Annotated in this window: 105 protein-coding genes, 4 pseudogenes and 2 riboswitches (2 of these 111 only partly in view); of the genes and pseudogenes, 56 read left to right on the top strand and 53 right to left on the bottom strand. The window is 67.8% G+C overall.

Features of this window, described 5'->3' with window-relative positions:
• Together ACAM57_RS12150 and ACAM57_RS12145 are read left to right on the top strand one after the other, a co-directional pair.
• On the top strand, positions 1-357 hold the 3' portion of the coding sequence (locus ACAM57_RS12150; RefSeq protein ID WP_369661811.1) for a hypothetical protein. 39 nt of this gene lie to the left of the window's left edge; only the last 357 of its 396 coding nucleotides appear in the window; the start codon falls outside the window, past its left edge; it ends in the stop codon at positions 355-357.
• A gap of 58 nt (positions 358-415) precedes the next feature.
• Positions 416-1,303, top strand: a complete 888-nt coding sequence (locus tag ACAM57_RS12145) for an amidohydrolase family protein (RefSeq protein ID WP_126021992.1) — start codon at positions 416-418, stop codon at positions 1,301-1,303.
• A gap of 12 nt (positions 1,304-1,315) precedes the next feature.
• On the opposite strand, the gene bla is transcribed toward ACAM57_RS12145, so the two are convergent.
• Positions 1,316-2,203: a class A beta-lactamase gene (gene bla / locus ACAM57_RS12140; protein WP_369661810.1), complete on the bottom strand. Its 888-nt coding sequence runs from the start codon at positions 2,201-2,203 to the stop codon at positions 1,316-1,318.
• A gap of 175 nt (positions 2,204-2,378) precedes the next feature.
• Here bla and ACAM57_RS12135 point away from each other — a divergent pair, with 175 nt between their 5' ends.
• The 7 genes and pseudogenes from ACAM57_RS12135 to ACAM57_RS12105 all read left to right on the top strand — a co-directional run bounded on the left by ACAM57_RS12135 (position 2,379) and on the right by ACAM57_RS12105 (position 10,239).
• Complete coding sequence (locus ACAM57_RS12135) at positions 2,379-2,729, top strand: helix-turn-helix transcriptional regulator (protein ID WP_126021990.1); 351 nt, start codon at positions 2,379-2,381, stop codon at positions 2,727-2,729.
• Between the two features lie 51 nt (positions 2,730-2,780).
• Positions 2,781-3,317 carry an SRPBCC family protein gene (locus tag ACAM57_RS12130; protein WP_184637025.1) on the top strand — a complete coding sequence of 179 codons (537 nt, stop codon included), beginning with the start codon at positions 2,781-2,783 and terminating at the stop codon, positions 3,315-3,317.
• 241 nt (positions 3,318-3,558) lie between these two features.
• Positions 3,559-5,646: a LamG-like jellyroll fold domain-containing protein gene (locus ACAM57_RS12125; RefSeq protein ID WP_369661809.1), complete on the top strand. Its 2,088-nt coding sequence runs from the start codon at positions 3,559-3,561 to the stop codon at positions 5,644-5,646.
• Positions 5,647-5,697: 51 nt separating this feature from the next.
• Complete coding sequence (locus tag ACAM57_RS12120; RefSeq protein WP_369661808.1) at positions 5,698-5,886, top strand: hypothetical protein; 189 nt, start codon at positions 5,698-5,700, stop codon at positions 5,884-5,886.
• A gap of 49 nt (positions 5,887-5,935) precedes the next feature.
• Positions 5,936-8,142 (top strand): annotated as a pseudogene (locus tag ACAM57_RS12115) (phosphocholine-specific phospholipase C).
• 165 nt (positions 8,143-8,307) lie between these two features.
• The gene (locus tag ACAM57_RS12110) at positions 8,308-9,084 is read left to right on the top strand and encodes a DeoR/GlpR family DNA-binding transcription regulator (RefSeq protein WP_184637019.1); all 777 of its coding nucleotides are present in this window, start codon (positions 8,308-8,310) and stop codon (positions 9,082-9,084) included.
• 126 nt (positions 9,085-9,210) lie between these two features.
• Entirely contained in the window at positions 9,211-10,239 is a 1,029-nt protein-coding gene (locus ACAM57_RS12105) for a DUF2272 domain-containing protein (RefSeq protein WP_369661807.1), read from the top strand.
• A 15-nt stretch (positions 10,240-10,254) separates the two neighbouring features.
• On the opposite strand, the gene ACAM57_RS12100 is transcribed toward ACAM57_RS12105, so the two are convergent.
• From ACAM57_RS12100 to ACAM57_RS12090, 3 genes are read right to left on the bottom strand one after another with little or no spacing between them, the layout of a single operon-like run.
• Positions 10,255-10,503 (bottom strand): DUF3297 family protein, encoded by a 249-nt coding sequence (locus ACAM57_RS12100; RefSeq protein WP_126021985.1) that lies wholly within the window; start codon positions 10,501-10,503, stop codon positions 10,255-10,257.
• Between the two features lie 46 nt (positions 10,504-10,549).
• Entirely contained in the window at positions 10,550-11,026 is a 477-nt protein-coding gene (locus tag ACAM57_RS12095; protein WP_369661806.1) for a ribonuclease HI family protein, read from the bottom strand.
• A gap of 7 nt (positions 11,027-11,033) precedes the next feature.
• Positions 11,034-11,504 carry a hypothetical protein gene (locus ACAM57_RS12090; protein WP_369661805.1) on the bottom strand — a complete coding sequence of 157 codons (471 nt, stop codon included), beginning with the start codon at positions 11,502-11,504 and terminating at the stop codon, positions 11,034-11,036.
• Between the two features lie 111 nt (positions 11,505-11,615).
• Here ACAM57_RS12090 and ACAM57_RS12085 point away from each other — a divergent pair, with 111 nt between their 5' ends.
• The 8 genes from ACAM57_RS12085 (at position 11,616) to ACAM57_RS12050 (ending at position 18,892) form a co-directional block, all read left to right on the top strand.
• Positions 11,616-12,359: a glutamine amidotransferase gene (locus tag ACAM57_RS12085; RefSeq protein WP_126021982.1), complete on the top strand. Its 744-nt coding sequence runs from the start codon at positions 11,616-11,618 to the stop codon at positions 12,357-12,359.
• A 150-nt stretch (positions 12,360-12,509) separates the two neighbouring features.
• Positions 12,510-13,148: a phosphatidylcholine/phosphatidylserine synthase gene (locus ACAM57_RS12080; RefSeq protein WP_369661804.1), complete on the top strand. Its 639-nt coding sequence runs from the start codon at positions 12,510-12,512 to the stop codon at positions 13,146-13,148.
• A gap of 34 nt (positions 13,149-13,182) precedes the next feature.
• Complete coding sequence (locus ACAM57_RS12075) at positions 13,183-13,761, top strand: glutathione S-transferase family protein (protein WP_369661803.1); 579 nt, start codon at positions 13,183-13,185, stop codon at positions 13,759-13,761.
• A 98-nt stretch (positions 13,762-13,859) separates the two neighbouring features.
• Positions 13,860-16,262 carry an acylase gene (locus ACAM57_RS12070; protein WP_369661802.1) on the top strand — a complete coding sequence of 801 codons (2,403 nt, stop codon included), beginning with the start codon at positions 13,860-13,862 and terminating at the stop codon, positions 16,260-16,262.
• A 22-nt stretch (positions 16,263-16,284) separates the two neighbouring features.
• Complete coding sequence (locus tag ACAM57_RS12065; protein WP_126021978.1) at positions 16,285-16,929, top strand: histidine phosphatase family protein; 645 nt, start codon at positions 16,285-16,287, stop codon at positions 16,927-16,929.
• A gap of 56 nt (positions 16,930-16,985) precedes the next feature.
• On the top strand, positions 16,986-17,948 hold the full coding sequence (locus ACAM57_RS12060; protein WP_369661801.1) for a DnaJ C-terminal domain-containing protein: 963 nt from the start codon (positions 16,986-16,988) through the stop codon (positions 17,946-17,948).
• Between the two features lie 2 nt (positions 17,949-17,950).
• On the top strand, positions 17,951-18,268 hold the full coding sequence (locus tag ACAM57_RS12055; RefSeq protein ID WP_369661800.1) for a chaperone modulator CbpM: 318 nt from the start codon (positions 17,951-17,953) through the stop codon (positions 18,266-18,268).
• Between the two features lie 114 nt (positions 18,269-18,382).
• Entirely contained in the window at positions 18,383-18,892 is a 510-nt protein-coding gene (locus tag ACAM57_RS12050; protein ID WP_369661799.1) for a MerR family DNA-binding protein, read from the top strand.
• On the opposite strand, the gene ACAM57_RS12045 is transcribed toward ACAM57_RS12050, so the two are convergent.
• The gene (locus ACAM57_RS12045; RefSeq protein WP_369661798.1) at positions 18,846-20,582 is read right to left on the bottom strand and encodes a dipeptidase; all 1,737 of its coding nucleotides are present in this window, start codon (positions 20,580-20,582) and stop codon (positions 18,846-18,848) included. The genes ACAM57_RS12050 and ACAM57_RS12045 overlap by 47 nt on opposite strands.
• A gap of 64 nt (positions 20,583-20,646) precedes the next feature.
• Between ACAM57_RS12045 and ACAM57_RS12040 the strand changes: the two genes are divergently transcribed.
• Positions 20,647-21,234, top strand: coding sequence for a DNA-3-methyladenine glycosylase I (locus ACAM57_RS12040; protein ID WP_369661797.1), 588 nt, complete (start codon positions 20,647-20,649; stop codon positions 21,232-21,234).
• A gap of 84 nt (positions 21,235-21,318) precedes the next feature.
• Here the strand turns inward: ACAM57_RS12040 and ACAM57_RS12035 are convergent, their stop codons facing one another.
• From ACAM57_RS12035 to metE, 4 genes and pseudogenes are all read right to left on the bottom strand, one after another.
• On the bottom strand, positions 21,319-21,672 hold the full coding sequence (locus ACAM57_RS12035; RefSeq protein ID WP_126021973.1) for an alpha/beta hydrolase: 354 nt from the start codon (positions 21,670-21,672) through the stop codon (positions 21,319-21,321).
• 328 nt (positions 21,673-22,000) lie between these two features.
• A complete protein-coding gene (locus ACAM57_RS12030; protein ID WP_126021972.1) occupies positions 22,001-22,969 on the bottom strand; it encodes a tripartite tricarboxylate transporter substrate binding protein in 969 nt (322 codons plus the stop codon).
• 100 nt (positions 22,970-23,069) lie between these two features.
• Positions 23,070-23,873 carry a hypothetical protein gene (locus ACAM57_RS12025; protein WP_369661796.1) on the bottom strand — a complete coding sequence of 268 codons (804 nt, stop codon included), beginning with the start codon at positions 23,871-23,873 and terminating at the stop codon, positions 23,070-23,072.
• Positions 23,874-24,004: 131 nt separating this feature from the next.
• A pseudogene (gene metE, locus ACAM57_RS12020) lies at positions 24,005-26,347 on the bottom strand (5-methyltetrahydropteroyltriglutamate--homocysteine S-methyltransferase); the annotation flags it as partial.
• 113 nt (positions 26,348-26,460) lie between these two features.
• Between metE and ACAM57_RS12015 the strand changes: the two are divergent.
• Both ACAM57_RS12015 and ACAM57_RS12010 read left to right on the top strand, forming a co-directional pair.
• The gene (locus ACAM57_RS12015) at positions 26,461-27,387 is read left to right on the top strand and encodes a LysR family transcriptional regulator (protein ID WP_126021969.1); all 927 of its coding nucleotides are present in this window, start codon (positions 26,461-26,463) and stop codon (positions 27,385-27,387) included.
• Positions 27,388-27,440: 53 nt separating this feature from the next.
• Positions 27,441-27,881 carry a hypothetical protein gene (locus ACAM57_RS12010; protein WP_369661795.1) on the top strand — a complete coding sequence of 147 codons (441 nt, stop codon included), beginning with the start codon at positions 27,441-27,443 and terminating at the stop codon, positions 27,879-27,881.
• Here ACAM57_RS12010 and gcvA read toward each other — a convergent pair.
• Entirely contained in the window at positions 27,782-28,771 is a 990-nt protein-coding gene (gene gcvA, locus ACAM57_RS12005; RefSeq protein ID WP_369661794.1) for a transcriptional regulator GcvA, read from the bottom strand. The genes ACAM57_RS12010 and gcvA overlap by 100 nt on opposite strands.
• 129 nt (positions 28,772-28,900) lie before the next feature.
• Here gcvA and ACAM57_RS12000 point away from each other — a divergent pair, with 129 nt between their 5' ends.
• Positions 28,901-30,199 carry an MFS transporter gene (locus tag ACAM57_RS12000; protein ID WP_369661793.1) on the top strand — a complete coding sequence of 433 codons (1,299 nt, stop codon included), beginning with the start codon at positions 28,901-28,903 and terminating at the stop codon, positions 30,197-30,199.
• Positions 30,196-30,360: a hypothetical protein gene (locus tag ACAM57_RS11995; protein ID WP_184636983.1), complete on the top strand. Its 165-nt coding sequence runs from the start codon at positions 30,196-30,198 to the stop codon at positions 30,358-30,360. The genes ACAM57_RS12000 and ACAM57_RS11995 overlap by 4 nt, the downstream gene beginning before the upstream one ends.
• Before the next feature lie 19 nt (positions 30,361-30,379).
• Here ACAM57_RS11995 and mmsB read toward each other — a convergent pair whose 3' ends face one another.
• The 4 genes from mmsB to ACAM57_RS11975 form a co-directional block, all read right to left on the bottom strand.
• On the bottom strand, positions 30,380-31,276 hold the full coding sequence (gene mmsB, locus ACAM57_RS11990) for a 3-hydroxyisobutyrate dehydrogenase (RefSeq protein ID WP_369661792.1): 897 nt from the start codon (positions 31,274-31,276) through the stop codon (positions 30,380-30,382).
• Between the two features lie 147 nt (positions 31,277-31,423).
• Positions 31,424-32,539, bottom strand: coding sequence for an enoyl-CoA hydratase/isomerase family protein (locus ACAM57_RS11985; protein WP_369661791.1), 1,116 nt, complete (start codon positions 32,537-32,539; stop codon positions 31,424-31,426).
• Positions 32,540-32,681: 142 nt separating this feature from the next.
• A complete protein-coding gene (locus ACAM57_RS11980; protein WP_369661790.1) occupies positions 32,682-33,836 on the bottom strand; it encodes an acyl-CoA dehydrogenase family protein in 1,155 nt (384 codons plus the stop codon).
• A 15-nt stretch (positions 33,837-33,851) separates the two neighbouring features.
• Positions 33,852-35,375, bottom strand: a complete 1,524-nt coding sequence (locus ACAM57_RS11975) for a CoA-acylating methylmalonate-semialdehyde dehydrogenase (protein ID WP_369661789.1) — start codon at positions 35,373-35,375, stop codon at positions 33,852-33,854.
• Between the two features lie 161 nt (positions 35,376-35,536).
• On the opposite strand from ACAM57_RS11975, the gene ACAM57_RS11970 reads away from it, so the two are divergent.
• Complete coding sequence (locus ACAM57_RS11970; RefSeq protein ID WP_369661788.1) at positions 35,537-36,499, top strand: LysR family transcriptional regulator; 963 nt, start codon at positions 35,537-35,539, stop codon at positions 36,497-36,499.
• 41 nt (positions 36,500-36,540) lie between these two features.
• Positions 36,541-37,710, top strand: a complete 1,170-nt coding sequence (locus ACAM57_RS11965) for a pyridoxal phosphate-dependent aminotransferase (protein ID WP_369661787.1) — start codon at positions 36,541-36,543, stop codon at positions 37,708-37,710.
• A gap of 3 nt (positions 37,711-37,713) precedes the next feature.
• Here the strand turns inward: ACAM57_RS11965 and ACAM57_RS11960 are convergent, their stop codons facing one another.
• The 3 genes from ACAM57_RS11960 to ACAM57_RS11950 all read right to left on the bottom strand — a co-directional run bounded on the left by ACAM57_RS11960 (position 37,714) and on the right by ACAM57_RS11950 (position 40,304).
• On the bottom strand, positions 37,714-38,787 hold the full coding sequence (locus tag ACAM57_RS11960; protein ID WP_369661786.1) for a DUF4241 domain-containing protein: 1,074 nt from the start codon (positions 38,785-38,787) through the stop codon (positions 37,714-37,716).
• A 73-nt stretch (positions 38,788-38,860) separates the two neighbouring features.
• Entirely contained in the window at positions 38,861-39,499 is a 639-nt protein-coding gene (locus ACAM57_RS11955; RefSeq protein WP_126021960.1) for a 3-oxoacid CoA-transferase subunit B, read from the bottom strand.
• A 1-nt stretch (position 39,500) separates the two neighbouring features.
• A complete protein-coding gene (locus ACAM57_RS11950) occupies positions 39,501-40,304 on the bottom strand; it encodes a CoA transferase subunit A (protein WP_126021959.1) in 804 nt (267 codons plus the stop codon).
• A gap of 113 nt (positions 40,305-40,417) precedes the next feature.
• Here ACAM57_RS11950 and ACAM57_RS11945 point away from each other — a divergent pair, with 113 nt between their 5' ends.
• A complete protein-coding gene (locus tag ACAM57_RS11945; RefSeq protein WP_126021958.1) occupies positions 40,418-40,984 on the top strand; it encodes a LuxR C-terminal-related transcriptional regulator in 567 nt (188 codons plus the stop codon).
• On the opposite strand, the gene ACAM57_RS11940 is transcribed toward ACAM57_RS11945, so the two are convergent.
• Positions 40,981-41,472 carry a GNAT family N-acetyltransferase gene (locus ACAM57_RS11940; protein ID WP_184636968.1) on the bottom strand — a complete coding sequence of 164 codons (492 nt, stop codon included), beginning with the start codon at positions 41,470-41,472 and terminating at the stop codon, positions 40,981-40,983. The genes ACAM57_RS11945 and ACAM57_RS11940 overlap by 4 nt on opposite strands.
• A gap of 216 nt (positions 41,473-41,688) precedes the next feature.
• Here ACAM57_RS11940 and ACAM57_RS11935 point away from each other — a divergent pair, with 216 nt between their 5' ends.
• Positions 41,689-41,835 carry a hypothetical protein gene (locus ACAM57_RS11935; RefSeq protein WP_301509455.1) on the top strand — a complete coding sequence of 49 codons (147 nt, stop codon included), beginning with the start codon at positions 41,689-41,691 and terminating at the stop codon, positions 41,833-41,835.
• 53 nt (positions 41,836-41,888) lie between these two features.
• Here the strand turns inward: ACAM57_RS11935 and ACAM57_RS11930 are convergent, their stop codons facing one another.
• The 13 genes from ACAM57_RS11930 to ACAM57_RS11870 all read right to left on the bottom strand — a co-directional run bounded on the left by ACAM57_RS11930 (position 41,889) and on the right by ACAM57_RS11870 (position 56,960).
• Entirely contained in the window at positions 41,889-42,857 is a 969-nt protein-coding gene (locus tag ACAM57_RS11930) for a Bug family tripartite tricarboxylate transporter substrate binding protein (protein ID WP_369661785.1), read from the bottom strand.
• Between the two features lie 49 nt (positions 42,858-42,906).
• Positions 42,907-43,287, bottom strand: coding sequence for a VOC family protein (locus ACAM57_RS11925; protein ID WP_369661784.1), 381 nt, complete (start codon positions 43,285-43,287; stop codon positions 42,907-42,909).
• On the bottom strand, positions 43,284-44,273 hold the full coding sequence (locus tag ACAM57_RS11920) for a hydroxymethylglutaryl-CoA lyase (RefSeq protein WP_369661783.1): 990 nt from the start codon (positions 44,271-44,273) through the stop codon (positions 43,284-43,286). The genes ACAM57_RS11925 and ACAM57_RS11920 overlap by 4 nt, the downstream gene beginning before the upstream one ends.
• Entirely contained in the window at positions 44,270-45,445 is a 1,176-nt protein-coding gene (locus ACAM57_RS11915) for a CaiB/BaiF CoA transferase family protein (RefSeq protein ID WP_369661782.1), read from the bottom strand. Before ACAM57_RS11915 ends, ACAM57_RS11920 begins: the two co-directional genes overlap by 4 nt.
• Before the next feature lie 128 nt (positions 45,446-45,573).
• On the bottom strand, positions 45,574-46,353 hold the full coding sequence (locus ACAM57_RS11910; protein ID WP_369661781.1) for a hypothetical protein: 780 nt from the start codon (positions 46,351-46,353) through the stop codon (positions 45,574-45,576).
• The gene (locus ACAM57_RS11905; protein ID WP_369661780.1) at positions 46,350-47,084 is read right to left on the bottom strand and encodes a phospholipase D-like domain-containing protein; all 735 of its coding nucleotides are present in this window, start codon (positions 47,082-47,084) and stop codon (positions 46,350-46,352) included. The genes ACAM57_RS11910 and ACAM57_RS11905 overlap by 4 nt, the downstream gene beginning before the upstream one ends.
• 1 nt (position 47,085) lies before the next feature.
• Positions 47,086-52,341: a DNA repair ATPase gene (locus ACAM57_RS11900; protein ID WP_369661779.1), complete on the bottom strand. Its 5,256-nt coding sequence runs from the start codon at positions 52,339-52,341 to the stop codon at positions 47,086-47,088.
• A 12-nt stretch (positions 52,342-52,353) separates the two neighbouring features.
• Positions 52,354-52,899 (bottom strand): zf-TFIIB domain-containing protein, encoded by a 546-nt coding sequence (locus tag ACAM57_RS11895; RefSeq protein ID WP_126021949.1) that lies wholly within the window; start codon positions 52,897-52,899, stop codon positions 52,354-52,356.
• Positions 52,896-54,683: a hypothetical protein gene (locus tag ACAM57_RS11890; RefSeq protein WP_369661778.1), complete on the bottom strand. Its 1,788-nt coding sequence runs from the start codon at positions 54,681-54,683 to the stop codon at positions 52,896-52,898. Before ACAM57_RS11890 ends, ACAM57_RS11895 begins: the two co-directional genes overlap by 4 nt.
• A 70-nt stretch (positions 54,684-54,753) precedes the next feature.
• Entirely contained in the window at positions 54,754-55,407 is a 654-nt protein-coding gene (locus ACAM57_RS11885) for an OB-fold-containig protein (RefSeq protein WP_126021947.1), read from the bottom strand.
• Positions 55,408-55,432: 25 nt separating this feature from the next.
• Positions 55,433-55,813 carry a hypothetical protein gene (locus ACAM57_RS11880; RefSeq protein WP_369661777.1) on the bottom strand — a complete coding sequence of 127 codons (381 nt, stop codon included), beginning with the start codon at positions 55,811-55,813 and terminating at the stop codon, positions 55,433-55,435.
• A 5-nt stretch (positions 55,814-55,818) separates the two neighbouring features.
• Positions 55,819-56,532, bottom strand: coding sequence for a PspA/IM30 family protein (locus ACAM57_RS11875; RefSeq protein WP_184636948.1), 714 nt, complete (start codon positions 56,530-56,532; stop codon positions 55,819-55,821).
• A gap of 11 nt (positions 56,533-56,543) precedes the next feature.
• The gene (locus tag ACAM57_RS11870) at positions 56,544-56,960 is read right to left on the bottom strand and encodes a YjfI family protein (RefSeq protein WP_184636946.1); all 417 of its coding nucleotides are present in this window, start codon (positions 56,958-56,960) and stop codon (positions 56,544-56,546) included.
• Between the two features lie 140 nt (positions 56,961-57,100).
• Here ACAM57_RS11870 and ACAM57_RS11865 point away from each other — a divergent pair.
• Both ACAM57_RS11865 and ACAM57_RS11860 read left to right on the top strand, forming a co-directional pair.
• Positions 57,101-58,022 (top strand): annotated as a pseudogene (locus ACAM57_RS11865) (LysR family transcriptional regulator).
• Positions 58,019-59,233: a hypothetical protein gene (locus ACAM57_RS11860; protein ID WP_369661776.1), complete on the top strand. Its 1,215-nt coding sequence runs from the start codon at positions 58,019-58,021 to the stop codon at positions 59,231-59,233. Before ACAM57_RS11865 ends, ACAM57_RS11860 begins: the two are co-directional and overlap by 4 nt.
• 29 nt (positions 59,234-59,262) lie before the next feature.
• On the opposite strand, the gene ACAM57_RS11855 is transcribed toward ACAM57_RS11860, so the two are convergent.
• Positions 59,263-59,646, bottom strand: coding sequence for a DUF779 domain-containing protein (locus tag ACAM57_RS11855; RefSeq protein ID WP_369661775.1), 384 nt, complete (start codon positions 59,644-59,646; stop codon positions 59,263-59,265).
• Complete coding sequence (gene adh / locus ACAM57_RS11850) at positions 59,646-61,166, bottom strand: aldehyde dehydrogenase (RefSeq protein ID WP_184636938.1); 1,521 nt, start codon at positions 61,164-61,166, stop codon at positions 59,646-59,648. The genes ACAM57_RS11855 and adh overlap by 1 nt, the downstream gene beginning before the upstream one ends.
• 214 nt (positions 61,167-61,380) lie before the next feature.
• Between adh and ACAM57_RS11845 the strand changes: the two genes are divergently transcribed.
• The 3 genes from ACAM57_RS11845 (at position 61,381) to ACAM57_RS11835 (ending at position 66,017) form a co-directional block, all read left to right on the top strand.
• Positions 61,381-63,261: a sigma-54-dependent Fis family transcriptional regulator gene (locus tag ACAM57_RS11845; RefSeq protein WP_369661774.1), complete on the top strand. Its 1,881-nt coding sequence runs from the start codon at positions 61,381-61,383 to the stop codon at positions 63,259-63,261.
• 124 nt (positions 63,262-63,385) lie between these two features.
• Positions 63,386-64,228 carry a class I SAM-dependent methyltransferase gene (locus ACAM57_RS11840; RefSeq protein WP_369661773.1) on the top strand — a complete coding sequence of 281 codons (843 nt, stop codon included), beginning with the start codon at positions 63,386-63,388 and terminating at the stop codon, positions 64,226-64,228.
• Positions 64,229-64,418: 190 nt separating this feature from the next.
• The gene (locus ACAM57_RS11835) at positions 64,419-66,017 is read left to right on the top strand and encodes a glucan biosynthesis protein (RefSeq protein WP_369661772.1); all 1,599 of its coding nucleotides are present in this window, start codon (positions 64,419-64,421) and stop codon (positions 66,015-66,017) included.
• Between the two features lie 27 nt (positions 66,018-66,044).
• Here ACAM57_RS11835 and ACAM57_RS11830 read toward each other — a convergent pair whose 3' ends face one another.
• Positions 66,045-66,413, bottom strand: a complete 369-nt coding sequence (locus ACAM57_RS11830; protein WP_221297473.1) for an FKBP-type peptidyl-prolyl cis-trans isomerase — start codon at positions 66,411-66,413, stop codon at positions 66,045-66,047.
• Positions 66,414-66,573: 160 nt separating this feature from the next.
• On the opposite strand from ACAM57_RS11830, the gene eat reads away from it, so the two are divergent.
• The 5 genes from eat (at position 66,574) to ACAM57_RS11805 (ending at position 72,261) form a co-directional block, all read left to right on the top strand.
• Positions 66,574-68,001, top strand: a complete 1,428-nt coding sequence (gene eat, locus ACAM57_RS11825) for an ethanolamine permease (protein WP_184636932.1) — start codon at positions 66,574-66,576, stop codon at positions 67,999-68,001.
• Between the two features lie 19 nt (positions 68,002-68,020).
• Positions 68,021-69,415 carry an ethanolamine ammonia-lyase subunit EutB gene (locus tag ACAM57_RS11820; RefSeq protein WP_369661771.1) on the top strand — a complete coding sequence of 465 codons (1,395 nt, stop codon included), beginning with the start codon at positions 68,021-68,023 and terminating at the stop codon, positions 69,413-69,415.
• Complete coding sequence (eutC, locus tag ACAM57_RS11815; RefSeq protein ID WP_369661770.1) at positions 69,412-70,203, top strand: ethanolamine ammonia-lyase subunit EutC; 792 nt, start codon at positions 69,412-69,414, stop codon at positions 70,201-70,203. Before ACAM57_RS11820 ends, eutC begins: the two co-directional genes overlap by 4 nt.
• A gap of 113 nt (positions 70,204-70,316) precedes the next feature.
• Positions 70,317-71,588, top strand: coding sequence for a haloacid dehalogenase-like hydrolase (locus tag ACAM57_RS11810; RefSeq protein WP_369661769.1), 1,272 nt, complete (start codon positions 70,317-70,319; stop codon positions 71,586-71,588).
• Positions 71,589-71,667: 79 nt separating this feature from the next.
• The gene (locus ACAM57_RS11805) at positions 71,668-72,261 is read left to right on the top strand and encodes a peroxidase-related enzyme (protein ID WP_126021929.1); all 594 of its coding nucleotides are present in this window, start codon (positions 71,668-71,670) and stop codon (positions 72,259-72,261) included.
• 9 nt (positions 72,262-72,270) lie between these two features.
• On the opposite strand, the gene ACAM57_RS11800 is transcribed toward ACAM57_RS11805, so the two are convergent.
• From ACAM57_RS11800 to ACAM57_RS11790, 3 genes are all read right to left on the bottom strand, one after another.
• Positions 72,271-73,887, bottom strand: a complete 1,617-nt coding sequence (locus ACAM57_RS11800; RefSeq protein ID WP_369661768.1) for a phosphoethanolamine transferase — start codon at positions 73,885-73,887, stop codon at positions 72,271-72,273.
• 181 nt (positions 73,888-74,068) lie between these two features.
• Positions 74,069-74,665 carry a phosphatase PAP2 family protein gene (locus ACAM57_RS11795; RefSeq protein ID WP_369661767.1) on the bottom strand — a complete coding sequence of 199 codons (597 nt, stop codon included), beginning with the start codon at positions 74,663-74,665 and terminating at the stop codon, positions 74,069-74,071.
• Positions 74,652-75,356 carry a phosphatase PAP2 family protein gene (locus ACAM57_RS11790; RefSeq protein ID WP_369661766.1) on the bottom strand — a complete coding sequence of 235 codons (705 nt, stop codon included), beginning with the start codon at positions 75,354-75,356 and terminating at the stop codon, positions 74,652-74,654. The genes ACAM57_RS11795 and ACAM57_RS11790 overlap by 14 nt, the downstream gene beginning before the upstream one ends.
• A 142-nt stretch (positions 75,357-75,498) precedes the next feature.
• Between ACAM57_RS11790 and ACAM57_RS11785 the strand changes: the two genes are divergently transcribed.
• Entirely contained in the window at positions 75,499-76,173 is a 675-nt protein-coding gene (locus tag ACAM57_RS11785; RefSeq protein WP_126021925.1) for a response regulator transcription factor, read from the top strand.
• Positions 76,170-77,522 carry a HAMP domain-containing sensor histidine kinase gene (locus ACAM57_RS11780; RefSeq protein ID WP_184636915.1) on the top strand — a complete coding sequence of 451 codons (1,353 nt, stop codon included), beginning with the start codon at positions 76,170-76,172 and terminating at the stop codon, positions 77,520-77,522. The genes ACAM57_RS11785 and ACAM57_RS11780 overlap by 4 nt, the downstream gene beginning before the upstream one ends.
• A gap of 15 nt (positions 77,523-77,537) precedes the next feature.
• Here the strand turns inward: ACAM57_RS11780 and ACAM57_RS11775 are convergent, their stop codons facing one another.
• Genes ACAM57_RS11775 through ACAM57_RS11760 form a run of 4 tightly spaced genes read right to left on the bottom strand, consistent with a single transcriptional unit; the run spans position 77,538 to position 80,354 of the window.
• Positions 77,538-78,242: a M949_RS01915 family surface polysaccharide biosynthesis protein gene (locus ACAM57_RS11775; protein ID WP_369661765.1), complete on the bottom strand. Its 705-nt coding sequence runs from the start codon at positions 78,240-78,242 to the stop codon at positions 77,538-77,540.
• Positions 78,239-78,664, bottom strand: coding sequence for a thioesterase family protein (locus tag ACAM57_RS11770; RefSeq protein ID WP_126021922.1), 426 nt, complete (start codon positions 78,662-78,664; stop codon positions 78,239-78,241). The genes ACAM57_RS11775 and ACAM57_RS11770 overlap by 4 nt, the downstream gene beginning before the upstream one ends.
• Entirely contained in the window at positions 78,661-79,551 is an 891-nt protein-coding gene (locus ACAM57_RS11765) for a DMT family transporter (RefSeq protein ID WP_369662426.1), read from the bottom strand. The genes ACAM57_RS11770 and ACAM57_RS11765 overlap by 4 nt, the downstream gene beginning before the upstream one ends.
• 20 nt (positions 79,552-79,571) lie before the next feature.
• Positions 79,572-80,354: an SDR family oxidoreductase gene (locus ACAM57_RS11760; protein WP_126021921.1), complete on the bottom strand. Its 783-nt coding sequence runs from the start codon at positions 80,352-80,354 to the stop codon at positions 79,572-79,574.
• Between the two features lie 163 nt (positions 80,355-80,517).
• Between ACAM57_RS11760 and ACAM57_RS11755 the strand changes: the two genes are divergently transcribed.
• Positions 80,518-82,215: an electron transfer flavoprotein-ubiquinone oxidoreductase gene (locus ACAM57_RS11755; RefSeq protein ID WP_184636911.1), complete on the top strand. Its 1,698-nt coding sequence runs from the start codon at positions 80,518-80,520 to the stop codon at positions 82,213-82,215.
• Positions 82,216-82,286: 71 nt separating this feature from the next.
• On the opposite strand, the gene ACAM57_RS11750 is transcribed toward ACAM57_RS11755, so the two are convergent.
• Together ACAM57_RS11750 and ACAM57_RS11745 are read right to left on the bottom strand one after the other, a co-directional pair.
• Complete coding sequence (locus ACAM57_RS11750; RefSeq protein ID WP_369661764.1) at positions 82,287-83,348, bottom strand: hypothetical protein; 1,062 nt, start codon at positions 83,346-83,348, stop codon at positions 82,287-82,289.
• Positions 83,345-83,617 carry a hypothetical protein gene (locus ACAM57_RS11745; protein ID WP_369661763.1) on the bottom strand — a complete coding sequence of 91 codons (273 nt, stop codon included), beginning with the start codon at positions 83,615-83,617 and terminating at the stop codon, positions 83,345-83,347. Before ACAM57_RS11745 ends, ACAM57_RS11750 begins: the two co-directional genes overlap by 4 nt.
• Positions 83,618-83,760: 143 nt before the next feature.
• On the opposite strand from ACAM57_RS11745, the gene denD reads away from it, so the two are divergent.
• The 4 genes from denD to ACAM57_RS11725 all read left to right on the top strand — a co-directional run bounded on the left by denD (position 83,761) and on the right by ACAM57_RS11725 (position 87,717).
• Complete coding sequence (gene denD / locus ACAM57_RS11740; RefSeq protein WP_369661762.1) at positions 83,761-84,780, top strand: D-erythronate dehydrogenase; 1,020 nt, start codon at positions 83,761-83,763, stop codon at positions 84,778-84,780.
• Between the two features lie 45 nt (positions 84,781-84,825).
• A complete protein-coding gene (locus ACAM57_RS11735; protein ID WP_184636904.1) occupies positions 84,826-85,800 on the top strand; it encodes a TRAP transporter substrate-binding protein in 975 nt (324 codons plus the stop codon).
• A gap of 100 nt (positions 85,801-85,900) precedes the next feature.
• Positions 85,901-86,413 (top strand): TRAP transporter small permease, encoded by a 513-nt coding sequence (locus ACAM57_RS11730; RefSeq protein WP_176666913.1) that lies wholly within the window; start codon positions 85,901-85,903, stop codon positions 86,411-86,413.
• Between the two features lie 11 nt (positions 86,414-86,424).
• A complete protein-coding gene (locus ACAM57_RS11725; protein WP_184636902.1) occupies positions 86,425-87,717 on the top strand; it encodes a TRAP transporter large permease in 1,293 nt (430 codons plus the stop codon).
• An 18-nt stretch (positions 87,718-87,735) separates the two neighbouring features.
• On the opposite strand, the gene ACAM57_RS11720 is transcribed toward ACAM57_RS11725, so the two are convergent.
• Positions 87,736-88,518: a helix-turn-helix transcriptional regulator gene (locus tag ACAM57_RS11720; RefSeq protein WP_369661761.1), complete on the bottom strand. Its 783-nt coding sequence runs from the start codon at positions 88,516-88,518 to the stop codon at positions 87,736-87,738.
• Positions 88,519-88,616: 98 nt separating this feature from the next.
• Between ACAM57_RS11720 and ACAM57_RS11715 the strand changes: the two genes are divergently transcribed.
• From ACAM57_RS11715 to gcvP, 8 genes are all read left to right on the top strand, one after another.
• Positions 88,617-89,804, top strand: coding sequence for an MFS transporter (locus tag ACAM57_RS11715; RefSeq protein WP_369661760.1), 1,188 nt, complete (start codon positions 88,617-88,619; stop codon positions 89,802-89,804).
• 81 nt (positions 89,805-89,885) lie between these two features.
• Positions 89,886-90,344: a hypothetical protein gene (locus tag ACAM57_RS11710; protein WP_369661759.1), complete on the top strand. Its 459-nt coding sequence runs from the start codon at positions 89,886-89,888 to the stop codon at positions 90,342-90,344.
• Between the two features lie 113 nt (positions 90,345-90,457).
• Positions 90,458-91,006: a hypothetical protein gene (locus ACAM57_RS11705; protein WP_369661758.1), complete on the top strand. Its 549-nt coding sequence runs from the start codon at positions 90,458-90,460 to the stop codon at positions 91,004-91,006.
• Positions 91,007-91,055: 49 nt separating this feature from the next.
• Positions 91,056-91,466: a YkvA family protein gene (locus ACAM57_RS11700; protein ID WP_369661757.1), complete on the top strand. Its 411-nt coding sequence runs from the start codon at positions 91,056-91,058 to the stop codon at positions 91,464-91,466.
• 238 nt (positions 91,467-91,704) lie between these two features.
• On the top strand, positions 91,705-91,989 hold the full coding sequence (locus tag ACAM57_RS11695; RefSeq protein ID WP_369661756.1) for a DUF6506 family protein: 285 nt from the start codon (positions 91,705-91,707) through the stop codon (positions 91,987-91,989).
• 20 nt (positions 91,990-92,009) lie between these two features.
• Positions 92,010-92,106, top strand: a riboswitch (glycine riboswitch).
• Positions 92,107-92,118: 12 nt separating this feature from the next.
• Positions 92,119-92,232: riboswitch (glycine riboswitch) on the top strand.
• A 45-nt stretch (positions 92,233-92,277) separates the two neighbouring features.
• Positions 92,278-93,450: a glycine cleavage system aminomethyltransferase GcvT gene (gcvT, locus tag ACAM57_RS11690; protein ID WP_369661755.1), complete on the top strand. Its 1,173-nt coding sequence runs from the start codon at positions 92,278-92,280 to the stop codon at positions 93,448-93,450.
• A 62-nt stretch (positions 93,451-93,512) separates the two neighbouring features.
• Positions 93,513-93,884 (top strand): glycine cleavage system protein GcvH, encoded by a 372-nt coding sequence (gene gcvH / locus ACAM57_RS11685; protein ID WP_369661754.1) that lies wholly within the window; start codon positions 93,513-93,515, stop codon positions 93,882-93,884.
• A gap of 168 nt (positions 93,885-94,052) precedes the next feature.
• Positions 94,053-96,968 (top strand): aminomethyl-transferring glycine dehydrogenase, encoded by a 2,916-nt coding sequence (gcvP, locus tag ACAM57_RS11680; RefSeq protein ID WP_369661753.1) that lies wholly within the window; start codon positions 94,053-94,055, stop codon positions 96,966-96,968.
• A gap of 34 nt (positions 96,969-97,002) precedes the next feature.
• Here the strand turns inward: gcvP and ACAM57_RS11675 are convergent, their stop codons facing one another.
• The 7 genes from ACAM57_RS11675 to ACAM57_RS11645 all read right to left on the bottom strand — a co-directional run bounded on the left by ACAM57_RS11675 (position 97,003) and on the right by ACAM57_RS11645 (position 102,621).
• Positions 97,003-97,257: a hypothetical protein gene (locus ACAM57_RS11675; RefSeq protein ID WP_126021907.1), complete on the bottom strand. Its 255-nt coding sequence runs from the start codon at positions 97,255-97,257 to the stop codon at positions 97,003-97,005.
• A gap of 107 nt (positions 97,258-97,364) precedes the next feature.
• On the bottom strand, positions 97,365-98,273 hold the full coding sequence (locus tag ACAM57_RS11670; RefSeq protein WP_369661752.1) for a DUF3014 domain-containing protein: 909 nt from the start codon (positions 98,271-98,273) through the stop codon (positions 97,365-97,367).
• Positions 98,274-98,397: 124 nt separating this feature from the next.
• A complete protein-coding gene (locus ACAM57_RS11665) occupies positions 98,398-99,075 on the bottom strand; it encodes an alpha/beta hydrolase (protein WP_369661751.1) in 678 nt (225 codons plus the stop codon).
• A gap of 26 nt (positions 99,076-99,101) precedes the next feature.
• On the bottom strand, positions 99,102-100,148 hold the full coding sequence (locus ACAM57_RS11660) for an NAD(P)H-dependent flavin oxidoreductase (protein ID WP_369661750.1): 1,047 nt from the start codon (positions 100,146-100,148) through the stop codon (positions 99,102-99,104).
• Between the two features lie 92 nt (positions 100,149-100,240).
• Positions 100,241-101,542, bottom strand: a complete 1,302-nt coding sequence (locus ACAM57_RS11655) for a UDP-N-acetylglucosamine 1-carboxyvinyltransferase (protein WP_126021903.1) — start codon at positions 101,540-101,542, stop codon at positions 100,241-100,243.
• Positions 101,543-101,761: 219 nt separating this feature from the next.
• The gene (locus tag ACAM57_RS11650; protein WP_126021902.1) at positions 101,762-102,079 is read right to left on the bottom strand and encodes a hypothetical protein; all 318 of its coding nucleotides are present in this window, start codon (positions 102,077-102,079) and stop codon (positions 101,762-101,764) included.
• On the bottom strand, positions 102,076-102,621 hold the full coding sequence (locus ACAM57_RS11645) for a hypothetical protein (protein ID WP_184636879.1): 546 nt from the start codon (positions 102,619-102,621) through the stop codon (positions 102,076-102,078). The genes ACAM57_RS11650 and ACAM57_RS11645 overlap by 4 nt, the downstream gene beginning before the upstream one ends.
• A gap of 276 nt (positions 102,622-102,897) precedes the next feature.
• Here ACAM57_RS11645 and ACAM57_RS11640 point away from each other — a divergent pair, with 276 nt between their 5' ends.
• Positions 102,898-103,314 (top strand): GFA family protein, encoded by a 417-nt coding sequence (locus tag ACAM57_RS11640; protein WP_369661749.1) that lies wholly within the window; start codon positions 102,898-102,900, stop codon positions 103,312-103,314.
• Between the two features lie 9 nt (positions 103,315-103,323).
• Here the strand turns inward: ACAM57_RS11640 and ACAM57_RS11635 are convergent, their stop codons facing one another.
• Positions 103,324-103,683 (bottom strand): hypothetical protein, encoded by a 360-nt coding sequence (locus ACAM57_RS11635; RefSeq protein WP_369661748.1) that lies wholly within the window; start codon positions 103,681-103,683, stop codon positions 103,324-103,326.
• 364 nt (positions 103,684-104,047) lie between these two features.
• Here ACAM57_RS11635 and ACAM57_RS11630 point away from each other — a divergent pair, with 364 nt between their 5' ends.
• The 3 genes from ACAM57_RS11630 (at position 104,048) to ACAM57_RS11620 (ending at position 106,956) form a co-directional block, all read left to right on the top strand.
• Complete coding sequence (locus ACAM57_RS11630) at positions 104,048-104,626, top strand: dihydrofolate reductase family protein (RefSeq protein ID WP_369661747.1); 579 nt, start codon at positions 104,048-104,050, stop codon at positions 104,624-104,626.
• A gap of 310 nt (positions 104,627-104,936) precedes the next feature.
• Positions 104,937-105,938: a Bug family tripartite tricarboxylate transporter substrate binding protein gene (locus ACAM57_RS11625; RefSeq protein ID WP_369661746.1), complete on the top strand. Its 1,002-nt coding sequence runs from the start codon at positions 104,937-104,939 to the stop codon at positions 105,936-105,938.
• 70 nt (positions 105,939-106,008) lie between these two features.
• Positions 106,009-106,956 carry a TauD/TfdA dioxygenase family protein gene (locus ACAM57_RS11620; protein WP_369661745.1) on the top strand — a complete coding sequence of 316 codons (948 nt, stop codon included), beginning with the start codon at positions 106,009-106,011 and terminating at the stop codon, positions 106,954-106,956.
• A gap of 67 nt (positions 106,957-107,023) precedes the next feature.
• On the opposite strand, the pseudogene argC reads toward ACAM57_RS11620, so the two are convergent.
• Positions 107,024-107,952, bottom strand: a pseudogene (gene argC / locus ACAM57_RS11615) (N-acetyl-gamma-glutamyl-phosphate reductase).
• A gap of 82 nt (positions 107,953-108,034) precedes the next feature.
• Here argC and ACAM57_RS11610 point away from each other — a divergent pair.
• On the top strand, positions 108,035-108,804 hold the 5' portion of the coding sequence (locus ACAM57_RS11610; protein ID WP_369661744.1) for a LysR family transcriptional regulator. Its footprint extends 121 nt past the window's final position; only the first 770 of its 891 coding nucleotides appear in the window; it begins with the start codon at positions 108,035-108,037; its stop codon lies off the right edge, out of view.

The following is a 108,804-nucleotide window of genomic DNA, read 5'->3' as shown; positions in this document are numbered from 1 at the left end:
GCCGGCTGCGACCGCGCCGGCACCGCTTCGCAACCCGGCGCCGAAGAAATCGCCATCCGCACCGCGCCTGCCGAGCAGGTGTTCCAAGGCACGCTCGCGGGCCAGCCGGTTCATCTGGTGGTACACGACTGCGAAGTCCTTCGCGTGCAGCAGGGCGCGCAGGGCCGGATCGAATGGACGAGCGTGCTCGCCCCCGAGCCATATCCCTTCCCTACCGCCTGCGAGCGCCAGTCGCTGAGCTTCGATGCGGGCCAGGTCACGGCGAAGCTCGGGCGTCGCGCCTTCGGCGCGGGCGGCTGCTGCGCCAGCGGCGGCACCTATCGTTCGGCCGATGGCCTCAACTGGAAGAAGCTCTAGCGCCCGGGATCGCGTCGAGGGCCGGATAATCCGGCTCCTTTCATCACGAGGGGTACGCATGAGAGCCGTCGCATCCGCCATCGCCATGCTCCTGGCCGCCGGCACGGTGTTCGCCCAAGGGACACAGGGCCCGTACAAGGGCCCAATCTTCGATACCCACCTGCACTACAACCAGGAAGCCTGGGACGGCAACACCGGCCCCTTCCCGCCTTCCGAGGCGCTTGCGCGCATGCAGCGCAACGACGTCCGGGCGATCATCGCGAACTCGCGCCCCAACGCCGGCACGCAGACGCTGGCTGCCTCGCGCGAAACGCGCGCGGCGGGCGTGACGGTCGTGCCCTTCGTGCGGCTCTATCGCAACCGCGAGGACTACACCAACTGGTTCCGCGACGAGACCATCCACGAGATGGTGCAGACCGAACTCGCGCGCGGCACCGCCAGCGGCCCGTATCGAGGCCTCGGCGAATTCCATCTGTACGAGAGTGCGAACGCCAATGGACCGGTGGCGAAGAAGCTGATTGCGCTGGCGGAGCGCGAGAAGCTCGCGGTACTCGCGCATGTCGACGACGTGGCGGTCGACCTGCTGATGGCGAATGCACCCTCGAAGGGCCAGTCGCTTCGCCTCATCTGGGCCCACACGGGCATCGGCGGCACGCCGGTCGAGCGGGTGCAGGCGATGCTGGAGCGCTATCCGCTGCTGATGGGCGAGCTCTCGTACCGGCCGGGGCTGACCTGCGAGGGCGGCAGGCTCTGCCCCGAATGGCGCTCGCTGATCCTCAAGCATCCGGGCCGCTTCATGGTCGGCTCCGACACCTGGATCAACCAGCGCTGGAGCAGCTACGACGAAACGATGCGCGGCTACCGGGCCTGGCTGGGCGATCTGCCGGACGACGTGGCGCAGCGCATCGCCTGGGGCAACGCGGCCGGGCTGTTCGGCCTGCGCTGAACCCGCGAAGCCTCAGCCTGCCAGAGCCGCTGCAGCAATCCGCGTGGCCGATGCGACCACGTCGTTGCGGTTCCTGGCATCCTTCTGCGGGAAGGTCAGGTACACGGACAGCACGATGGGCGCACCGGTCGGCGGCCACAGCACGCCGACATCGTTGGTCGAGCCGTAGGAGCCCGCTCCGGTCTTGTCGCCCACCTTCCAGCCTGCGGGAACGCCCGCCAGGAAGCGCTCGGTGCTGGTGGTGTTGCCCAGCAGCCAGGTGCGCAGCTGGTCGCGCTGCCCGGCGCCGAGCGCATCGCCCAGCACGAGGCGCTGGATGCTGTCGCTCATGGCCGCCGGCGTCGTCGTGTCGCGGGGATCGCCGGGAATGCTGGTGTTGAGTTCGGGTTCGGTGCGGTCCAGCCTGAAGGCCTGGTCGCCGATGCCTCGCGCGAAGGCGGTGACGACGGACGGTCCGCCCAGCACCTTCAGCAGCAGGTTGGCGGCGGCGTTGTCGCTGTACTGGATGGTGGCGGCGCACATCCCGGCCACCGTCATGCCGGTGGCGACGTGCTTCTCGGTGATCGGCGAATGGTCGATCAGGTCGCCCTTGCCGTAGCTCACGTTCCTCGGCAGCAGGCTGGCGTCCTTCGCGCTGCGTTCGAGCACGGCGGCCGCCAGCATCAGCTTGAAGGTGCTGCACAGCGGAAAGCGCTCGTGCGCCCGATGCTGTATGCGCGCGCCGCTGCCGGTGTTGAAGCCGACCACGCCCAGGCGGCCACCCGCGGCGCTTTCGAGCGCGGCAAGCCGGGCCTCGGCGGAAGACTGCGATTCGGTGCCAGGCCACGCGGTGCACGCGCCGGCGAGCGGCAGCACCGAGGCACCGAGCAACAGGGTTCGGCGCTGGATGAGAGGGTTCATTTCGTTTTCTCTTTCTTTCTGCGAGTGGATGGAACGAAGCGAATGCTAGGAGTGCCCCTTGTGGCGATCCACCCTCCCGACGGTGTTTCTCGTCCCGGGTGTATCGGGTGTAACAACCCTGTTTTGCTAAACCGTTCGGTTGAGCATCGATCGGAATCGATCTATATTCAACCTCATGGTTGAACTAGAACTTGCAGACGACCGGCTCGACGCCGTCTTCCACGCCCTCGCCGACAGCACGCGGCGCACCATGCTGCAGCTGCTGTCGCACGGCGAGTGCAGCGTGGGGGAACTGGGCGCGCCCTTTCGCATGTCCTTCGCAGGAGCATCCAAGCACGTGAAAACGCTGGAGCGCGCGGGCCTCGTCTCGCGCACCGTGCAGGGCCGCGCACACGTCTGCCGGCTGGAGCCGTCCGCGCTGGCCATGGCCGATGCGTGGCTGAGCTACTACGAAGGCTTCTGGAGCAACCGTCTCGACGCGCTGGAGCAGGAACTACGGCGCGATGCGGCATCCCGCAGGAAGTGAGCCTCTTTCTTCCTTCCTTCATTCATCCATCCACCCAAGGAGAGACTGCAAATGACGATCAAGCACAGCCTGGGCACCCAGGTCGAGCCCGGCACCCTGCGCATGGAGCGCACCCTGCCCGCCCCCATCGAGCGCGTATGGGCCTATCTGGTCGATTCCGACAAACGCGCCGCCTGGCTGGCAGGCGGCGTGTTGCCGAAGCAGTCCGGCGAACTCTTCGAGCTGCGCTTCGAACACACGAAGCTCACCGGTGAAGTGGCGCCCGACCGCTTCGCCGAGTGCCGCGAGCCGATCCACCAGAAATCGCGGCTGCTGCGCATCGAGCCGCAGAAGCTGCTGACCATCAGCTGGGACGAAGGAAGCGCCGCGCCGTCGGAAGTCAGCTTCGAACTCACGCCGCAGGGCGACAGCACGCGGCTCGTGCTCACACACAGGCGCCTGGCCAGCCGCAAGGGGATGCTCAGCGTGGCGGGCGGCTGGCACGCGCATGTCGATGTGCTCATCGACGTGCTCGCGGGAAACAAGCCCCAGGGCTTCTGGACGAATCTCGCCGAGGTCGCGAAGGAATACGAGACGCAGATTCGCTGAGCCGCGACGTTCCTCCTTTTCATTTTTCTTTCTCGCGGGGCCTTCGGGCCCCGTTTCTTTTTCTGACTTCGAAGTTCGGAGAGCTTGTCAAACCGCTGTCACTCGGCAAACGCAATATTCGAGGCATTCAGAGCATTTGTGTGTTTTGTTGCAAATGCATTCTCTTGCACAAACACATGTGGAAACAAGCAAGCCCAGGGCTCGAGCCACGGGCCGGCATCTCAATACTTCGAGGGAAAACATGACCAGAGGAATGAACGCGCGTCGTGCGCGGGCGTGGGGAAGCGCTTGCGCACTGCTGCTTCTCGCGGCTTGCGGTGGCGGTGGAGGCGGCGGCACGGGCATCCCGCTCGTGGGCACGCCACCGGCCAGCGGCGGCGGCAGCAACACACCACCGCCGTCGGTCAACCAGGGCAAGAGCGGACCCAAGGCACTGGTCGTCGAGATCGACGGCCTCACTCATTCGGCGCTTCGCGATGCGATGGCGCAGAACAAGGTGCCGGCCCTGCAATCGCTGCGGGTCGCGCCGGCCTGGACCGGCGGCGCCAACGGCACGCCGAGCGAACAGCGCACCACCGACGGTCCCGGCTGGGCCACGCTCCTCACCGGCACCTGGGCCCAGCGCCACAACGTGCGCTGGGACACAACCGACCAGCGCATCGACATCAAGCTCGCGCCCTCCGTCTTCGCTCTCGCCAGGCAGAACAACAAGGCAGCCGGCTACAGGACGGCCTCCGTCACTGCCGGCTCGCTCTATCCGCTGCTGCTCGCGAACGAAGCGGGCACGGTGGACAGTGCCGTCGACTGTGCGGGCACCGACGCCTGCGTCACCGACCGCACCGCGCAATTCATCGACGCCGGCTACGACCTGCTGGTGGCGCAATACGGCGCGCCGGCCGCGGCCGCAGGCAACGGCCTGAAGAGCGACGCCTACCAGCGCTCCATCGCCGACACCGCCACCGGCGTAGGCAAGCTGCTTGCCCGCATCGCGCAGCGCACCACCAACGACCCGAAGGAAGACTGGCTGGTGATCCTCACCACCGGCCACGGCCTCGATGCCTTCGGCAGCGCCACCGGCCTGCAGGACAACAGCAGCAAGACCATCTTCATCGCGAGCAACAAGACGCTGGCGGCCCAGCCTGGCGTCGGCGCCGCCGCTGCGGCCGACGATACGCTGCTGGCGCTTGCGTCCGCCGCCGACATCGCCCCGACCGTGCTGCGTCACCTGGGCGCGCTGCCGGCGGCGACGGACTACCGCTTCGCCGGCCAGGCCCTGCAGGCCTCGACGTCGTTGCGCAGCCTGGCTGCCAGGACGGGCGCGGACAAGCGCAGCATCGAACTGTCGTGGACCCTGGCCGGCAACACGACCTCCGCGGTGCAGGTGCTGCGCGACGGCAAGGTGGTGGCCACGCTGCCGGCCGGCTCCACCGCCTACAACGATCCCATCGTCGCGGCGAGCGACGGGGTCTACGCCTTCCAGTACACGGTCGTCGCGGGCGAAGCCAGCGTGGCGCTTGCCGCGCAGATCTCGTATGTCGCGCCCGAAGCACCTGTGACGCTCGCTCCCACGCTGGCGAACGGACTGCTCAACTACTACCCGCTCGACGCGCTGCCCGGCGTGGACGCGAAGAACGCTTCCACGCTCGCGCCGTGGGCGTCCGACGCCAACGGCGGCTCGCTGGTCGACGACGGCTTCGCTGCGCCCTACAAGGCCAAGGCGCTGCGCATCGACAGTACGGTGAAGAACGCCAGCGGCATGGCCGGCTACCGCCTCGTGCAGAACAACGACGTCACCACCAACGCCGCGATCACGGCCTTCACCATCGGGTTCTGGATGCGCACCGATGCCACCTGCAGCCAGGGGGTGAGCAATGGCGGCACGGTGATCGGCAACAAGAACTACACCACCGGCGGCAACGCGGGCCTGGCCATCGGCCTGTTCGGCAGCTGCGAGATCCGCTTCAACGTGGGCACGGGCAGCGCGCGCGCCGACAGCAACGGCTACAGCTTGAGCGCGGGCCAGTGGGCCTACGTGGCGGTGGTCATCGACAAGGCGGCACTCACCATGCGCGGCTACGTGATGGACCCGGTCAGGGGCACGCAGACCAACAGCACCGCCATCACCACCGCGCTGGTCGACAAGCTCGGCGGCCTGGGCAACGGCCTGGGCCTCAACGAGGACGGCACCGGCCTGTACTACCAGCGCGAAAGCAGCTCGCCGCGCGGCGCCATGGACTTCAACGACTTCGCGATCTGGAACCGCGCGCTCACGAGCGCCGAGCTCAACAGCATCTTCAAGTCGGGGCAGCCCCTGTCGACGCTGCCCTGACCCCGATCACCTTCAGCCCCAAGACAACGACGCCTTCAGAGGACTCCAACCATGCAACTTCACCCACGTCTCCTCGTGCGCCTCGCACCCGCGCTCATCCTGGCCTGCGTCCTGTCCGCCTGCGGCGGCAGCGGCGGAGGGGGTGGCGGCTTCGTCGGCACGCCGACGACGCCCACCACGCCGACGACACCCACGCAACCCGATACCGGCGCCGCTCCCGTGAAGAGCTGCGCCCCCTGAGCTCCACATCAAGCCCTACGCCATACCCCAACAAGAGAAGAACAGATCCATGACGAATTCGCGTCGCAAGTTCCTCACCGGCACCGCCACCACCGGCGCCGCCGCCCTCGCGCTCTCGGCCTTTCCGCCCAGCATCCGCCGCGCGCTCGCCATTCCGGCCAACAACGCCACGGGCACCATCAAGGACGTCGAGCACATCGTCGTGCTGATGCAGGAGAACCGCTCCTTCGACCAGTACTTCGGCACCCTGATGGGCGTGCGCGGCTTCGGCGACCGTTTCACCATTCCGCTGCCCAAGGGCATGAATGTGTGGCAGCAAAGCGATGCCAACGGCAAGGTCATCCTGCCTTACCACCTCGACAGCCGCAAAGGCAACGCACAGCGCGTGAGCGGCACGCCGCACTCGTGGAGCGACGGCCAGAACGCCTGGGACGGCGGCCGCGCCTACCAGTGGCCGCGCTACAAGAACAACGCGTCGATGGGCTACTTCAAGGAAGCCGAAGTCACCTTCCAGTTCGCGCTGGCCAATGCCTTCACGCTGTGCGATGGCTATCACTGCAGCATGCACACCGGCACCAACTCGAACCGCATGTTCCACTGGACCGGCACCAACGGCCCGTCGGGCGAAACCGCCGCCGGCCCCGCGGGCGTAGCCTCGGTCGTCAACGAATGGGACGACATCGGTGCCTCGACCAGCGGCTACGAGTGGAAGACCTATCCCGAGCGGCTGCAGGAGGCCAAGGTCAGCTGGTTCATCTACCAGAACATGCCCGACAACTTCACCGACAACCCGCTGGCCGGTTTCAAACAGTACCGCAAGGCCAACGAGGCCTCGGGCAAACCGTGAGCAACGACACGACGTCGCCCGCCTACGATCCGGCCAGCGACGATGCGGGCAACCCGCTCTACAAGGGCATCGCCAACACCATGCCCGACGGCGGCTTCCTCGAACAGTTCCGCCAGGACATCAAGAACGGCAAGCTGCCGCAGGTGTCGTGGATCATCGCGCCGGCCACCTACTCCGAGCACCCCGGACCGTCGAGCCCCGTGCAGGGCGGCTGGTACATCCAGCAGGCGCTGGACGCGCTCACCGCCGTGCCCGAGGTGTGGAGCAAGACCGTGCTGCTCATCAACTTCGACGAGAACGACGGCTACTTCGACCACTATCCCTCACCCGCGGCACCCTCGCTCAACCCTGACGGCACGATGGCCGGCAAGACCACGCTGCCGGAGTCGGACCTTGCCGTGGAGCGCTTCACGCACCCGAAGCCGCCGGGCACCAGCAGCCAGCCCGCACCCGACGGACGCGTGTACGGCCCCGGCGTGCGCGTGCCGATGTACGTCATCTCACCCTGGAGCCGCGGCGGCTGGGTCAACTCGCAGGCCTTCGACCACACCTCGGTGCTGCGCTTCATCGAGGCGCGCTTCGGTGTGAAGGAAACGAACATCTCGCCGTTCCGCCGCGCGGTGTGCGGCGACCTCACGAGCGCGTTCAACTTCGCAACGCCCAACAGCGAAGCACTGCCCACGCTGGCGGGGCGCACCACCAAGGACGCTGCCGACAAACTGCGTGCCGACCAGCAGGCGCTGGCACAGGTGGCGCTGCCGCTCGACCCGCAACTGCCCCGCCAGGCCACCGGCTCGCGCCCCTCGCGCGCCCTGCCCTACGAACTGCACGTGAGCGGACGCAGCGACGCCGTCAAGGGCCAGATGCGGCTGATCTTCAAGAACAGCGGCAAGGCCGCCGCCGTGTTCCATGTCTATGACAAGCTCAACCTCGACCGCCTGCCGCGCCGCTACATGGTCGAGCCCGGCAAGCAGCTCGACGACACCTGGAACCCGGGCGCCGACAACAGCGGGTTCTACGACCTCTGGGTGCTTGGCCCCAACGGATTCCATCGCCACTTCAAGGGCGACTTGAACCGGCTGCGCGCAGGCGGCGCGCCCGACCCCGAGGTGCGCGTGTGCTACGACATCACCAACGGCAACGTCTCGGTGGAAATGCTCAACGGCGCGAACGGCACGGCCAGGTTCACGGTGCGCGCCAAGGCCTACCGCGATGACGGCCCGTGGACCGCAACGGTCGCGGGCGGTGCCAAGGCCGAGCAGGCCTGGGTGCTGGCGAGCAGCGGCCAGTGGTACGACTTCGCGGTCACCTGCGACTCCGACCCGGCCTTCTACCGTCGCTTCGCCGGCCGCGTCGAAACGGGCAGGCACTCGGTGAGCGACCCGGCCATGGGCCTGGCCGATCTCTGACCACGGCATCGATGCGTGATCACGCGATCGTGTGATCGCGAAGTCGCCTGATCACGCCCGCGCCGGACATTCGGCGCGGGCACAATGGCGCGGCTTTCGCGCCTGTTCCGGGGCGGCCGTCTCGCAACGCCGCCTTTTTCATTTCTTCCCATAAGCCGCGTTTCCATGCTCCAAGAAGAACGATTCCTGCGTATCCGCAGCCTGCTGGCCACCTTCTCGCGGCTGAGCGTGGAGCGCATCGTGCAGGACCTTGCCGTGTCGCGCGAAACGGTTCGGCGCGATCTGGTCGAGCTCGAGGGGCTGGGCGAGCTGCGGCGCGTGCACGGTGGCGCGGTCGCGGTCAAGGCGGAGCCCGAGCCGCCGCTCGCCGTACGGCTGGTGGCGCGGCAGCGCGAGAAGCGCGCCATCGCCAAGGCCGCCGTGGCCCTGCTGCAACCCGGCCAGACCATCTTCATGGACGCGGGCAGCACCATGTCGATCTGCGCGGAGGAAATCGCCACGCTCAGCGGCATGACGGTCATCACCAATTCGCTGAGCATCGCGCTCAAGCTCGCTGGCGCGGGCGAAGGCCGGCTCACCGGCAACCAGACCATCCTGCTGGGCGGCCAGATCGACGTGAAGGGGCAGGCCACCTTCGGCGACACCACGCTGGAGGCCATTCACCGCTACCGCGCCGACATCGCGCTGCTGTCGCCCGTGGGCCTGCACGCGAAGCACGGCGCCATGAGCTTCGAGCACCACGAGGCCACCGTGGCGCGAGCCATGGCCGAGCAGTCGCAGCAGCTCGTGCTGCTGGCCGATCACGCCAAGATCGGCCAGGCCAGCCGCGTGACCTATGCGCGGACGGCGGACATCGACGTGGTCGTCACCGACGCCAAGGCACGCGAACTGCCGGGACTGCCCGGGCTGCGCAAGGCCTGCGAGCGCGTGATCCTGGCCTGACGCCGGCTCGGCGGTGCAGCCGCCTCTTGCCGCTCCCAAGTCACGAAGACGTGGCGGCCGGTGCGCGGGTGCGCGGTATCTGCTCGACCAACACTGAACGGGCACGAGGGCTATGCTCGCCGCCAAATGCCGCCACGCACCGACCTCTTCTCCTTCCCGCGCCGGACGATGGCCGTTCTCGGGGCACTGTGGCTCGGCGCCGTGCCAGCGCTGGCGCTCGCCGCGCCGGACTGCCTCGACACCGCCACACGGATCCCGCCGCCCTCGCGCGCGCTCGCCATGGCCACCTTCGCCATGCAGGAGCACGAGGCCCTCGGCGGCCAGGCGATGGATGCCGAAGGCCGCATGACCGAGGCCGGCGACTCCGAAGCGGAGGACACGCGCCGCACCGTGCCTGGTCTTGCACCCTGGCAGCGTGTGCTGGGCTACTGGAAGGCAGTCGATCCGCGCCTGCCCTCGCAGGTGCGCTTCGGCGCCCTGCGCCCGGCCGACCGCCATCTGCTGATGCAGGCGCTGAACGAGGCGACGGCCGGGCGCCTTCAGGGCATGGGCGTGGGCCCCGACGAGGGGCTGGATTCAGCGGAGCTGCGCGCCGCGCAGGCCGCGTTGGCAAGGGTCGCGGTGATCGACACGCCCTGGTCGGCAGCCTTCATCAGCTGGCTGGCGCGTCAGGCAGGGCTCACGGACGAGGAATTCGTGTTCTCCGAAGCGCATGCCGACTACGCGGGAGCCGCGTGGCAGGCCGGCATCGATGAAGCTTCGGGCCGCGGTACGCGTCATGCGCTGCGGGCCTGCGACCTCAGGCGCACGCCGCCGCGCGTCGGAGACCTGGTCTGCCAGGCGCGTGGAACCGGCGCCGGGCTGGACACCTTCGACAAGATCGGCGAAGTGCTGGCCGCGCGGGACACCGGCGGCGAGCCGCTGCCCATGCATTGCGACGTGGTGGTGGCGGTGGATGCCACGGGCTTCGACACCGTGGGCGGCAACGTGCTGCAGTCGGTCACGCGGCGCCGGCTCGATTTCGCGCCGGGCACGCGCCGGCTGGACCCGAGCTACCTGCCCGAAGGGTGCGTACCGGGCACGGCGGGCGTGCCCGGGTGCATCGACCGCCACATGAGCCGGCAGCCCTGGTCGCTGCTGCTGCAGTGGCGCTGAAGAGGCCGGCGGCGGTTACTTGTAGTACGCCTCGACGGTGCCCTTGAGCTTGATCAGCAGCGGCTTGCCCTTGCGGTCGAGCGTCTTGCCGGCGGGCACCTTGATCCAGCCTTCGCTGATGCAGTATTCCTCGACGTCGAGGCGGTCCTTGCCGTTGAAGCGGATGCCGATGTCGTGCTCGAAGGCGGCCGCCACGTGGTGCGGGCTGCGCGGGTCGATGGAAAGATGGTCGGGAAGAGGTGGGCGGGAGGTGGCTTCTGTCATGGCGCGTGATGATAGGGGCTCCCGGATCGGGTTCCCCTTTTGGCGCCTACCGGCGCTTGCGGGTCCGTCGGGCCGGCGGCTTGGGGCCGAAGCCCAGCGCGGCGCGTGCCAGCGCGTCGGCCTCGCCGTTGCGATGGCGCGGAATCCATTGCAGGCGCACGTCGTCGAAGCTGCCGAGCAGCACGCGGGCCTCGTCGAACAGGGCGGCCAGCCGGACGATGGGCGCCACCGGCTCCGGGCCTGCCGCGCCGAGTTGCTCGACCAGGATGCTGTTGTCGCTGTAGGCCCGCACAGCGGTGGCGCCGCGCTCGCGCAGGTCACGCAGCGCGAGGGTCAGCGCCAGCAGCTCGGCTTCGTTGTTGCAGCCCGTGGTGTGCGTGGCCTGCGACAGCGTGTGGCGGCTGCCGTCGGGCGCGGTGATGACTGCGCCGATGCCCATGCGGCCCGGATTGGGCATGGCGCTGCCGTCGCAATAGATGGTCCACGGCAGGTTGCCGCAACCCTGTTCTTCTCCCACGCTCATCCGGACTTCAGCAGTTGCTGCGCTTGATGCCCGCTAGGTTCTGGCAGGGCCGCTGGCCCGGCGGCGGACCGGAGTCGTGCGCATGCGGCGGCCGCGGCCTGCGGATGGGACGCACGCCGTCGTAGTACGGATCGGGGCTCAGGATCACCACGCCCGGTGGCTCGGCCGCGGCCTGCGGCTGGCTCTCGGCCGGGTAGCGCGGAATGATGGCCGGGCCCGGGGGCGGATTGCTGGCCACCTGGCTAGGCGGCACGACCGGCGGCGCCGACGAGGTCTGCGGCGGCGTGTAGTCGCGGCGTGCCGGGTCGGGCGGCGGCGATTCGAGGATGGGCACCTGCCGCGACTGCTTGCTGCCCGGCGGGCAAGCGACATTGGTGTACGAGATGGCTCCGCTGGCATCGGTGCAGCGCACCACCTCGGCCGCATGCGCGCCGAGCGCCGCAGCGGAGATCGCGAGGAAGGCAGCCAGTGCGCGCATCGATGTGTTTCCGGCAGGGTTCTTCGGTCAGGTCAGGTACCGGGAACGGCTCCCGATGGCGCCCACTTTAGCCGTTGCGTGCCGGTTGCGCACCTGCGGCATGATCGCGGGATGGACATTCCCCGACCGCATCCCCTCGTCATCGTCAAACTGGGAAGTACTTTCGAAGCCCTGCGCGCGCGGCAGGGCGGCGACTTCGAACACTGGATCGCCGACGGGCTCGGCGCGCACGCGCTGCCCCTGCTGGTGATCGATCCGCGACGCGGCGACGCCCTGCCCGACCCGGCCGGGGTTTCGGGCGTGGTGGTGACCGGCTCTCATGCGATGGTGTCGCACCGCGAGCCCTGGAGCGAGGCCACGGCCGCGTGGCTCGCGAAGCTGGTCGCGCGCGATACGCCCGTGCTGGGCATCTGCTACGGCCACCAGCTGCTGGCGCACGCACTGGGCGGCGAGGCCGGCGATCATCCGCAGGGCGCGGAAGTCGGCACGGTGACAGTCACGCTCGGCGAGGCCGCCGCCACCGATCCGCTGCTGCAGGGCCTGCCCGCGCAGTTCCCGGCACATGCGGTGCACTGGCAGAGCGCGCTGCGCCTGCCCGAAGGCGCGGTGCTGCTGGCCGGCAACGAGCACGAGCCGGTGCACGCCTTCCGCGCGGGCAGGAACGCCTGGGGCGTGCAGTTCCATCCGGAGTTCGACGCGGACGCCATGCGCGGCTACATCGAGATGCTGGCCGGCGAGCTGGCCTCGATGGGCGCCGATGCGGCCGCGATGCGCGAGCGCGTGGTCGACACCGGCGCGGCCGCCAGCCTGCTCGGGCGTTTCGCGCGGATCGTCGAGGCGCACCAAGGCGCCTGAGCGCCCATCCCATCCCACCCCACCCACCCATCCCACCCGGCCTGTCCGACGGCGGCTTTCGCGCGTCGGACCGCGACTACAGGCTACGCTCGCCGCTTCGGTTAAGGTGCGGTCCATCGGCCGCCCGCCGGTTCCTTTTTCTTCCCCTTCATGACCACCCCCTCCCCTGTGCCGGCCCGCAAGCATTTCTCGATGATCCGGGAGTTCCACCTCGCCGACGTGTTCACGCTCGGCAACGCGGCGTGCGGCGTGGGCGCGGTCTTCCTGGCGATGGCCTTCATGGCGAGCCATTCGCTCGCGCAGTTCATGTGGGCCGCCGCGCTCGCGCCCACGGCCTTCGTGTTCGACGTGCTCGACGGCCGCATCGCGCGCTGGCGGCAGACACAGTCGGCCCTCGGGCGCGAACTCGACTCGCTGGCCGATGTGATCTCCTTCGGCGTGGCGCCCGCCGCACTTGGCTTCGCGGCCGGGCTGAACGGCGGCTGGGACTGCGCCATCCTGGTCTATTTCGTCTGCTGCGGCGTGAGCCGGCTCGCGCGCTTCAACGTGACGGCCGAGGCGCTCTCGGCAGGCTCGGACAAGGTGAAGTATTTCGAGGGCACGCCCATCCCGACCAGCGTGGTGCTGGTGGGCGTGCTGGCGTACGCCGCGTGGCAGGGCCGCATCGGCGCCGACGTGTGGGGCGGCGCCTGGGTCTTGGGGCCCTGGCAGCTGCATCCGCTGGCGCTGCTGTTCGCGCTCTCGGGCACGCTCATGATCAGCAAGACGCTGCGCATCCCGAAGTTCTGACCCATCGCCGATCAAGGCCACAGGAGACACGCCCATGACCAAGCTGTATTTCGACCCGCACAGCCGAGCCCAGGTCGCGAAATGGATGCTCGACGAAGCCGGCGTCGACTACGAGATCGTGCCCACCCTCATCAGGGAGAAGGCGCACAAGACGCCCGAGTTCCTGAAGATCAACCCGGCGGGCAAGCTGCCCGCGCTGGTCGACGGCCGCACGCGCATCTTCGAGAACGCGGCCATCTGCATGTACGTGGCGGAGAAGTTTCCCGGCAAGCGGCTGGCGCCGCCCGTGGGTTCGCCCGAGCGTGGCCGCTACCTGTCGCTGATGGTCTATTCGACCTCGCAGCTCGAGCCCGCGATGGGCGACGCCATCATGAAGATCCGCAGCAACAACAGCGCGCGCGGCTGGACCAATTTCGAGGCTGCCAAGGACGCGGTCGAACGCGAACTTGGCGACGGCCCCTACCTCTTCGGGGCGCAGTTCACGGCCGCCGACGTGATGATCGGCTCGATGTTCATCTGGCACCGCGCATTCGGCGGCCGCTCGAACCGCCCGAAGATCGATGCGTACATCCACCGGCTGCAGGCCCGCCCCAAGGGCATGAAGTTCGGCTGAACACGGCGCGGCGTGCCGCGCTGGTGACAACGCGCGGCGAAGGCACGCTCTTTAATCGGCTTGCTTGTTCCCCTCCAAGAAAGAAGAGAGACGCCCGCATGACATCCAAGAACGCCACGCCCTCCCGGTTTCCGCTCACGGCCCTTTCGCTGGGCCTTGCCGCCCTGCTCGCCGCCTGCGCGAGCGCGCCGCCGCCCGGCGGGCGAAGCGTGACCATCGAGCGCACCACCTTCGGCATCGCGCACATCACGGCGCCGGACTACGAGGGCCTGGCGTACGGCAGCGCCTATGCGCATGCGCAGGACAACGTGTGCCAGACGGCCGAGCACCTGCTCACGCTGCGCGGCGAGCGCTCGCAGTTCCTCGGCGCGCAGAACACCGGCGAGCTGGGCCTGGGCCGCGCGCCGAACGCGCAGATCGACCTGTTCATCCGCTATCACATGGACGACGCGGCGCTGGCACGCGCGGGCGCCACCACCAGCCCCGAAGTGCAGGCCGCGCTGCGCGGCTACGTGGCCGGCTACAACCGCTACCTGCAGGACGTGGGGCCGAATGGCTTGCCCGAAGCCTGCCGCGGCAAGCCCTGGGTGAGGCCGATGACCGCCTCCGACCTGGCGCGCGCCACCGAGATGTCGATGATCCAGGGCGGCCTGGGCGCGCTGGCCGGCGCCGTGCTGGCCGCCGTGCCGCCCGCGCCCGGCGCGAAGACCGGCGCCGCGCCCGTCGAACTGAAGGAAGCCGTCGCCGAGATCGGCCGCCACAGCTTCAACGCCAACCCCGAGGGCGGCGAGCTCGGCTCCAACGGCTGGGCCTTCGGCCGCAACGCCACGCCGGACGGCCGGGGCCTGCTGCTGGGCAACCCCCACTTCCCGTGGAACGGCACCAACCGCTTCTGGGAAATGCACCTGACCATTCCCGGCAAGCTCGACGTGATGGGCGCCACCGGCGGGCTGAGCCCCGTGGTGGCGATCGGCTTCAACAAGGACGTGGCCTGGACCCACACCGTCTCGACCGGCAAGCGCTTCACCCTGTACGAGTTGAAGCTCGATCCCGCCGACCCGACCGTGTACCTGGTCGACGGCCAGCCGCGGAAGATGCTCGCGCGCACCGTGACGCTGCCGGCCGCGGCAGCGGGGGGCAACGCGCCTGCGGTGCAGCACACCTTCTATTCGACCGAGTGGGGCCCGGTGATCTCTCTGCCGCGCGCCGGCCTCGGCTGGACCGCGCAGAGGGCGTATGCCATCCGCGACGCCAACACGCTCAACGTGCGCTCCGCCGAGGCCTGGATGAAGATGGCGCAGGCCCGCAACGTGGCCGAACTGCGTGCCGCCATGGGCAACCAGGGCATGCCATGGATCAACACCATCGCGACGGACCGTGACGGCAACGCGATGTATGCCGATCTTTCGGTGGTGCCCGACGTGTCGGCCGACATGCTGAAGAGCTGCGCGCCCTCGCCCGCCGCCGCGGCGCTGCTGAACGCGGCCGGGCTGGCGGTGCTCGACGGCTCGCGCGCCGCCTGCGCATGGAATCGCGACAGCACGGCCGCCTCGCCCGGCATCATCGCGCCGGCGCGCATGCCGGTGCTCGTCACGCCGGACTACGTGCAGAACAGCAACGACAGCTTCTGGCTCAGCAACCCCGACATCGCGCCGATGGCGGGCATTTCGCCGCTGGTGGGCCCCGTCGGCGTGCCGCAGCGGCTGCGCACGCGCAGCGGCATCATGGAAATCCGCGGCCGGCTGGCGGGCACCGACGGCCTGCCCGGCAACCGCATGGGCGCGGCCGAGCTGCGCAGCGTGATCTTCCGCGACCGCAACCTCGCCGGCATGCTGGTGATGGACGACCTGCAGGCCGCCTGCCGCGCCGCCGGCGGCTCGCTCGGCACCGACCAGGCGCTGGGCTGCCGCGTGCTCTCGGCCTGGGACCGCACCAGCAATGCCGACTCGAAGGGCGCGCCGCTCTTTCGCGAGTTCTGGCGCAAGGCCAAGGACATCCCGAAGGTCTGGCGCGTGCCCTTCGACCCCGCGCAGCCGGTGGCGACGCCGGGGGGGCTCGACATGGCCACGCCGGCCACGCGCGAGGCCGTGTTCAAGGCGCTGGGCGACGCGGTCGGCATCCTGCGCACCGCCGGCTTCGCGGCCGACGTGCCGCTGGGCGTGCCGCAGTCGCGCCTGGTGCGCGGCCAGAAGATCGCGCTGCACGGCGGCGACGAGTTCGAGGGCGTGCTCAACAAGCTGGAGTCGCAGGGCCAGTCGCTGATCGACCCGAAGGGCTACAACATCAACTACGGCAGCAGCTACATGCAGGTCGTGAGCTTCGACGCCAACGGCCCCGTCGCCCAGGGCCTGCTGACCTACGGCCAGAGCAGCGACCCCGCCTCGCCGCGCGCCTACGACCAGCTGCCGCTGTTCGCCGCCAAGCAGTGGCACCCGCTGCCCTTCCATCGCGCCGACGTGCAGGCGCAGCGGGTGGGCGCGCCGCTGCAGCTCGCGTACTGATCGACAACGCTTCCTCTCATCCATGTCATTGCAGACCGCTCCCACCCACACCAGGCCCAGCGGGCTCGACCAGCTGATCCGCATCGCGGCGGACCAGCCGCTCTCGCCCGACTGCGACCATTTCTATTTCCTGCGCCACGGGCAGACCGGCCGCAACGCGCTGCGCATCTTCCAGGCGGTGGACGAGCCGCTGAGCGAACTCGGCCTGCAGCAGGCCGCGCGCGCCGCCACGCTGCTGGCGGGCGAGCCGATCCGCACGGTGGTTTGCAGCGACGCGCGGCGCGCGAACGACACGGCCTATGCAGTAGCCACCGCGCTCAAGCTGGTGCCGGCCGCGCAGGCCACGCTGCGCGAGCGCAACTTCGGCGCGCTCATCGGCACCTCGTCCGCCAACATCGACTGGGCCTGCGAGCCCGAGGGCGGCGAGACGCTCTCGCAGTTCGTCTCGCGCACGCGAGAGGCCATCGACACCGCCCTGCGGCTGCCCGCCCCGGTGCTGGTGGTCGCGCACGGCGGAACGCTCTACGCACTGGCCGCCCTGCTGGGCGTGCCGGTCGACCTCGGCCTGCTCGGCAACGCCCAGCCCTTGCGTTTCGAGCGCCGCGGCCCCACATGGGCCGTGACGCCGCTGCTGCGGCACGCCGACGGCGACGCGGCCCTGGCCTAGCTGCCGGGGACATTCCCCACCCTCGATGCCGTCCACCCAACGAAGCACCACGCACCATGGAATTCAAGGACTACTACAGCGCACTGGGCATCGACCGTACCGCGTCCGACGACGAGGTGCGCAAGGCCTACCGCAAGCTCGCCCGCAAGTACCACCCCGACGTCAGCACCGAGGCCGATGCCGAGCAGCGCATGCGCGACATCAACGAGGCCAAGGACGTACTGGGCGACAAGGAAAAGCGCGCCGCCTATGACGCGCTGGCCGACCGCGTCGCGCGCGGCGGCAGCCCCGAGGGCGACTTCCGTCCGCCGCCGGGCTGGGACGAAGGTTTCGAGTTCCATCGAGGCCCGCGCCAGGGCCCGGCCGACCATGCCGACTTCAGCGACTTCTTCTCGTCGCTCTTCGGCGAGGCCGAGCGCCGCGGCGCCGCGCGGCAGAACTTCCGCGCGCGCGGCGAAGACCACCATGCGGCCATCGAGATCACGCTGGAAGACGCGCTCAGCGGCGCCGAACGCGAGATCACGCTGCGCGCGCAGACCATCGACGCGCAGGGCCATCCGCAGTGGACCAATCGCACGCTGAGCGTGAAGATTCCCCCGGGCGTGCATCCGGGCCAGTTCATCCGCCTTGCCGGCCAGGGCATGCCCGGCCACGGCGGCGAGCCCGCGGGCGACCTGTACCTCGAAGTGCGCATCGCGCCGCACAAGCTCTACCGCGTGGAAGAGCGCGACCTGTACATGACGCTGCCCGTCACGCCCACCGAGGCCGCGCTGGGCGCACAGGTGCAGGTGCCGACGCCGACCGGCGGCGTGGTCGAGGTGACCGTGCCGCGCAACGCGCGCAGCGGCCTGAAGCTGCGCCTGAAGGGCCGCGGGCTCGCGGGCAAGACGCCGGGCGACCTGTACCTTCTGCTCGACATCGCGCTGCCGCCCGTTGACGGCGACGAGGCCCGCAAGGCCTACGAGCAACTGGCGCAGGCCACCTCTTCCTTCCACCCACGCCAGCATCTGGGAGTCTGAGCATGGTGAATTTCACTCTCACGAGCACCACCGCCATCAGTGCCTCGCAGCCGCTCGCCGCGAGCGAACTGGCGCATGCCGTCGGCGCGGATACCGCCTGGATCGTGCAGCTGGTCGAAGTCGGCATCCTGCGCATCGAAACCGCCGAGGCGCCGCCAGAGCGCTGGGAGTTCTCGAGCACCGACCTGCAATGCGCGCTCGAGGCACGCAGGCTGGAGCGCGACTTCGGCGTGAATCTCGACGCAGCGGCGCTGATCCTCGACCTGCAGCACGAGGTGCGGAGGCTCAAGGCAGCGCTGCACGCGCACGGCCTCCGATAGGAGCCCGTGGGCGAGCGCATCGCCCCTCCTACCCTCAGGGGAAAGCGGCCGTCCCTTGACCTTGACACCATGCGAAGCCGAAGACTGCGGGCCTCTCAACAGGAAGGAGCTCGCATGAACCCTCGCACCCCTGGCACGCCACAGCCCGCACCGGCAACGAGGCAGTCCGGCCGCCGATTCGGAATGGAAGAGGCCATGGCCCGCGCCGGCGTCTCCGAGCGGCTGCTGCGCCAGTGCGAAGCCCGCGGCCTCATTCAGGGCACCGTCGGCCGCGGATTCACCCGCGAGCACGTCGACGTGCTGCGCTTCGTGCGCAGGGCGCACGCGCTGGGCTTCGGCATGAGCGACATCGCAAGGCTGCTCGCGCTCAGGCAGGACGAGCACCGCATGAGCGCCGAGGTGAAACTCATCGCGCTGACGCGCACCGAGGAACTCGAATCGCAGATCGAGGAACTGCAGGCCACGAAGCGCGTGCTGGAGCGCCTCGCCGGCCTGTGCCTGGGCAATCATCAACCCGCCTGTCCCATCCTCGACGAACTGCTGGAGCTCAGGGGCTTCGCCTCCCAGCCGGTTGGCGCTACTGCATCTGCTTCAGATTGCCGATGCGCACCAGCATCTCGGTGAACATCTGCAGGTCGGCGTCGAGGTCGGGCACTTCCTTGTACTCCTTGGCGTTGTGCGCCGTGTACTTCTTGCCAGGCATCGCGGGGCCGAAGTTGATGGCGTTGGGCATCAGCTTCGCGGTGGTGCTGCCGGCCGTGGGCACGGGCCTGGCCTCGAGGCCGGTGGTGTCGCCATAGATGTTCAGCAGCGTGGACAGCCATGCGCCCTTCGGGTCTCGCGCCATCCAGTTGCCTTGCTCGTAGGTGACTTCGAGCTTCACGTTGTTCGCGTTGGCCCACGCATCGATCTTCTGCGTGACTTGCGCCTTGAGTTCTTCGGGCGTACGGCCGCGAGGCATGCGCGCATTGACCGTGACTTCGAGCCTGCCATCGCTGCCCATGCGCACGAGGTTGGGCGAGAAGGTCAGCGGCCCCATGAAGTCGTCGGCATAGCCCAGGCCCATCTTCTCGCCGAGGTAGCCGGTGCCGTAGAGCGCGTCGATGTACTTCACGGCTTTCAGGTAGTGATTGGGCGCGAGCGGCACGCCGGATTCCTGCAGGAACAGCGCGAGGCGAGGCAGCGGGTTCACGCCCTCCTCGGGCCGCGAGCCATGGGCGGAAACGCCCGTCACCTTCAGCTCGATGCCGTCGGCGCCGCGCGCGATGTCGATGGAGAACTTGCCGCCCTGCCCTTCGTACTTCTGCAGGAAGGCCGGCTTCGCGGCCTCGAGTTTCGCGAGCGCAGCGGCCTGGTCGCCGCCCTTGAGCACGGCCGTCGCCGTCTGCGAGATCGCGTTGGCCGATGCGGCGGCGCTCATGGCTGTGATCGCCGTCGATGCGCCATCGGCAGTTTCCGCCGGGAAAAACACCTTCAGCGCGCCCGAGCCCTTCTCGGCCACCACCGCCGGGTACTTGCTGTCGAGCACGATGTTGTAGGCCGGCAGCTGCGTCTTGGTGCGGTAGTACTGCATCGCGTCGCCGCCGGTTTCCTCGGTGGTCTCGATCATCAGGCGGATGCTGCGCTTGATGGGCAGGCCGCTTTCCTTCACCGTCTTCATCGCATAGAGCACCGCCGCGATGGAGCCCTTGTCGTCGATGGTGCCCCGGCCGTAGAGGAAGTCGCCCACGCGCGTCATCTTGAACGGATCGAGCCGCGTGCCGTCGTCGAGCACCCATTCGGACAGCACAGCCGGCACCACGTCGGAGTGAGTGAGGATGCCGAACTCTTCGGAGCCCGTGCCCTTGAGGCTGACTTCGAAGATGCGGTTGTTGACGTTGCGGTAGGCCAGGCCGAAATCGCCCGCCATCTTCTGCACGAGCTGGCCGAACTCGATGATCGGCGCACTTTCGTGGGGCGGAACCTGCACGTTGCGCACCGTCGGGATCGCCACCATGGTGCCGATGCTCGCGATCACGGCCTGCTGGTTCTTCAGGCGGTTGTAGAGGCCGAGCAGGCGCGCGATGTTGACGAGGTCGTCGCCGGCCAGCGGCGCCTTTTTGCGGTAGGCGGCCCCTCCCGGCTTGAGTTCCGGGTTGGTCTTCTCGGCCTGCGCCAGGAACGCGTTGAAGTCGGCGGGCGGCTTGCCAGCCTGCCAGGCGGCGGCGAGCTGATCGAGCTGGGGCTTCCTGATCGTTTCCGCATGCGCCAGAGAGCCGAGCGCGAGCGCAAGGCCCAGCGAAAGCGCCGACAATGAAAATCGAGATTGCTGCATCAGGGTCTCCCCCTCATTCTGAAAACATCCCGCGACGATAGCCGAGCGAAGAATCGAAAGAACAATGAGCAACAGCACCGACAAGATCCGCTGCGCCTGGGCCCAGACCGACCCGCTGCTGATGGCCTATCACGACGCCGAATGGGGCGTGCCCGAGCGAGACAGCCGCGCGCTGTGGGAAAAGCTCATGCTCGACGGCTTCCAGGCCGGACTCTCGTGGCTCACCATCCTGCGAAAGCGCGATGCCTTCCGCAAGGCCTTCAAGGGCTTCGTCCCCGAGAAGATCGTCAAATTCACCGAGGCCGACGTCGAGCGGCTGCTGCAGGATCCGGGCATCGTGCGCTCTCGCTCGAAGATCGAGGCCACCATCGGCAACGCGCGCGCCTACCTCGCGATGCAGGCCAAGGGCGAGGACTTCTCGGAATTCATCTGGGGCATGGCAGGCGGCAAGCCCGTCGTGAACCGCACGGGCAGCGTGCCGGTGAAGACGCCGCTGTCCGAAGACATCTCGGCTGCGCTGAAGAAGCGCGGCTTCAAGTTCGTGGGGCCGGTGATCGTCTATGCGTGGATGCAGGCCACGGGCATCGTGGACGACCATGCGCACGATTGCCACCGGCATGGGACGAAGCACGGACGCGGCAGGGCCCAATGAAAAAACCGGACGCTGCTTTCGCAGGTCCGGTTTCTCCTGATGTGTGACTTGTGATTCGATGAAGCGGCTTGCGCCGCTTTCGAATTACAGGCCGGCTTGGCGCGTGAAGGTCAGGCCCTTGGCTTGCGCGGGGATCACGCTGCCGGCGAAGGTTTCGGGACGCAGGTTCTGGCCCGGAGCGTGTGCGGCGGCGACGGCCTGGCTACGGACGGCGGCGCGGTCCACCGAAGCGGTCAGAGCGGGCGTTGCGGTCGAAGCGGCGCCTTCGCTGTCGTTGTAGGCGTTGCCGGCACGGGCGGCTGCCACGGCCTGGGGCGCCACGTCGGCGCGGCTGTAGCCGGAAGTCAGGGGCTGGACGCCTTCGTAGGTTTCTGCGTGGGCGCCAGCGGCGGCGAGCAGGGACAGAGCGGCGGCGGCGAGGATGTTCGAGGTCTTCATTTCAATTCCTTCTTCATTGGGCTTTTCGGTGCCGCAAGTGTGCACCAGGATTACTAGGGCAAACCCTATGAAGAATGAACCGCAGTGTTCACGAAATTGAAACAATAGCCAGGAACTTTCTGACAACGCTAATCCAAGTGCTCTTTGCGCCGTCGAGAACGTGGGCAGTTTGCATACTTTGTCTCTAGACCGTCAAGCGGAACCTGGCAGCCTGGCTCGGCCTTTCAGCAAAAGGTGCTAAGGCAGCCTCGCCCCTCACCGCGCCTTTCAACAAGCTCTTGCAGGTTGCATGCCAACCGGTGCGCCTGTTCCGGAGCGCTTCGCCCGATCAGTCCTCCTTCATGCCGGTCGCCTTGACCACGCTGCCGAGCCGCGCACGCTCCTCGTCGACGAACTTGGCAAAGCTCGCGCGGGTGCCACCGACGGGCTCGATGCCCATGTCCTTCAGGCGCTTCGCGATCTCGGGCGACTTCATTGCGGCGTCGACTGCCGCGGCCATCTTGTCCATGATCGCGTCGGGCGTGCCGCGCGGCGCGTGCACGCCGGCCCAGTGCGCGATGCGGATCTCGGGGAAGCCCTCCTCCGCCGCAGTCGGCAGTTCAGGGTAGGCCGAAATGCGTTGCGTCCACGTGCCCGCCAGCGCCTTGAGCTTGCCGCTCTTCACGTAGGGCAGCACCACGATGCTGGCCTCGGAAGTCGCCTCGACCTGGCTGCCGAGCACCGCGGTGATCGACTCCGAGCCGCTCTTGTAGGGCACCACGTCCAGCTTGCCGCCGTATTTCGTCTGCAGGATGCCCTCGACGAAATGCGGCGTGCTGCCCGTGCCGGCGGTGGCCCAGTGGAAGCCGTTGCCCGACTTCTTCGACGCGGCGACGAACTCCTTCAGGTCCTTGTACGGCGCATCGGCCGGCACCACCACCACCGAAGGCGCCAGCCCGATCATGGCCACCGGCACCAGCGCCTCGTCCTTGTACGGCATGCTCTTCTTGATCATGCTGTTCGACACCACGCCGGCCGCGCTCACCAGGAAGGTGTAACCGTCGGGCGCGCTCTTGGCGACCACGTCGGCGCCGAGGACCGCGCCCGCGCCGGGCTTGTTGTCGACGATCACCGGTTGCCCCAACTGCTTCGACGCGCCTTCGGCCGCCGCGCGTGCCATCAGGTCGTTGGCGCCGCCTGCGGAAAAGGGAACGACCAGCCTGATCGGCTTGGTTGGCCAGGCCTGCGCGGCGGCGCCTTGGGCGAGGACGGACACGGCCAGCCCGGCGGCGAGCGATGCGATGCGGTTGGAAAGCATGGGAAGTCTCCTGCGTGTTGTGAGTCGTTGTCAGGTACAGCGCCCATTGCACGCTCCTGGGTCGGCTTTGACCTCGGTATTTCTCCCAGAGGCCTGCCGGTCAGGAACGCGGCCATGCGCGGATCAGCGTGCGCAGCGCCACGCCGCCGCTGCCCTTGACCTCGGCGCGATAGGTGCCCACCAGCGCCTCGCGCTCGGCGGCGGCCTGCGGATCGTTGCGCCATGCGAGCAGCGCGGCCACGTCGGTATCGGGCAGCGCGGCGAGCAGCGCCTGCGTCACCTGCCTCTCGAATTCGCGCGCCACGAGCATCAGGTTGCGCGGGCGGGTCGAGGTCACGCCGCGCGACCAGAGCGTGTCGAGGGCCATGTCGAGCGTGCGGTCGGGCAGCGAACTGAACTGGCCGCCATTGCCGCGCGCGAGTTGCTTGACGACGGCGCTCATCAGCAACTGGCTGGAGAAGTCGATCTCGCGCACCTCGGCCACAGCCATGCGCTCCAGCAGTTCCGCGCGCGCGGGGTCCACGGGCTTGGCACGCTCGCGGTTGAAGAACTCCGCCTTGCCGGCATCGCTCATCGCCGCGTAGTCGGTGCGCAGCTTCACGAAGCGCGACACGGCGGCGAGCAATTGCGGGTTGGGTGCCGCACCACCGTTACCGGCCGATGCAACTTCCTGCTGGATGGCGGACACCGAGGCCTTCGTGTCGAAGGCGCGCGTCGCCGCCGTGTCCAGCGCCTTGAGTGCCTTGTCGGCGATGGCCTGGTCGTCGGGGTCCAGCAGCTCTCTCGCACCACGCGAGACGGCGCCAGGCCCGTAGGAGGCCTGGTAGCGCTGCTGCACGCCTTCGAACTGCAGCAGCGCTTCCGCACGGCTCTGCGCCCAGCCCATCAAGGGGGTCGGGAGCAAGAGAAGCAACAGGGAGAAACGGAAGAGGAAGAGACGGTTCGGGGAAAGCATGGCGCCATTATTGGCACGCCGGCGTTTCCCTCCCGCTGCCCCGGTCCGCCCCCGTCCGCCCCGGTCTCTTCCGTGCTTCAGGCCTGCGCCAGCTCCCTGCGCAGTTGCTTCGCAGCCGCCACCATGTTCGAAAGCGCCGCCTCCGTCTCGGGCCAGCCGCGAGTCTTGAGGCCGCAGTCGGGGTTGATCCACAGGTTGGCGGGCGGCACCACGTCGGCCGCCTTGCGCATCAGCCGCACGATTTCTTCGACCGAAGGCACGCGCGGCGAGTGGATGTCGTAAACGCCCGGGCCGATCTCGTTGGGGTAGCGGAAACCGCCCGCGTTGTTCTCGCCCCCGAAGCCGCGCAGCAGCTCCATGTCTGAGCGGCTGGTCTCGATGGTGATCACGTCGGCGTCCATGGCCGCGATCTCCGGCAGGATGTCGTTGAACTCCGAATAGCACATGTGCGTGTGGATCTGCGTCTCGTCGCGCACGCCCGAGGCGCTGATGCGGAAAGCGCGCGTGGCCGACTTCAGATAAGCCGGCCAGCCGGCGCGGCGCAGCGGCAGGCCTTCGCGAATGGCCGGCTCGTCGATCTGGATGATTCCGATGCCCGCACTCTCCAGATCGACCACCTCGTCACGGATCGCCCAGGCGATCTGCTCGCAGGTGGTGGCGCGCGGCTGGTCGTCGCGCACGAAGGACCACTGCAGGATGGTGACGGGGCCGGTCAGCATGCCCTTCATTGGCAGCTTCGTGAGGCTTTGCGCGTAGGCGGTCCATTCGACCGTCATAGGCGCGGGACGCGCCACGTCGCCGAAGATCACCGGCGGCTTGACGCAGCGCGAGCCGTACGACTGCACCCAGCCGTTGGCGGTGAAGGCGAAGCCGTCGAGCTGCTCGCCGAAGTACTCGACCATGTCGTTGCGCTCGGCCTCGCCATGCACCAGCACGTCGATGCCCAACTCCTCCTGCTTGCGCACGGCCAGTGCGATCTCGGCGCGCATCTTCTCGCGGTAGCCGGCCGCGTCGAGTTCGCCGCGCTTGAAGGCGGCGCGGGCGGCGCGGATGTCGGCGGTCTGCGGGAAGGAGCCGATGGTGGTGGTCGGCAGCGCGGGCAGCGCGAAACGCGTGCGCTGCACCAGCTGGCGCATTCCGAACGACGAGACGCGGCAGTCGTCGCCCGCCACGCTGCGCGCAAGGCGCAGGGCCACATCTGCACGATGCACGCGTGGGCTGGTGCGGCGAGCTTCCACCGCGGCGCGGGCCGCCGCGAGTTCGGACGCGACCGAGGCCTCGTCGCCATCGACGGCCGCACGCAGCACGCGCAGCTCGTCGAGCTTCTCGACGGCGAAGGCGAGCCACGATTTCAGTTCCGCATCGAGCTTCGTTTCCGCCGCAAGGCTGAAGGGCACATGCAGCAGCGAGCACGAAGGCGCGATCCACAGCTCGCCCTGGTGCTTCTCCGCCACCGGCCTGAGCCTGGCAAGCGCCGCATCGACGTCGGTGCGCCAGATGTTGCGGCCGTCGACCACGCCAACCGACAGCACCTTGTGCGCCGGCAGCCAGTCGGCCACGCCCGTGAGTTCCTGCGGGGAGCGCACCGCGTCGACGTGCAGGCCAGCCACCGGCAGCTGGCAGGCCAGGCGCAGGTTGTCCGACAGCGGCGAGAAATACGTGGCCAGCAGCAGCTTCGGCGCGCTGCGGGCGAGTTGCCAGTAGGCGCGCTCGAAGGCGTTGCGCCATGCGTCGGGCAGGTCGAGGCCGAGGATGGGCTCGTCGATCTGCACCCACTCCACGCCCTGCTGCTTCAGCCGCGTGAGCACCTGCTCGTACACCGGCAGCAGCGCATCGAGCAGCGAGAAGCGGTCGAAGCCGGCCGCCTTCTCCTTGCCGAGGTACAGGAAGCTCAGCGGCCCCAGCAGCACGGCCTTGACCGCATGGCCGGCCTGCTGCGCCTGCGCCACCTCGTCGAAGAGGCGCGTCGAGGCCAGCCTGAACTGCGTGCGCGCATCGAACTCGGGCACGAGGTAGTGGTAGTTGGTGTCGAACCACTTGGTCATCTCCAGCGCGAAGGTGCCTTCGCCGCCGTGCGCGCAGCCTTCGCCGTGCGCGTGGGCCGCTTCGCTCTCCACGCCGCGCGCCATCCTGAAGTAGCGCGAAAGTTCGCGCTCGTCGCCATGGAAGCCGAAGCGCGCCGGCTCGCAGCCGAGCAGCTGGATGTGGTTGGCCACATGGTCGTAGTAGGCGAAATCGCCCACCGTCACGAAGTCGAGCCCCGCATCGCGCTGGGCCTGCCAGTGGCGGGCGCGCAGCTGCTCGCCGACCGCTTCGAGCGCGGAACGGTCGATCTCGCCGCGCCAGTGCTTCTCGAGGGCGAACTTGAGTTCCCGGTGCGCGCCCATGCGCGGAAAGCCGAGGGTGTGGGTACGGGTGGTCATTTGCAGGTAATCCGGTCGCTGATCTTGGGAATCCGGGATGGTCGGCGTTTGCGACATATGATTCAAACGAAACCTTTTGCCCATTCGATTGAATATTTTTCATGCAGCCCGCCATGCAGCAATCGATCCTTGAAATACGCCACCTGCGCACGCTCATCGCGCTGCGCGACACCGGCAGCCTCGTGCGCGCCGCGCAGCTGCTCAACCTCACGCAATCGGCGCTGTCGCACCAGATCAAGCTGCTGGAAGACCGCTACGGCGCGCAGCTGTTCGAGCGCAAGTCGGTGCCGCCGCAGTTCAGCACCACCGGCCTGCGGCTGCTTCAGCTGGCCGACACCGCGCTGCCGCTCATCGAGGAAGCCGAGCGCGACGTGGCCCGGCTTGCGCTCGGGCGCAGCGGCCAGCTGCGCATCGTGGTCGAGTGCCACACCTGCTTCGACTGGCTCATGCCAGCCATGGACGCCTTCCGCCAGCGCTGGCCCGAGATCGAACTCGACATCGTCTCGGGCTTCCACCCCGACCCGATCGCGCTGGTGATGCAGAACCGCGCCGAGGTGGCCATCGTGTCCGAGCAGGACCCCGGCGAAACCGTGGACTACCACGCGCTGTTCCGCTTCGAGATCGTGGCACTGCTGGCCAACGAACACCCGCTCGTTGCCAAGGCCTACCTCACGGCGCGGCACTTCGCCGACCAGACGCTCATCACCTACCCGGTGCCCGACGATATGCTCGACATCGTGCGGCAGGTGCTCGGCCCCGCCGGCGTGGAGCCCGCGCACCGGCGCACCACCGAACTCACGGTCGCGATGCTGCAGCTGGTGGCCAGCGGGCGCGGCGTGGCGACGCTGCCACTGTGGGCGGTGCAGAACTACCTGGACCGCGGCTATGTCACCGCGCGCCGCGTGGGCAGCAAGGGGCTGACCGGCCGGCTCTACATGGCGTGCACACAGGGCACCTCGGCACAGCCCTGGCTCGCCGACTTCGTGCGCATCACGCGCGAGAGCTGCTTCAAGAGCCTGCCGGGCATCGAGCTGCTGTAGCTGGCGCGCGCCAGAATCTGCCGTACACCGAACAGAGGAAAAAGGAAGACCGCATGGCTCTGAAGAAGAAAGGCCGCTACTGGTACGGCGACGGCCCCGAAGACACGCAAGCCGAGATCCAGCGCTACAGCAAGGCCAACAAGTACCCTGCCACCCGCTTCGCCGCATCGGCATGCATCTGCGGCCATCGCGTGTTCGGTCTGGAAAGCGACGAGGAGACCGGCGCGGCCCGCCGCACCTGCACGGCCTGCGGCAATATGCACCTGATGGGCGACGCCGCCGAATACGCGGACGAAGCCGAGTTCGAAGGCCATGAATGCGTCTGCGGCGAGGAAAGCTTCGAGCTGCTGTCGGGCGTGGCGCTCTACACCGACAGCAACGACGTGCGCTGGTACTACCTCGGCTGCCGCTGCACCAGCTGCAGCCTCGTCGGCGTCTTCGCCGACTGGAAGTGCGAGGGCGGCGACGCCGGGGTCTTTCTCGCAGCGGCCTGAGCGCCGCAGTCGCCCATCGCCTCAGCGAGCCATGAACGGAGGGCCGCCACCTTCGGCCGTTCGTGGCTGGCCGGCGGATACACGAGGTGGTAGGCAAAGCCGTCGAGCAGCGCGGCCTTGAAGAGACGCACCAGCCTGCCCTCGGCCACATCGCTCGCCACCAGTGCAGCCGGCAGCAAGGCGACGCCCTGCCCGGTCTGCACAGCCCCCAGCAAAAGGCCAGCATCGTCGAAGGACGGTCCGCGCACCGGGCCCGTATCGGCCACGCCCTGCGCCGTGAACCACAGGCGCCAGCCCTTGCGCTGCGCGTCGTTCACGCGCGGCCAGCGCAGCAGATCGGCCGGCTTCGCGGGCTTGCCCAGCTCGGCCACCAGCGAAGGCGCAGCAACGGGAACAACCTCGACGGTCAGCACGCATTGGCTGACGAGCCCCGGGTAATGGCCCGTGCCGTGGCGAATGGCGACATCCACGCCGTCGCGCGAGAAATCGGCCAGCGCGTTGCTCGCCTGCACCTGCAGGTCGATGTCGGGATGTGCCTTCTGGAATGACTTGAGCCTCGGCACCAGCCACGCCGAGGCGAAAAACGGCGTGGTGCTCACGGTGAGCAGGCCGCTCTCGGCGGGCACGGCCAGCTTCTGCGTCGCATCGCTGATCTGCCTGAACGCATTGCGCACCGGCGGCAGGTAGGCCTGGCCCGCGTCGGTCAGAAAGATGCCCCGGTTGACGCGGCGGAACAGCTGCACGCCCAGGTGCAGCTCCAGCGCCTTGACGAGCTGGCTCACGGCGCCCGGCGTCACGCAGAGCTCGTCGGCCGCGTTCTTCACCGACAGATGGCGCGCGGTGGCCTCGAAGGCGCGCAGTGCGTTGAGCGGTGGGAGCTGGTGTTCCATCGTTTAGCCAGACTGATTCGAAAGAGGCAGAAATTCTGGTTTGTGCCGCAGATAGCAAAGAGGGAATATCGTCATCCGCGTGGCCAGAACGAGTCTCGCGAGCTTAGATATTTTGATCCGGACACCCGCATGAAGACCACACCTCCGAGCCAGCCTTCTTCCGCATCGCAGCAAGGCGCGGGCCTTTTCCGAGGCTGGCTGGTGGTCGCGGGCGCCTTTGCCGTGACCTTCGTGGGCTTCGGCTGCGCCTACACCTTCAGCGCCTTTCTCGAATCGCTGCAGAAGGACTTCGGCGCCTCGCGCGGGTCGGTGTCGCTGGTGTTCTCGCTGGCGGGCTTTCTCTACTTCGGCCTCGGCGTGCTCAGCGGGCCGCTGGCCGACCGCTGGGGTTCGCGGCGGCTGGCCGTGGCGGGCATGGTGCTGGTGGGGCTGGGGCTTGCGCTCGCAGGGCAGGCACGGAGCCTGACGCAGATCTACCTCGCCTATGGGCTGGGCGTGGGCCTGGGCGTCGGCGCTTCGTACGTGCCGGTGCTGGGCGCGGTGCAGCGCTGGTTCGTCCGGCGGCGCGGCTTCGCTTCGGGGCTGGCAGTGAGTGGCATCGGCGTGGGCACGCTGGTGATGCCGCCGCTGGCATCGCTATTCATCGAGACGCTGGGCTGGCGCAGCGCCTACCTGGCGCTGGGTGTGCTTGCGGTGGTGGTGGGCGTGGGCATGGCGCTGCTGATCGAGAACGACCCGCGCGACCGTGGCCTGGGGCCGGATGGCGATGCTCCCCAGCCTCAGGCCCAAACAGCCCGGCCCGAGGGCTTCACGGTGCGCGACGCCGTGCGCTCGCGGCGCTTCGCCGGCCTGTACGTAGCCTGCCTCATCAGCTCGTTCGGCCTGTTCGTGCCCTTCGTGCACCTGGTGCCCTATGCGCTGGACCACGGGGTGCCGAACGCGTCGGCGGTGCTGCTGCTGGGGGCCATCGGCGTGGGCAGCACGGCCGGGCGTTTCTTCCTGGGCGGGCTTGCCGACCGCATGGGGCGCGCGCAGACCATGCTGCTGATGTCCACCGGCATGGCGCTTTCGCTGCTGGTGTGGGCCTCATCGGACGGCTTCCGGGGGCTGGCGGTGTTCGCCTTCTTCTACGGCGCGTTCTACGGCGGCTTCGTCGCGCTGCTGCCGGCGCTGGTGATGGACTACTTCGGCGGGCGCAACATCAGCGCGATCATCGGCGTGCTCTACACCAGCGTGGCCTTCGGCACGCTGGTCGGTCCGGCCGCCGCGGGCTATGCCTTCGACATCAGCCGCAGCTACCTGCTGCCGATCTTGTTCAGCGTGGGAGCCAACCTGGTGGCGGCCGCCATCATGTGGACGATGTCGCGGATGGATGCCCGTGCAAAGCCGGCCACGGCCGGCGAACTGCGCTGTACAGTGGGGAAATGACACAACCGCAACCCGACGTTACCGTCAGCCCGCCTCCCGCCGCGGACGCGCAGCCCGAGCTCACCGAGACCCAGGCGTTCATGCGCGCCTGGGTTATGTTCGCGGTGCTGTTCGCTGTCGTGCTCGGCCTGCTGTGGCTGCTTCAGTCCCACTTCAGCTGAACCGGCAAGTGCGGGAGGCTCAGGAAGCCTTCTGCACCAGCTTCAGCACGCTCGAAAAATCGAGCGCGCCGTGGCCGGCGAGGCTGTGGGCCGCATACAGGCTGCGTGCCAGCCCGCCCAACGGCGTGGCCGCGCGCACGGCAGTGGCGTTCTCCTGAGCCAGCCCCAGGTCCTTGAGCATCAGGTCGGTGCCGAAGCCACCGGCATAGTTCTTCGAGGCGGGCGCGGTCTCCATCACGCCGGGCATCGGGTTGTACTTCTCCAGCGCCCAGTTGCCGCCCGAGCTGCGGCGCATGATTTCCGACAGCACCTTCGGATCGAGCCCGTTGGCCACGCCCAACGCCAGCGCTTCGGAAGTGCCGATCATCAGAATGCCCAACAGCATGTTGTTGCAGATCTTCGCGGTCTGCCCCGCTCCGGCCGCGCCGGCGTGGAAGATGTTCGCGCCCATCTTTTCGAGCACGGGGCGCGCACGCTCCAGATCCTGCGTCTCGCCGCCGACCATGAAGGTCAGCGTGCCTGCGATGGCGCCACCCGTGCCACCGGACACCGGCGCATCGATCATCGCGATGCCCTTGGCGGCAGCCGCTTCGGCGACCTTGCGCGAGGTGGCCGCCGCGATGGTGCTGCTGTCGATCACCAGCGAACCGGCGCGGATGCTCTCGAGCAGGCCGGGCTTGCCGGCACCGCCCAGGAACAGGCCCTCGACGTGCGCGCTGGCCGGCAGCATGCTGATGACGACCTCGGCATCGGCCACCGCCTCGTTGGCCGACTTGGCGATGGGCAGGCCATCCGCGCCGAACTTCGCGCAGGCCTCCTTAGAGAGGTCGAAGGCGGCGAGCGCGTGGCCGGCCTTGTGCAGGTTCATGGCCATCGGGCCGCCCATGTTGCCCAGGCCGATGAAAGCGATCTTCATTGCTTTGTCTCCAGGTTGTTTGAATACGGGTTCAGAACGCAGAAGTCGCGAAGGTTTCGCAGAGGTCGCAGAAGAAACACAAAAACAGGTTTCTCCTTCGCGACTTCTGCGTAGCTTTTGTCTTCCTTCTGCGTTCGGCTGTCCGATTTACTTCAGCGATGCCAGCTCCGCCGGCATCTCGCCGCGCGGACGCAGGTGGTCTTCGATGAAGGCGGGCGTGATCTCCTCGAGCGTGGCCGGGCTCCAGCGCGGATTGCGGTCCTTGTCGACCAGCACCGCGCGGATGCCTTCGGCGAAGTCCTTGTGCGCGCAGAAACCGAGTGAGGCCCAGTATTCGAGGCGGAACACCTCGGCCAGCGACATGCGCAGAACGCGCTGCCACAGCTCGAAGCTCAGCGCGGCCGAGCTGGGCGCGCCCTTGGCGAAGGTCTTGGCCGCGCTCTGCAGCCATGCGTCGTCGCTCTGCAGATCGCGCAGGCGCTTCGCGATGTCGAGCAGGTCGTCGCCCGCCATCAGCGCGTTGATGATGTCGTAGTGCTCGCGCACCTTCGATGCGGGCATCTCGGCGCCCTCGCCCGCCTTGGCGAGGATGCGCGACAGCGTGGCGCGGTCGGCCTTGTTCTCGCCGGTCCATTGGGTCGAGGCGATGGCTTCCAGCACTTCGCCCTTGCGCTCCTGCGGCACCAGCGCGTCGGCCAGCCCGCAGAAGATGGTGTCGGCCGCGTTGATGTTCGCGGCGGTGAGCGCCAGGAAGAGCCCTGTGCGGCCCGGCGTGCGGCGCAGGAACCAGCTGCCGCCCACGTCGGGGTACAGGCCGATGTTGATCTCGGGCATGGCGATGCGGCTTTGCAGCGTCATCACGCGGTGCGAGGCGCCGGCCAGCAGGCCCACGCCGCCGCCCATCACGATGCCGTGGCCCCAGCACAGGAAGGGCTTGGGGAAGGTGTGGATCAGGTAGTCGAGCTCGTACTCCTCGCGGAAGAAGTCTTCGGCGTAGGTGTTGCGCGCGGGGCCGCAGTCGAGCAGCGTCTGGTAGAGCTGGCGCAGGTCGCCGCCGGCGCAGAAGGCCTTGTCGCCCGTGGCCTGCAGCAGCACGCCGACGATGCCGGCATCACCGGCCCATTCGCGCAGCTTCGGGGTGAGCAGGCGCACCATGTCCACCGACAGCGCGTTGAGCGAAGCCGGTGCGTTGAGCGTGGCCACTGCGAAGCGCTGGTCGCCGGCGGTCTTGATTTCGTCGAAGAGAACTACTGAGTCAGTCATGTTTTGGGGTTGCTTGAATACGGGAACCGAACGCAGAGACCGCAAAGGTTTCGCAAAGGTCGCAGAAGGAATATCAATTTTCTTTTGTCTTTTCTGCGACCTTTGCGAAACCTTCGCGACTTCTGCGTTCTGAAGTTGGACTTCAGCGGATGTCGCTGTCCCCTTCCAGCAATTTTCGCGCAACGATCACGCGCATGATCTCGTTGGTGCCTTCGAGGATCTGGTGCACGCGCGCGTCGCGCACCAGGCGCTCCAGCGGGAACTCGCCCAGGTAGCCGTAGCCGCCGTGCAGCTGCAGCGCGTCGTTGCAGACGTTGAAGCCCGCGTCGGTCGCGAAGCGCTTGGCCATCGCGCAATAGGTGCTGGCGTCGGCATGGCCGGCGTCGAGCTTGGAGGCCGCGAGCCGAACCATCTGCCGCGCTGCGACCAGCTCGGTCGCCATGTCGGCCAGCTTGAACTGCAGCGCCTGGAAGCTCGCCAGCGGCTTGCCGAACTGCTGGCGCTCGTGCAGGTAGCGGCGCGCCGCGTCGAGCGCGCCCTGCGCCGCGCCCACCGAGCAGGTCGCGATGTTGATGCGCCCGCCGTCCAACCCCTTCATGGCGATGCGGAAACCCTCGCCTTCCTTGCCCAGCAGGTTCTGCGCGGGAATGCGAACGTTGTCGAAGCTGATGGTGCGCGTGGGCTGGCTGTTCCAGCCCATCTTGTGCTCCTTCTTGCCGTAGCTGATGCCCGGCGCGTCGGCCGGCACCGCGAAGGCCGAGATGCCACTGGCGCCAGCGCCGCCCGTGCGCGCCATCAGCACCAGCACGTCGGTCGAGCCCGCACCGGAGATGAAGGCCTTGCCGCCGTTGATGACGTACTCGGCGCCCTGCAGCTCCGCGCGCGTCTTGAGCGAGCCGGCGTCGGAGCCCGCGCCCGGCTCGGTCAGGCAGTAGGAGGCCAGCTTGCGCCCGCTCGTCAGGTCCTCGCCCCACTGCTGCGCCACCGCGTCGGTCGCCCAGGTGCCGAGCATCCACGTCGCCATGTTGTGGATGGTGATGAAGGCGGTGGTCGAGGGGTCGACCGCGGCCATCTCCTCGAACACCAGCGCGGAATCGAGCCGCGGCAGGCCAAGGCCGCCGATGCGCTCGGGCGCATACAGCCCGCAGAAGCCCAGCTCGCCGGCCTTGGCGATGGCCTCTTTCGGAAAGATGGCTTCCGCGTCCCACTGCGCCGCATGCGGTGCGAACTCGGCCTGTGCAAAGTCGCGCGCCGTCTCGGCGAAGGCGCGCTGCTCCTCGGAAAGTTCGAAGTCCATCCGCCGGGCTTCTTCTTACTTGAGGCTGATCGTGGTGTTGACGCCGTGCGAAACAGTGCTGTCGTCGAACCAGCGAGCCGTCACCGTCTTGGTCTGCGTGTAGAACAGCACCACCTGCTTGCCGTAAGGGCCCAGGTCGCCGAGCTTCGACGCGCGCGAGCCGGTGAACGAGAACATCGGGACCGGCACCGGGATCGGCACGTTGATGCCCACCTGGCCCACGTCGATGTCTTCCTGGAAGCGGCGCGCCGCGGCACCCGACTGCGTGAAGATCGCGGTGCCGTTGCCGTTCGGATTGCTGTTGATCAGGTCGATGGCCTCGTCGATGTTCTCGGCGTCGGCGATGCACAGCACGGGGCCGAAGATTTCCTGGTCGTAGATGGTCATGCCGGGCTTCACGCCGGTGAAGATCGTCGGGCCGACGAAGTTGCCCTTCTCGTAGCCGGGCACGGTGGGCTTGCGGCCGTCGAGCACCAGCTTGGCGCCGCCGGCTTCGCCGCGTTCGATGAGGCCGTTCACGCGGTCATACGCGGCGCACGACACCAGCGGGCCCACGTCCACGCCCTTCTCGGTACCGGCGCCGATCTTCAGCGTCTTCGCCTTCTCGATCAGCTCGGGCACCCAGTTGCGCGCCTCGCCCACCAGCACCGCCACCGACACCGCCATGCAGCGCTGGCCCGCGGCGCCGAAACTGGCGCCGGCCAGTGCGTTGAGCGTCTGCTCCTTGTTGGCGTCGGGCATCACGATGGCGTGGTTCTTCGCACCCATCATGCATTGCACACGCTTGCCGGCCAGCGTGGCGCGGTTGTAGACGTGCGTGCCGACCTTGGTGGAGCCCACGAAGCTGATCGCCTTGATGTCCTTGTGGTCGCAGATGCCGTTGACGATGGCTTCACCGCCATGCACCACGTTCAGCACGCCGGGCGGAACACCGGCTTCGAGCGCCAGTTCGCACAGGCGCATGGTGACCATCGGGTCCTGCTCGGAGGGTTTCAGCACGAAGGTGTTGCCGGTGACGATGGCCATCGGGAACATCCACAGCGGGATCATGGCCGGGAAGTTGAACGGCGTGATGCCGGCGCACACGCCCAGCGGCTGCAGCAGCGTGTAGGTGTCGACGCCGTTGGCCACGTTGTTGGCCAGTTCGCCCAGCTGCAGGTTGCCGATGTTCGATGCGTGCTCGACCACTTCGAGGCCGCGGAACACATCGCCTTCCGCGTCGGGCAGCGTCTTGCCCTGCTCGGCCGTGAGGATCGCGGCGAGTTCGCCCATGTTCTCGCGGATGAGCTGCTGCAGCTTGAAGAAGATGCGCGCGCGGGCGCCGATGGGCGTCTTGCGCCAGGTCTTGAAGGCCTCCTTGGCGGAAGCGACGGCGGCGTCGAGCTCCGCCTGCGTGGCGAAGGGCACGCGCGCCAGCACTTCCTGCGTGGCGGGGTTGACGACGTCGCGCCATTCGGTGGTCTTCGATTCGACCAGCTTACCGCCGATCAGCAGCTTGACGGTGGCGACCTGGGTCGAGGGCGTGGTGGTGGCGTCCATGGGGTTTGTCTCCTGTGAATCCTGTGAAAGCGGCGCCGGACGGGCCGGGGCGGTGACGCATCCTAGCTTTGCAGATTTGCCATGACAATAGACAAAATTGCGCGGCGACTTTGCAAAAATGCAGAGCCTTCCATTCGAGACCACCCGAGGCACGAAAGCACATGGACTGGGACAACCTGCGGTACTTCCTGGAGCTGGCCCGCTCGGGCACGCTGATGAGCGCGGCGCGGCGGCTGGAGGTCGACCACACCACGGTGGCGCGCCGGATCCAGGCGCTCGAAAAGGAAGTCGGGGCGCCACTGTTCTCGCGCGAATCGGGCGGCCACCGGCTCACCGAGGCGGGCCGCAGGCTGCAGCCGCAGGTCGAGGCGATGGAGAGTGCGTTCCAGGCTGTGGAAAGCACCGCTCCGGCCTCGCAGGAAGGCCTTTCGGGGCTGGTGCGCATCGGCGCCACCGAGGGCTTCGGCACGGTGGTGCTGGCGCCGCAGCTAGCGTCGTTCGCGGTGCGGCACCCGAAGCTCACCATCGACTTGCTGGCCATGCCGCGCCTCGTGCACCTGTCGCGGCGCGAGGCCGACATCGTGATCTCGCTCGAACGCCCGGCGCGCGGGCCGGTGGTGGTCGCCAAGCTCACCGACTACACGCTGCGTCTGTACGCGTCGAAGCAGTACCTGTCGGCGCACAAGCCCATCCGCACGCGTGAGGACCTGCGCGGCCACACTTTCATCAGCTACGTGGACGACCTGCTCTTCAGCAAGGAGCTGCAGTACCTCGACGAACTGCACCGCCCCGACGCCTTCGCGCTGCGCAGCACCAGCGTGCTCGCGCAGCACAGCGCGGTGGCGGCGGGCGCGGGCATCGCGGTGCTGCCGGCCTTCATCGCCGAACACGACACCGCGCTGCGCCCCGTGCTGCCGGGGCAGGCGAACTTCACGCGCACCTTCTGGATGTCGATGCCGGCGGAGACCAAGCACCTCGCGCGCATGCAGGCGGTGTGGAACTTCCTGCGCGAGACGGTGCAGGAGCAGCAGCCGCTGTTGCTCCTGCAGCCGCCCGGCGAAGAAAATGGCGCAAGCGGCCCGCCGCAGCGCCCGGCCCGCCCGCGCAAGCCACCACCCCCCTAACGAGCAACGCAATCCCCTACACGGAGCCTGGAGACACGCCCATGCCACGCCACCGCCCCGCCCGCCTCGAACACATCGCCGGCATCGGCGTCGACCGCATGGGCGCGATCGCCGACGACGCCGACGGCCCCTCCTTCCTGCGGCTGGAGAACCTCGACGTCGACATCCCGCCCGACCCCGAGGCCGTCGCGCGCACCGTGCACGCGGCATCGTTCGACCCCGACAACAGCTACCTGCCTTTCATCGGCCAGTCGCGCCTGCGCGACGTGGCGGCGCGGCATGTGTCGGCGCTCTCGGGCGTGGAATACAGCGGCGCGCGCAACTGCGTGATCTCGGCCGGCGGCCTCTCGGGCATCCTCAATGCGCTGCTCGCCACCGTCGAGGTCGGCGACGAGGTGCTGGTGACCGACCCGACCTACGCGGGCCTGCTCAATCGCATCCGCCTCGCGGGCGGCACGCCGAAATACGTGCCCTTCAGGTTCACGCCCGGCGGCGAATGGAAGCTCGACCGCGAGGCGCTGCAAGCCGCCATCGGCCCGCGCGTGCGCACCATGCTGCTGATGTCGCCCTCGATGCCCACAGGCGGCTGCTTCGACGAGGAAGACTGGCGCGCCATCGCCGCGCTGTGCGTGCGGCACGACCTCACGCTCATCCTCGACACCGCGATGGAGCGCCTGCTGTACGACGGCCGCAAGGTCATCCACCCGGCTGGCCTGCCCGGCATGGCCGAACGCACCATCACGGTGGGCTCATCCGCCAAAGAGTTGCGCATGATCGGCTGGCGCGTCGGCTGGACCGTGGCGCCCGAGAGCTACATGCCCGACCTCGTGGCCGTGTCGCTCGCCAACGTGGTGGTGCCGGTGGGCATCGCGCAGGACGCGGTGGCGACTGCGCTGGAGCAATCGGCGCACACGCTCGCTCCCTACGTCGCCGAACTGGAGCGACGGCGCGACACCGTGCTCGACGAGCTCAAGGGCCTGCCGGTGGGCGTACCCGGCGGCGGCTGGTCGCTGCTGCTGCGCACCAGCGACTTCGGCATCGACGGGCAGACGCTGTCGGAACGCCTGCTGGCGCACCGCGTCTGCGCCACCGCGATGAAGGGCTGGGGAGAGACGCACAGTGCGCAGTACCTGCGCTTCGTGTTTTCCAACGAGCCGGTGGAGCGGCTGCGGGGGTTGGGGGACAAGGTGCGGGCGGCGCTGGGGGCCTGACGCTCAGGAAAAGAGGCGCTTCCAGAGACTCTTGCCCCCTGCAGGTTCAGCAGCCGCAGCGGCCTCAGCCTGTTCGAGCAGCTCGACCAGCCCCGGCACGCGCGGCTTCTTGAGCCATCGCGCAAAGGCCGAGTAGCTTTCCGCCTTGCCTTCGATGCGCAGATGCTCGGGCATGGCGGGGCACGGTGCGCTACCCAGCAGCACGCGCAAGGCTTCGAGCTGGTTCATGCGGATCGCACTGAAGAGCGCGGTTTCGCCGAGCGACGGAATGATGTCGTTGGCCCCCGCGAGCCCGCCGTCGAGCAAAGGCCGGATCGCGGCCGCGTCGCCCTTGATCGCCGCGGCTCCGAGGGCTTCGAGGGCCGCGAGCCTTTCGGGCGACAGGCTCGCCAGGTAGGCATCGTCTCGCTTGTCGTCCTCGCTGCGCGCATCGCCGCCCTGCATCGTCATGAAGTCGGTCACCAGCGCCACCGGCTCGCGGGCGGCGTCGAGCGCCCAGAAGCTCGGATAGCTGCCGTCACCCCAGCCCGAGCTGAAGATCAGCACGTTGTTCGCGCTGCCCTCGCCCAGCGGGTAGTGGTCGGCCATGTCCTTGCTGCCAAGTTCTTCGTCGAGCACGTCGTCGTAGTAGCTGCCGTAGTCGGGGTTGGCCGACGATTCGCGCGCCTCGCGCTCGGCGATGGCGGCCGCGCAGTCGGCATCCATGAAGCAGCCGACGCCGGCGTCGACCGGGTAGCCATAGAACTCGTCGTCGCCCAGCTCATTCTGCGACTGGCCATCGAGCAGCGCGGGTTCCCAGTGCAGGTCCGCGGGCTGCAGTCCGCGGCGATCACGCAGCCAGAGCACCGCGAGCGCATGCCGGCCTTCGTGTTGAAGCAACTCGGCAGGGAAAGCGCCCCGGCCGGAAACGCTGCGCACGAAAGGGGGGCGTTCCGGCTGCACCAGCGGATCGCACGCCACGATGCGACCGCTCGTGATCTGGAGCGACCCGCAGGACTGCCGCTGCAGGCGCCGCACGCGCAGCGCCTCGTCGTCGAGAAAAACGGTGCGCAGGTTTTCGAGGTCGAGGTAAGCCATGCGCCCAGTGTCTCACCCCAACGGGAAAGGGCCGCGAAAGCGGCCCTTGCGTGCTGTCGGGTCGATGCCGTCTTTACTGGATCAGCTTGGCGCCCGTCTTGGCCTGCAGCGCGTCGAAGGTGACGCCCGGCGCCAGCTCGACGACCTTCAGGCCCTCGGGCGCCACGTCCATCACGGCCAGGTCGGTGATGATGCGGTCGACCACGCCCACGCCGGTCAGCGGCAGGGTGCACTTCTCGAGGATCTTCAGGTCCTCGGTGCCGTCCTTCTTCTTCGCGACGTGCTCCATCAGCACGATCACGCGCTTCACGCCGGCCACGAGGTCCATGGCGCCGCCCATGCCCTTGACCATCTTGCCGGGGATCATCCAGTTGGCGAGGTCGCCCTTGGTGCTGACCTGCATCGCGCCCAGGATCGACAGGTTGATCTTGCCGCCGCGGATCATCGCGAAGCTGTCATGGCTGCCGAAGATGGCCGAGCCGGGCAGCGTGGTAACGGTCTGCTTGCCGGCGTTGATGAGGTCGGCGTCGACCTGGTCTTCGGTGGGAAACGGGCCGATGCCGAGCATGCCGTTCTCGCTCTGCAGCCACACTTCCTTGTCGCCGGTGTGGTTGGCCACCAGCGTCGGGATGCCAATGCCGAGGTTGACGTAGAAGCCGTCTTCGAGTTCTTGCGCGGCGCGGGCCGCCATCTGGTCTTGGGTCCAGGGCATCTCAGGCTCCTTCTTTCTTGTTGACGACCTTGGCGGGCACTTCGCTGCCTGCGGCGGCAGCAGCGGCGATGGCGGTCTGGGCCTCGACCTTCGCGGCGGCGGCATCGACCGATGCGCTCACGGTGCGCTTCTCGATGCGCTTCTCGGGGTTCGCGTTGAGCACGATGCGGTGCACGTAGATGCCTGGCAGGTGGATGTCGTCGGGGGCCAGCTCGCCCACCTCGACGATCTTCTCGACCTCGACGATGCAGATCTTGCCGGCCATGGCGGCAGCCGGGTTGAAGTTGCGCGCCGTGAGGCGGAAGCGCAGGTTGCCCGACTTGTCGGCCACGTCGGCCTTCACCAGCGCCACGTCGGGCACCAGCGAGCGTTCCATGACGTAGGTTTCGCCGTCGAACTCGCGCAGCTCCTTGCCTTCGGCAACCTGGGTGCCCACGCCGGTCTTGGTGAAGAAGGCCGGAATGCCGGCGCCGCCGGCGCGCAGCTTCTCGGCCAGCGTGCCCTGCGGCGTGAATTCGAGGGCCAGCTCGCCCGCGAGGTACTGGCGCTCGAACTCCTTGTTCTCGCCGACGTAGGACGCGATCATCTTCTTGATCTGGCGCGTCTCCAGCAGCTTGCCGAGGCCGAAACCGTCGACGCCCGCGTTGTTGGAGATGACGGTGAGGTTCTGCACGCCGGAGTCCTTGAGCGCGTCGATCAGCGCTTCGGGAATGCCGCAGAGGCCGAAGCCGCCGACCGCGAGCATCTGCCCGTCGGCGACGACTCCCTTGAGTGCCGCGTCAGCGGTGGGAAAAATCTTGTTCACTCGTGCTCCTTGATGGATGAATGAGAGAGGTGGAAGCAGGAAAAAAGCCGGAGGAAGAGGCCTGAACGATACTACGTACCCGCATACGTAGTATTTCGTAATGGTGACCCCCGATGCCCGAGATCGATTACCGGCTGGCCTTTGAACACGCCCCCGTCGGCATGGTGGTGTCGAGCAACCGCACCATCGTGGCGTGCAACCTGCGCGTCTGCGAGATCTTCGGCGCAACGCCCTCCGCGCTGGTCGGGCATTCGTTCAGCATCCTCTACCCCAGCGTGGCCGAGTTCGAGCGCATCGGCAAGCGCATGGAGCCCTTTCTGAATGCCAGCGGGCACTACGCCGACAACCGCATGATGAAGCGGCTCGGCGGGCTGCACGGCGCCATCGCCGGCGAAACCTTCTGGTGCCACGTCACCGGCCACGCCATGAACCGCGCCGCCCCGCACGAGGCCGGCATCTGGACCTTCGAGGACCTGGGCTCGCGCCGCGCCGTGAAGGCAGAGCTCACGCCGCGCGAGCGCGAGGTGGCCGCGCAGGTGATGCGCGGGCTGACTTCCAAGGAGATCGGCAAGGCGCTGGGCATCAGCCACCGCACGGTGGAACTGCACCGGGCCCGGCTGATGCGCAAGTACGCGGCCGCGACCACGGCCGAGCTGGTGCAGAAGCTGATCGCCGGTTAATCGGCGAGCTCGATGCGCAGGCGCACCATGTCGCGCAGCACGATGCCGTCCTGCTTCTGCAGCCTGCCGCCGGCTGCGCGGCGCACGAAGAAGTCGCGATCCACCCCGGCGATGCGGAAGCCGAAGCGCTGGTAGAAGGCCAGCTCGCGCAGGCTGCTGTTGCCCGTGCCGACTTCGAGCAGGTGTGCGCCCCGTTCCACGGCCAGCGCCTTCGCCTTGCGCAGCAGCGCTGTGCCCACACCCTGGCCGCGCAGCTCGTCGCTCACCGCGATGTTCATGATTTCCCAGGTGCCGATGCGGGTTTCGAGCAGCACCATCTGGCCGACGGCCCGGCCGGCAGCTTCCGCCAGCCAGAGCTCGCCGCGCGACAGGTACTTGCGGATCTCGGCGCGCGGGCCATCGGCGGCCAGCAGCAGCGGCCATGGGGTCGAGTCGTCGGGGGTGGCACGGCGTATCCGCGGCCGGAGCGCCGCCTTCTTGCTCGTCATCTATTTCTGTCTGCTTTCATCGGTTGTCGGCCGGATTCTCGCGCCACACGAAGCGTCGCCGATCCGCAGAAACAGCCTGAAGTTCCGGCCGAACGCCGACGGATCGTTGCGAAAACGGAAACGCCGTGTCCTCGAAACGCCCGCGCCACGGCAGGCTGCGAAGCCTATCGTGGAGGCCATCAGGGCAACAAGCCCGCAACCACACAGGAGTCCGAAATGTCCACACCCATCCATTCCGAACGCAGCCTTCTGCTTCAGACGCAGGCTTCCGTCGCCCGCGCCCATGCGCTCGCCGTGCGGAAGCTGCCCGTCGCGATGACGCTCTCCGCGATCATCCTGTCGATCATCAACGTCAAGCTGTAGCCGGTCGTATCCGTGGCAGGCCGGGCGGAGGGCACCGGCACCACAAGGCCCGATCAATCGGGCTTGATGTCAGCCGACTTGATCACCTTCGACCATGCAGCCAACTCCTGGTCGACGAATTTCGCCAGCGTCGGCGGGTCCATGTAGGTCGCGAAGGCGCCCTGCTCGTCCACCTTCCTGCGGAAGGCTTCGCTCTCCACGATCTTGCGGAGTTCCGCGCTGAGCCTGTTGACGACCTCGGGCGGCGTCTTCGCCGGCGCGAACACCGCGAACCACGATTCCACCTCGTAGCCCGGCAGTCCCGCCTCGGCCGAGGTCGGCACGTCGGGCATCGACGGATGCCGCTTGCTGCCCGTGTACGCCAGCGGCTTGATGCGCCCACCCGCGAAATGGCCGATGACCGAGGGCGGCGTGGTGATGAACATGTCGACGTTGCCCGAGATCAGGTCGTTGATCGCCGGCCCCGAGCCCTTGTAAGGCACGTGTGTCATCGCCTGTTTCGTCTGCCGCGAGAGCAGTTCGCCCGCGATGTGCTGGATCGAGCCGTTGCCCGAGGACGCGAAGAAGAGCCCGCCCTCCTTCTTCTTGCCGTACTCGATGAGTTCCTTCATCGACTTCACCGGCAGCTTGCCGCTCACCGCGACCACGTGCGGCGCGCGCATCACCATCGCCACCGGCACGAAGTCCTTCGTGGGGCTCCACCGGATGTTCGGGTAGAGCGAGGGATTGCCGACGTGGTAGCCCGAGTACTGCATCAACAGCGTGTAGCCGTCGGGCGCGGCGCGCGCCACGAACTCGGTGCCGATGTTGCCGCTGGCGCCGGGCTTGTTGTCGATGACGACAGGCTGGCCCAGCGCGCGCTGCAGCGGGTCGCCGACCAGCCGCGCCATGATGTCGGTCGAGCCGGCCGGCGCGGTCGGCACGACCATGGTGATCGGTTTCGAGGGCCAGGCGTCCGCGGCGGTTGCGGCCGAAGCGGACAGCACGAGGCCGACCACGAGAAGGCGGTGGATGGGTTTCATGGTTTGTCTCCGGTGGTTTTGTATTGCTGGCTGTTCTTGGGGCTTCGCTTCAGGGCGACAGCTCCGAGATCTCGATCAGGTTCTGGTCGGGGTCGCGCACATAGACCGAACGGATGCGCGAGGCGGCTCCCGTGCGCATCACCGGCCCTTCGAGGATCGGCACGCCCTTCTCGCCGAGCCGCACGACGACCTCGTCGAGCGGCACGCTGGCGATGAAGCACAGGTCCAGCGAGCCGGGCGTCGGCAGCTGCGCCTTGGGCTCGAACTCGTGGCCCTTCACATGCAGGTTGATCTTCTGGTTGCCGAAGCGAAAGGCCTTGCGGCCGGCGCCGAAGCTCTCCAGCGACATGCCCATCACGTCGACATAGAAGCGGATGCAGGCTTCCTCGTGCGAGGTGGTCAGCACGAGGTGGTCCAAGTGGTCGATCATGGTTGCAGCTCCTTGTGCGCTTGGCCGCGCTCCCGGGCGCGGATGATGATGTCGTCGAAGTCCGGCGGGGGCGCATGCCGCGTCAGCCGATGGCCTGCGCGCGAGACCTGGGCCGGCAGCTCGTGCCGCACCAGCGCTTCCAGTTCCGCCGCAGCGGCGATCAGGCCCTCCAGGTGCATGCCGGTGTCATAGCCCATGCACTGCAGCATGTGGACCACGTCCTCGGTCGCCACATTGCCTGTCGCACCCGGCGCGTAGGGGCAGCCGCCGATGCCTCCGAGCGACATGTCGAGCCGGCGCATGCCGGCCTCCACCGCCGCCACGGTATTCACGAGGCCCATGCCGCGCGTGTTGTGGAAGTGGGCCGTCCATTCCAGCGCCTGGTGGCTCGCCAGCACGGATTCGCAGACCTCCCGCACCTGCGTCGGATAGGCCATGCCCGTCGTGTCGCACAGCGTGATGCCCTGCACCTCGAGCGCGGCGAAGCGGTCGATCCAGCCTTGCACCGTCACGAGCGGCACTTCGCCTTCCATCGGGCAACCGAACACGCATGACAGCGACACGTTCACCGGCACCCCGGCCTTCTTCGCCAGCGCGATGACGCCGGCCAGCTGCGCGAACGACTGCTCCCTCGTCATGCGCAGGTTGGCGAGGTTGTGCGTCTCGCTCACCGACATGACGATATTGAACTCGCCGATGCGGCTCTCCAGCGCGCGCTCCGCCCCTCGCAGGTTTGGCACCAGCGCGGTGTAGACCAGGCCTGGCCGGCGGGCGATGCGATTCATCACCTCCTCGCCATCGCGCAGTGCGGGAATCGCCTTCGCCGAGGTGAACGACGTGACTTCGATCTTCGCGTAGCCCAGGCCGCTGAGCCGGTCGATCAGCGCGATCTTGTCGTCCGTGGGAATGAAGCGGCTCTCCATCTGGAAGCCGTCGCGCGTCGCGACCTCGTTGACGAACAGCCGCGTGCCGTTGCCCGCCTTCATGCCGCCAATCCTTCCACGCGCCGCGCCGGCCATCCGGCACCGTGCAGATCGCCGTCATGCTCGCCCAGCCGTGGCGCAGGGTGCGCGATGCGCCCCGGCGTGGCGCTGAGCTTGGGCACCACGCCCGGCACCTTCAGCGTGCTGCCGTCCGAGGTCGGTACCTCCACGATCATTTCGCGCGCCAGGTACTGCGGGTCGCTCGCGATGTCGGCCACGGTGTAGATGCGCCCGACCGGCACGCCCGCCGCATCGAGCGCGGCCAGCACCTCGTCACGGCTGCGCTGCAGCGTCCATGCCTCGATGGCGGCGTCGATCTCATCCACGCGCTGCACGCGGCCGTCGTTGTGCACCAGCCCGGGGTCGTTCTCCAGGTCCTCGCGGCCGATGGCGCGCATCAGCCGGCGGAAGATGCTGTCGCCGTTGCCGGCCACCAGCACGTAGTGGCCGTCCTCGCAGCGGTAGGCATTGGTCGGCGCGATGCCCGGCAGCGCGCTGCCGGCCCGCTCGCGCACGGCACCGAAGGCGTCGTATTCGGGCAACAGGCTTTCCATCACGTTGAAGACCGACTCGTAGAGCGCCACGTCGATGAACTGGCCCTCGCCGCCATGGGCGGTGCGATGGTGCAGCGCGGTCAGCACGCCGATCACGCCATGCAACGCCGCCAGCGTATCTCCCAGAGAAACCCCCACGCGCACCGGCACCCGGCCCGGCTCGCCGCTCAGGTAGCGCAGCCCGCCCATCGATTCGCCGAGCACACCGAAGCCGGGCTTGTCGCGGTAGGGCCCGGTCTGCCCGTAGCCCGAGATGCGCAGCATGATGAGCCGGGGGTTCAGCGCATGCAGCGCTTCCCAGCCCAGCCCCCAGCCTTCGAGCGTGCCGGGCTTGAAGTTCTCGATCAGCACGTCGGCCTCGAGTGCCAGCGCGCGCACGGCCTCCTGTCCTTCGGCGCTGCGCAGGTCCAGGCACACCGAGCGCTTGTTGCGCGACTGGACTTCCCACCACGCCGAGGTTCCGTTGTCGCGCAGCAGCCGCCACTTGCGCAGCGGATCACCGACGCCGGCCGGCTCGACCTTGATCACGTCGGCGCCGAACTCCGCCAGCGTCTTGCCGGCGAAGGGGCCGGCGATGAGCTGGCCGAGCTCCAGCACCTTCAGGCCTTCGAGTGCATTCATGTCCGCGTCCGTCTCCTTTGTTGGGCTGGCCCCGACTCTAGGAACGGATCGCGGAATGCGGAATTGCTTTGGCGGCAGCAGTCCTTCGCGAAACGCGAAGGACCCGGCTGGCGGCGGCGTTGCCCGCCCTACTTTCTCTTCGAGATGCCCGATCCGGCGGCGGCCGGTGGCACAGGCGCATCGGGCGCCTTCACCCATCCGCGCAGCAGCACGCCCATGAAGAGCCCCGCGCCGAAGATCGCCCAGTACACCAAGCCCGGCAGGTTCTCGACGCCGCTGTGCAGGTTCATGCCGAAGGCCGCGCCGATGGCCATCAGCGGGAATGTCAGCGCAGCGATGGTGTTGAGCTTGTGCTGCGCCCGGCTGACTTCGTTGGCCGCGCGCGCCTGCTGCTCGGCAGCGTGCGCGAGCCTGTAGTCGAGCGACATGCGGGTGTCCGCCAGCAGCAGTTCGAGCCCGCGTCCGATCTCGACCGCGCGGTCGCGCAGGTCGGTGATCATCGGGTCCCCCGGCACGGCCTCGCGCGCGGCCTGCAGGGTGGCCTGCATGTTCGAGGCTGCGCGCGAGAGCGGAATCAGCGGCCCGAGGATCTGGAACAGGGCCTCCGAGTTTTCGGCGGCCTCGTGCCGGACCTCGAAGGCGGCCAGGGTCGCGCGGTAGTTCTCCACCAGCTTGGCCAGCGGCCGCTCGCCCGGGTTGTTGCCCTTGTGCAGCCAGGTACCGTCGGGCTTGCGCAGGAACACCGCCGACTTGCGCTCCGACCCCGTGCCCGCGGGCGGCTCGTGCAGGATCACCATCAGGTGCCCCTGCTCGTGAATGACGCGCTGCGCGCCGTAGCTGGAGCCACCCAGCCGCTGCTGCATCTCGGGTGGCAGCTCCCAGTCGTAGTCGATGCGTCGGGTGCTCATCGGGGGGCCTGCAGTTCTTTCCAGAGGCTGTCGAACTCGTCGGCGAAGCGCCGCACGAGCTGAGGGTCGTTCGTCAGCACCAGGTTCTCCTCGTTGAACTCGCAGGCGCTGCGCGTCCAGTTGTAGCTGCCGTTGAGCAGCCGGGCGCCGTCGAAGATGGCGAACTTGTGGTGCATGTGCGCCTCTGTGCGGTCCACCGCCACCGGAATGCCGGCGGCGCGCAGCTGGCCGATGTCGCTGCCGGCATCGAACTCCTTGTCGTTGTCGGAGATGCAGCGCAGCGACACGCCGCGCCGGTGCGCGGCCAGTACCTCGGCCGTGATGCGGTCGTCCGACAGCGTGAACACGCACAGGTCGACGGAATGCCGGGCCGAGCGCAGCTGATGGTTGATGGCCTGCAGGCAGGCCGTGCCGGGGCTGAAGAAGGCCTGCGAGCGCACGGTCACGCTGCCGTCGGCCGAGCGGCCGGTGTCGATGGCGCGGACCACGCCCTCCAGCCACTTCAGCAGCGCCAGCTGCTCGGGGTCGGCGGTGCGGGCACGCACCAGGTCGAAGGCGCGGTTGCGCAGCTGGCGCAGGCCGTCTTCCGGCGGCTGGGCCTCGCGCAGCGTGTGGACCAGCACGCGGCGCTCGTCGTCGCTCAGGCGGGCATCGGCGAGGGTGTCGTCGAGCTGGGCCAGCAACGCGGGCAGCGTGGACGGTGCTTCTGTGGTCGCAGGCAGGGCCGACATCTCATTGCTCCTTGTTGTCCGGCCTGGGCGTGCGCTTCGGCTGCGCACGCGTCGCCATCGCCTCCGCCGCCAGCCGCTCCATGTTCTGTGCGATGGAGCGGTCCAGCTCCAGGCGGCGCTCGGTGGCGGTCACCAGCGGCAGGATCAGCTCGCGATAAGTCACGGCGATCTGCAGCATGGCATCGGCCAGTCGCCGGCCTTCGCTCGGCCCTTCCGCGGGCGCAACGGGTTCGGGCTTGAGCCTGTCGACCGCGCGCGCCACGTCGAGCATGCTGCTGGCGATGCGCTGGCTGCCATCCACGTCGGCCCCGCCCAGCTTGCGCTGGCGCACGAACTCCTCGCAGATCTCCTTCCAGCGCGCGTCCTCCTCGGGCGTCGGGCTGCCCAGGAGCTGGGCCAGGCGCAGCAGGTTCTCCTCGGCGCCGGTGGTCAGGGTCTGGGCCTCGCCGCGGTAGTGGTCGCGCAGCAGCGCATCGAGCTCGTCGTCGCGCATGAGCGCGGTGATCTTGCCCGCGAGCTTGGTCATGTTGCGGTAGCTGCCCTGCAGCTTGAAGGGCGGCGCGGTGCGGTAGGACTCCTGCTGCGCGGCCGACTCGATGTAGGCGAGATTCACCTTCAGCAGCAGGTCGCGCGCACGGAAGAGCCGCTGCAGCAGCGCCTTGATCTCCTCCAGCTCGACCGCGCTGTAAGCGTGCGACAACGCGCTGCTCGGCACCTCGTGGCCCTGTGCCATCTTCACCAGAAGCTGCACGTCCTTGGGGTCGCGCGAGGCCAGCGGCATCAGCGTGGGGTTGGAGGTCAGGCTGTTCTCGATGTACGAGAGCGCGAAGGCCGCCTCGCGGCCCGAGAGCACGTCGCCGAGGTTGTAGATGTCGGCCCGGTTGGCCAGCATGTCCGGGATCTTGAACACGTCGCCCGACTCGGTGTACGGGTTGCCCGCCATCACGACCGCGAAGCGCTTGCCGCGCATGTCGTAGCTGCGCGGCTCACCGTTCCACACGCCCTCGATGCGGCGGGTGCCGTCGGCCAGCGCGATGAACTTCTGCAGGAACTCGGGGCTCGTGTGCTGGATGTCGTCGAGGTACAGCATCACGTTGCTGCCCATGGCCAGGCCCAGGTTGAGCTTCTCAAGTTCCTGCCGCGCCGCGCTGTTGGGCGCGTTCGCCGGGTCGATGGCCGTCACGCCGTGGCCCAGTGCCGGGCAGTTGATGCGCACGAAGATCAGGCCCAGCCGGTCGGCCACGTACTCCATGAGCGTGGTCTTGCCGTAGCCCGGCGGCGAGATCAGCAGCAGCAGGCCCATGCGGTCGGTGCGGCTGCCCTCGCCCGCCGAGCCGATCTGCTTGGCGAGGTTGTCGCCGATGATGGGCAGGTAAAGCTCGTCGATCAGCTGGTTGCGCACGAAGGTGGAAAGGGGCTTGGCCTGGAACTGGCTCAACTTGAGCCGCGCCTTCTCGCCTTCGAGGAGTTCGTGGCGCAGCCGGTGCAGCGCCTCGAAGCCCGGCACCGCGTGCTGCGTGTGGAAGAGGAAGCGGCGCCAGAAGTCGTTGAGGTTCAGCGTCAGGCGGCCCTCGGCCACGCGCGGATGTTCGCCGCGCAGCCCTTCCACCGTCTGGTCGAGCGCCACATTGACGCGGGTGCGCTGCAGCGGCATGGCGAGCACGCTGGCCGCGTCGTCCACCCAGTCGACCGATTGCGGCGACTGGTGCACGGCGAAGGCGCGCACCCAGTCGCGCGCCAGCCGCCAGCGCTCGGCCGGCGGCGCGGCGTCGAGATCGGCCTGCCAGGCTTCGCGTCGGCGGCCACGCTCAAGCTCGCGCAGCAACGCTGCGGCGAGGTCTTCGCCGGCCCCCGAGACCACCCAGGTCTCGCCGCCATGCGCCGCAAGCTCGCGCACGAGGTAGGCGGCCGACTGGTCGCACAGCGTGGCGACGAGCGCCTTGCGGCCCTCGGGCTCCTGCTCTTCTTCCGCCGTCTCCGCCACCGCGAGCATGTCTGGCAGCACCTCGCGCATGAAATGGCCCAGCGAGCGGGCGACGTCGGCCTCGAGCTGGTCGAGGGCGTCGCGCCGCCCGAACAGCTCCTGCATCTGCAGTGCCGCGCGCGCACGGCGCAGCAGCGACTCGCGGTGTGCGATGAGGTGGCCGTGCTGCCAGTAGAGCAAGGCCAGCGCGCGCTCCGTCGGCCCCCAGGCTAGCAGCCCGGCCTGGTCCTGCATGGCGACCAGCGCGGCCAGCAGGCGAAGCGCGTCGTCGTCGTGGATGCCCTTCTGGTAGCCCTCCTGGTAGCGCGCGGCGGCGAAGCGGCGGACCATTTCGAGCAGTTGCGGATGCTGCGGGTCCTCGGCCAGCAGCGTGCGCACCTCGGACCAGCTGCGTTCGGCCTTGCCTTCGAGCAGGGCTTCGAGCAGGCGGCCGGCGAGGTACTCGGCGCGCGAGAGCTGGGGTGTCTCGGACACCAGCGACTGGCCCCAGTAGGCCTGCAGCTCGCGCAGGCGCTCGTCGTCCACCGGGCTCTGGTAGTCGGTGCCCGTCACCTGGTAGGCCATGCCCTCTTCGCGGGCGACCAGCGTCAGGTCGACAGGCTGGCGGTGCACGGTGAAGGCGTGGCGGCCCAGGCGCAGCGTGTCGCCGCCCTCGCTCACCAGATCGCGCTTGTCGCGCACGGCGCGCAGGGCCTGGTCGCGGGCAGTCTTCAGGCGGGTGTCGAGCTCGTCGGCCGGCACCGCCGAGCCCAGCGTGCGCAGGTCGGCGATCAGCGTGTGAAGCTTGCCGATCATCGGGTCGGCGGCGAAATAGCTGTGGACCTGCCCCAGCTCGGCGAACTGCGCGATGCGGCGCGGAATGCCGTCGAGGATGCGCCCCGCCGCGTCGATCACGCCTTGCGCACGGCGCTGCCGGGCCTCGACCAGGGTCTGGCGCCTGGCCGACAGGGCCTCGTAGACGTTCTCGCGCTTCTCGGCGATGTCGCCCAGGAACTCGTCCTGCTCGGCGAAGCGGCCTTCGATTTCTTCCAGCTGCGCCAGAAGGCGCGTGAGCGCGTCGTCGCACTTCTCGGGCGTGTCGGCGAACTCCAGCGCGTTCTCGACCGCCTGGCCGAAGAGCTTGAACTGCGCGCCGAACTCGGCCCTCGCCTCGGTCGCGCCCAGCGACTTGCGCCGCGCGCGCGCATCGGCGCGCATGCGGTTGATGTCGGCGTAGATCAGCGAGATGCGGTCGAGGATGGAGGTGCGGACGACCGCATCGCCACCCGGCAGGCTGCCCAGCTGCTCGGTCAGCAGGTCGAGCCCGGCTGCCTGTTCGTCGAGCGTGGCGAGCAGTTGCCCCAGCGCCGGCGAGGTGGCGAGGTTGGGCAGCTCGGTCGCGAGCTTGTCCAGCGCCTGGCGCTGGCCGGCGAAGGCCGTGTCGGCCGCCAGGAACTGCATGGCTCGCTCGCCGATGCGCTGCTGCTCGGATTCGAGCGCGGCGTCCATCGCGGCGATGCGCGGCAGGTCGGCGTAGCGCAGCTCCTTGAGCATCTGCAGCGCGCCGCGCCGTTCGCGCAGCCGGCCCAGCGCCTTCACGAAGTCGTCGGGTGCGCGCCAGAGCGTGCTGGCGATGTCCACCAGCAGCGCATGCTGTTCATCTTCCGCGCGGGCCAGCGCGCGGGCGGTTTCGCGGCGGATGGTGTCGACCTTCTCGAACTCGGCCAGCGTGCTGCGCGCCACCTCGGCGATGCTGCGCAGCTCGGCCATGAGGCCGGTGGCCTCGGGCGCATCAAGCCAGAAGTAGGCATCGCTCACCCGGGTGCACTGGCGGATCAGGTCCTCGTAGGCCGCCTTGGTCGGCGCCTGCTCGCGCACCGCGCGGGCGATGCCCATCAGGTCGCTCACGCCGCGCACCAGCTCGGCGTTGCCGATCTTGCCGAAGAAGCCGGTGGCGGGCGGCTGCGCGCTCACGTGCTCTTCGCTGGCGAACGGCGTCTGCCACAGCTGCATCGGGTGCACGCGCGTCGGCTCGCTGTCGTTGTCGTGGAACACCAGGATGCGGCCGTCGGCGAAGCGTGCGTATCCGTTGGCGATGATCGGCGTGGCGAGCTTCTTCTCGATCAGGTTGTAGTTGAAGAGCGCGTAGCGCCCGGGCCTGGGGTCGTAGAAGATGTAGGCCACGTCCTCGCCGTTGGGCGAGCGCAGCATGCGCTTGAAGCGCAGGTTCTCGACCGTCTCGGCCGGCAGGTCGAAGCGCTTGTGCTCTCCCGACTGCAGGTAGTAGCCGCCCGGGAAGATGATGCCGTGGTCTTCCGGCAGCTGCACGCAGGAGCCGCCGATGGCATCGATGCGCTCGACCTGCTGGGTACGGATGTTGAACACCAGGTAGCGCGTGACCTGCTCGCGGTAGGGCTTCACGCGCAGCAGGATCAGCATGCCGAGCTTCGCCCACGCGATCTCGGCGTCGGCCAGCGACTGGCTGCGGTCTTCCACCGGCTCGCTGTAGATGCCCAGCCCGGTCTCGGTGTTGTTCTCGATCTTGATCGTGAGGTCGCCGCCCAGCGTCTCGACGAAGACGGTGTCGAGCACGTTGACGTGCGGGTGCTTGCCGCCCACGTGGTCTTCGCGCGTGGCCACCGTCCACTCGAAGTCGTGGCTGGGCGGCAGCGCGATGTCGCGCTCGCCGCGGTTGTCGATGTACTGGATGCGGCCGTCGCGCTCGATGGCCCAGCGGAACACGCGCACGTCGGTGAGCTGCTGGCCGATCTGGAAGGAAGCGAGCAGCTTGTCCTGCGTCACGCGCAGCTGCAGCAGCGTGGCCTGCTTGTAGTAGGCGTACAGCTCGCGGAAGTCGGAGGCGAAGCGTGCATCTTCGAGGAAGCTGCCGGCCAGCGGCACCGGCTGCAGCTCGTCGCTGTCGGCGCCCTGCCCGGCCTCGCCCGGAGACACCAGGCGGTACAGCCCGAACACGTCGCCGACCGTGGTTTCCTTGCGCAGGCCGATGAACACGTTGTAGCCGAACAGCAGCAGGTCGCCGATGCGCACGAGGTCGCGTGCCACGGCGTTGTTCTCGGTGCGCGCGCGGGTGCGCAGCACCAGGGCCTGGTCGGAGCGGCCGAACTCTGCCAGCCGCTGCTCGTTGAGCGCCTGCGTCTTCTTCAGCAGGCCCTCACCCTGGTTCTCCAGCCGCTTCTTCAGCAGGTCGTAGCTGCCGCTGCCGGACACCAGCGCCTCGGTCTGCGATTCGGCGGTGCCGCCCGGCGGCGCGCCTTTTTCATCCGTTGGTTGCATAGATCGGCGCGGTCAGTCCGCGCGCAGCAAGGCGAGCAGTTCGTCGCGGTGGGGCTGGGTATCGAGCCAGGCGCGGATGCGATCTAGCTCGTCGATGCATACGTCGCCGTAGCGGCGGCGCAGCGCGGCAACGCGGGCCTCGCGGACCACCTCGGTCTGCAGGCGGCGCTGCCATCCGTCGGACAGCATCTCGTCGAGCCGGCCGGCCAGGCCCCGGCTCACGATGGCGCGCCACTCGCCCTGGTCGAACCAGAGGTTCTGGCAGGCCACGCAGCGGTCGACGCGGAAGTCGGGGCCTGCGCTCATGCGCAGGCGCTGCATCAGGCGTTGGCATTCGGGGCAATGCCGCACCGCCGTGGCATCGAACACCTCGATGACCTCGTCGTCGACCGCCTGGGGCACGCGGCTCGCGTCGCCCGCCTTCCAGGCGCGCCAGTCGTCCATGTCCATCAGCATGCCGTGGCAGTCGTCGCACTGCACCGCGAGCAGGCCCTCGGCCAGCGCCACCGGCCGCATCGGCGAGTGCGCGGGGCAGCTGCACGTGAGGCTCGGGTTCATCGCGCCACTTCCCCGGCGGCGCCGTTGCGGAAGGTGGCGACCAGGTTGCGCAGCGCACTCTTCTGGCTCTCGCTGCCGTCGCTGGCAATCCTGTTCATCAGCGCTGCCACGCTGAGGTTCTGCACCTCGCCCGACGAACTGCCGAGCGCACCGACGATGTCGCGCAGGTCCTTCACCACGTCGCGCTCGCCGGAGAGCTGGTCCTTGAAGGCTACCTGCAGCGCGTTGCTCTTGGAGATGACGCCGTCGATGCCCTTGCCTACGGAGAGCGAGCGCACGAAGCTGTCGAAGTAGTCGCCCTGCCCGCCCACGATGTCGATCTTGGCGTTGGCCAGCGCGGTGCCCAGCACCTCGGCCTGTTCCTTGGCGATGGACGTCTGCGCGTCGATGCCCTTGAGGGTCTCGATGTGCGACTTCTCCAGGCGCATGCGGAACTCTTCGTGATCGCGCGTCTCGGGGCTCATGGCCTTCATGGCCTCGAACTTCTCGTGCAGGCCCTTGGCCTCGGCTCCGAAGCGCGCTTCGATGACCTGTGCGTCGGCCTGGCCCGACTTGAGCGTGGCCTCGGCATCGGCCGTGCGCACGTTGACCTCGGCAAGGCCGAGCTTCTCCTTGCCCGAGGCTTCGGCCTCGAACTTGGCGCGCATGCCGGCGGCTTCGGCCTGCGAGCGAGCCTCGATCACCTGCGCGTCGGCCTGGCCGGCCTTGAGGATCGCATCGGCATCGGCCTGGCGCACGTGCACGTCGGCCAAGCCCAGCTTTTCCTTGCCCGAAGCTTCCGCCTCGAAGCTCGCGAGCTTGGCCTGCGCGGTGGCGATCTCGACCTTGGCGGCGGCCAGCCCCGGCGCGGCGGAGATGGCCTCGACGCCCTCGGCCTCGCGCTTCTTCGACTCGGCCTCGCGCTCGGCCACCTTCAGCTTGGCATCGGCCAGCGTGAGTTCTTCCGCGGCCTTGTGGCGTGCGCGTTTCTCCTGCGTCTCGGCTGCCTTCAGGTCGAGCACCATCTTCTCGTCGGCCTGCCCCTCGGCCATGATGACGACCGACTTCTTGGTGCGCTCGGCCTCTGCGACCACGCGCAGTTCCTTGATGGCCTCTTCCTGCTCGGCCACCGTGCGCTCGACCACGATGCGCTCGCGGATCACGTCGGCGATGGCCTTCTTCTGCACTTCGACGGCCTTGTCCTTCTCTATGCGCTGCAGTGTCACTTCCTTCTCGCGGTCGACAATTTCGAGGTCGCGGGCGCGGATGACCTTTTCTTCCTCGACGGCCACGGCGCGCTTGCGGTTGTTCTCGGCCACTTCCTTCTCGCGCTGCACGTTCTCCTGCTGCACCGACACCGACTGCTCCGCCAGCAGGCGCGCGGTTTCGGACTTGGTGCGCTCCTCGGCCTGGATCTTGGCGGTCTCGGCCTCCTCGCGGGCACGCACGCTGGAGGCTCGTGCGCAGCCGATGCCCTGCGCCACCTTCAGCACGTCGTCGGCCGTCTTGTTCACGCGCACGAAGAACTTCACCTTGATGTCCGCGCGGATGTTGTCGCGGCAGATCAGGCCCTCGTTGCCCGAACGGTCGATCTCGATGGTCTTGACCGAGATGTCCATCAATTCGGCCTTGTGGATGATCGGGTAGACCATGCGCCCGGTGAAGGTCACCTCGGGCTCCGCGCGCAACGTATTCACGATGAGCGCGTGGCCCTGCTCGATCTTGCGATAGAACTTGGCGAACATCGCGAACAGGCCGAGGATGACGACGGCCAGTATGACGATGGCGAAGATGATGGGCTCCATTTTTTCTCCAGAAATGCTTGAGAGCGAAAGAAACGGGTGAAAGGTGTGGCGCGCCCGGCAGCGCGCGCGATCAGGCGGACTGCTCGTCGTGCGCGACGATGAGGTAGCGCGCGGCCGCCTCGTCGTACTCGACGATCAACGCCTGCGAACCGCGCTTGAGGGCGTTGGGCGTTGTGGCCCATACCCGGATGTTCAGGCTGGCGCCGCGCCGCGCGACTTCGGCGCGGCCGTCCTTCTCGTTGACCACGCCGGTCACGACACGGCAGAGCTGGCCGACCAGCGCCGCGTTGCTCACGGCCGTGTGGCTCACGAAGAGGCCGCGCAGCGGACGGATCGCGACGGCGGTGATCGGAATGGCGATGACCGCGCTGGCCACCAGCAGCGCGGTGCCGGCCAGCAGCTGCAGCGCCATGGTGGGCACCAGCGGCAGCAGCCACTCGCCGCCGAGGCAGGACACGGTCCACGCGACGAGCACCAGCAGGCTCACGGCCACCGAGAACGGCACGCCGTTCAGGCCCAGGGCCACCACGTAGCTGGCAAGGTGGCCGATGTCGCTGGCGTCGCCGTCGGCATGCGTGTGCACGCCGACGTCGACATCGAGGCCGCTGTGTTCGATGTCGACCATGCCGAGCATCGCGAGCACCCAGTAGATCACCACGACGCCGAGCAGCACCGTGTAGATCGCGGTCGGGTACCCCGTCACCGCTCCCAAGAAATCGCCCATTGATCCTCCCGCGTGCGGGTTGTTGTCAGTTGTTCTGCTTGCTGCTGCGTACCGGCGTCCTCCCGCCGGTGTTCTTCTTCGTTGCCGCCGCCGGCTTGCCCGCGAAGGCAATCAGGTCGCGCGTGGCCCTCTCCTTGATGGCCAGTCTGTCGTCTGCGGCGAGGCCGTAGCGCTTCGCCAGGAATTCATAGTCGGCGCCGCTCAGCGACACCGTGAGGCGCGGCCGTTTCGGCTTGGCGGTAGTGGCGAGGCCCAACACCTGCCGGATCTGGTCGGACGTGGAGACATGCTGCCTGAAAGCCGCTGTGCGCACGGCCTCGAGCACGGCTTCTTCCACGTCGAAGGCGACCTGGACGGCACGTATCGCCTCGTCCGAGCCTTGCCAGCGAACCGGCTTGACGCGCATGGTGCCTACTGCGCCTCGGGCCCTGCGGGCTTGGCCTGGCGGGCGCGGATGCGCTCCATCACCTTGCTGGCACGGTCGGCGTCGCCGCCGATGCCCGCGGCGGCCAGCTTCTTCTCGAGCGCGCCGTGGCCGAATTCATCTTCCAGCTGCTTGCTGGCGGTCATGCGGTCGGACAAGTCTTCGTGGCGCGCGCGGATGCGCTCCAGCGACTCGCGCGCGTTGGCCAGGCGCGAACCGCCGGCGCCGATGTTCTCGGAGATCGACTGCGTGGCGCGATAGACGCTCTCGGTGGTCTTGGCGATGCCGATCTCGCGCTCGTGCTCGCGGATGCGGGCCTCGGCCGACTTGATCAGGTCCTTGAGCTTGGACACCTGCAGCGCGTAGGAGGCGTGGGCCTTGGCCTGCTCTTCAAGCTCCTGCTCGAGCGCGCCGACCTTGGCCGCGACGTCGAGCGCCAGGCCCTCCTGCGTCTTGTTGAGCGCTTCGAGCGCGAGGCCCTCGTAGCGCGCGGCCTCGTTCTTCAGCCGCTCGATCTCGCGGGCCGACTGCATCTCCTTGGCCATCACGCCCGTGAGGTCGCCCTTGGCCTTCTCGATGCTGTGCTTGGCGTCGATGATTTCCTGCTCGTAGATGCGCGTGGCGTTGCTGTCGACCACGCTCTCGCCGATTTCGCGCGCGCTGCCGCGCAGCAGGGTGACGAGCTTCTTGATGACTGTCATGGGACCTCCGCTTAATTCAGGAATTCGGAAAGGGCGTCGAGCGCATCGAGCGCGTTGTCGCTGAGCACAGCAACCTCGCGTGCGATGTCCTGAACGCTGGCATCGCGGCCCAGCGCTCCGGTGAGCACATAGCGGCCATCGACGCGGCCGAAGGAAGACAAGGGAACCGAAGGATTCAAGTCGAGCAGCGATTCGAGCAGCTCGGTGCGGCGTGCGGGCTTCACCTCTTCCTCGCCCCAGAGGTAGCAGATGCAGATGATCTGCATGTCCGAACTCGTGACGAAGATCGGCAGTTCGTCGCGCCCCTCGATGCTCACCTGGATCACGGGCGTGTGGCCCGGAATGGGCTGCAGCTGTACGGACCGCCCGCCCATCTCGGCGCCTGCCAGCACATCCAGTCCCTTCAGTTGATCGAGCAGTGGTTGCATACCTCTCCTTGTGGTGAATACCGTTGGAAGCGAGCGGTGCTTCGATGGATTCACTATAGGTGTACGGACATAACATGTCAAAAAATTTCTTTCGCCGGGCCCATGACTTTCGGCACTGGCGCGCTACCTAGAATTCGCCGATGGCCAACCCGATCAACCCCGCTCGTGTCGATTTCGTGACGCTGCGCCTGTTCTGCGCTGTCGCCCAGTCGGGCAGCATCACCAAGGGCGCGGAGGCATGCCACCTCGCGCTCTCCGCAGCGAGCAGGCGGCTCTCCGACTTCGAGGCCGCAACGGGATCGAAGCTGCTCGAACGCAGCTCGCAGGGCATCGCGCTCACGCCCGCGGGCCATGTGGCGATGCAGCATGCGATGCGCCTCTTCCAGGGCTTCGAGCAGTTCAGCAGCGAGCTCGGCGACTATTCGAGCGGCTGTGCGCGGCCATGTGCGGCTGTGGGCCAACATGTCGGCGCTGACGGAGTTCCTGCCCACCACGCTAGCGACCTTCCTGGCGCAGCATCCGGATATCCGCGTCGAAGTCGAGGAGCAACTGAGCGGCGACATCGTGCGCGCACTCGTCGACGGCCTTGCCGACGTCGGCGTCTTCGCCGAGAACACCCCTGCCTACGGCCTCGACGTGCAGCCCTTCCAGACCGACGAGCTCGTGGTGCTGTGCGCCAGGCAACATCCGCTGGCACGCAGCCGCGTGAAGCAGACCAGCTTCAAGGCCTGCCTCGCGCACGAGTTCGTCGGCCTGAATCGCAGCAGTTCGCTGCTCGAACTCACCTCGCGCGCGGCCGAACAGGCCGGCATCCCGATGCGCCTGCGCGTTCAGGTGCGCAGCTTCGATGCGATGTGCCACATGATCGCGGCCAACCTCGGCATCGGCGTGGTACCGCTGGCCGCGTGCAAGGCGCAGGTGGAGGCGCTCGACCTGAAGGTCGTGCGGCTCAAGGATGCGTGGGCCACGCGGCGGTTGCTTATGGCGACGAAGACAGGGGCCGAACTCTCCCCCGCGACCCGCTTGCTGGTCGGGCAGCTTCTGAAACAGGCCAGCACATGACGATGTCCACATTCCTTCTGCTCGGCGCGTGCACCCTCCTGCTCGCAATCAACGTTTACATGGCGCGGCGCATTCGCGCGATCGAAGATATTCCGCTGCGAAAGAACATGCTGCTCGTGGCTGTCTGGATCCTTCCATTCGTGGGCGCATTCTTCGCGTGGACCCACCTGCCCAGGCAGCTTCGTCCATCAAGGGCCAAGACACGGCCCGAGGGCTTCACCACCACCCCTGCGCCGGAGCGCATCGCACTAGACGATGGCCCGGCGTTTTCCCTGCCCGAGCACATGACGCTCTGTAACGGGCTTCCTTTGCTCGACTGGAAGGCGGTCGACGCCTGGACCGGCGCAATTGATGATCCCGGCCTACGGTACAAGGGCAAGTTGCTGGCGCAGCGCGCTTGGCTGCTCCATCTCAGGGATGCGCTCGGCCCGCACTTTCATCTCCATGAATCGGACAAGGCCTTCGTTCTATCGTCGCTGGAAGATGTGGTCGCCGTTGCGACATCCGCCTACGTTGCGACGACGCGCACGCGCATACAGCGTTTGCTGGCCGACATCGCGCACTTTGAAGAACACGGCAAAAGCATCCTGGTCGTGATGGACGACGACGATGCCTACTACGACTACGTCTCCGGCTACTACCCCGACAGCGGCGAATTCGCCTTCAGCGGAGGCATGTTCATCGACGCGGGCTGCCCGCACTTTCTCGTCAAGCGTGCCGACCTTGCAGCCATCGAGCCAGTCATCGCCCACGAGATGACCCACAGCGCTCTATCGCACCTGAAGCTGCCGAGGTGGCTGGACGAAGGGCTGGCCGTGAACACCGAAAGAAAGCTCGCGGGTGCGGGAGTCTTGCCGCTCGGCGAGCGTGAACAACTGCGGCGCAGCCATTTGAAGTTCTGGGACGAAGCGAGAATCCAGGAATTCTGGTCCGGCGCTTCCTTCTTCAGGACGGATGAAGGCAACCAGCTCTCCTATGAACTCGCGCGCATCCTCGTGGAACAGATGGGGCAGAACTGGGAACTCTTCACCCGCTTCGCATCGAGCGCGAAACGGGAGGACGGTGGCGCTGAAGCCGCGAGAGAGGTCTACGACATGGACCTCGGCGCCTATGCCTGCATCCTGATGGAACGAGAACCGGACGCCCAGTGGACGCCCGATCCGCAAAGCTGGCGTGACGAGGAGCGAGCAGAGGAAGAGTCTCCCGCCTGAGGCTCAGTCCGTCCCCTGCCCTTCCTGTCCTACCGCAATTCCCCGGCCTCCAGCACCGCCCACTCCTCGTCCGTGAACAGCCGCGAGCGCGTCAGAAAGCGCACGCCCTCCGGCCCCTCCAGCGAGAACATCCCGCCTCGCCCCGGCACCACGTCGATGATCAGCTGCGTGTGCTGCCAGTACTCGAACTGCGACCCGCTGATGTAGAACGGCATGCCGCCGATGTGCCCGAGCAGCCTGTCGTAGTCGCCCACGATGAATTCGCCGCGGGCGTAGCACATGGGCGCGCTGCCGTCGCAGCAGCCGCCCGACTGATGGAACATCAGCGGGCCGTGCCTGGCGGCGAGTCTGTCGATCAGCGCGAGCGCGGCATCGGTCGCGGTGACGCGCAGGACTTCGCCGGTGCCGCTCATCAGAAGAAGCCCAGCTTGTTCTCGCTGTAGCTCACCAGCAGGTTCTTGGTCTGCTGGTAGTGGTCGAGCATCATCTTGTGGTTCTCGCGGCCGATGCCCGATTGCTTGTAGCCGCCGAAGGCCGCGTGCGCCGGATAGTGGTGGTAGCAGTTGGTCCACACGCGGCCGGCCTGGATGCCGCGGCCCATGCGGAAGGCGCGGTTCATGTCGCGGCTCCACACGCCGGCGCCCAGGCCGTAGAGGGTGTCGTTGGCGATCGCCAGCGCCTCTTCCTCGTCCTTGAAGGTGGTGACCGAGACCACCGGGCCGAAGATTTCTTCCTGGAAGATGCGCATCCTGTTGTTGCCCCTGAACACGGTCGGCTTCACGTAGTAGCCGCCGGCGAGGTCGCCCTCGAACTGCTGGCGCTCGCCGCCGATCAGCACCTTCGCGCCCTCCTGCCGGCCGATGTCGAGGTACGACAGGATCTTCTCCAGCTGCTCGCTGGAGGCCTGCGCGCCGATCATGGTGGCCATGTCCAGCGGGCTGCCCTGCCTGATGGCGGCCACGCGCTTGAGGGCGCGCTCCATGAAGCGGTCGTAGATCGACTCCTGGATGAGCGCGCGCGACGGACAGGTGCACACCTCACCCTGGTTCAGCGCGAACATCGCGAAGCCCTCGAGCGCCTTGTCGAAGAAGGCGTCGTCCTTGTCCATCACGTCGGCGAAGAAGATGTTGGGCGACTTGCCCCCGAGCTCCAGCGTGACCGGAATCAGGTTCTGGCTCGCGTACTGAGAGATCAGCCGGCCCGTGGTGGTCTCGCCGGTGAAGGCGATCTTGCCGATGCGGTTGCTCGACGCCAGCGGCTTGCCCGCCTCCACGCCGAAGCCGTTGACCACGTTCAGCACGCCCGGCGGCAGCAGGTCGCCGATGAGTTCCATCAGCACGAGGATGGAAACCGGCGTCTGCTCGGCCGGCTTGATCACCACGCAGTTGCCGGCCGCGAGCGCTGGCGCCAGCTTCCACACGGCCATCAGGATAGGGAAGTTCCACGGAATGATCTGCCCCACCACGCCGATCGGCTCGTGGAAGTGGTACGCGAAGGTTTCGTGGTCGATCTCGCTGATGCCGCCCTCCTGCGAGCGCACGCACGAGGCGAAGTAGCGGAAGTGGTCGATGGCCAGCGGCAGGTCGGCCGCCGTGGTCTCGCGGATGGGCTTGCCGTTGTCCCAGGTCTCGGCCGCCGCGAGGATGGCGAGGTTCTCCTGCATGCGGTCGGCGATCCTGTTGAGGATGTTGGCGCGCTCGGTGGTCGAGGTGCGACCCCAGGCGGCCTTGGCCTTGTGGGCGGCGTCCAGCGCGCGCTCGATGTCGGCCGCAGTGGAGCGCGGCACCTCGCAGAAGACCTTGCCGGTGACGGGCGTGATGTTCTCGAAATACTGGTTGTCCGCCGGCGCGACCCATTCGCCGCCGATGTAGTTGCCGTAGCGCTTCTTGAACGGCACCGCGGTACCGAATTTGCCCGGTTCGAGCATGTCCATGACGTTGTCTCCATGTGCAGGGTGATGGCGCCGCGACATGCGGCGGCCGCACGCTGGAGCGCAAGCCTCGTACCCGGCCGGATCGGGACAATCCCTGAGTACTTCCGCCGTGCAGATGCGCGCGTCAGCGGGTTTTCATTCGCAATCTGCGACATGTTCCGGCGAACATGGCGACTACGATGTCGCACAAGGCGAAACCCCATCGGAGACACGCATGAGTGCACAAGCGCAGTTGCCGTCGATCGCAGTGGCCCAGGCCCGGGAACTCTTCTTCGGCCAGGGCCACGACCCGGCACCGTGGATCGCGCCTCACATCTCGCGCTCCTGGCAGCGCAGCCGCCCGGTCGACCACCATGCCGTCGACCCCGAGCCGATGGCTCTGGCCCTGCTGAGCGAGCGGCGCGAGCAGGCCATGCGCCTGCTGAACTGCGCGCAGCCCGAGCTCGACGGTCTGGCCGAGCACGCGGTCGGCAACGGCTGCGTGGTGATCCTGTCGGACGCCAGCGGGCTGATCCTCGAGGAGATCGGCAGCGCCGACTTCCTGCCCAAGGCCCAGCGCATCGCGCTGCAGCCCGGCGTGGAATGGTCGGAGCACAACCGGGGCACCAACGCCATCGGCACCGCGCTGGCGGAGCGCGAAGCGCTGATGGTGCTGGGCGGCGAGCACTACCTGGCACAGAACAGCGAACTGGGCTGCGCGGCGGCGCCGATCTTCACCGGGCGCGGCGAGCTGGCCGGCGCACTCGACATCTCGGGCGAGACGGTGCGTGTGAACACCCACGCGCTGGGGCTGGTGCGCATGGCGGCGCAGCAGGTCGAGCACCGCATGATGCTGGCCGAGGCCGGCGGCCACGTGCTGCGCTTCCATGCACGGCCGGCGCTGATCGGCACGGCGCGCGAAGGGCTGATGGTGATCGAGGGCGGCCGCATCGTCGCGGCCAACCGCGTCGCACTCGAACTCTTCGGCCGCTCCTGGAAAGAGCTGCTCGACCTGGAGGCCGAGGACTTCCTCGGCGCGAACTGGCCGCGCATGGAGCACCGGCGCGGCCTGCTCACGCTCCCGGGCGGGCGGCAGATCGCGACGGTGATGGAGCGCTCGAGCAACCCGGGCAGCGTTCGTCCACTCCAGCGCCGCGGCATGCATACCCAGGGCGCGGCCGAAACCGACGACGTGCAGCCTCTGCTGCACAAGGCGGTGCGGGTGCTCAACGAAGGCGTCTCCGTGCTGGTCAACGGCGAGACCGGCAGCGGCAAGGAGGTGTTCTCGCGCCGGCTGCATGCCGCCAGCCGTCGCAGCGCGGGGCCTTTCGTCGCGGTGGACTGCGCCTCGCTGCCCGAGACGCTGATCGAATCGGAGCTCTTCGGCTACGAGCAGGGAGCCTTCACCGGGGCGAAGCGCAAGGGCATGGCGGGCCGCATCCGCGAAGCCCACGGCGGCGTGCTGTTCCTCGACGAGATCGCGGAAATACCGCTGGCTCTGCAGACGCGGCTGCTGCGCGTGCTGGAGGAACGCCTGGTCACGCCGCTGGGTGGCGGCCAGGGCGTGCCGGTGAACTTCGACCTGATCTGCGCCACCCACGGCCACCTGCCCTCGCTGGTGGAAGCCGGCCGCTTCCGCGCCGACCTGATGTACCGGGTGGCCGGCTTCACCGTCACGCTGCCGGCGTTGAGGCAACGCGACGACAGGCATGCGCTGATCTCGCGGCTTTTCCTCGAAGCGGGCGGCGCGGCGAAGCATCTGCAGCTGGAGGCCGACGCGCTGGAAGCCCTGGCTGCATACCGGTGGCCGGGCAACGTGCGCGAACTGCGCAGCACGCTGCGCTCCATCGTGGCGCTGGCCGACGCGGGCGATGCGGTGACCGCGGCCATGCTCCCGGCGCATCTGCTCGGCAATCACGCGCCTCCAGCCGAGCACGCGCCGACGCCGGCCGCACCGCAGGCGGCGCCCCTGCAGGCCATGACGCGCCACGCCCTCGACGAGGCACTGAAGGCCTGCGACCACGACGTCGCGAAGGCCGCGCGCAGGCTGGGCATCCATCGCAGCACGATCTACCGGCATCTCGCGCGCCAGCGCGGCAAGCCCGCCGGGAACTGACGTCGAACGTACGCGCGCAGGGCCACATTCATGCCCGGCACGCACCGGCGACCGCAACCAAAGACTGACTTGCCCCGGGGTGCCGGAGCGGCCAGACTTTGCGCGAAGCGCCGCTCCAGCATTCATGACCACCCGCAAATCCGTCCGCCGCCTGTCCGCCGTTCCTTCCACCTTGCGGATTCCCTTGGCCGCGCGCGCCTCGGGTGACACGATGTTCCCGCAGGTGGCCGTGCGCGATGCCTACGCCGCAGGCATCCTCGAACAGATCCGCGACGAGGGCGACCCGCTCCCGGAAGACCGGGCCACCATCTACGGCATCCTCTCGCGCACCCGGCGCTTCCGCAGCCTGGCGCAGGACTTCCTCAAGCTGCACCCCGGTGCGCGCATCGTGAACATGGGCTGCGGCCTCAGCCACTACTTCCAGTGGCTGGACGACGGCAAGTCCCGCATGACCGATGCCGACCTGCCCGAGGTGCTCGAACTGCGCCACGAGCTGCTTCCCGAGCCCGGCGAGCGCCATGACCTGCGCGAGCTCGACCTCACCACCTCCGGCTGGTGGGAGCAGCTGGGCCTGCCGCGCAAGCGCAGCGCGCAGCCGGTGTTTCTCTTCACAGAGGGCGTGCTGATGTACCTGGAGCCCGCGCAGGTCGAGGCGGTACTCGCCACCTTCGGCGAGCGCGCGCCCGCTGGTTCGGTGCTGGCCTTCGACGCGATGTGCTGGCTGGCAGTGGGGCGCGGCAGGCAGCATCCGTCGGTTCGCGTGACCGGGGCCGAGTTCAAGTGGGGCATCCGCCGCACGGCCGAACTGACGCAGCCCCATCCGCGCCTGAGCCTCGAGGGCACCTACCGGGTGCTCGAAGGCTTCGGCCTGCCCTACACGCTGTTCGCACCGATGGTCATGTTGTTCCTGGGCGTGCCGCTCTATGCGCTCTACGCGCTGCAGGCGACGGATGCCGTGGATACATAAACGCACAATTTTGCGGATTGCCGGTTTTGTCCGGCGCGCGCTGCGCGGATCGGCTGACGCGGGCCGGGAACGGAAAGCGCCAAGCTTCGAGGGTGTTTACGGTCGCGGAAAATGCCATATCGTTTCCGCAGCAGACCTTCTTTCCTCTCCCTTTTTCCTCCCCAAGAGATTCGCAACCCTCAAGAACCACATGCTTGATCGCCGATCCTTCCTTGCCGCCGGCGGTGCCGCTGCCGCACTCGCCGCCCTCGGACTGCCCGAAGAGGCCCTCGCCGCCAACGGCCTGCAACTGAGCCAGCCCACGCCCTTCTCCTTCGACGCGCTGGTCGCGCAGGCAAAGGCGCTGGCCGGCAAGCCCTACGCCGCCCCGGCGCCGCTGGCACCCGAGGTGCTCGACCGCATCGACTACGACGCGCACGGCAAGATCAAGTTCGACCCGGCCAACGCACTCTTCCGCGACGGGCCGGGCGCGTTCCCGGTCACCTTCTTCCACCTCGGGCGCTTCTTCCAGACGCCGGTGCGCATGAACGTGCTCGAGAACACCGACGGCGACGCCTTCTCGCGCGAGGTGCTCTACAGCCCCTCCTACTTCTCGATGCCGCCTGACAGCCCCGCGCGCTCGCTTCCGCCGGGCGCGGGCTTCGCCGGCTTCCGCCTGCAGGAAAGCCGACTGGGCGACCAGGGCAAGCTCGACTGGCAGAAGAATGACTGGGTCGCCTTCCTGGGTGCCTCTTACTTCCGCGCCATCGGCGAGCTCTACCAGTACGGCCTGTCGGCGCGAGGCATCGCGCTCGACGTGGCGGTGCCCGACCGGCCCGAGGAGTTCCCGAACTTCACGCGCTTCTACTTCGAGACGCCGGCCGCCAACAACACGACTTCGATGACGGTGTACGCGCTGCTCGAAGGGCCGAGCGTGACGGGCGTGTTCAAGTTCGTCATGCAGCGCACCAGGGCCGTCATCATGGACATCGACGCACGCATCTTCGTGCGCAAGGACGTGGCCCGCCTGGGACTGGTGCCGCTCACGTCGATGTACTGGTACTCGGAGACCATCAAGCCCACCGCCATCGACTGGCGCCCCGAGGTGCACGACTCCGACGGCCTCGCGATCTGGAACGGCGCGGGCGAGCGCATCTGGCGCCCGCTCAACAACCCCTCGCAGACGCGCGCCTCGGCTTTCGCCGATACGAAGCCGCGCGGCTTCGGCCTGCTGCAGCGCGACCGCGCCTTCGACCACTACCAGGACGGCGTGAACTACGAGAAGCGCCCGAGCCTGTGGATCGAGCCGCTGGGCGACTGGGGCGAAGGTTCGGTGCAGCTCATCGAGATCCCGACCGACGACGAGATCCACGACAACATCGTCGCCTTCTGGGTGCCCAAGGCCGACGCGAAGGCCGGCGCCAGCTACAGCCTGCAGTACCGGCTGCACTGGACCGACCAGGAGCCCTTTCCGTCGCCGCTCGCGCGCTGCGTGGCCACGCGCATCGGCCGCGGCGGCCAGCCGGGGCAGCCGCGGCCGCAGGGCGTGCGCAAGTTCATGGTGGAGTTCATCGGCCAGCCGCTGACGACCGTGCCCTTCGGCGTGAAGCCGGAGGTGGTGCTGACGGCCGCGCGCGGCAAGTTCTCGTACGTCTTCGCCGAGGCCGTGCCCAACGGCGTGCCCGGCCACTGGCGCGCGCAGTTCGACTTCACGCCCGAGGGCAACGAGCCGATCGACATGCGCATGTACCTGAAGAACGGCGACCAGACGCTCACTGAGACCTGGCTGTACCAGTACCAGCCAGGTTGATTTCTTCGAGCGCTGCGGCTCGAAGCCTCAGCGCTTCGAGACGGAGATCAGCTCGACTTCGAAGTTGAGCGTGGCGTTCGGCGGGATCACGCCGCCGGCGCCGCGCGAGCCGTATGCGATCGACGGGGGGCAGGTCAGCTTGGCCTTGCCGCCCGGCTTCATCTTCTGCACGCCTTCGGTCCAGCACGGGATCACGCCGTTGAGCGGGAACTCGGTGGGCTCGCCGCGCTTGTAGGAGCTGTCGAATTCCTTGCCGCTGTCGGGGAAGGTGCCGCGGTAGTGCACCTTGACCACGTCGGTGGCCGCGGGCGATGCGCCGGTGCCTTCCTTGATCGACTGGTAGACCAGGCCGCTTGGCGTGGTGACGGGCGCGGACTGCGCGAACGCGGCGGGCATGGCAACGAAGGAAACCAGGGCGGCACAGAAAAGAGACTTCACGGAACACCTCGAGGATTGAGAGACCTCGATTATGGCCAGCGGCCATGCAGGCCCACGGTGGAACAACCCTTGCTTTGGCGAATGTGCACTGTCAACATTCACGAAGAGAGGAAGTCGCATGAACTCCACCACTGCCGCCGGCACGGCCGCATCGCCTGCCCCCGCAGGCACAGGCCATCTCAAGAAAGTGCTCGGCCCCGTTCAGCTCTGGGGCATCGCGGTGGGCCTCGTCATATCCGGTGAGTACTTTGGTTGGAGCTACGGCTGGAACACGGCCGGCACGCTCGGCTTCCTGGTCGCCACTGTGCTGGTGGCCACCATGTACACCACCTTCATCTTCAGCTTCACCGAACTCTCGACCGCCATCCCGCACGCGGGTGGTCCTTTTGCCTACGCCCGGCGCGCCTTCGGTCCCAGCGGCGGCTTCGTCGCGGGCTTCGCGACGCTGATCGAATTCGTCTTCGCGCCGCCGGCCATCGCGCTGGCCATCGGCGCGTATCTCAACGTGCAGTTCCCGGGCATCAACCCGAAGTGGTTCGCGCTCGGCGCGTACGTGATCTTCATCGGGCTCAACTGGATCGGCGTGGGCATCGCCGCGGCCTTCGAGCTCTTCGTGACGGTGCTGGCCATCGTCGAACTGCTGGTGTTCATGGGCGTGGTCACGCCGGGCTGGACCATGGCCAACTTCGTGGCCAACGGCTGGGCCGGCGGCAGCGTGCTGAACGGCGCGGCCGTCGCGGGCATCTTCGCTTCGATCCCGTTCGCGATCTGGTTCTTCCTCGCCATCGAAGGCGCGGCCATGGCGGCCGAGGAGGCGCGCGATCCGCACCGCACCATCCCCATCGCCTACACCACGGGCATCGTCACGCTGGTGGTGCTGGCCTTCGGCGTGATGATCTTCGCGGGCGGCGTGGGCGACTGGCGCAAGCTCGCCAACATCAACGACCCGCTGCCGCAGGCCATGAAGGCCGTGGTGGGCGACAACAGCGGCTGGCTGCACATGCTGGTGTGGATCGGCCTGTTCGGGCTGATCGCCTCCTTCCACGGGATCATCATGGGCTACTCGCGCCAGATCTTCGCGCTGGCGCGCGCGGGCTACCTGCCGCGCTACTTTGCAGGCCTGAGCCCGCGCTTCGACACGCCGCACCGCGCGCTGCTGGCCGGCGGCGTGATCGGCGTCATCGCCATCTTCAGCGACGAGTGGGTGCAGTTCGGCGGCCAGACGCTCACCGCCAACATCGTGACCATGGCCGTGCTCGGCGCCATCGTGATGTACCTGATCTCGATGGCCGCGCTCTTCAGGCTGCGCCGCACCGAGCCGGATCTGCCGCGCACCTACCGCGCGCCCTTCTACCCCGTGTTTCCGGCCATCGCCTTCGGCCTGGGCTTGGTGTGCCTAGGCGCGATGGTGTGGTTCAACGGCATGCTCACGCTGCTGTTCATCGTGCTGATGGCCGCCGCCTACGGCTACTTCCTGCTGACATCGGGGCAACGCGATGCGGCAGCGCCTGACGAAATGCTGTCTTCCCGGACCACCGGCTCCTGACATCGGGCCCCTCCAGAAGATGCTCTATCGCACCACCATCGCCGGCCAGGTCTTCGCCTTCGACGACCTGCGCCAGGTCATGGCCTTCGCCAGCCCTGCGCGTTCGGGCGACTACCTCGCGGGCATCGGTGCGGCCACCGCGCAGCAGCGCATGGCCGCGCGGCATGTGCTGGCCGACACACCGCTCAGGCAGTTCCTCACCGAGGCGCTGATTCCCTACGAGAGCGACAACATCACGCGCCTCATCATCGACAGCCACGACGCGCAGGCCTTCGCGCCGGTGTCGCATCTCACGGTGGGCGACTTCCGCAACTGGCTGCTGTCGGACGCAGCCACCACCGCCACGCTTACGGCACTGGCGCCCGGCCTCACGCCGGAGATGGTCGCGGCCGTGTCCAAGCTCATGCGCAACCAGGACCTGGTGTCGGTCGCGAAAAAGTGCAGCGTGGTCACGCGCTTTCGCGACACCATCGGCCTGCCCGGCCATCTCTCGGTGCGCCTGCAGCCCAACCACCCGACCGACGACTTGCGTGGCGTGGCCGCCTCCACGCTAGACGGCCTGCTCTACGGCGCGGGCGACGCCGTGATCGGCCTCAACCCCGCTTCCGACAGCATGCCCGTGCTGGGCCGCCTGCTGCACATGCTCGACGAGGTGATCCAGCGCTTCGAGATCCCCACGCAGAGCTGCGTGCTCACGCACGTGACCAACACGCTCAAGCTCGCCGAAGCCGGCGCGCCGGTCGACCTGGTGTTCCAGTCGATCTCGGGCACGGAGAAGGCGAACCTCTCCTTCGGCGTGACGCCGGAACTGCTCGACGAGGCCCATGCGGCGGCGCAGTCGCTCAAGCGCGGCACCGTCGGCGACAACGTCATGTACTTCGAGACCGGCCAGGGCAGCGCACTCTCGGCCAACGCCAACTTCGGCGTCGACCAGCAGACCTGCGAAGCGCGCGCCTACGCGCTGGCGCGGCGCTACAGGCCGCTGCTCATCAACACGGTGGTGGGCTTCATCGGGCCGGAGTACCTGTACGACGGCAAGCAGATCATCCGCGCCGGGCTGGAAGACCATTTCTGCGGCAAGCTGCTGGGCCTGCCCATCGGCTGCGACGTCTGCTACACCAACCACGCCGAGGCCGACCAGGACGACATGGACACCCTGCTCGTGCTGCTGGGCACGGCGGGCATCAACTTCATCATGGGCATTCCGGGCGCCGACGACGTGATGCTCAACTACCAGAGCACCTCCTTCCACGACGCACTGTTCCTGCGCGACACGCTGGGCCTGAAGCGCGCGCCGGAGTTCGAAGCGTGGCTGCAGCGCATGCAGATCACCGACGAGGCCGGCAAATTGGCGCCGCCTTCCTCTAACCGGCTGCTGGCCGACATGAGCGGGCTGTCCGCGCTGACGTCATGAGCAGCCCCGAATCGCCCGTCACCCCCAACCCCTGGTCGCAATGGCGCTCGGCCACACCCGCGCGGCTGGCGCTGGGCCGCGCCGGCTCGGGCATGCCCACCGACGAGACGCTGCGCTTCGGCTGGGCGCACGCGATGGCGCGCGACGCGATCCATGCCGCGCTCGACGTCGACGCGCTGGCGGCCGCCCTCACCGCGCAGCGCTGGGAAGTGGCCCGCGCACGCAGCCGGGCGGCGGACCGCACCGAATACCTGCGCCGTCCCGACCTCGGCCGCCAGCTCGACGAGAGCGACGCCACGCGCCTGCTCGCCGAGCGGCGCTACGGCTGCGACGTCTGCGTGGTGATCGGCGACGGGCTTTCCTCGCTCGCCGTCGCGCGCCACGCGGTGCCCCTGCTGGCCGCGCTGCGTCCGCACCTGCCGGCCGGCACGCGCTTCGCACCGGTGGTGATCGCCACTCAGGCGCGTGTGGCGCTGGCCGACGAGGTGGGTGAGCTGTTCGGCGCGGCGCTGTCGGTGATGCTGATCGGCGAGCGGCCGGGCCTCAGCTCGCCCGACAGCCTGGGCATCTACCTGACCCACACGCCCACACGCGGGCGGCACGATGCCGAGCGCAACTGCATCTCGAACGTGCGGCCCGAGGGCCTGTCGAGCGAGGCAGCCGCGTTCAAGCTGGCATGGCTCATGCGGGAGTCCCTGCGCAGGGGGCTGACGGGCGTGGGGCTCAAGGACGAGAGCGATCTCGCGGTGCTCGACGAGGAGCGCCGGGCGCCTCCGCTCCCACGCTGAACAGCACGGCCGACGCGGCCGGAACTGTCACGGGCGCTTCGTACGCTCGTCATCTTCTTTTTCGTCCACCGCATTCATCAACGCATTCACTTACTCAAAAAAGGAAAAAAGCAATGCAACGTCGCCTCCTCCTTCTCACGCCACTGGCCGCAGCACTCGTCTCGACTGGCTGCGCCAGCCTGTCGTCCGCCGGCAAGGGCACCGCCATCGCGCCCGGCAACTGGGACGCCTTCAACCGCGCGCAGATCGAGGGCCTGATCGCCAGCATCGGCAAGGCAAGTCCGGGCTATGACGCCGCGAAGCCGCCCTACGTGGTGTTCGACTGGGACAACACCAGCGTCTTCCTCGACATCGAGGAGGCCGCGCTCATCTACCAGCTCGAGAACCTCGTCTTCGGCGCCACGCCCGCGCAGCTCGAAGTGGCGCTGCGCAAGAACATCCCGAAGAAGGACTTCCTGCCCGCCTACAACAACGCCGCCGGCCAGGCCGTGAACATCGACGCGGTGGTGCCCGACATCATCGCGAGCTACACATGGCTCTACCAGAACTACAAGGGGCTGAAGGGCGACCAGTCGCTGGCCGTGGTGGCATTGAGCCCGCACTACGGTGCCTTCACCACCAAGGTGCGCTATCTCTATGAAGCCATCGGCGACACCTTCGACCACGACACGGCCTACCCGTGGGTCACCTACCTCTTCGCCGGCATGACCGAGGGGCAGGTGCGCAAGCTCACGGCCGACACGGTGGCCTGGCAGTTGAAGGAGCCCGTGGCCAAGGTCAAGTGGACTTCGCCATCCGCCCTGCCGGGCCGCGCCGGCGTGGTCTCGGTGAGCTGGAAGAACGGCCTGCGGCTGCAGCCCGAGATGCAGCAGCTGTACGCCGCCTTCCGCAACGCCGGCTTCGACGTGTGGGTGTGCTCGGCCTCCTTCGTCGACGTGATCAAGGAGATCTCGTCGAATTCGGCCTTCGGCTACAACAACCCGCCCGAGCGCGTGCTGGCGATGGAGCTGGAGCGCGACGCCAGGGGCGTGATCCAGCCGGAGTTCCGCCGCGGCTACGACCAGACGCAGGGCCCGGGCAAGACGAAGAACATCCGGCGCTTCCTGGTCAGCAAATACGGCTACGGCCCGAGCTTCGTGGCCGGCGACAGCGAAGGCGACCAGAACATGATGGCCGACTTCGCCGACACGAAGAAGGTGCTGATCGTCAACCGCCTGCGCGACCCGAAGACCGACATCGGCAGGTTCTCCGCCATGGCGGTGCAGAACTACGGCAAGGCCGACACGCGCTACCTGCTGCAGGGCCGCGACGACAACACCGGCTCGTGGGTGAGCTCGCAGCTGCACACGCCGCTGGGCGCCACGCAAGGCAAGGCGCTCAAGTAAGAGAACGGGAGCGGTCGCAGGGTCTTCGGCGCGGCTTGCCTATGATGGCCCCATCAAGGCAACCCGAACCGGAGACAACATGGCCGCAGACCGCTACCCCCTCGCCGAACTCAAGGACCTGCCCGAGGACATCCGCACCGCGATCCTTGCCGTGCAGGAGAAGGCAGGCTTCGTGCCGAACGTGTTCCTCGGCCTCGCGCGCCGCCCCGCCGAGTGGCGCGCCTTCTTCGCGTACCACGACGCGCTCATGCTCAAGGAGGAAGGCTCGCTCACCAAGGGCGACCGCGAGATGATCGTCACCACCACCAGCGCGGCCAACAAGTGCCTCTACTGCGTGGTGGCGCACGGCGCGCTGCTGCGCATCTACGAAAAGAAGCCGCTGGTGGCCGACCAGGTGGCGGTGAACTACCGCAAGGCCGACATCACCCCGCGCCAACGCGCGATGCTCGACTTTGCGATGAAGGTCTGCGAACGCTCGCACGAGATCGACGACAGCGACTTCCCGCCGCTGCATGCGCACGGCTTCGATGACGAGGACATCTGGGACATCGCCGCCATCACCGCCTTCTTCGGACTGAGCAACCGCCTGGCCAGCTTCAGCGGCATGCAGCCGAACAACGAGTTCTTCCTCATGGGGCGGGTGCCCCGCGAGAAGAAGCAAGACCCCGAATAAGCCCCTGCCTCAGCCCTTGGCGCGGCAGGAGGCCAGCGCGTCGAGCGCCGGCTTGTAGGTCGGCGTGGTCACGTCCATCACGCCCAGCACCGTGTGGTACAGGTTGTCGTGCGTGAGCGGCGCATCGAGCCCCGCTTCCATGCACGAGCGCGAGAGCTTGCGCCGCTCGCTCATGCCTTCGCTGAACCAGGTGACCATGGGCACGTGCTTCTGCGCATCGGGCGCGAAGCTGTACGGCACACCGTGCAGGAACAGGCCGAACTCGCCGAGCGATTCGCCGTGGTCGCTGATGTACAGCATCGCCGGGTCGTACTGCTTCGACTGCGCCTTGAGCCAGTCGATGGTCTGGCCGAGGAAGCGGTCGGTCTGAACGATGGAGTTGTCGTACACGTTCATCAGCTCGGCGTGGCCACAGTCGGCGAGCGCGTTGGTCTTGCACTCGGGCAGGAAGCGCTTCACGTCGGGCGCCGAGCGCTTGTAGTAGGCCGGGCCGTGGCTGCCCATCTGGTGCATGACCAGCACCACGCCCTTGGCGCGGCGCTCGGCCGGCAGCGCCGCGATGCGCTCGTCCAGGCCCTTGAGCATGACATCGTCCAGGCATTCGTCGCCGTCGCACAGCGCCTTCTTGGTGGCTGCGTCGAGTCCGTCGAAGGCCGAAGCGTTCGGAATGCGCTCGCACACGCCCTTGCAACCGGCCTGGTTGTCGAGCCAGAACACGGCCAGGCCGGCTGCCTGCAGCACGTCGACCAGGGTCTCGTAGTCGTCCTTGCGCGACTCGTAGCCTTCCTTGCCCAGCGGCGAGAACATGCACGGCACCGAGGCCAGGGTGTTGGTGCCGCAGGAGCGCACCTCGCGATAGCTCAGCACGCCGCGCTTGGCCAGTTCCGGCGTTGTGTCGCGCGCGTAGCCGTTGAGGGCGAAGTGGTCGGCCCGTGCCGTCTCGCCCACCACCACCACGAAGAGCGGCGGCCTGGTCTGCGCGGCATAGCTCGCGCCCAGCGCCGTTCCGGCGGTGATGGAAACCAGCTTGCCGCTGCGTTTGAAGAGCGGCTTGATGAAGAGCGCACCCGTCGAATAGAGCGATGCGATCGGGTTCATCATGTAGCGCAGGTGCACGTTGTTGCGCATCAGTGGCGCCAGCTCGCGGTTCATGGCCACGGCCGTGCCTACGGCCACGGCCACGGACAGCAGCAGCAGCCCCACGTTGCGCGCGAGCTTGGGCAGGAAGCGCATCGGCGCGACGCGCACGCGCCAGATCAGCCAGGCCGCGGGCAACACCACCACCGCCACGTTGAAGGCCATGCGCCAGCTCAGCAGGTCGCGCGCCTCGTTGGGGTCGGTCTGCAGCGCGTTGGCGATCATGGTGGGGTCCATGACCACGCGGTATTCGAGCATGTAGTGCTGAACCACCGCGGCCAGTATTACCACCAAAAGCCACAACGGCTTCATCCAGCGCGACCAGGCCGTGAACGACAGGATGGCCGCCGAACCGCACAGCGTGAGCAGGCTCATCGACACCACGGTCGACATGTAACTGCTGGGCGCGCCGCCGATGCGGGCCAGCTCGTTCCACAGCGGCCAGTTGGTGGTCAGTACCAGGTAGAGACTGAGCCAGAGGACGACCATGGCGGCCGAGCGCGGACGCTGCAACCAGAGGTCGAAGCGGGTCCACGGGGCGCCCGAAGGAGGCGACTGTGGCGTTTTTGACTCAGAAGTACCCACCCGTTCCAATGGAACAGGCGAAATTCGTGAAACAGACATGCGGCGAATGTAACGACGCCGCCTGAAGCGAGGCTGAATTGCCCCTTCAGTCCGTGTTCAGACTCGCCGCCCTGCGCAGCCGCAATCTTGCCGAGCGCCGCCGCGCCACCAGTGCGACCGAGGCAGCCTGGCTCATCGGCCGGCTGGCGCCCCGCTCCACCACGATCGCCACCAGCGCGCCCAGCATGGTCGCCGCCACGATGTCGGACGGGAAATGCAGGCCCAGGTACACCCGGCTCCACGCTACAAGGGTCGCCACCACCAACGCCGCCAGCATGGGCACGCGCGACGGCAGGCACCAGAGCGCGAAGGCTGCGGCGAAGGTGCCGGCCGCGTGCATGCTCGGGAAGCCCGGCCGCACGCCCTGCGGCACCCATTGGATGCCCAGGCCGTAGTAGGCGGGCCGAGGGATCGGCGCCACCATGCGGATAAGGCTCACGACGATCCACGCCGCCAGTACGCTCAGCAGCACGGTGAACAGCGCATAGCGCCAACGCCGGCTGAACAGCGCGCACACGCCGATGGCCAGCGTCAGCAGGGCCGGCAGCAGATCGGAGCAGAACTCGGCGAAGCGCAGGCTCCACGGCGGCACCGTGGCGCTCGCGTTGATCAGCCTGAAGAGGGCGAAATCAAAGCCCTGCATGCGCGGGCACCGCCGTGTTAGTCGAGCGCGAACCGAATCGCGCAACCGCCATCTCGATGACAAGGCCCACCGTCCAGCAGACCCAGGCCGTCCAGAGGGTGTGGCTCATGTAGTGCGCGCCGCGCAACTGCTGGGCCACGCCCAACACCAGCCCCGCGGCCACGGCCGTCCAGAGCCAGATCGCCGCCGCGCGGGCCGACACCCGCCGCAGAACGAAGTACCCGCCCACGTAGGCGAAGGCCGCCGAAGCATGGCCGGCCGGGAAACAGCCGCCGGGACCGCCATCGCTCATGCCCCACGACCAGTGGGACACGTACCGCGCCACGCCGCCGAACTCCTGCAGGTCCCAGGGGCAGCTGGTGTGGCTCGCATGCTTGATCATGCTGACCGCGATCACCGAGCCGAGCACGGTCAGGGCCAGTTGCGCGCGGGAGCCGGTATCGAGGCGGCGCAGCACGCCGAAGGGCCAGCGGATCGCGGCGAACAGCAGGATCACCAGCGCCCAGCTGAGGTTGCGCGCGCCCTCATGCATGACGTGGACCATGAAGGGGTTCTCGCGCAGGGGAAAACCGAGTTGCGAGCCTGCCATGCGTGCCAGAAGCAGATCGCCGCCCGTCGCGTCCCAGGCCATCAGCGCAACCAGCGCGACAAGGGTGAAAACCCCCAGACGAAAAATGGGCGGACGAGTCATGGACGAAGGCAGGACTGAAAAACAGCCGCGAGCCTACGTTTGCGGAATGAACCGAGCCTGAAGCAAGATGAACCGAACCTGACTGAAAGGCCTGCTTCAGCCCGGGGACGCTAGACTCTTTTTCTCGTTGAAAGGACATGGCGTGCGCATATTGCTGGTCGAAGATGACACTGCATTGGCAGATGCCGTCTGCAGCTACCTTCTGGCCAAGGCCTTCGTGGTCGACGTGGCGCCGAGCCTGGCGGATGCACGCGGCGCCCTGCTCTCGGTGCAGTACGCGGCAGTACTGCTCGACCTGCACCTGGGCGACGGAGACGGCCTCTCGCTGCTGCCCCAGATACGTGCCCTGCCCGAGCGCCCCATCGTCATCGTGCTGACCGCACGCGACCAGGTGACCGACCGCATCCGCGGCCTGGACGCCGGCGCCGACGACTACCTGATCAAGCCCTACGACCCGGCCGAGCTGCTGGCGCGCCTGCGCGCGGTCGAGCGGCGGCGCAGCTCCAGCAGCTCGCCGGTGCTGCAGCTGGGCACGCTGGAGATCGACCTCGCCCACGACATGGTGCGCAAGCACGGCTCGCCGATCACCCTCACGCAGAAGGAATGGGCGCTGCTGCGCGTGATGGCCACCCGGCCCGAGCGCATCCACACGCGCGAGAACCTCGCCGACGCGCTGTACGGCTTCGGCGACGAGGCCGACAGCAACACGCTCGAAGTCTTCATCAGCCGCCTGCGGCGCAAGCTCGGCCGCAGCCACATCCAGACACTGCGCGGGCTGGGCTACCGGCTGTCGTTCTCGACGGACGAGGACGAATGACCCCGGCCAGCTTCGCCGCCGGGCGCGACTCGCTCGCCGGGCGGCTGACCCGCACGCTGATCCTGTGGGTCGGCGGCGTGTGGCTGCTTTGCGTGTTCGCGGTGGTCTGGTACGTGGACCGCGAGATCAACCACAACTTCGACAACGAACTGGTCGAGGTATCGCACCGCATGTTCGCAATGGCGGTGCAGGAACTCGAGAAGCTGCAGCACCCGGGCGAGCAGCAGCCGCGAGAGCCGCTCATCGCGCCCAAGCAGCTCTTCTCCGAGGACGCGGTGATCTACCAGATCGTCGACCTGCACGAGCATGTGCTGCTGCGCTCCGCGGAGACGCCCGCCGACACCTTCGACGTGCCGCTGGCCGCCGGCTTCGCGAACAACCCGACCTGGCGCATCTACACCGTGCGCCACCCGACGCTGGGCCTGTTCTTCCAGGTGGCCGACCCGCTCGACGAGAGGCGCCATGCGCTCAACCGCACGCTCTTCGGCCTGATCATTCCGCTGGGCGCGGTGCTCCCGCTGCTCGCGCTGGTGCTGCGCAACGTGGCCCGCACCGAACTCCGGGTGCTGCAGGAGCTGGCCGCGGAGATCGAGAAGCGCAGCGGCGCCGACCTGAGCCCGATCACCCTGCCCGGCCTGCCGAAGGAGCTGCGCACCGTCGGCGACCACGTCAACCGGCTGCTGGAGCGGCTCTCCCATTCGCTCGACGTGGAGCGCGCGCTGGCCGCCAATGCCGCGCACGAGCTCCGCACCCCGCTCGCGGCCGCGAGGCTGCGGCTGCAGACCGCGCTGGAGCACGACCTGCAGCGCAACGACGTGCAGGCCGCGCTCGACGCGCTGCGCACGCTGAGCCATCGCACGGAAAAGCTGCTGCAGCTCTCGCGCGCCGAATCGGGCGCCTCGCTCGCGCGCTCGCGGGTCGACCTCGTGCAGCTCGCCGGCACCGTGGCGCAGGACTTCTGGCAAGACCCGCAGAACAGCGAGCGCCTCGCGCTCAAGGTACCGGACAGCGGTGCCCCAGCGGCCCTCGGCGACGTCGACGCGCTCGCCATCGCGCTGCGCAACCTGGTGGAGAACGCGCTGCGCTACGGCGGCGGCCGCGTCGTCATCGAGGTGATGGGCCCCGCCACGCTGGCCGTGCGCGACTCCGGCAAGGGCGTCACGCCCGAGCAGCTCGCCACCCTGCGCGAGCGCCATGTGCGCCACAGCTCCGACCGCGCGGGCTACGGGCTGGGCATCTCGATCGTGGGCACCATCGTGGAGAAGCACGGCGCGAAGCTGGAGCTGTCTTCGCCTCCGGCGGGCGCAGCGCAGGGCTTCGAGGCGCGGATCGTGCTGCAGCAGGCCTGACCGCGCGAAGCAACCTCAGCGCCGGGCTACATCCTTCCTCGGCACGAAGCCGTAGGAGTTGTCGAAGCCGAATTGGCCGGCGGAGTACATCGCCGCCATCTTCTTCACGAGATGCTGCTGCACCGGTTTCGGCAGCGCGAAGTAGCTGGCGTTGGCGGTGGTCCTGCGGTCGCCGTCCAGGTTGCCGGTGATCGCGTGGATGGTCGCCTTGCGGCCCTGGTGGAAGGTGACGATCTTGATGCGCCCGACGAAATCGTCGTTGACGATGCGGTCGGCACCGTCTGGCTCGAAGAAGCGGTAGACGAGGATGGGATCGACCAATCCGTCGCCGTCGATGTCCGTGAGTTCGATGAGCTTCGAGCGGAAGTTGACGCCAGCCTCGTCCCTGCCTGGGAAGTCTCGGATCGACCACTCGGGCGTCAGGCTGCCGCCGTCGGCACCGACCTTGTAGAGCGCGGCCTGGATGGCCGAAGAGAGTTTTTCCTCGGGGAACGGCAGGTCCTGCTTCTCGCCGAGCAGCAGGACGTGGCTGCCCGCCTTGTCCGAATAGCAGTACCGCTTGAACACCGGAAGTTCGAACCCGGCCTTCTTCAGCGCCTCGGCGTTCAGGTACGGCGCTCCGGCGGCGCACTCGGTACCGTTCTTGCCGGGTGGCGTCTGCGCATGGCTGCCGGTGGCGAGCGATGCGAGCAAGGCGACCGCCAGGAGCGTTCTTCTCATTCGGCGCTCACGAGCGCACGCAGCCAGTCGGGCAATGTCAGCGCCTTCTGCTTCGGGAAGTCGACCCAGATCGTGGTCGCGCCTCCGGCGGCGCAAATCACGTCGGGTTCGGCCTCGCGGGCCATGGTGGCCCAGCTCTCGAAGGTGGTGCGGCCCGGATCGCTCACGTACATCTTGAGCAGCACGTTGCCCGGGTACTCGATCTGCCGGTAGAAGTTGCAGAAGGCGTTGACGATCACCATGCCCTCGCCGTTGGGCTGCGGCTCGAAGCCGATGGAGTGCATCCAGTCGATGCGCGCGGTTTCGAGGTAGCGGAAGTAGGTGCCGTTGTTGAGGTGGCCCATGGCGTCCATGTCGCCCCAGCGGATGGGAATGGACGTTTCGTACACCAGCTTCTTCTTTTCGGGAATTTCGATTCTCATCGGTGCGCCTTGATGGATGCGAGGATGCCCAGCACGAACAGCACCGCCGCGGCCCACTCGGTGGCCTGCGGCCAGCGGCCGTCCCAGACGAAGGAATACAGGAGCGCGAACAGCGTCTCGCTGACGATCAGCTGCCCGCAGAGACTGGCCGACAGCCGCTGGCTGGCCACGTTCCAGAGAATGGTCGCGAGCCACGACGAGCCGAAGCCGCTGGCCAGCGCGATCCACACGAAGAGCATGCCATCGGGCTGCGCCTGGAGCGTGGCCACGTCGCTGCCCGCGATGAGCCACAGCAGCAAGGCGCCGAGCCCGGTCGCCACGCCCAGCCAGTTGGCCCAGTCGGTCGCGTTGAGCCCGGTGTGGCGCTGCAGCCAGGCCGCGTTGAGCAGGCCGTACACCGTCCAGCTCGCCATGGCGGCCAACGCCAGCGCGATGCCCCAGCCGAAGCGGGCACCGGTCGCTTCACCCGCGCCGTGCTGCGCCGACCATGCGCCATAGATCATCAGCGCGATGCCCGCGCCCGTGAGCAGCAGCCCCGGCAGCAACGCGCTCATGCGCAGGCCTGCGGGGCGGCCCAGCAGCATCATCCAGACGGGGATCGTGCCGATGATGAGGCTGGGCACCTCCGTGCCCGCCGCCTGGATGCCGAAGGCCAGCAGCAGGTAGTAGCCGCTGAAGCCGAGCACGCTGAGGCCCAGCGCCGCGAGCGCCTGCCGCCCGTTGGGCCAGCGCACGGCGGCCGGCCGCGCGAACACCGCCAGCGCCGAGACGGCACCGAAGATGGCGAAGCGCGCGGCGGTGATGTCGACCATGCCGAAGTGGCCCACCATGCGCGGCGCCACGAAGGTCAGGCCCCAGAGTGCACCCGCGGCCAGCCCGGCCGCGATGCCGACCCACGCCCGCGGGCTCAGAGCGCGAACCCGTCGTCGGCCGCGATGACGGCGCCGTTCACGAAGTGGCTCTGGCCGCTGGCCAGCAGCACGATCAGGCCGTCGAGGTCTTCCGGCTTGCCCACGCGCTTGCGCGGCAGCATGTTGACCAGCTTGGTGCCGCCCTCGGTGCTCCAGTGTTCCTCGTTGAGCTCGGTCGTGATGTAGCCCGGGCACAGCGCGTTCACGTTGATGCCGAATCGGCCCCATTCGAGCGCCATGGCCTTGGTCATCTGCACCACCGCGGCCTTGCTCATGCAGTAGGTGCCGATCTGCGGCATGACCTTGAGCGCCGCGGCGGAGGCGATGTTGATGATGCGCCCGCCGATGTAGGTGCCCGGCGCCGTGCCCCTGGCGCGCGCCAGCATGCGCTTGCCGACCTCCTGCGCCACGAAGAAGCTGCCCTTCACGTTGGTGTCGAAGATGTAGTCGTAGTCGTCGGGCGTCACGTCCTGCAGGCGCTGCGTGGTGCTCACGCCCGAGTTGTTGACCAGGATGTCGATGGGGCCCACCTCGGTCTCGGCGCGCGCCACGGCGGCCTTGATGCTGCCAATGTCGGTCACGTCGAGTTCGACCACGTGGGCGTCGTGGCCCTCGCCCTCGATGCGCGCACGCAGCTCCTTGAGCTTCTCGACGCGGCGGCTCGCCAGCACCACCGCCGCGCCGGCACGCGCCAGCGTCTTCGCGAACTGGGCTCCGAGCCCGCTGGAGGCGCCGGTGACGAAGGCCACGCGGCCGGAGAGATCGATGCTGTAAGCCATGAACTGGATCCTGTGGAGTCGCGCAGGTGACGCGGGAGGTCCCGCCCGCGAGCGCTGGGGAGCATGCCGGACGCGACAGGGAGCATCCCTGGACGCCGCATAAAATGCCCCGCAATCCCGGGAAGCCCCCGCGTCTCGAAAAATCATTATCGATCCAACCCAGATGACCCACGACGAAATCCTCGCTCAGTTCGGCCCTCGCGAAGCCATGGAATACGACGTGGTCGTGGTCGGCGGCGGCCCGGCCGGCCTGTCGACCGCGATCCGGCTCAAGCAGCTGGCCGCGCAGCACGAGAAGGAGATTTCGGTCGTGGTGCTCGAGAAGGGCTCCGAGCCCGGCGCGCACATCCTCTCGGGCGCCATCATGGACCCGCGCGCGCTCAACGAGCTGCTGCCCGACTGGAAGGAACTCGGCGCCCCGCTGAACCAGCCGGTCACCGACGACGCGATGGTGTTCCTGGGCGAGAAGTCGGGCCTGCGCACCCCCAACCTCTTCCTGCCGGCCTGCTTCCAGAACCACGGCAACTACATCATCAGCCTGGGCGCCTTCACCAAGTGGCTGGCCCAGCAGGCAGAGAACCTGGGCGTGGAGATCTTCCCGGGCTTCCCAGCCGCCGAGGTGCTCTACAACGAAGACGGCTCGGTGCGCGGCGTGGCCACCGGCAACATGGGCGTCGGCAAGGACGGCGAGCCCACCGAGAACTTCCAGCTCGGCATGGAGCTGCTGGGCAAGTACACCGTGTTCGCCGAAGGCGCGCGCGGCCACCTGGGCCGCCAGCTCATCGCCAAATACAAGCTCGATGCCGGCAAGGACCCGCAGACCTACGGCATCGGCGTGAAGGAAGTCTGGGAAATCGACCCCAAGCGCCACCAACCCGGCTTCGTGCTGCACACCGCCGGCTGGCCGATGAAGAGCGACACCTACGGCGGCGCCTTCCTCTATCACATGGAGGACAACAAGGTCACGATGGGCTTCATCACGGGCCTGGACTACAGCAACCCCTACCTGAGCCCCTTCGAGGAAATGCAGCGCTGGAAGCTGCACCCCAACATCCGCTGGTACCTGGAAGGCGACGAGTCCAAGGGCATCAAGCCCGCCAAGCGAATCGGGTACGGCGCGCGCGCCATCACGGCCGGCGGCCTGATGTCGCTGCCCAAGACGGTGTTCCCGGGCGGCGCACTGGTCGGCTGCGAGGCCGGCTATCTCAACGTGAGCCGCATCAAGGGCAGCCACGCCGCCATCAAGACCGGCATGCTGTGCGCCGAGGCCGCCTTCGACGCGGTCATGGCCGGCCGCCAGCACGACGAACTCACGGCCTACCCCGCCGCCTTCGAGAAGAGCTGGCTGCACACCGAGCTGAACAAGGCCCGCAACTTCAAGGCCTGGTTCAAGAAGGGCCTGGGCATCGCCACCTTCATGAACGGCGTCGAGCAATGGCTGCTGAAGGGCCACATTCCATGGACGCTGCGCCGCGACAAGCCCGACCACCTGTACCTGAAGCCAGCTTCGGAGTGCAAGCCCATCGTCTACCCGAAGCCCGACGGCAAGCTCACCTTCGATCGCCTCTCCAGCGTGTTCATCAGCAACACCAACCATGAGGAGCAGCAGCCGGCCCACCTGACGCTCAAGGACGCGACGGTGCCCGTGAACATCAACCTCGCCAAGTTCGCTGGCCCCGAAAGCCGCTACTGCCCGGCCGGCGTGTACGAGTTCGTCGGCACCGACGACGGCAAGCAGCGCCTGCAGATCAACGCGCAAAACTGCGTGCACTGCAAGACCTGCGACATCAAGGACCCGACGCAGAACATCGTGTGGGTCACGCCCGAAGGTGGCGGCGGGCCGAACTACGTGGGGATGTAAGGCTCCCGGCCGTCTTGCCGCTCGAGGCCCTCTTCGGAGGGCCTTTTTCCTGGCCTGGAAGGCCTGCCGCTTCAGGCAAGGTATGAAGCGACTTCCTCGGGCGTGAGCATGCGCACGAGCGACACACGCGACTTCTGTTCCGAATGGAGCACGCGGTTGAATCCGTTCCAGGTGCGGCTGGGCTTGTCCTGCGTGTCCAGCGCCACCAGCACCAGCCGCCCCTGCCTGCGGGCGTTCTCGCGCAGCGAGCCTTCGCCCCATGACCACGCCATGGGATCGACCAGCTCGCCGTTCCTGAAGGCATCGGCCTGCAGCCACAGGTACTCGGCGCAGTCGTTGTCGCGGCTTGCGGTCGCGCCCGCCTCGCGTGCGGGCGGCTGGATGCCGAGCGCCTTGGCGCGCTTGCGCATCAGCTTCTGCAGCAGCGAGAACGCGTGGAAGTTGTTGTTGATGGCGTGGGCCTTCACCACCATGCCGGTGCCGGAGGCCGGGAGCACCACCACCAGTTCGTCCTCGTAGGCCAGTTCGGCGGCCCCCTGCAGGAAATGCAGACCGTCGATCGGCAGCGAATCGTTGACGGCCAACGCATCGATGCGCGCCACCAGTTCGCCGTCGGCCAGCAGGGCGCGGTGGTTGCGCACGTCGCGCATGAGCATGGTCATGAGTGGAAGCACCAGCAGGCCAGCCGCGGCCTGCCGTGCCTCGACCTCGAAACGCTCCGGTGCAGACAGCGCGCCAAGGGCCGCCTCCGCAGCCTGCCATTCGGCGACTTCTTCGGGGTCTGCCTCTTCGCCATCGTCCTGAGGCTGTGTCGCGCAGAACGGTTCGAGCGAGACGAGCAGGCCGGCCATGAGTTCGAGCGCCGCGCCGAAGAGCAGGCGCGGGTCGGCCCCGTCCTCCACGAGCGCGCCGCAGAACAGCGCCAGCAACGTGGCCCGGTGGGGATGCAGACGAGGCAGTTCGTCGGCCGCCAGCTGCAGCACATCGTTCTTCTCGGGGCTCTCGATCACCGAAAGATAGAAATCCCTGATCTCCTTGCGCGAGAAGAACGAGGACTGGCTGTCGAGATCGGCCTCGACGCGCACCGGCTGCCGCAGCGTCTCGAGGAAATCGGGCGGGAACTTGATCGTCATGGCGTCGTTGTTTCTGCACCGGGGTCGGGCTTTCGCACGTCAACGAGGCTGCGCGCCACGAACCCGGCGGCCGCGGCACCGACGATGGAGCCCACGAGCGAGAAGCCTGGCCCCGCCAGGCCGGCGAGCGCTCCCGTGCAACCGCCCAGGAACATGCAGGCCACCAGGGTTCGCCTGCGCCGGTACTGCGGCGAAGGCTTCTCGGCGAACATGCCGTTCGCAACGAGCCATGCCACGGCAAGAAGCCACAAGACGATGACCGTGAGCATGCAGTGTCTCCTGTCGATGAGGGGCGCTCGGTCGCGACGGTTTCCGCTGCACAAGCTGAGATCGAGCATGCCACAGGCCTCCCGCCCTCGCCGCTGCCCGCTTATCCTCAAAGCTCTCAGGAGACAAGACAGGAGACCGACCCATGCAGATCATCATCACCGGCGGCGCAGGCTTTCTGGGCGCGCGACTCGCGCGAACACTGCTCGCGCAAGGCAGCCTTTCACTGGCCGGCGCCGCAGCCCGTCCCATCGAGCGCATCACGCTGGTCGACCGCGCGGCCCCGCCGGCCGACCTGACGGCCGACGCGCGTATCAAGGCCGTCACCGGCGACCTGAACGACCAGCTCTCGGCGCAGGCCGATGCCACGCCCTGGCGCGAGGCCGACGCCATCTTCCACCTGGCCGCAGCAGTGAGCGGCGAATGCGAGGCCGACTTCGACCTCGGCATGCGCAGCAACTTCGCCGCCACGCATGCGCTGCTCGAGCGGGTTCGCGCCCTGAATACCAGGCCGGTGCTGGTGTTCGCCAGCTCGCTCGCGGTGTTCGGCGATTCGCCCGAGCAGCCGCTGCCGAAGGTGATCGAGGATCACACGCTGCCCACGCCGCAGACCAGCTACGGCATCCAGAAATTCATTGGTGAACAGCTGGTGGCCGATTTCACGCGCAAGGGCTTCGTGCGCGGGCGCAGCGTGCGGCTCATGACGGTGAGCGTGCGCCCGGGCAAGCCCAACGGGGCGGCCTCGGGCTTCTTCAGCGGAATGATCCGCGAGCCGCTGGCGGGGCTGCGCGCGGCCTGCCCGGTGCCCGACGAGACGCCTGTCGCCGTCGCGTCACCGGCTCGCACCATCGAGGGCATCATCCGCGCCGCCGAGGCGAGCGATGCGCAATGGGGACCACGCACCGCGCTGAACCTGCCTTCGCTGCCGACCACGGTGGGCGAGATGGCCGCGGCGCTGGAGCGCGTGGCCGGCAAGGCCGCCACCGCCTTGCTCGACCGCACGCCCGACCCGGCGATCATGCGCATCGTGAAGACCTGGCCGGGGCGCATCGAAACGGCGCGCGCGAAGGCGCTGGGCCTGGCGGCGGACGACAGCTTCGAGGCCGTCATCCGCGAATACGTCCGTGAAAATCCCGACGCGGTGAAGCTCCCCGGTGTTGCATAGTCCGTTGCGCCTGACGCGCACCTGACCCCAACCCCCGGAGACATCATGAAACTCGGCCACATCGCCGCCGCCTGCCTTTCGTTCGCCCTGGGCGCTTCCGCCTTCGCCCAGGCACCCACCGTTCTCAAGATCGGCTACGCGACCTCCAAGGAGTCGCACTACGGCGTTGGCTCCACGGTGTTCTGCGACGAGATCGAGAAGGGCACACAAGGCCGCTACAAGTGCCAGCACTTCGCCAACTCGGCGCTGGGCGGCGAGCGCGAGCAAATCGAGGCCATCCAGCTCGGCACGCAGGACCTGGTCAACACCTCGACCGGCCCGGTGGGCAACTTCGTGCCCGAGGTGAAGATTGTTGACATTCCCTTCCTCTTCCGCGACTACGACCACGCGCGCAAGGTGATGGACGGCCCCATCGGCCAGGACATCCTGACCAAGTTCCCGAGCAAGGGCATCATCGCGCTGGCCTGGACGGAGAACGGCTTCCGCCACATGACGAACAGCAAGCGCGACATCGTCAAGCCCACCGACGCGGCCGGCCTGAAGATGCGCACCATGGAAAACAAGGTGCACATGGACGGCTACCGCACCTTCGGCATCCTGCCCACGCCGATGGCCTTCCCCGAGCTCTTCGGCGCGCTGCAGCAGGGCACTGTCGACGGGCAGGAGAACCCGATTCCGGTGATCCTGGCCTCGAAGTTCTCGCAGGTGCAGAAGCACCTCTCGCTCACGGGCCACGTGTATTCGCCGGCGCTCCTGCTGCTGTCGCCGAAGGTGTGGAACAAGCTCTCGGACGCCGACAAGAAGGTGTTTACCGAGGCCGCGAAGAAGGCCGCCGTCGCCCAGCGCAAGAAGGTGAACGACGACGAGAACAACGGCATCGCGCAGCTCGAGAAGGACGGCATGAAGGTCACGCGCACCGTCGACGGCGCTGCCTTCCGCGAGGCGCTGAAGCCGGCGTACGTGAGCTACGCCAAGGAATTCGGCGCGGACAACATCAAGAAGATTACGGACGTCAAGTAAGCCGTCCCGAGCCGGTCTTCCGGCAACGCGCCCGGTCCGCCACAGTGCGCCGGGCGCTTCGTTTTTTCTTCTCTCCCGAAACAACAGAGAACAACTCAAAGTGCAAGCCTTCGAGCGCTACTTTCTCGCCGCCAACCGCTGGGCGCTGATTCTTCTGCTGGCCGCCATGTCGGTCATCATCTTCACCAACGTCGTGCTGCGCTACACCACCAGCCAGTCGCTCGAATGGGCGGAAGAGGTGTCGCGCCACATGATGATCTGGCTCACCTTCCTGGGCGCCGGGCCGGTGCTGCGCTACGGCGGGCACATCGCGGTCGAGAACCTGCAGGACGCGCTGCCGCGCAGCGCCGCGGTAGCGCTGCGCATCGTGGTGGCGGGGCTGCTCTTCGCCTTCTTCGGCTTCATGGTGTGGTACGGCTGGCTCTACATGCAGCGCACGATGTTCCAGCTCACCGCCGTCACGCAGATTCCGTTCGCCTACATCTACAGCGCGATGCTCTTCGGCGGCGTGCTGCTCGTCGTGCACTGGCTGCTGGTGGTGCGCGGCTACGTGCTGAACCGCGAGTTCGCGTCCGACGCGCACTTCGACGCCAACGCCAGCGCGTCGCTGTAAGGAGAACGACCATGGATGCAAGCCTCGTTCTCATCGTCTCCGCCTGCGTGTTCCTGGCCATCGGCGTGCCGGTGGCCTTCGCGCTGGGCCTTTCCACCGCCACCACGCTGATCCTGGCGGAAAACTATCCGCTGATGGTGCTGCTGAAAGAAACCTTCACCGGCATCGACAGCTTTCCGCTGATGGCGGTGCCCTTTTTCATCCTGGCTGCCGAGCTCATGAGCGGCGGCTCGCTCACCGAGGTGCTGCTGCGTTTCGCGGGCCAGTTCGTGGGCCACCGGCGCGGCGGGCTGGGCTACACCAACGTGGTGTCGCTGACCTTCTTCTCTGGCATCTCGGGCTCGGCGCTGGCCGACGCAGCGGGGCCGGGGTCGATGCTCATCAAGATGATGGACAAGGCCGGCTACGACCGCTCCTACGCGGCGGCGCTCACCGCCTCGACCGCGATCGTGGGGCCGATCATTCCGCCTTCGATCATCATGATCATCTACGCGCTGCAGGACGAGACGGTCTCGGTCGGCACGCTGTTCGCAGCGGGCATCCTGCCGGGCATCCTGATCGCGGTAGCGATGTGCCTGGTGAACTTCTACGTCTCGAAGAAACGCAACTACAAGGGGGACGGGCAGACACCGCCGCTGCGTGAGATCCTCATCACGACCTGGAAGGCGATTCCCGCGATCCTGCTGCCGGTGGTCATCCTCGGCGGCATGCGCGCGGGCTGGTTTACGCCCACCGAGGCCTCGGTCGTGGCGGTGTTTTACGCACTGGTGTGCGGCAAGTTCGTCTACCGCACGCTCGAATGGAAGGCGCTGCCGGACATTCTTTCGCGCTCGGCCCTGCTGTCGGCCTCGGTGCTGATCATCATCGGCCTGTCGGCCTCGTTCGCGTGGATCCTGACCATCGAGGGCATTCCGCAGCAGATGGCCGAGTGGCTCATCGGCATGAACCTCTCGCCGTGGATGTTCCTGATCATCGTCAACATCTTCCTGCTGCTCTTCGGCATCTTCATCGAGCCGCTGCCCGGCGTGATGGTGCTGGCGCCGATCCTCGCGCCGGTGGCGGTGAAGCTGGGCGTCGACCCGGTGCACTTCGCGATGATCGTGATCTTCAACCTCACGCTGGGCATGATCACGCCACCGGTCGGCGGACTGCTGTTCGTGACCTGCAACGTGTCGAAGGTGCCGATGACGGCGCTGGTGAAGGAACTGGTGCCGTTCCTGTGGGCGCACGGCGCGGTGCTGCTCATCCTGACCTTCGTGCCGGCGCTGAGCACCTGGCTGCCGCACACGCTAGGGTTCAAGTAGCGCCGCAAGCTGCGGCGCTCAGCCCGGCCGGTGCAGGTACTGGCTCGGCGGCACGCCCAGCGTGCGCCGGAACATCGCGGTGAAGGCGCTCGGGCTCTCGTAGCCGTGGGCCAGCGCCACTTCAAGAATCGACGCACCCGCCGCCAGCCGGGGCAGGCTCAACAGCAGCCTCGCCTGCCGGCACCACGCGCCGAAGTTCATGCCCGTCTCGCGCTGGAACAGGCGCGCGAGCGTGCGGGTGTTCATGTGCAGACGCGAGGCCCAGTCGTCCAGCGTTGCGGGCAGCGAGGGGTCGCGCACCAGTTCCTCGCACAGCGCGGCCAGCCGGGCGTGGCGCGGCATCGGCACGTACAGCGAGAGCGCAGGCGCGGCCTCGATCTCGTCGAGGATCAGCTCCATCACCCGCTCGTCGCGGCCGCCCGGCGCGTAGTCCAGCGGCAGCGACACGGCCGTGACGATCAGCTCCCGCAGCAGCGCGCCGACGTGGATCACACGGCATTCGCTGCCCAGGTCGGCACGCGTGCCGGGTTCGACGAACACGGTGCGCATGCGCACCTCGCCCGCCATGCGGATCTGGTGCTCCATGCCGCCGGGCACCCACACGCCGCGACCGGTCGGCACCACCCAGCTGCCGGCTGCGGCGCTCACCAGCATCACGCCCGAGATCGCGTGGATGAGCTGGCCGCGCCGGTGCGTGTGCGGCGGAATGAAGGCGTCGCCCGCCGGGTCGGTCGCCAGCACCGCGACGGCGCGCGGGGTCGACTCGCCGTGCTCCGGCCGGAGATCAATTTCTTTGTCCATTTCTCGACGATGCTTGCCAATTCGTAGCAGGAACATCTTCTCACGGCTTCCTACGATGCTTTTTTCCACTCCTCCCGCAAACGAAAGAAGCATCCGTCATGAACAAGCGCCGACTCGGGCTGCTCACCGGCACCCATGCCGTCAACGACCTCTACCAGGGCCTCGTGCCCGCCCTGCTGCCCTTCATGGTGCTGGAGCGCGGCTACAGCTACACGGCAGTCAGCGGGCTGATGCTGGCGGCCACGGGCTTGTCGAGCGTGGTGCAGCCCCTCTTCGGGCTGTACGCCGACCGGCACCCGCGCAGCTGGCTGGTGCCCACGGGCTTCCTTGTCGCCGCGCTGGGCGTGGTGCTGGCGGGGCTGGGCCAGAGCTACCTGCTGACCTGGATCGCGATGGCGCTGTGCGGGCTGGGCATCGCGGCCTACCACCCACCGGCCACGGTGGCGGCGCGCGCGGCCGGCGGCGGCTCGCAGAAGGCGATGAGCGTGTTCTCGGTGGGCGGCACCATCGGCGCCTCTTTCGCGCCGGTGCTGGCGGCAACGGCCGTGGGCGGCGGCAGCCTGTCGCACAGCTACCTGCTGGGCGTGCCGGCGCTGGCGATGGGCGTGGTGTGGTTCGCCGCGAACGCGCGGCGCGGGGCGGCCTCGGGCAACGCAGCAGCGGCCCGCAAGGCCGGCGACCACCTGATGAAGCCCCACAACGACTGGCGTGCCTTCGGGCTGCTGGTGGCGACCATCGTGGGCTGGTCTATTCCGTACGTCACGGTGATGTCGATGCTGTCGCTGCGCATCACGCGCGACCTGCAAGGTTCGGCCTTCCAGGGCGCGGCGGCGCTCACCATGTTCACGGCGGCGGGCGCCGTCGGCACGCTGATCGGCGGCTGGCTGGGCGACCGCATCGGGCGCATGGGCACGATCCGCGCCGGATATCTGCTTGCACTGCCCTCGCTCGCGGGCATCGTGCTCGCCCCGAGCGCAGGATGGGCGCTTGCCTGCACCGCGCTCTTCGGCCTGTGCATGTTCCTGCCCTTCGCCGCGCAGGTGACGCTCGCGCAGGACTATCTGCCGCGCAACCCGGCCACGGCCAGCGGCATCGCGCTGGGGCTGGCGCTTTCGGTGGGCGGGCTGGTATCGCCGCTCTTCGGCATGCTCTCGGACGCACGCGGCCTCGGCGTGACGCTGACGGCAGTGCTCTGCGTGCTGTGCGTGGCGACGGTCTTCGCGCTGCGGCTGCGCAACCGCGCCATACAGGCGATGCCGGCCGACGCCGAGGGGGCCGCCGCCTGACAGCGACCCGGCGCATGTTCGCTGCCAGAATCGGGCGCAGGGCCGAAGGGCCGGCGAAACGACAAGGAGGGACACCGCGCCATGAATCGATTGCTGAGCTGCCTACTGGGGAGCGCGCTGCTGGCTCCGGCGGCCTTCGCCGCCGGGCCGGCAACGACGGTCGCGCCGGCAGCCGCCGCCGCACCGGCCGATCCCGCAGCAGGCATCCGCGAAGTCGAAGCCGCAGTGCGCGCCTGGGCCGCCGCATGGTCCGCACGCGACGTGGCCCGCTACCTTGCCGCCTATGCGAGCGACTTCACACCCCCGCGCGGCCAGGATCGCAAGGCGTGGGAGACCGATCGCCGCACGCGCATCGAAGAGAAGGCCGCCATCAGCGTGGAGATCGACAGCCTCGTCATCAGCCTCAAGGGGCAGGCGGCCACCGCCAGCTTCCAGCAGACCTACAGCGCCGACAAGCTGCGCGAGAAGAGCCGCAAGACGCTGGAGCTGCAGCGCGTGGAGGGCCGCTGGCTCATCCGCAAGGAGAGCGCGGGCGGCTGATGCAGGCGCCCGGACGAGGCGGGACGCAATGGCCCTGTAAGCCAAACGGTTCACGAAGGTGTCACCACTTGCAACCATGCTGCAGCCTTCGTTTCCCCAAAGCTGTGGCTGCCATGTTTCCCACCAAGACCGACAAGGCGCGCAACGAACTCCAGGGCGGACAGCGCACGCTCACCCAGCGCGAACGCGCCCTGCTGCTGATGGCCGACGGCCGGCGCTCCCTGACCGACTTCAGTCCTCTCTTCCCCAACCGCGACGAAGCCGAGCGGACGATCCAGGCGCTGATCGACAAGGGCTACCTGCAGGGCACGAAGGCCGCGGCGGCGGAAGCCGAGCCCCCCGCACAGCCCGCGCCCTCGCCCATCCCCGCCGCCGAGCCGATCCAGGTCGCCACCTCGGCCGACACCTTCGACGGCAAGCGTTCGCTGGCGACCACGCGCATGTTCCTGTTCGACATCTGCGAGCGCATGTTCGTGCGCCGCGACCCGAAGTTCGCGCTGCAGATGCGCGACGCCCTGCGCGAGGCGCGCGACCGCAACGCCATGCTGACCATCGCCGCGCTGATGCTCACCGAGATCGAGAAGACCGCGGGCGCGGAGCGCGCCGAGTCGCTGCGCGAGCGCATCGACCGGCTGCTGCCGCCGGCCGAAGTGATTCACTGAGGACTTCGATCGGGGCGATGGCCGCCACGGCCTGTGACACCATCGCCGGGTGAATTCCCCGCCTCCCGCCTCCACCTCGTTGTCCGAGCGCCTTCGCAGCTGGGCCAGGCGCCTCAAGCGCGACGGCGTCACCCTCTGGTTCGCCTGCCGGCACGCCTCCACGCCCTGGTATGCGAAGGCGCTGGGTGTTTTCGTGGTGGCCTATGCGCTCAGCCCGATCGACCTGATCCCCGACTTCATTCCGGTGCTGGGCTACGTCGACGACGTGCTGCTGCTGCCGGGGCTGATCTGGCTCACGATCCGGCTGATTCCCGCGTCCGTGCTCGCCGAATGCCGCGAGCGGGCCGATGCCTGGATGCAAAGCTCGGGCTCGAGGCCGACCAGCCGCTGGGGCGCCGCGCTGGTCGTGGCCGTCTGGATCGCGGTCGCCGCAGGGGCGTGGTACCTGTGGGTGCGCTGAGCGCATCGAGAAGATGGTCGTTGCGGAGCGCGCCGAATCGCTGCGAATGAAAAGCCGGCCGACGCCAGCGGCTTCGGCATTGCTTCACCGTGTCCGACCGTACATCGGACATCTGGAACCGGTGGTCATGAATCTTGCGGATGCGAAGCGCTGCAAGGTGTACGCTGAACCGAGCAAGCAGCCGCCAGAGGCACCGCTTGCCTCAACGCTCATCAATGCATAAAGGGAGAACAAGCCCATGGCTCTCACAAGTTTCGGATTCATCGTGACGGGAGACCGATTTGTCCAGCATCAGGGAACAGACAAGTTCCGAATGAAGGTCGTAGGAGTCGCAACCGCCTCCGAAGGTATCCAGGTTGCGCAGGAGATGGTTCGGGAAGGTGTGCAGCTCATCGAACTCTGCGGTGGATTCAGCCCCGTGTGGGCCGGCAAGATCATCGAGGCCATCGACTACGCCGTGCCCGTTGGCGTGGTCGCGTACGGGCCGGAGTCAATCGACTCGATGCACCGTCTGTTCTCCTAGCGATACCCGATCAACTACACTCTCGAAAGTCAGGAGAGAGCCCCGCATGCCGGGGCCGCCGAAGGCGCAGGGGGCTGTTTCCCCCGAACGCTCAGGCAAAAGGACTGACGAGGCGCCGGTGAAAACCGGCGTTTCCTTGCTGGAGAGAGGCCGCCGCATCCAAAACAGGAGCAGCGGCCCACCGAAGGAGCAAACCCCGATCGTGGGGCGAATCTCTCAGGTAAAGCGGACAGCAGGGGTGGCCCATGGCTTGCGTCATGGATTTCGACTGCCCCTTTGGAGTGCCCCGTGGCCGCTTCTTCCGCCCCCGCTACCGAACTTCTCAAGACGCCGCTGTACGACCTCCACCTGGAGCTGGGCGCCCGCATGGTGCCCTTCGCCGGCTATTCGATGCCGGTCCAGTACCCGGCGGGCCTGATGGCCGAGCACAAGCACACGCGCGACGCGGCCGGCCTCTTCGACATCTCCCACATGGGCCAGCTGCGCCTGGTCGGCCCCGATGCCGCGGCCGCCTTCGAAACCCTGATGCCCGTCGACGTGATCGACCTGCCCGCCGGCAAGCAGCGCTACGGCCTGCTGCTGGACGACGAGGGCGGCATCCTCGACGACCTGATGTTCTTCAACGAAGGCAACGGCTCAATCTTCGTGATCGTCAACGGCGCCTGCAAGGTGGGCGACATCGCCCACATCCAGCAGAAGATCGGCTCGCGCTGCGAGGTGCGCCCCCTGCCCGAGAACGCGCTGCTCGCGCTGCAGGGCCCGCAGGCTGCGGCCACGCTGGCGCGGTTGTCGCCCGGCGTCGAGCGCTTCGTGTTCATGACGGGCGGAGCGGTGCAGATCGACGGCATTGCGGCCTTCGTCACCCGCAGCGGCTACACCGGCGAAGACGGCTTCGAGATCTCGGTGGCCGCCGCCGACGCCGAACGCCTTGCCCGCCTGCTGCTGGCCCAGCCCGAGGTCAAGCCTATCGGCCTGGGAGCGCGCAATTCGCTGCGGCTCGAGGCGGGACTTTGCCTCTACGGCAACGACATCGACACCACCACCACGCCCGTCGAGGCCTCGCTCAACTGGGCGATGCAGAAGGTGCGCCGCGCGGGCGGCGCGCGCGAAGGCGGTTTTCCGGGTGCCGCGAAGGTGCTCCCGCAGCTCGCCGCCTCCACCGCCGGCGCGGCCGGCCACACCGACCACGACACGCTGAAGCGCAAACGCGTGGGCCTCGTCGCGCTGGAGCGCATTCCGGTGCGCGACGGCACGGTGCTGCAGTCTTTCGAGGGCCAGGACATCGGCACTGTCACCAGCGGCCTGCTCGGCCCCACGGCCGACCGCTGCATCGCCATGGGCTACGTGGCCACCGCGTTCGCAGAGCCGGGCACGCGCGTGCAGGCCATCGTGCGCGGCAAGCCGGTGCCGATGGAGGTCTCGACCATGCCCTTCGTGCCCACACGCTACTACCGCGGCTGAACGCGGCTGAACGGCTAGGCTCTGCACCCCCGAACCATTTTTTCCACGAGGAGTTTTCCACCATGAGCATCAAGTACACCAAGGACCACGAATGGGTGTCGGCCGAAGGCGACGCGGCCACCGTCGGCATCACCGTGCACGCGCAGGACGCGCTGGGCGACGTGGTGTTCGTCGACCTGCCCGAAGTCGGCAAGACCTTCGCGCAGGGCGATGTCGCCGGCGTCGTCGAATCGGTGAAAGCCGCCGCCGACGTGTTCATGCCCGTGTCGGGCGAAATCACCGAAGTGAACGAAGAGCTGCGCGCCGACCCGTCGCTCGCCAACAGCGACCCGCTGGCCGCCGGCTGGTTCTTCAAGGTCAAGCTGAGCGACCCCTCGCAGCTCGACGCGCTGCTGGACGCGGCCTCGTACGACAAGTTCGCTGCCGAATCCTGATCCTCGAAATCGGACAGCCGAACGCAGAAGGAATACAAAAACTACGCAGAAGTCGCAGAAGAAACCGAATCATCTTTTGGTTTTCCTTCTGCGACCTCTGCGAAACCTTCGCGACTTCTGCGTTCTGACCCCGCTCCTCCGCCCCAAGCTCTTATCAACAGCACTGCCATGTCGAAGCCCGCTGCCCTTCCCACCCTGCAAGAACTCGAGAACGCCGAAGAATTCATTGCCCGCCACATCGGCATCGACGCGGCGGACGAGGCGCGCATGCTGCCGGCGATCGGGTCGGAAACGCGCGCCGAGCTCATCGAGGGCATCGTGCCCGCCGCCATCCGCCGCTCGAAGCCGATGCGCCTGCCCGCCCCGGTCACCGAAGCCGACGCGCTGGCCGAGCTGAAGGCGATGGCGTCGAAGAACAAGGTGTTCCGCAACTTCATCGGCCAGGGCTACTACGGCAACCACACGCCGGGCGTGATCCTGCGCAACATCCTCGAGAACCCCGCCTGGTACACCGCCTACACGCCCTACCAGGCCGAGATCTCGCAGGGCCGCATGGAAGCCCTGCTGAACTTCCAGACGATGGTGTGCGACCTCACGGGCATGGCCATCGCCAACGCCTCGATGCTCGACGAGGCCACGGCCGCCGCCGAGGCGATGACGCTGGCCAAGCGCAGCGTGAAGAGCAAGAGCAACGTGTTCCTCGTGTCGGGCGACTGCCATCCGCAGACCATCGAAGTCATCAAGACCCGCGCCGCGCCGCTGGGCATCGAGGTCAAGGTGAGCACCGTGTCGGAAACGCTGCCGCACCTGATGGTGAGCGGCGCCTTCTTCGGCGTGCTCGCGCAATACCCCGCCACCACCGGCCACGTGCACGACCTGCGCCCGCTCGCGGGCCACGCTCACCAGTGCGACGCCGCCTTCATCGTCGCGGCCGACCTGCTGGCGCTGACGCTGCTTGCGCCCCCCGGCGAATGGGGCGCCGACATCGTCTGCGGCACCACGCAGCGCTTCGGCATGCCACTTTGCAACGGCGGCCCGCACGCCGCCTACCTGGCCTGCCGCGACGAGTTCAAGCGCTCGCTGCCGGGCCGCCTCGTGGGCGTGAGTGTCGACACGCACGGCCAGCCCGCCTACCGCCTCGCGCTGCAGACGCGCGAGCAGCACATCCGCCGCGAGAAGGCCACTTCCAACATCTGCACCGCGCAGGTGCTGCCGGCCGTGGTGGCCAGCATGTACGCTGTGTACCACGGGCCCGACGGCCTCACGCGCATCGCGCAGCGCGTGGCCGCGCTCACCGCGGTGCTGGCCAAGGGCCTCGCGCAGATGGGCCGCGAGCCGGTGAACGCCACCGCATTCGACTCGCTGACCATCCGCACCGGCGAAGACACGCAGGCGATCATCGAACGCGCGCACGCGGCCGGCGTCAACCTGCGCCAGCGCCTGCAGCAGCACCTGGGCATCTCGCTGGACGAGACCAGCACGCGCGGCGATGTCGAAACGCTGTGGGGCCTGTTCGCGCCCGCCGGCAAGCAGGCGCCGCGCTTCGACGATCTCTCGGGCAGCACCACGCCGCTGATTCCCGAGGAGCTGCGCCGCAGCAGCGCCTTCCTCACGCACCCGGTGTTCAACACGCACAAGAGCGAGACGGCGATGCTGCGCTACATCCGCAGCCTGTCCGACAAGGACCTGGCGCTCGACCGCAGCATGATCCCGCTGGGCAGCTGCACCATGAAGCTCAACGCGACCAGCGAGATGATCCCCATCACCTGGCCCGAGTTCGCGAACATCCACCCCTTCGCGCCAGCCGACCAGCTGCAGGGCTACGCCCAGCTCGACGCCCAGTTGCGCGCCTGGCTGTGCGAGGCCACCGGCTACGCGGGCATCAGCCTGCAGCCCAACGCCGGCTCGCAGGGCGAGTACGCGGGCCTGCTGGCCATCAAGTCCTTCCACGAGGCCAAGGGCCAGGGGCATCGCAACATCTGCCTGATCCCGTCGTCGGCGCACGGCACCAACCCGGCCAGCGCGCAAATGGTCGGCCTGCAGGTGGTGGTGACGGCCTGCGACGCGCAGGGCAACGTCGACCTCGACGACCTCAAGCGCGCCTGCGAGAAGCACAGCGCCAACCTGGCCGCGGTGATGATCACCTACCCCAGCACCCACGGCGTGTTCGAAACCCGCGTGAAGGAGCTGTGCGAGCTGGTGCATGCGCACGGCGGCCGTGTGTACGTCGACGGTGCCAACATGAACGCGCTGGTCGGCGTGGCCGCGCCGGGCGAGTTCGGCGGCGACGTGAGCCACCTGAACCTGCACAAGACCTTCTGCATTCCGCACGGCGGCGGCGGCCCGGGCGTGGGCCCGGTCTGCGTGGTGGAAGACCTCGTGCCCTACCTGCCGGGCCATGCCACGGCCGGCGTGGCGTCGAACGGCGTGGGCGCGGTGTCGGCAGCGCCGCTGGGTAACGCGGCGGTGCTGCCGATCAGCTGGATGTACTGCCGCATGATGGGCGCCAAGGGCCTGCAGGCCGCGACGGAGACGGCCATCCTGAGCGCCAACTACATCAGCGCGCGCCTGAAGGACCACTACCCGACGCTGTACGCGAGCCCCAACGGCCACGTCGCGCACGAGTGCATCCTGGACCTGCGCCCGCTCAAGGACACCAGCGGCGTCACCGCAGAGGACGTAGCCAAGCGCCTGATCGACTACGGCTTCCACGCGCCCACGCTGAGCTTCCCCGTGCCCGGCACGCTGATGGTGGAACCCACCGAGAGCGAGCCGCTGGCCGAGCTCGACCGTTTCATCGACGCGATGATCGCCATCCGCGGCGAGATCCGCCGCATCGAGGAAGGCGTCTGGCCGAAGGAAGACAACCCGCTCAAGCACGCGCCGCACACGGCCGCGAGCCTGCTGGGCAGCGAGTGGAGCCACCCGTACTCGCGCGAGCTCGGCGCCTTCCCGCTGGCCGAACTCAAGAGCGCCAAATACTGGCCGCCGGTCGGCCGCGTCGACAACGTCTACGGCGACCGCAACCTGTTCTGCAGCTGCGTGCCGGTGAGCGAGTACAGCGAGGAAGCCGAAGAGGCCTGAGCGAAGTGACCGAAGGAAAGGAAGCCGCGTCCTTCTATGACGAAGGGTCGCGGCGGTAGGTCGCCCACTTCACGGTGAGGATGTCGGCCGCGATCTTCGCGGCATTGACGCCCGCATAGGCCTCCGACGGATCGAACATGAATGCCTCGCGGTAACGTTTGATCTGCGCGTAGTCCCGGTCGAAGGTCATCGGGCCCATGAGTTCGGCGGGGTCTGTGCCCGCGGGAAGCGCGAGGAATTTCTCCGAATCGGTGGCACTCTGGTAGAGGTCGACGCTCATCTGGTTCATACGGTTGTCCTCCGGAGCTTGGGTTTCGGCAACCAAGCCTCCGCGACAACCGCAGGGCATGCAATCGGTGTGCGCCTACACGGGGCGCCGGAAGAACGCCCGCTGCGTCAGGGCTGTTTCTTCCTGGCCACGTCGCCCGTGGCCACCTGCTCGCGGAAGGCGCGCATGGCGGCCTTCACCTTGCGCTCGTTCTCCAAGCCCATGCGCACCATGATCTTCTGGCCCGACGACATGGCCTCCAGCTGCGGATCGGCGTACTCGTAACGCACCCACGGGCGCTGCGAGGGAACGTCGCCCTTCACCTCGACCAGCCGTACCTGCACCGGGCCGGCGGGCTCGGGCGCCTGCAGCAGGTGGTCGATCACGGCGACGAGCCTGTCGTTGAAGTAGCGCCCCGGATAGCCCAGCTCTTCATAGGCCTTCTGGAAGAGCGGATAGAGCCGCGCATAGGCCTTGGCCGCCTTCGCCGGATCGACCGACTCGGCGAACAGCACGATGGGGTTGTAGCGCGCCGCGTTGTTGGCGGCGATGACCTGCTTGTCGCCCTGCCCCGAGGTGATGAAGCGCTGTTTGGTCTGCTGCACCGGCCACGCGCTCGCGGGTGCCTGCTCGCGCGCGAGGTTGTCCACCGTCGCCACGAAGCGGCGCACGATGCCGTCGAACTGCAGGAAGTCGGCCACGTTCTTGCTGCCGAACAGGTCGACGAGCGCCTTCATCACGCGTGTATCGGTGTCGGTGGCAGTGGTCAGGCCCGCATCGGGCACCGCAATCCCGTCCATCGGGTTTCGCGGTTCCTGGGATTGAGGTGCGGGCGCGGGTGCCGGCGCGGGCGGCGCCCCGTCGTTCGGGGCCGTGGCCACCGGCGTGGCCTCGGGGGCCTGCTGCTGTTGCTGGTACCAGCGCCAGCCGAGGAACGCGGCCGCGAGCAGCACGAGCACGCCGACGACGATGGTTCCTATGGGCGTTTCGCGGCGGGGCCTGAACTCGGGGGTGTCGCGGGTGTCGCTGTCGGACATAGGGGCGGTTCCTTGTGCTGAAGTGTCAGGAAGGCGAGCGGCTATGGTGCACCAGATCGGGTCATGGCCGGCCCGCCTCGTCGTAACGCCCTGTGACGCGGCGACCGCGCTGAAGTTCAGTCGTTCAAGCTGGGCCTGCCTGCGCGCTCAGCGACTGCAGCCACGCCAGCGTGGCCTGCAGCTCGGCCGGACGGATCTCGTGCGCGCCCGGAAAGTCCGTGCCCGACAGCGTCAGCGGCAGCGTGCGCGCCAGTTCGCGCGTGGCCTGCGCCGCGCTCGGCGGAATCACGTTGTCGGCGCTGCCATGGCTCACCCACAGCGCCTTGCCCTCGAAGGCCTCGGGCGGCGCGATGTGCGGCACCACCTGCGACAGCAGCCGGCTGTGCCACACCATGGCGGCGCGCACGCTCTCGGGCTTGGTCAGCAGCAGCGACAGCGCCATGATCCCGCCCTGGCTGAAGCCGCCGACGATCACTCGCTCGGCAGGCACGCCGAGCTGCTGCGCGGCCGAGGCGACCATCTCGCTGACGAGAAAGCGGCTCTCGCGCTCCTGCTCCTCGTCGATGCGGCGTTCGCCGCCGGGCAGCACCTGGAACTCGAACCACGCGTAGGAGTCGGGCGACAGCACATAGGGCGCGCGCAGGCTCAGCACGTGAAACTGCGGCGGCATCATCCGCGCGAGGCCGAACAGGTCCTGCTCGTTGCTGCCGACGCCGTGCATCAGCACCAGCAGCCAGGGCTCGCGCACACCGGGTTGCGCGCCGTGCGCGAGGAATTTCAGGGGCAGGTGAAGCTGGGTCATGGTCCTGGACTTTTCTCTTGTCGTTCCTATCGGCGGAATCCTTCTGCCAGCGCACGGGTGAGCTCGGCCGCCGGAATCTCGCGGCAACCGGTTGCGTTCTGCCCCGACCACAGCGGAGAGAAGTCGCCGCTGCCCTTCGCTTCGGCCTTGGCGCGCAGCGGCGCGATGGCCGAGGTGGCCAGCGGAAATTCAGGAGCCGCCGAACCGATCGGGCCCAGGTCGCGCATCACGCGATTGACGATGCCGCGCGCCGGCCGCCCGGTGAAGAGATTGGTGAGCGCCGTGTGCCGCGCCGCCTCGCTCTTGAGCGCCGCGCGATGCAGCGCGCTGGTCGTCGCCTCGGGCGTCAGCATGTAGGCCGTGCCGATCTGCACGCCCGCCGCGCCCAGCGACATCGCCGCCGCCACGCCATCGGCATCCGCAATGCCGCCCGCGGCGATCACCGGCAGCTTCACCGCCTTGACCAGCTGTGGCAGCAGCGCGAAGGTGCCGAGCTGCTTCGTCAGGTCGTGCGAGAGGAAATGGCCGCGATGCCCGCCTGCCTCCAGCCCCTGCGCGATGACCGCGTCGGCGCCATGCGCCTCGAGCCACAGCGCCTCTTCGACCGTGGTGGCCGAGGCCAGCACCTTGGCGCCCCAGCCATGCACCTGCGCCAGCAACGCCTCGGGAGGCAGCCCGAAATGGAAGCTCACCACCGGCGGCCGGAACTCGGCCAGCAAGTCGGCCACTTCGGCGCTGAAGGGGTTGCGGCCCGGCCCGGCAGGAATGCTCGCGGCGTCGATGCCGTACTCGGCGTAGTAAGGCGCCAGCGCTGTGCGCCAGGTGGCTTCGCGCTCGGCGCTGGGCACGGGCGGCGTGTGGCAGAAGAAATTGACGTTGTAGGGCTTGTCGGTGCCAGCGCGGATCGCGGCGATCTCGCTGCGCAGGGCGTCGGTGGCCAGCATGGCCGCCGGCAGGGAGCCCAGGCCGCCGGCATTGCTGACCGCGATGGCCATCGCGCTGACCTGTATGCCGGCCATCGGGGCCTGGATGAGCGGAAGTTCCGTTCCGAGGAGTTGTTGCAGCGTGGTCATTCGAGGGCGCTCCTTCTGTTTCGTCGAATGCCTGCCATTCTCCGGCCAAGCCGGAGGTCGCCGCGGCGGCAGGGTCATCGCCCCGCTTCAGCTCACTCCTCGCTCGTCCACTCCACCTGCACGCCCAGACTGCGCAGGTTCTCCACGAAGCGCGGATGCGCGCGACGAATGGGCGCCGCGTTGCGGATCTCGGAACGGCCCTCGATGCTGGCCGCCACCATGAAGAGCGCTATCGCCACGCGGATGATGTACGGGCTCTCGACCACCGCCGGCGTCAGCGGATTGCCGCCGAAGGTGATGAGCCGGTGCGGGTCGGACGAGAACACGTGCGCGCCGAACTTCGAGAGCTCGCCCGTCCAGCCCAGCGCGCCGTCGTAGACCTTGTTCCAGAACATCGCGTTGCCTTCGGCGCGCACGCCCAGCGCGATGAAGATCGGCAGCAGGTCCACCGGGAAGTAGGGCCAGGGCGCCGCCTCGACCTTGGTGAGCACGTTGCTCGTGAACGGCGTCTGCACCTTCAGCGGGCCGCTGCGGATGGCGCGCGACCAGCCTTCCTTGTGCTCGATCTGCACACCGAACTTGGCGAAGGTGCGGTCCAGCAGCGGGAAGTTCTCGGGCGCGCTGTTGCGCACGATCACGTCGCCGCCGGTGATGGCGCCCAGCGCCAGGAAGGTGGTGATCTCGTGGAAGTCTTCGTCGAAGCGGAACTCGCCGCCCTTGAGCGTGCCGCCGCCGTGCACCGTGAGCCGCGAGGTGCCGATGCCCTCGATGCGCACGCCGATCATCGACATGAAGCGGCAGAACTCCTGCACGTGCGGCTCCGAGGCCGCGTTGGTCAGCGTCGAGGCGCCGTCGGTGGCCGCCGCGCACAGCACGAAGTTCTCGGTGGTCGTGACCGAGGCGTAGTCCAGCCAGTGGTCGGTGGGCATCAGCCGGCCCTTGCTGCGCACCAGCAGCGAGCCCTCGGTGCGCTCCACCTCGCCGCCGAAGCGCTGGAACACCTCCACGTGCGGATCGATCTCGCGCACGCCCAGCGTGCAGCCCTTGACGTTGTCCTCCAGACGCGCCACGCCGAAACGCGCCAGCAGCGGCGGCACCAGCATGATCGACGAGCGCATCTCCTCCGGCAGCCGGTGGCGCGACGCGTCGAAGGCCGTCTCGCGGTGGTGCAGCTCCAGCGTGCCCGTTTCGTGGTCCATGCGCACGTCACTGCCCAGGGTGCGGAAGATGTCCAGGATCTTGCGCACGTCGGTGATGTCGGGCACCCCATGCAGGCGCAGCGGCTCCCAGGTGAGAAGCGTGGCGCAGAGCACCGGCAGCACTGCGTTCTTGTTGGCGGAGGGGGTGATGCGGCCACGCAGCGGCGTACCGCCGTGCACGATGAGGTTGGACATGGGGAAGAGCGCGCGAGAAGGCGGGAAAGCGACCGGGGTGGAGGCGGCAGGAAAAGGTTCGGAAATAGTCCGAAACGGGAGACAGGACTTTACCGTCTGAAAGCGGCATGAACGGGGCCGAAGTTGTAAGAACTTCAACGCTGGAGCCGCTCAAATAACAATTCTTTCGCGTTACATCAAGCAAATTCCAGCGCACCTGATGGTCACGCCGGGCGCCGCCTACGCACCGAACAGCAGGGTCGCCAGCATCCAGGCCGCCCACAGAGCGGCATAACCGGCAGCCAACAGCACGCACCCGAAGGCAATGGCGTACGCGATGCGGCGGCCGGCCGTTGGTGCGCCAGGCACGTGACGCCAATAGATCCAGACCGCCCAGCCCAAGAGAATCGCGCCCTCGAGGACAAGGGTGAGGGTCGGTGCAAACGCTCCCAGTGCGGAGAACGCCTTGGTCCCGATGAACCCTGCCAGCATCTCGACCAGAGGTGAAGCAATCGCCCAGAGCGCAATGTGCGAGCCAAGTCGCCAGCTCGGCTTCATCGCAGCGCCTCGCCCTTGAAGAAATGCAATGGCATGGGTTGCTCCCACCCGGGTGTTTGGTAGCCGATCACATGGACCGCTGGCACGTAACCCATCACGCTTTTGAGGAGCGCAGCCAAGTACGAGCTGCTGTTGTATTCGCCGGGATTCATCTTGTCGCCCCGCAGCTTGGCCGGAGGACGATAGGGTGAGACATAGCTTGCAAAGTTGGTGGCACGAATCACCAACTCACGCGCGAAGGTCTCGCGACTCATCCCGGCCGGCGGATCGAGCGGAATCTTGACGATCACCCCGCCGGGCAACTCGTTGGTGTAGATGTTGGTCCTGATGCGCAAGAGATTGTGCAAACCTGCCTCCCCGAAGGTGGGCTGTCCATCAATCACGGTGATGCCGTTGTAGGCATCGTCAATGATGAGCGACAAATGCAGATCGGCGTATGGACGCCCGATGTACCCCGCATACGTCGCAGCGATCCGCCCATAGAGCGTGAAGGTTGGCTCCGAGTGCTGTGCACGCCCAACTGTATTCATGTCTGTTGACATTGTCCTCCCTTGATTGGCCAGATGCCCTGGCGATGCCCGGCGCATGGTATCGATTCGGGCATGTGCCGCCAGCCAGCCCAAAGCCCTCGCTCCCCACAACGTGTGTTTTTGCGCAAGTTGAAGCGCGTCGTGCTGACAATGAGGAGGAAGCCTGAGCCCCCGGGGCGGCGCCCATTCGCGACGAACTTGTTACTCACCCGCCATGCCCTTGTCCAAATAAATTCGTTGCCTCCCGCCAGCTCTCGCTGTCCAGGCAACCTCGAAAGGACAAGACAAATGAACTCCTCCTACACCGGCGGCTGCGCATGCGGCGCGATCCGCTACGAGATCCCCTCCGAGCCGATCTTCCAGAACCACTGCCAGTGCCTCGACTGCCAGCACAAGAGCGGCACCGGCCACGGCTCCTACCTGAGCTTTCCGCGCGGCGGCGCGAAGCAGACCGGCAAGGCCACGCTGTGGGACATGGTCGGCGACAGCGGCAACGTCAAGACCCGCGCGTTCTGCCCCACCTGCGGCTCACCCGTCTACATGACCTATGCGGCGATGCCGGACGTCATCACCGTGCATGCAGCGAGCCTTGATGACCCGAGCCGGTTCAGGCCGCAGGCGGTCACGTACGGCGTGCGGGGGCATGCATGGGACGTTCTCGACCCGGAGCTGGTCAAGTTCGAGAAGATGCCGCCGGGCAAATAAGAAAGCGCTCTACCCCGTCATCGCCTCGCACTGGATTTCGATCCGGGCATGAAGCAGACCCAGCGTCGCCGAAAGCAGCCGCTGCAGCGAGTTGCGCTGGCAGGCATCGAAGAGTGGCGCGGGGTCTGCGTCGGACGAAGCGGCATCGCGCCGGTCTTCGTCCCAGCCGAGCAACTGGATCAGCGTCTGCGCGCCCTGCACCACGTCGCGGGCATCGTTGAGGAATGCGGCCTGGCTTTGTTGCGAAGAGTCGCCGAGCCGGTCGCCCTGAATCCACTCGAAGGGCTTGAACTGGGCGTCGGGGCGATAAGGCGTGCAAGCGCAGCGAGCGTCGGCGCTTGCCGCGTCGTTTGAAGAAGCATTGGCCATGAATGGGCCTCCCAAGGATGTCGATTTGCAGAAACCGACGCACCCGCTGCTAAACGAGGGCGGCAGCTCGAACGGGTTAGCAGACCGGGACATCCTTGCGGAAACCGGCAGGGCGCGAGCCCTCCCGTTCGAGCCGCCTAAAAAGAGGCACGAACGAAAAAGCCGCAGACCAGTGCGGTGGCTGCGGCTCTCGTCGCAGGATGTCGGCGGGCTGCTAAACCCGGCCCCGCTCATCACGAGGCGGGGGCAATGTAAGCGCTGCGGACAGAGCTAGTCAAGTTTGGGACGTCAGAGTTGCGCGAAGCTGGACGACGGTTCAGCATCCCCAGTCCTCCAACCCCAACAATCAAACACGGAGACCCGGATGAGAAAGCTCAAGCTCATGGAGCACGTGTCGCTCGACGGCGTGATCCAGCCCTCCAGCGAAGACGGCTTCCCCTATGCCGACTGGACCGCGCCCTACCGGACTCCCGCCGGCCGGGACGAGGTGCTTGTCGCGCACGGCGGGCGCTTCGATCTGCTGCTGGGCCGGCGCACCTACGACATGTGGTCGGACTACTGGCCGAAGGCGCCAGCCGGTCCGATGGCGGATGGATTGAATGCGGCGACCAAGTTCGTCGTCACCCATCGCCCGGAGAGCCTCGCGTGGGGGCCGTTCGAAGGCGTCGGGCCGGACTTGGTCGAGGGCGTGCGGCGCATCAAGTCGCAGGCCGGCCCCAACCTTGTGCTGTGGGGCAGTTCCACGCTGACATCTGCCCTGCTGGCGCATGGGCTTGCGGATGAAGTCCTGCTGATCGTCTACCCGGTGCTGGTGGGCACGGGCAAGCGCCTCTTCGCCGAGGGGACGCCGGGGTGTTCCTTCGAACTCGCCAGCACGAAGACGACGCCGTCCGGCCTACTTCTCAATACCTACAAGCTCGCCGGGCCGCTGCAGCCCGCGTAGCGAGTCGGACGGCGCGGGCCAACCCGCCCAGGCTGCGCAGCGACACCACAGGCTGGCGCGCGAGCAGCGAAGACTCCTCGGATCGATCTGGCTCATCCGCAGCTCTGAACGCGGCGGGCGCCGCTTCGGCGGCCTCGACCGCCCCCATACGATTCCCATATGCCTGCCCGGCCAAACGGTATTGGACGAGGCCCTCACCCCGGTTCGATGATTGTTCGATGACAAGCCATTCGGGCAATTGAGCGCAGACGCACACGGTGCGTGCACGTGATTTGGGCGCCATCTCTTAGAGCAACGATGGAGACAACGGATGAAAGTTCGATTCCTGTTCGTGTGGATTGCTGCGTCCATGGGCCTGCTTTCCATCGGCATGTCCGGTCAGGCTCAGGCAGAGGCGCAGACGCAGGCAAGCGACGCTTCCCAGCGCTCGTCGCGGATCGTCATCGGCTACCCACCGGGTCAATCCGTCGACACGGTGGGGCGATACCTGGCATCCACCTTGAGCAGGAAGCTGGACCGCAATTTCTTTGTCGAGAACGTTCCGGGTCAAAGCGGAAGCATCGCGCTGGGCAACGTCGCCAGATCGACCGGCGACCTGAACACGCTGACGTTCTCGGCATCTTCGGCGCTGGTCATCAATCCGATCCTCTTCAAGGCCGTGCGATACAACACGCTGAAGAACTTCGAGCCGGTCGCGACGCTGTACGACACCCCGCTGCTGCTGCTCGTCAATTCCAAGCTGCCGATCGATTCGGTGGAGTCGCTGGTCAGCTATGCGAAGAGTCATCCGGGGGAGATCAGTTTCTCATCGCCGGGCGTGGGAAGCGTTTCGCATCTCGCGATGACGGAGTTCATCCGGCGTACCCAACTGAAGTTCGTGCACGTTCCCTATCAGGGCGCTGCGCCATCGCTGACGGCCCTTGCCGCGGGCCAGGTCCAGGTGACCTTCGAAGGGGTTGCTGCCGCGACGCCGCTCTTGCAAGGCGGCCGCATCAAGGCCTTGGCCATCAGCAGCGCGAAGCGGCTGCCCAAGCTCGAGTCGATTCCCACAGTTGCCGAATCGGGGCTTCCGGGATTCGATGTCGTGCCATGGGTCGGCCTGCTGACGCCCAGCGGTGTCGCGCCGGACAAGGTCGCGGAGATCTGGAACGCAGTGCAGGCCATCCTGCAAACCGACGAGTACACGGCCTTGATCGAGCAGGTTGGAGGAAGACAAGCGGTTCGATCACCCGCGGAATTCCGCAAGTTCCTCAAGGAGGAGGTTCCGCGCTGGCAGGAGTTCATCAAGGTTTCGGGAGTGACTGCGGAATAAGAAAAAGCTGTGCGAGCCGGGCCCGAGGTTCCGCTCGTGAATTGCATCGATAAATTGAATGGAGACAAGAATGTCATTGAACATTGCCGATGAAATGGCTTCACGCTGGACGCCTGTCGAATCGAGCCCGGCCATGAAGCAAGCTCTCGAAGGATTGCCTTCGGGCTGGAAGACCCGTCGACTGGCCCCGTCGCTTGGGTTGGAGTTGCAGGATCTGTTTCTGCCGGATCTCGATGACGACGGCATCGCCAGGATTCGCGCACTGCTGCTGGCTTTCCGGGTGCTGGTCATTAGGCGTCAGCCTGTCTCCCCCGCGCAGCATGTGGCGTTCGCCCGAAAGTTCGGCGATCTCGAGACGCAGAATCCGCTGCTGGCCGCCAACGCGGATTTTCCCGAGCTTGTTCAACTCAAGGCGTCCAAGGAAAAGAAGGGAGCCGAAAACCTCTTTCACTCCGACACCGCGTTCTACGAGAAACCCTCGATGGGTTCGATTCTTCGTTGCATCAAGTGCCCGGAAGTTGGAGGGGACACCATCTTCTGCAACATGGTTCAGGCCTACGCCGGGTTGCCGGAGGAGGTCAAGCGCAAGATCGACGGCATGGTGGCAGTCAACGACGTCAATGTCGCGTTGTTCAAGAAGATGGATCCGAACGAACGCGCCGCGCATCGGGATCGGCATCGCGCCGTGGAACATCCGGTGGTCATCACGCACCCTGAAACCGGGGAGTCGATCCTGTACGTGAACGAAATCCACACCACGCACATAGCCAACTACCGGGAAGTCCTGGGCTCGGATTGGGGCATGGATACCCCGACCCAGATTCGCGAACTGTTCGACCTGCTCGTGCGCCAGGCCAAGATCCCGGAATACCAGGTGCGCGTGCACTGGGAGCCGGACACGATCGTCTTCTGGGACAACCGGGCAGTCCAGCACTACGCGGTGTCCGACTACTACCCCTCGGAACGCCACATGATGCGCGCGACCATCATTGGCGATGTTCCGAGGCGGGTTCGATAGCGAACAGACAGATCTGCCTCTGTTGCGGACATCGGCCCCGTCCGGAAGCGTTCGCTCTGCATCGAATTCACGACGTGCGCCGTGAAGCGCTCGCCATCAGTCGCAGGTTCTGCACTGCCGCGCCCGCGGCTCCCTTCCCCAGGTTGTCGAGAACCGCGCCCAGGACGATCTGACCTGTACGTTCATTGCACGCAACGGCCAGGCTCATGTCGTTCGAGCCGTTGTGGACCTGCGGGTCGAGCTCGGTCATCGGCACGGCGGACGACATCGGCAGCACGTGGACGTGCGCCGCATCACGGTATCGCTGCGCAAGACATTCGTGGATGCGCATGCCCGAGACACCGGAGGGAAGCATTCGCGTGTGCAATCCGATGGTGAGCACGATGCCCTGCCGGTAGCTGCCATAGGCCGGCACGAAGATGGGGCGCGCCGTCAACCCGGCGTAGGCCTCCATTTCCGCCACGTGCTTGTGCTCGAGTGCAAGGCCGTAGACCTTCAGCGAATGCGCTGCCGCCCCGGCCTCGTGCGCTTCCGCTCCCGCCCTGCCCTGGCCCGAATAACCCGAGACCGCATGAATGACAAGCGGATAGTCGGCGGGCAGGAGGCCCGCATCCGTCAACGGTCGCAGCAGGGCAACCGCAGCGGTGGGATAACAGCCCGGATTCGTGACCCGCGCTGCCGAGGCAATGCGCTCGCCTTGCCGTGCATCGAGCTCGGGCAGGCCGTAGACCCAGCCCGGGCTGGTGCGGTGAGCCGAGCTGGCGTCGATCACGCGCACCGAAGGGTTCTCGATCATCGCCACCGCGTCGCGTGCCGCAGCGTCGGGCAGGCAAAGGATGGCGATGTCGCACTCGTTGAGAGCGGCCCGCGGGCAGCGGCGTTCTTGCGCAGGTTCGCCGGCAATGTGTGGACGCGGAATTCCCCACCCCGGAGCCGGTTCTGCAGGTCAAGGCCGGTGGTGCCCTGATCGCCGTCGATGAAGATCTTGAGGTCCATGGAGCGCGATCGTAGGCATCCACCCTCGATGGCTCCAGCTAAATATATGGAACCCGGAATTAAGAAAAGTTAAATTTGCGCCATGCGAGAACTGAGCCTCGACCATCTGCGCACCCTTGTCGCCATCGCCGACCTCGGCTCCCTGGCCAACGCCGCGCGCGCCCTTCACCTGGCGGCACCCACGGTCACCGTCCAGATCGCCGAGCTGGAGTCGCGCCTGGGTGGCCAGTTGCTCGTTCGAGGACGGGGGCCCGCGCAGGCAACCGCCCTGGGAGAGCGCTTCATCGCGCGTGCCCGCAGATTGCTGGCCGACGCGGACGAAGCAGTGGAGGACGTCAGACGCCAGCTCGCGGGCCAAACTGGCCGCGTGAGGGTGGGTGCCTCGACGGGTGCCATTGCGCATCTGCTGCCGCCCGCGCTCGGACGCCTCGCCCGCAACCATCCCGGCATCGACGTGAACGTGCAGGTGTTGACCTCCAATGAAAGCATGGCCCGCCTCGCCGCAGGCAGCCTGGACATGGCGGTCGTGGCGCTGCCGCAGGCGCCCGTGCGGGGCGTCCATGTCACGCCCCTGCGGCGCGAGGCGGTCGTCGCCTTCCTGCCGGCAGACTGGAAGGCACCGAAGCGGCTGACCCCGCAGTGGCTGGCCCAGCAGCCGCTGATCATGAACGACTCCTCCACGCGTCTCTACAGGCTTACCGCGGAATGGTTCTCCGCGGCAGGCGTCCATTGCCGGCCGCGCATCGAGCTCAACTACAACGACGCGATCAGAACGCTGGTTGCCGCGGGCTACGGCGCAGCGCTGCTGCCGGAGGAATCGCAACAGAGCGCGCGCGACCCTCGCATCGCGGT

This window comes from Variovorax sp. V15 (genome assembly GCF_041154425.1).
Lineage (GTDB): Bacteria > Pseudomonadota > Gammaproteobacteria > Burkholderiales > Burkholderiaceae_C > Variovorax > Variovorax guangxiensis.
Note: the sequence above shows the minus strand (reverse complement) of the source record. Positions and strands in the feature narration are given on the sequence as shown.

What these genes read in the sequence shown, in the direction of transcription:
- ACAM57_RS12145 (WP_126021992.1), top strand. Translation starts at nt 416, where the DNA reads ATGAGAGCCGTCGCATCCGCCATCGCCATGCTCCTGGCCGCCGGCACG.
- bla (WP_369661810.1), bottom strand. Translation starts at nt 2,203, where the DNA reads ATGAACCCTCTCATCCAGCGCCGAACCCTGTTGCTCGGTGCCTCGGTG.
- ACAM57_RS12135 (WP_126021990.1), top strand. Translation starts at nt 2,379, where the DNA reads ATGGTTGAACTAGAACTTGCAGACGACCGGCTCGACGCCGTCTTCCAC.
- ACAM57_RS12130 (WP_184637025.1), top strand. Translation starts at nt 2,781, where the DNA reads ATGACGATCAAGCACAGCCTGGGCACCCAGGTCGAGCCCGGCACCCTG.
- ACAM57_RS12125 (WP_369661809.1), top strand. Translation starts at nt 3,559, where the DNA reads ATGACCAGAGGAATGAACGCGCGTCGTGCGCGGGCGTGGGGAAGCGCT.
- ACAM57_RS12120 (WP_369661808.1), top strand. Translation starts at nt 5,698, where the DNA reads ATGCAACTTCACCCACGTCTCCTCGTGCGCCTCGCACCCGCGCTCATC.
- ACAM57_RS12110 (WP_184637019.1), top strand. Translation starts at nt 8,308, where the DNA reads ATGCTCCAAGAAGAACGATTCCTGCGTATCCGCAGCCTGCTGGCCACC.
- ACAM57_RS12105 (WP_369661807.1), top strand. Translation starts at nt 9,211, where the DNA reads ATGCCGCCACGCACCGACCTCTTCTCCTTCCCGCGCCGGACGATGGCC.
- ACAM57_RS12100 (WP_126021985.1), bottom strand. Translation starts at nt 10,503, where the DNA reads ATGACAGAAGCCACCTCCCGCCCACCTCTTCCCGACCATCTTTCCATC.
- ACAM57_RS12095 (WP_369661806.1), bottom strand. Translation starts at nt 11,026, where the DNA reads ATGAGCGTGGGAGAAGAACAGGGTTGCGGCAACCTGCCGTGGACCATC.
- ACAM57_RS12090 (WP_369661805.1), bottom strand. Translation starts at nt 11,504, where the DNA reads ATGCGCGCACTGGCTGCCTTCCTCGCGATCTCCGCTGCGGCGCTCGGC.
- ACAM57_RS12085 (WP_126021982.1), top strand. Translation starts at nt 11,616, where the DNA reads ATGGACATTCCCCGACCGCATCCCCTCGTCATCGTCAAACTGGGAAGT.
- ACAM57_RS12080 (WP_369661804.1), top strand. Translation starts at nt 12,510, where the DNA reads ATGACCACCCCCTCCCCTGTGCCGGCCCGCAAGCATTTCTCGATGATC.
- ACAM57_RS12075 (WP_369661803.1), top strand. Translation starts at nt 13,183, where the DNA reads ATGACCAAGCTGTATTTCGACCCGCACAGCCGAGCCCAGGTCGCGAAA.
- ACAM57_RS12070 (WP_369661802.1), top strand. Translation starts at nt 13,860, where the DNA reads ATGACATCCAAGAACGCCACGCCCTCCCGGTTTCCGCTCACGGCCCTT.
- ACAM57_RS12065 (WP_126021978.1), top strand. Translation starts at nt 16,285, where the DNA reads ATGTCATTGCAGACCGCTCCCACCCACACCAGGCCCAGCGGGCTCGAC.
- ACAM57_RS12060 (WP_369661801.1), top strand. Translation starts at nt 16,986, where the DNA reads ATGGAATTCAAGGACTACTACAGCGCACTGGGCATCGACCGTACCGCG.
- ACAM57_RS12055 (WP_369661800.1), top strand. Translation starts at nt 17,951, where the DNA reads ATGGTGAATTTCACTCTCACGAGCACCACCGCCATCAGTGCCTCGCAG.
- ACAM57_RS12050 (WP_369661799.1), top strand. Translation starts at nt 18,383, where the DNA reads ATGAACCCTCGCACCCCTGGCACGCCACAGCCCGCACCGGCAACGAGG.
- ACAM57_RS12045 (WP_369661798.1), bottom strand. Translation starts at nt 20,582, where the DNA reads ATGCAGCAATCTCGATTTTCATTGTCGGCGCTTTCGCTGGGCCTTGCG.
- ACAM57_RS12040 (WP_369661797.1), top strand. Translation starts at nt 20,647, where the DNA reads ATGAGCAACAGCACCGACAAGATCCGCTGCGCCTGGGCCCAGACCGAC.
- ACAM57_RS12035 (WP_126021973.1), bottom strand. Translation starts at nt 21,672, where the DNA reads ATGAAGACCTCGAACATCCTCGCCGCCGCCGCTCTGTCCCTGCTCGCC.
- ACAM57_RS12030 (WP_126021972.1), bottom strand. Translation starts at nt 22,969, where the DNA reads ATGCTTTCCAACCGCATCGCATCGCTCGCCGCCGGGCTGGCCGTGTCC.
- ACAM57_RS12015 (WP_126021969.1), top strand. Translation starts at nt 26,461, where the DNA reads ATGCAGCAATCGATCCTTGAAATACGCCACCTGCGCACGCTCATCGCG.
- ACAM57_RS12010 (WP_369661795.1), top strand. Translation starts at nt 27,441, where the DNA reads ATGGCTCTGAAGAAGAAAGGCCGCTACTGGTACGGCGACGGCCCCGAA.
- gcvA (WP_369661794.1), bottom strand. Translation starts at nt 28,771, where the DNA reads ATGGAACACCAGCTCCCACCGCTCAACGCACTGCGCGCCTTCGAGGCC.
- ACAM57_RS12000 (WP_369661793.1), top strand. Translation starts at nt 28,901, where the DNA reads ATGAAGACCACACCTCCGAGCCAGCCTTCTTCCGCATCGCAGCAAGGC.
- ACAM57_RS11995 (WP_184636983.1), top strand. Translation starts at nt 30,196, where the DNA reads ATGACACAACCGCAACCCGACGTTACCGTCAGCCCGCCTCCCGCCGCG.
- mmsB (WP_369661792.1), bottom strand. Translation starts at nt 31,276, where the DNA reads ATGAAGATCGCTTTCATCGGCCTGGGCAACATGGGCGGCCCGATGGCC.
- ACAM57_RS11985 (WP_369661791.1), bottom strand. Translation starts at nt 32,539, where the DNA reads ATGACTGACTCAGTAGTTCTCTTCGACGAAATCAAGACCGCCGGCGAC.
- ACAM57_RS11980 (WP_369661790.1), bottom strand. Translation starts at nt 33,836, where the DNA reads ATGGACTTCGAACTTTCCGAGGAGCAGCGCGCCTTCGCCGAGACGGCG.
- ACAM57_RS11975 (WP_369661789.1), bottom strand. Translation starts at nt 35,375, where the DNA reads ATGGACGCCACCACCACGCCCTCGACCCAGGTCGCCACCGTCAAGCTG.
- ACAM57_RS11970 (WP_369661788.1), top strand. Translation starts at nt 35,537, where the DNA reads ATGGACTGGGACAACCTGCGGTACTTCCTGGAGCTGGCCCGCTCGGGC.
- ACAM57_RS11965 (WP_369661787.1), top strand. Translation starts at nt 36,541, where the DNA reads ATGCCACGCCACCGCCCCGCCCGCCTCGAACACATCGCCGGCATCGGC.
- ACAM57_RS11960 (WP_369661786.1), bottom strand. Translation starts at nt 38,787, where the DNA reads ATGGCTTACCTCGACCTCGAAAACCTGCGCACCGTTTTTCTCGACGAC.
- ACAM57_RS11955 (WP_126021960.1), bottom strand. Translation starts at nt 39,499, where the DNA reads ATGCCCTGGACCCAAGACCAGATGGCGGCCCGCGCCGCGCAAGAACTC.
- ACAM57_RS11945 (WP_126021958.1), top strand. Translation starts at nt 40,418, where the DNA reads ATGCCCGAGATCGATTACCGGCTGGCCTTTGAACACGCCCCCGTCGGC.
- ACAM57_RS11940 (WP_184636968.1), bottom strand. Translation starts at nt 41,472, where the DNA reads ATGACGAGCAAGAAGGCGGCGCTCCGGCCGCGGATACGCCGTGCCACC.
- ACAM57_RS11935 (WP_301509455.1), top strand. Translation starts at nt 41,689, where the DNA reads ATGTCCACACCCATCCATTCCGAACGCAGCCTTCTGCTTCAGACGCAG.
- ACAM57_RS11930 (WP_369661785.1), bottom strand. Translation starts at nt 42,857, where the DNA reads ATGAAACCCATCCACCGCCTTCTCGTGGTCGGCCTCGTGCTGTCCGCT.
- ACAM57_RS11925 (WP_369661784.1), bottom strand. Translation starts at nt 43,287, where the DNA reads ATGATCGACCACTTGGACCACCTCGTGCTGACCACCTCGCACGAGGAA.
- ACAM57_RS11920 (WP_369661783.1), bottom strand. Translation starts at nt 44,273, where the DNA reads ATGAAGGCGGGCAACGGCACGCGGCTGTTCGTCAACGAGGTCGCGACG.
- ACAM57_RS11915 (WP_369661782.1), bottom strand. Translation starts at nt 45,445, where the DNA reads ATGAATGCACTCGAAGGCCTGAAGGTGCTGGAGCTCGGCCAGCTCATC.
- ACAM57_RS11910 (WP_369661781.1), bottom strand. Translation starts at nt 46,353, where the DNA reads ATGAGCACCCGACGCATCGACTACGACTGGGAGCTGCCACCCGAGATG.
- ACAM57_RS11905 (WP_369661780.1), bottom strand. Translation starts at nt 47,084, where the DNA reads ATGTCGGCCCTGCCTGCGACCACAGAAGCACCGTCCACGCTGCCCGCG.
- ACAM57_RS11900 (WP_369661779.1), bottom strand. Translation starts at nt 52,341, where the DNA reads ATGCAACCAACGGATGAAAAAGGCGCGCCGCCGGGCGGCACCGCCGAA.
- ACAM57_RS11895 (WP_126021949.1), bottom strand. Translation starts at nt 52,899, where the DNA reads ATGAACCCGAGCCTCACGTGCAGCTGCCCCGCGCACTCGCCGATGCGG.
- ACAM57_RS11890 (WP_369661778.1), bottom strand. Translation starts at nt 54,683, where the DNA reads ATGGAGCCCATCATCTTCGCCATCGTCATACTGGCCGTCGTCATCCTC.
- ACAM57_RS11885 (WP_126021947.1), bottom strand. Translation starts at nt 55,407, where the DNA reads ATGGGCGATTTCTTGGGAGCGGTGACGGGGTACCCGACCGCGATCTAC.
- ACAM57_RS11880 (WP_369661777.1), bottom strand. Translation starts at nt 55,813, where the DNA reads ATGCGCGTCAAGCCGGTTCGCTGGCAAGGCTCGGACGAGGCGATACGT.
- ACAM57_RS11875 (WP_184636948.1), bottom strand. Translation starts at nt 56,532, where the DNA reads ATGACAGTCATCAAGAAGCTCGTCACCCTGCTGCGCGGCAGCGCGCGC.
- ACAM57_RS11870 (WP_184636946.1), bottom strand. Translation starts at nt 56,960, where the DNA reads ATGCAACCACTGCTCGATCAACTGAAGGGACTGGATGTGCTGGCAGGC.
- ACAM57_RS11860 (WP_369661776.1), top strand. Translation starts at nt 58,019, where the DNA reads ATGACGATGTCCACATTCCTTCTGCTCGGCGCGTGCACCCTCCTGCTC.
- ACAM57_RS11855 (WP_369661775.1), bottom strand. Translation starts at nt 59,646, where the DNA reads ATGAGCGGCACCGGCGAAGTCCTGCGCGTCACCGCGACCGATGCCGCG.
- adh (WP_184636938.1), bottom strand. Translation starts at nt 61,166, where the DNA reads ATGGACATGCTCGAACCGGGCAAATTCGGTACCGCGGTGCCGTTCAAG.
- ACAM57_RS11845 (WP_369661774.1), top strand. Translation starts at nt 61,381, where the DNA reads ATGAGTGCACAAGCGCAGTTGCCGTCGATCGCAGTGGCCCAGGCCCGG.
- ACAM57_RS11840 (WP_369661773.1), top strand. Translation starts at nt 63,386, where the DNA reads ATGACCACCCGCAAATCCGTCCGCCGCCTGTCCGCCGTTCCTTCCACC.
- ACAM57_RS11835 (WP_369661772.1), top strand. Translation starts at nt 64,419, where the DNA reads ATGCTTGATCGCCGATCCTTCCTTGCCGCCGGCGGTGCCGCTGCCGCA.
- ACAM57_RS11830 (WP_221297473.1), bottom strand. Translation starts at nt 66,413, where the DNA reads ATGCCCGCCGCGTTCGCGCAGTCCGCGCCCGTCACCACGCCAAGCGGC.
- eat (WP_184636932.1), top strand. Translation starts at nt 66,574, where the DNA reads ATGAACTCCACCACTGCCGCCGGCACGGCCGCATCGCCTGCCCCCGCA.
- ACAM57_RS11820 (WP_369661771.1), top strand. Translation starts at nt 68,021, where the DNA reads ATGCTCTATCGCACCACCATCGCCGGCCAGGTCTTCGCCTTCGACGAC.
- eutC (WP_369661770.1), top strand. Translation starts at nt 69,412, where the DNA reads ATGAGCAGCCCCGAATCGCCCGTCACCCCCAACCCCTGGTCGCAATGG.
- ACAM57_RS11810 (WP_369661769.1), top strand. Translation starts at nt 70,317, where the DNA reads ATGCAACGTCGCCTCCTCCTTCTCACGCCACTGGCCGCAGCACTCGTC.
- ACAM57_RS11805 (WP_126021929.1), top strand. Translation starts at nt 71,668, where the DNA reads ATGGCCGCAGACCGCTACCCCCTCGCCGAACTCAAGGACCTGCCCGAG.
- ACAM57_RS11800 (WP_369661768.1), bottom strand. Translation starts at nt 73,887, where the DNA reads ATGGTCGTCCTCTGGCTCAGTCTCTACCTGGTACTGACCACCAACTGG.
- ACAM57_RS11795 (WP_369661767.1), bottom strand. Translation starts at nt 74,665, where the DNA reads ATGCAGGGCTTTGATTTCGCCCTCTTCAGGCTGATCAACGCGAGCGCC.
- ACAM57_RS11790 (WP_369661766.1), bottom strand. Translation starts at nt 75,356, where the DNA reads ATGACTCGTCCGCCCATTTTTCGTCTGGGGGTTTTCACCCTTGTCGCG.
- ACAM57_RS11780 (WP_184636915.1), top strand. Translation starts at nt 76,170, where the DNA reads ATGACCCCGGCCAGCTTCGCCGCCGGGCGCGACTCGCTCGCCGGGCGG.
- ACAM57_RS11775 (WP_369661765.1), bottom strand. Translation starts at nt 78,242, where the DNA reads ATGAGAAGAACGCTCCTGGCGGTCGCCTTGCTCGCATCGCTCGCCACC.
- ACAM57_RS11770 (WP_126021922.1), bottom strand. Translation starts at nt 78,664, where the DNA reads ATGAGAATCGAAATTCCCGAAAAGAAGAAGCTGGTGTACGAAACGTCC.
- ACAM57_RS11760 (WP_126021921.1), bottom strand. Translation starts at nt 80,354, where the DNA reads ATGGCTTACAGCATCGATCTCTCCGGCCGCGTGGCCTTCGTCACCGGC.
- ACAM57_RS11755 (WP_184636911.1), top strand. Translation starts at nt 80,518, where the DNA reads ATGACCCACGACGAAATCCTCGCTCAGTTCGGCCCTCGCGAAGCCATG.
- ACAM57_RS11750 (WP_369661764.1), bottom strand. Translation starts at nt 83,348, where the DNA reads ATGACGATCAAGTTCCCGCCCGATTTCCTCGAGACGCTGCGGCAGCCG.
- ACAM57_RS11745 (WP_369661763.1), bottom strand. Translation starts at nt 83,617, where the DNA reads ATGCTCACGGTCATCGTCTTGTGGCTTCTTGCCGTGGCATGGCTCGTT.
- denD (WP_369661762.1), top strand. Translation starts at nt 83,761, where the DNA reads ATGCAGATCATCATCACCGGCGGCGCAGGCTTTCTGGGCGCGCGACTC.
- ACAM57_RS11735 (WP_184636904.1), top strand. Translation starts at nt 84,826, where the DNA reads ATGAAACTCGGCCACATCGCCGCCGCCTGCCTTTCGTTCGCCCTGGGC.
- ACAM57_RS11725 (WP_184636902.1), top strand. Translation starts at nt 86,425, where the DNA reads ATGGATGCAAGCCTCGTTCTCATCGTCTCCGCCTGCGTGTTCCTGGCC.
- ACAM57_RS11720 (WP_369661761.1), bottom strand. Translation starts at nt 88,518, where the DNA reads ATGGACAAAGAAATTGATCTCCGGCCGGAGCACGGCGAGTCGACCCCG.
- ACAM57_RS11715 (WP_369661760.1), top strand. Translation starts at nt 88,617, where the DNA reads ATGAACAAGCGCCGACTCGGGCTGCTCACCGGCACCCATGCCGTCAAC.
- ACAM57_RS11710 (WP_369661759.1), top strand. Translation starts at nt 89,886, where the DNA reads ATGAATCGATTGCTGAGCTGCCTACTGGGGAGCGCGCTGCTGGCTCCG.
- ACAM57_RS11705 (WP_369661758.1), top strand. Translation starts at nt 90,458, where the DNA reads ATGTTTCCCACCAAGACCGACAAGGCGCGCAACGAACTCCAGGGCGGA.
- ACAM57_RS11695 (WP_369661756.1), top strand. Translation starts at nt 91,705, where the DNA reads ATGGCTCTCACAAGTTTCGGATTCATCGTGACGGGAGACCGATTTGTC.
- gcvH (WP_369661754.1), top strand. Translation starts at nt 93,513, where the DNA reads ATGAGCATCAAGTACACCAAGGACCACGAATGGGTGTCGGCCGAAGGC.
- gcvP (WP_369661753.1), top strand. Translation starts at nt 94,053, where the DNA reads ATGTCGAAGCCCGCTGCCCTTCCCACCCTGCAAGAACTCGAGAACGCC.
- ACAM57_RS11675 (WP_126021907.1), bottom strand. Translation starts at nt 97,257, where the DNA reads ATGAACCAGATGAGCGTCGACCTCTACCAGAGTGCCACCGATTCGGAG.
- ACAM57_RS11670 (WP_369661752.1), bottom strand. Translation starts at nt 98,273, where the DNA reads ATGTCCGACAGCGACACCCGCGACACCCCCGAGTTCAGGCCCCGCCGC.
- ACAM57_RS11665 (WP_369661751.1), bottom strand. Translation starts at nt 99,075, where the DNA reads ATGACCCAGCTTCACCTGCCCCTGAAATTCCTCGCGCACGGCGCGCAA.
- ACAM57_RS11660 (WP_369661750.1), bottom strand. Translation starts at nt 100,148, where the DNA reads ATGACCACGCTGCAACAACTCCTCGGAACGGAACTTCCGCTCATCCAG.
- ACAM57_RS11655 (WP_126021903.1), bottom strand. Translation starts at nt 101,542, where the DNA reads ATGTCCAACCTCATCGTGCACGGCGGTACGCCGCTGCGTGGCCGCATC.
- ACAM57_RS11650 (WP_126021902.1), bottom strand. Translation starts at nt 102,079, where the DNA reads ATGAAGCCGAGCTGGCGACTTGGCTCGCACATTGCGCTCTGGGCGATT.
- ACAM57_RS11645 (WP_184636879.1), bottom strand. Translation starts at nt 102,621, where the DNA reads ATGTCAACAGACATGAATACAGTTGGGCGTGCACAGCACTCGGAGCCA.
- ACAM57_RS11640 (WP_369661749.1), top strand. Translation starts at nt 102,898, where the DNA reads ATGAACTCCTCCTACACCGGCGGCTGCGCATGCGGCGCGATCCGCTAC.
- ACAM57_RS11635 (WP_369661748.1), bottom strand. Translation starts at nt 103,683, where the DNA reads ATGGCCAATGCTTCTTCAAACGACGCGGCAAGCGCCGACGCTCGCTGC.
- ACAM57_RS11630 (WP_369661747.1), top strand. Translation starts at nt 104,048, where the DNA reads ATGAGAAAGCTCAAGCTCATGGAGCACGTGTCGCTCGACGGCGTGATC.
- ACAM57_RS11625 (WP_369661746.1), top strand. Translation starts at nt 104,937, where the DNA reads ATGAAAGTTCGATTCCTGTTCGTGTGGATTGCTGCGTCCATGGGCCTG.
- ACAM57_RS11620 (WP_369661745.1), top strand. Translation starts at nt 106,009, where the DNA reads ATGTCATTGAACATTGCCGATGAAATGGCTTCACGCTGGACGCCTGTC.